The organism is Bradyrhizobium sp. SZCCHNS3002 (genome assembly GCF_032377435.1).
GTDB lineage: Bacteria > Pseudomonadota > Alphaproteobacteria > Rhizobiales > Xanthobacteraceae > Bradyrhizobium.
In genome coordinates this window covers 1-113,412 of the sequence record NZ_JAUHHY010000019.1, presented here as the reverse complement: position 1 = coordinate 113,412, position 113,412 = coordinate 1, and the positions used below count along the sequence as shown (strand labels likewise).

Annotated in this window: 105 protein-coding genes and 1 riboswitch (1 of these 106 only partly in view); of the genes, 53 read left to right on the top strand and 52 right to left on the bottom strand. The window is 65.7% G+C overall.

The window, feature by feature from the left end:
- On the bottom strand, positions 1-656 hold the start of the coding sequence (locus QW845_RS30255) for a tannase/feruloyl esterase family alpha/beta hydrolase (protein ID WP_315805162.1). It extends 1,012 nt beyond the left edge of the window; the window shows 656 of its 1,668 coding nt (coding positions 1-656); the start codon lies at positions 654-656; its stop codon lies off the left edge, out of view.
- 210 nt (positions 657-866) lie between these two features.
- Here QW845_RS30255 and QW845_RS30250 point away from each other — a divergent pair, with 210 nt between their 5' ends.
- A complete protein-coding gene (locus QW845_RS30250; RefSeq protein WP_315805161.1) occupies positions 867-2,225 on the top strand; it encodes an LLM class flavin-dependent oxidoreductase in 1,359 nt (452 codons plus the stop codon).
- A gap of 12 nt (positions 2,226-2,237) precedes the next feature.
- Here the strand turns inward: QW845_RS30250 and QW845_RS30245 are convergent, their stop codons facing one another.
- Positions 2,238-2,837 (bottom strand): aspartate/glutamate racemase family protein, encoded by a 600-nt coding sequence (locus tag QW845_RS30245; RefSeq protein ID WP_315805172.1) that lies wholly within the window; start codon positions 2,835-2,837, stop codon positions 2,238-2,240.
- Here QW845_RS30245 and QW845_RS30240 point away from each other — a divergent pair.
- A complete protein-coding gene (locus QW845_RS30240; protein ID WP_315805174.1) occupies positions 2,758-2,925 on the top strand; it encodes a hypothetical protein in 168 nt (55 codons plus the stop codon). The genes QW845_RS30245 and QW845_RS30240 overlap by 80 nt on opposite strands.
- Positions 2,926-3,002: 77 nt before the next feature.
- Here the strand turns inward: QW845_RS30240 and QW845_RS30235 are convergent, their stop codons facing one another.
- The gene (locus QW845_RS30235) at positions 3,003-3,665 is read right to left on the bottom strand and encodes an O-methyltransferase (RefSeq protein ID WP_315805160.1); all 663 of its coding nucleotides are present in this window, start codon (positions 3,663-3,665) and stop codon (positions 3,003-3,005) included.
- A 93-nt stretch (positions 3,666-3,758) separates the two neighbouring features.
- Between QW845_RS30235 and QW845_RS30230 the strand changes: the two genes are divergently transcribed.
- From QW845_RS30230 to QW845_RS30195, 8 genes are all read left to right on the top strand, one after another.
- Positions 3,759-4,409, top strand: a complete 651-nt coding sequence (locus QW845_RS30230; protein WP_315805159.1) for a TetR family transcriptional regulator — start codon at positions 3,759-3,761, stop codon at positions 4,407-4,409.
- Positions 4,410-4,771: 362 nt separating this feature from the next.
- Positions 4,772-5,059, top strand: a complete 288-nt coding sequence (locus QW845_RS30225; RefSeq protein WP_315805158.1) for a hypothetical protein — start codon at positions 4,772-4,774, stop codon at positions 5,057-5,059.
- 1,918 nt (positions 5,060-6,977) lie between these two features.
- Entirely contained in the window at positions 6,978-7,907 is a 930-nt protein-coding gene (locus tag QW845_RS30220) for an aliphatic sulfonate ABC transporter substrate-binding protein (protein ID WP_315805171.1), read from the top strand.
- 81 nt (positions 7,908-7,988) lie between these two features.
- The gene (locus tag QW845_RS30215) at positions 7,989-8,609 is read left to right on the top strand and encodes a nitroreductase family protein (RefSeq protein WP_315805157.1); all 621 of its coding nucleotides are present in this window, start codon (positions 7,989-7,991) and stop codon (positions 8,607-8,609) included.
- 92 nt (positions 8,610-8,701) lie between these two features.
- The gene (locus QW845_RS30210; RefSeq protein WP_315805156.1) at positions 8,702-9,997 is read left to right on the top strand and encodes an O-acetylhomoserine aminocarboxypropyltransferase; all 1,296 of its coding nucleotides are present in this window, start codon (positions 8,702-8,704) and stop codon (positions 9,995-9,997) included.
- Between the two features lie 3 nt (positions 9,998-10,000).
- Complete coding sequence (locus tag QW845_RS30205; RefSeq protein ID WP_315805155.1) at positions 10,001-10,783, top strand: alpha/beta hydrolase; 783 nt, start codon at positions 10,001-10,003, stop codon at positions 10,781-10,783.
- 123 nt (positions 10,784-10,906) lie between these two features.
- Entirely contained in the window at positions 10,907-11,305 is a 399-nt protein-coding gene (locus tag QW845_RS30200; protein ID WP_315805154.1) for a BA14K family protein, read from the top strand.
- A gap of 140 nt (positions 11,306-11,445) precedes the next feature.
- Positions 11,446-11,985, top strand: coding sequence for a hypothetical protein (locus tag QW845_RS30195; RefSeq protein ID WP_315805153.1), 540 nt, complete (start codon positions 11,446-11,448; stop codon positions 11,983-11,985).
- Positions 11,986-12,300: 315 nt separating this feature from the next.
- On the opposite strand, the gene QW845_RS30190 is transcribed toward QW845_RS30195, so the two are convergent.
- From QW845_RS30190 to QW845_RS30135, 12 genes are all read right to left on the bottom strand, one after another.
- Positions 12,301-13,209 carry a flagellin gene (locus QW845_RS30190; protein ID WP_315805152.1) on the bottom strand — a complete coding sequence of 303 codons (909 nt, stop codon included), beginning with the start codon at positions 13,207-13,209 and terminating at the stop codon, positions 12,301-12,303.
- Between the two features lie 15 nt (positions 13,210-13,224).
- Positions 13,225-14,982 (bottom strand): flagellar hook-associated protein FlgK, encoded by a 1,758-nt coding sequence (flgK, locus tag QW845_RS30185; protein ID WP_315805151.1) that lies wholly within the window; start codon positions 14,980-14,982, stop codon positions 13,225-13,227.
- A gap of 27 nt (positions 14,983-15,009) precedes the next feature.
- On the bottom strand, positions 15,010-15,462 hold the full coding sequence (locus QW845_RS30180) for a flagellar protein FlgN (protein WP_315805150.1): 453 nt from the start codon (positions 15,460-15,462) through the stop codon (positions 15,010-15,012).
- Positions 15,463-15,477: 15 nt separating this feature from the next.
- Positions 15,478-15,747 (bottom strand): hypothetical protein, encoded by a 270-nt coding sequence (locus tag QW845_RS30175; RefSeq protein ID WP_315805149.1) that lies wholly within the window; start codon positions 15,745-15,747, stop codon positions 15,478-15,480.
- A 2-nt stretch (positions 15,748-15,749) separates the two neighbouring features.
- Positions 15,750-16,988, bottom strand: coding sequence for a flagellar hook protein FlgE (flgE, locus tag QW845_RS30170; RefSeq protein ID WP_315805148.1), 1,239 nt, complete (start codon positions 16,986-16,988; stop codon positions 15,750-15,752).
- A gap of 22 nt (positions 16,989-17,010) precedes the next feature.
- Positions 17,011-17,676: a flagellar hook assembly protein FlgD gene (locus QW845_RS30165; RefSeq protein ID WP_315805147.1), complete on the bottom strand. Its 666-nt coding sequence runs from the start codon at positions 17,674-17,676 to the stop codon at positions 17,011-17,013.
- A 365-nt stretch (positions 17,677-18,041) separates the two neighbouring features.
- Positions 18,042-18,314, bottom strand: coding sequence for a hypothetical protein (locus QW845_RS30160; RefSeq protein WP_315805146.1), 273 nt, complete (start codon positions 18,312-18,314; stop codon positions 18,042-18,044).
- Positions 18,315-18,546: 232 nt separating this feature from the next.
- A complete protein-coding gene (locus tag QW845_RS30155) occupies positions 18,547-18,972 on the bottom strand; it encodes a flagellar export chaperone FliS (protein ID WP_315805145.1) in 426 nt (141 codons plus the stop codon).
- Positions 18,972-20,684 carry a flagellar filament capping protein FliD gene (fliD, locus tag QW845_RS30150; RefSeq protein WP_315805144.1) on the bottom strand — a complete coding sequence of 571 codons (1,713 nt, stop codon included), beginning with the start codon at positions 20,682-20,684 and terminating at the stop codon, positions 18,972-18,974. Before fliD ends, QW845_RS30155 begins: the two co-directional genes overlap by 1 nt.
- 61 nt (positions 20,685-20,745) lie before the next feature.
- Entirely contained in the window at positions 20,746-21,570 is an 825-nt protein-coding gene (locus tag QW845_RS30145; RefSeq protein WP_315805143.1) for a flagellin, read from the bottom strand.
- Positions 21,571-21,708: 138 nt separating this feature from the next.
- Positions 21,709-22,416 carry an RNA polymerase sigma factor gene (locus tag QW845_RS30140; RefSeq protein WP_315805142.1) on the bottom strand — a complete coding sequence of 236 codons (708 nt, stop codon included), beginning with the start codon at positions 22,414-22,416 and terminating at the stop codon, positions 21,709-21,711.
- Positions 22,413-22,622: a hypothetical protein gene (locus tag QW845_RS30135; RefSeq protein ID WP_315805141.1), complete on the bottom strand. Its 210-nt coding sequence runs from the start codon at positions 22,620-22,622 to the stop codon at positions 22,413-22,415. Before QW845_RS30135 ends, QW845_RS30140 begins: the two co-directional genes overlap by 4 nt.
- Before the next feature lie 734 nt (positions 22,623-23,356).
- Here QW845_RS30135 and QW845_RS30130 point away from each other — a divergent pair.
- Positions 23,357-24,688: a hypothetical protein gene (locus tag QW845_RS30130; RefSeq protein ID WP_315805140.1), complete on the top strand. Its 1,332-nt coding sequence runs from the start codon at positions 23,357-23,359 to the stop codon at positions 24,686-24,688.
- Positions 24,689-24,706: 18 nt separating this feature from the next.
- Positions 24,707-25,432 carry a formyltransferase family protein gene (locus QW845_RS30125; RefSeq protein ID WP_315805139.1) on the top strand — a complete coding sequence of 242 codons (726 nt, stop codon included), beginning with the start codon at positions 24,707-24,709 and terminating at the stop codon, positions 25,430-25,432.
- A 1-nt stretch (position 25,433) separates the two neighbouring features.
- On the opposite strand, the gene bluB is transcribed toward QW845_RS30125, so the two are convergent.
- Together bluB and QW845_RS30115 are read right to left on the bottom strand one after the other, a co-directional pair.
- Positions 25,434-26,090 (bottom strand): 5,6-dimethylbenzimidazole synthase, encoded by a 657-nt coding sequence (gene bluB, locus QW845_RS30120; protein ID WP_315805138.1) that lies wholly within the window; start codon positions 26,088-26,090, stop codon positions 25,434-25,436.
- Positions 26,087-27,427 (bottom strand): cobyrinate a,c-diamide synthase, encoded by a 1,341-nt coding sequence (locus QW845_RS30115; RefSeq protein ID WP_315805137.1) that lies wholly within the window; start codon positions 27,425-27,427, stop codon positions 26,087-26,089. Before QW845_RS30115 ends, bluB begins: the two co-directional genes overlap by 4 nt.
- 47 nt (positions 27,428-27,474) lie before the next feature.
- Here QW845_RS30115 and QW845_RS30110 point away from each other — a divergent pair, with 47 nt between their 5' ends.
- Positions 27,475-28,605, top strand: coding sequence for a cobalt-precorrin-5B (C(1))-methyltransferase (locus QW845_RS30110; protein ID WP_315805136.1), 1,131 nt, complete (start codon positions 27,475-27,477; stop codon positions 28,603-28,605).
- On the opposite strand, the gene cobM is transcribed toward QW845_RS30110, so the two are convergent.
- From cobM to cbiE, 3 genes are read right to left on the bottom strand one after another with little or no spacing between them, the layout of a single operon-like run.
- On the bottom strand, positions 28,575-29,336 hold the full coding sequence (gene cobM / locus QW845_RS30105) for a precorrin-4 C(11)-methyltransferase (RefSeq protein WP_315805135.1): 762 nt from the start codon (positions 29,334-29,336) through the stop codon (positions 28,575-28,577). The two genes, QW845_RS30110 and cobM, sit on opposite strands and share 31 nt — an antisense overlap.
- Complete coding sequence (locus tag QW845_RS30100) at positions 29,333-29,737, bottom strand: cobalamin biosynthesis protein (RefSeq protein ID WP_315805134.1); 405 nt, start codon at positions 29,735-29,737, stop codon at positions 29,333-29,335. The genes cobM and QW845_RS30100 overlap by 4 nt, the downstream gene beginning before the upstream one ends.
- Positions 29,734-30,969, bottom strand: a complete 1,236-nt coding sequence (gene cbiE, locus QW845_RS30095; RefSeq protein WP_315805133.1) for a precorrin-6y C5,15-methyltransferase (decarboxylating) subunit CbiE — start codon at positions 30,967-30,969, stop codon at positions 29,734-29,736. Before cbiE ends, QW845_RS30100 begins: the two co-directional genes overlap by 4 nt.
- Before the next feature lie 14 nt (positions 30,970-30,983).
- On the opposite strand from cbiE, the gene QW845_RS30090 reads away from it, so the two are divergent.
- Positions 30,984-31,757 carry a cobalt-precorrin-6A reductase gene (locus QW845_RS30090; RefSeq protein ID WP_315805132.1) on the top strand — a complete coding sequence of 258 codons (774 nt, stop codon included), beginning with the start codon at positions 30,984-30,986 and terminating at the stop codon, positions 31,755-31,757.
- Here the strand turns inward: QW845_RS30090 and cobJ are convergent.
- From cobJ to QW845_RS30050, 8 genes are read right to left on the bottom strand one after another with little or no spacing between them, the layout of a single operon-like run.
- On the bottom strand, positions 31,721-32,488 hold the full coding sequence (cobJ, locus tag QW845_RS30085; RefSeq protein WP_315805131.1) for a precorrin-3B C(17)-methyltransferase: 768 nt from the start codon (positions 32,486-32,488) through the stop codon (positions 31,721-31,723). The genes QW845_RS30090 and cobJ overlap by 37 nt on opposite strands.
- On the bottom strand, positions 32,485-33,243 hold the full coding sequence (locus QW845_RS30080; protein ID WP_315805130.1) for a precorrin-2 C(20)-methyltransferase: 759 nt from the start codon (positions 33,241-33,243) through the stop codon (positions 32,485-32,487). The genes cobJ and QW845_RS30080 overlap by 4 nt, the downstream gene beginning before the upstream one ends.
- A complete protein-coding gene (locus QW845_RS30075; protein ID WP_315805129.1) occupies positions 33,240-33,872 on the bottom strand; it encodes a precorrin-8X methylmutase in 633 nt (210 codons plus the stop codon). Before QW845_RS30075 ends, QW845_RS30080 begins: the two co-directional genes overlap by 4 nt.
- Positions 33,865-35,136, bottom strand: coding sequence for a precorrin-3B synthase (gene cobG, locus QW845_RS30070; protein WP_315805128.1), 1,272 nt, complete (start codon positions 35,134-35,136; stop codon positions 33,865-33,867). The genes QW845_RS30075 and cobG overlap by 8 nt, the downstream gene beginning before the upstream one ends.
- On the bottom strand, positions 35,133-38,555 hold the full coding sequence (gene cobN, locus QW845_RS30065; protein ID WP_315805127.1) for a cobaltochelatase subunit CobN: 3,423 nt from the start codon (positions 38,553-38,555) through the stop codon (positions 35,133-35,135). Before cobN ends, cobG begins: the two co-directional genes overlap by 4 nt.
- Before the next feature lie 9 nt (positions 38,556-38,564).
- Entirely contained in the window at positions 38,565-39,602 is a 1,038-nt protein-coding gene (gene cobW / locus QW845_RS30060; protein ID WP_315718434.1) for a cobalamin biosynthesis protein CobW, read from the bottom strand.
- Between the two features lie 20 nt (positions 39,603-39,622).
- Positions 39,623-40,018, bottom strand: a complete 396-nt coding sequence (locus QW845_RS30055; RefSeq protein WP_315805170.1) for a DUF1636 domain-containing protein — start codon at positions 40,016-40,018, stop codon at positions 39,623-39,625.
- Between the two features lie 3 nt (positions 40,019-40,021).
- Entirely contained in the window at positions 40,022-40,654 is a 633-nt protein-coding gene (locus QW845_RS30050; RefSeq protein ID WP_315805126.1) for a HupE/UreJ family protein, read from the bottom strand.
- Positions 40,655-40,772: 118 nt separating this feature from the next.
- A riboswitch (cobalamin riboswitch) is annotated at positions 40,773-40,966 on the bottom strand.
- A gap of 34 nt (positions 40,967-41,000) precedes the next feature.
- Here QW845_RS30050 and cobU point away from each other — a divergent pair.
- The 3 genes from cobU to QW845_RS30035 are packed head-to-tail and all read left to right on the top strand — an operon-like array spanning position 41,001 to position 43,660.
- On the top strand, positions 41,001-41,537 hold the full coding sequence (gene cobU / locus QW845_RS30045; protein WP_315805125.1) for a bifunctional adenosylcobinamide kinase/adenosylcobinamide-phosphate guanylyltransferase: 537 nt from the start codon (positions 41,001-41,003) through the stop codon (positions 41,535-41,537).
- Between the two features lie 16 nt (positions 41,538-41,553).
- Entirely contained in the window at positions 41,554-42,162 is a 609-nt protein-coding gene (cobO, locus tag QW845_RS30040) for a cob(I)yrinic acid a,c-diamide adenosyltransferase (RefSeq protein WP_315805124.1), read from the top strand.
- A 4-nt stretch (positions 42,163-42,166) separates the two neighbouring features.
- Positions 42,167-43,660: a cobyric acid synthase gene (locus tag QW845_RS30035; protein WP_315805123.1), complete on the top strand. Its 1,494-nt coding sequence runs from the start codon at positions 42,167-42,169 to the stop codon at positions 43,658-43,660.
- Here the strand turns inward: QW845_RS30035 and cbiB are convergent.
- A complete protein-coding gene (gene cbiB, locus QW845_RS30030; protein WP_315805122.1) occupies positions 43,647-44,618 on the bottom strand; it encodes an adenosylcobinamide-phosphate synthase CbiB in 972 nt (323 codons plus the stop codon). The genes QW845_RS30035 and cbiB overlap by 14 nt on opposite strands.
- Before the next feature lie 37 nt (positions 44,619-44,655).
- Here cbiB and cobD point away from each other — a divergent pair, with 37 nt between their 5' ends.
- The gene (cobD, locus tag QW845_RS30025; protein WP_315805121.1) at positions 44,656-45,708 is read left to right on the top strand and encodes a threonine-phosphate decarboxylase CobD; all 1,053 of its coding nucleotides are present in this window, start codon (positions 44,656-44,658) and stop codon (positions 45,706-45,708) included.
- Here cobD and cobS read toward each other — a convergent pair.
- From cobS to cobT, 3 genes are read right to left on the bottom strand one after another with little or no spacing between them, the layout of a single operon-like run.
- Positions 45,705-46,424 (bottom strand): adenosylcobinamide-GDP ribazoletransferase, encoded by a 720-nt coding sequence (cobS, locus tag QW845_RS30020; protein ID WP_315805120.1) that lies wholly within the window; start codon positions 46,422-46,424, stop codon positions 45,705-45,707. The two genes, cobD and cobS, sit on opposite strands and share 4 nt — an antisense overlap.
- Positions 46,421-47,014 (bottom strand): histidine phosphatase family protein, encoded by a 594-nt coding sequence (locus tag QW845_RS30015; RefSeq protein ID WP_315805119.1) that lies wholly within the window; start codon positions 47,012-47,014, stop codon positions 46,421-46,423. The genes cobS and QW845_RS30015 overlap by 4 nt, the downstream gene beginning before the upstream one ends.
- Positions 47,014-48,069, bottom strand: coding sequence for a nicotinate-nucleotide--dimethylbenzimidazole phosphoribosyltransferase (cobT, locus tag QW845_RS30010; protein WP_315805118.1), 1,056 nt, complete (start codon positions 48,067-48,069; stop codon positions 47,014-47,016). Before cobT ends, QW845_RS30015 begins: the two co-directional genes overlap by 1 nt.
- Positions 48,070-48,212: 143 nt before the next feature.
- Between cobT and QW845_RS30005 the strand changes: the two genes are divergently transcribed.
- Positions 48,213-50,570, top strand: a complete 2,358-nt coding sequence (locus QW845_RS30005) for an Orn/Lys/Arg decarboxylase N-terminal domain-containing protein (protein ID WP_315805117.1) — start codon at positions 48,213-48,215, stop codon at positions 50,568-50,570.
- A gap of 8 nt (positions 50,571-50,578) precedes the next feature.
- Positions 50,579-51,151, top strand: a complete 573-nt coding sequence (locus QW845_RS30000) for a GNAT family N-acetyltransferase (protein ID WP_315805116.1) — start codon at positions 50,579-50,581, stop codon at positions 51,149-51,151.
- A gap of 8 nt (positions 51,152-51,159) precedes the next feature.
- Here QW845_RS30000 and QW845_RS29995 read toward each other — a convergent pair whose 3' ends face one another.
- On the bottom strand, positions 51,160-51,372 hold the full coding sequence (locus tag QW845_RS29995; RefSeq protein ID WP_315805115.1) for a hypothetical protein: 213 nt from the start codon (positions 51,370-51,372) through the stop codon (positions 51,160-51,162).
- Positions 51,373-51,803: 431 nt separating this feature from the next.
- On the bottom strand, positions 51,804-52,853 hold the full coding sequence (locus QW845_RS29990; RefSeq protein ID WP_315805114.1) for a hydroxyacid dehydrogenase: 1,050 nt from the start codon (positions 52,851-52,853) through the stop codon (positions 51,804-51,806).
- A gap of 149 nt (positions 52,854-53,002) precedes the next feature.
- Here QW845_RS29990 and QW845_RS29985 point away from each other — a divergent pair, with 149 nt between their 5' ends.
- From QW845_RS29985 to QW845_RS29975, 3 genes are all read left to right on the top strand, one after another.
- Positions 53,003-53,554: a thiamine pyrophosphate-binding protein gene (locus QW845_RS29985; RefSeq protein ID WP_315805113.1), complete on the top strand. Its 552-nt coding sequence runs from the start codon at positions 53,003-53,005 to the stop codon at positions 53,552-53,554.
- A complete protein-coding gene (locus QW845_RS29980; RefSeq protein WP_315805112.1) occupies positions 53,551-54,150 on the top strand; it encodes a thiamine pyrophosphate-dependent enzyme in 600 nt (199 codons plus the stop codon). The genes QW845_RS29985 and QW845_RS29980 overlap by 4 nt, the downstream gene beginning before the upstream one ends.
- A 129-nt stretch (positions 54,151-54,279) precedes the next feature.
- The gene (locus QW845_RS29975; protein ID WP_315805111.1) at positions 54,280-54,633 is read left to right on the top strand and encodes a VanZ family protein; all 354 of its coding nucleotides are present in this window, start codon (positions 54,280-54,282) and stop codon (positions 54,631-54,633) included.
- A gap of 57 nt (positions 54,634-54,690) precedes the next feature.
- Here the strand turns inward: QW845_RS29975 and QW845_RS29970 are convergent, their stop codons facing one another.
- On the bottom strand, positions 54,691-55,080 hold the full coding sequence (locus QW845_RS29970; protein ID WP_315805169.1) for a DUF1236 domain-containing protein: 390 nt from the start codon (positions 55,078-55,080) through the stop codon (positions 54,691-54,693).
- A 601-nt stretch (positions 55,081-55,681) separates the two neighbouring features.
- Between QW845_RS29970 and QW845_RS29965 the strand changes: the two genes are divergently transcribed.
- Together QW845_RS29965 and QW845_RS29960 are read left to right on the top strand one after the other, a co-directional pair.
- The gene (locus QW845_RS29965) at positions 55,682-55,837 is read left to right on the top strand and encodes a hypothetical protein (RefSeq protein WP_315805110.1); all 156 of its coding nucleotides are present in this window, start codon (positions 55,682-55,684) and stop codon (positions 55,835-55,837) included.
- Positions 55,838-55,976: 139 nt separating this feature from the next.
- A complete protein-coding gene (locus QW845_RS29960) occupies positions 55,977-56,954 on the top strand; it encodes an alpha/beta hydrolase family protein (protein WP_315805109.1) in 978 nt (325 codons plus the stop codon).
- Positions 56,955-57,100: 146 nt separating this feature from the next.
- Here the strand turns inward: QW845_RS29960 and QW845_RS29955 are convergent, their stop codons facing one another.
- Complete coding sequence (locus QW845_RS29955) at positions 57,101-57,742, bottom strand: hypothetical protein (protein WP_315805108.1); 642 nt, start codon at positions 57,740-57,742, stop codon at positions 57,101-57,103.
- 662 nt (positions 57,743-58,404) lie between these two features.
- Between QW845_RS29955 and QW845_RS29950 the strand changes: the two genes are divergently transcribed.
- Positions 58,405-59,823, top strand: a complete 1,419-nt coding sequence (locus tag QW845_RS29950) for an ABC transporter substrate-binding protein (protein ID WP_315805107.1) — start codon at positions 58,405-58,407, stop codon at positions 59,821-59,823.
- Between the two features lie 137 nt (positions 59,824-59,960).
- On the opposite strand, the gene QW845_RS29945 is transcribed toward QW845_RS29950, so the two are convergent.
- A complete protein-coding gene (locus QW845_RS29945) occupies positions 59,961-60,884 on the bottom strand; it encodes a LysR substrate-binding domain-containing protein (RefSeq protein ID WP_315805106.1) in 924 nt (307 codons plus the stop codon).
- 235 nt (positions 60,885-61,119) lie between these two features.
- On the opposite strand from QW845_RS29945, the gene QW845_RS29940 reads away from it, so the two are divergent.
- Positions 61,120-61,938, top strand: a complete 819-nt coding sequence (locus tag QW845_RS29940) for an alpha/beta hydrolase (protein WP_315805105.1) — start codon at positions 61,120-61,122, stop codon at positions 61,936-61,938.
- A 182-nt stretch (positions 61,939-62,120) separates the two neighbouring features.
- On the opposite strand, the gene hyi is transcribed toward QW845_RS29940, so the two are convergent.
- The 3 genes from hyi to QW845_RS29925 form a co-directional block, all read right to left on the bottom strand.
- Positions 62,121-62,912: a hydroxypyruvate isomerase gene (gene hyi, locus QW845_RS29935; protein ID WP_315805104.1), complete on the bottom strand. Its 792-nt coding sequence runs from the start codon at positions 62,910-62,912 to the stop codon at positions 62,121-62,123.
- Between the two features lie 33 nt (positions 62,913-62,945).
- A complete protein-coding gene (gcl, locus tag QW845_RS29930) occupies positions 62,946-64,733 on the bottom strand; it encodes a glyoxylate carboligase (protein WP_315805103.1) in 1,788 nt (595 codons plus the stop codon).
- A 168-nt stretch (positions 64,734-64,901) separates the two neighbouring features.
- Positions 64,902-66,704, bottom strand: coding sequence for an adenine deaminase (locus tag QW845_RS29925; RefSeq protein ID WP_315805102.1), 1,803 nt, complete (start codon positions 66,702-66,704; stop codon positions 64,902-64,904).
- Between the two features lie 277 nt (positions 66,705-66,981).
- On the opposite strand from QW845_RS29925, the gene QW845_RS29920 reads away from it, so the two are divergent.
- On the top strand, positions 66,982-67,467 hold the full coding sequence (locus tag QW845_RS29920) for a hypothetical protein (RefSeq protein ID WP_315805101.1): 486 nt from the start codon (positions 66,982-66,984) through the stop codon (positions 67,465-67,467).
- A 159-nt stretch (positions 67,468-67,626) separates the two neighbouring features.
- On the opposite strand, the gene QW845_RS29915 is transcribed toward QW845_RS29920, so the two are convergent.
- From QW845_RS29915 to QW845_RS29905, 3 genes are all read right to left on the bottom strand, one after another.
- Entirely contained in the window at positions 67,627-67,863 is a 237-nt protein-coding gene (locus QW845_RS29915) for a hypothetical protein (RefSeq protein WP_315805100.1), read from the bottom strand.
- A 119-nt stretch (positions 67,864-67,982) separates the two neighbouring features.
- A complete protein-coding gene (locus QW845_RS29910; RefSeq protein ID WP_315805099.1) occupies positions 67,983-68,828 on the bottom strand; it encodes an IclR family transcriptional regulator C-terminal domain-containing protein in 846 nt (281 codons plus the stop codon).
- A 126-nt stretch (positions 68,829-68,954) separates the two neighbouring features.
- Positions 68,955-71,096 (bottom strand): acetate--CoA ligase family protein, encoded by a 2,142-nt coding sequence (locus tag QW845_RS29905; RefSeq protein WP_315805098.1) that lies wholly within the window; start codon positions 71,094-71,096, stop codon positions 68,955-68,957.
- Positions 71,097-71,321: 225 nt separating this feature from the next.
- Here QW845_RS29905 and QW845_RS29900 point away from each other — a divergent pair, with 225 nt between their 5' ends.
- The 4 genes from QW845_RS29900 to QW845_RS29885 all read left to right on the top strand — a co-directional run bounded on the left by QW845_RS29900 (position 71,322) and on the right by QW845_RS29885 (position 76,084).
- The gene (locus QW845_RS29900; RefSeq protein WP_409997984.1) at positions 71,322-72,017 is read left to right on the top strand and encodes a GntR family transcriptional regulator; all 696 of its coding nucleotides are present in this window, start codon (positions 71,322-71,324) and stop codon (positions 72,015-72,017) included.
- Between the two features lie 61 nt (positions 72,018-72,078).
- The gene (gene oxc / locus QW845_RS29895) at positions 72,079-73,812 is read left to right on the top strand and encodes an oxalyl-CoA decarboxylase (protein WP_315805097.1); all 1,734 of its coding nucleotides are present in this window, start codon (positions 72,079-72,081) and stop codon (positions 73,810-73,812) included.
- Between the two features lie 66 nt (positions 73,813-73,878).
- Positions 73,879-75,156 (top strand): formyl-CoA transferase, encoded by a 1,278-nt coding sequence (gene frc / locus QW845_RS29890; protein WP_315805096.1) that lies wholly within the window; start codon positions 73,879-73,881, stop codon positions 75,154-75,156.
- A gap of 592 nt (positions 75,157-75,748) precedes the next feature.
- The gene (locus QW845_RS29885; protein WP_315805095.1) at positions 75,749-76,084 is read left to right on the top strand and encodes a hypothetical protein; all 336 of its coding nucleotides are present in this window, start codon (positions 75,749-75,751) and stop codon (positions 76,082-76,084) included.
- Between the two features lie 197 nt (positions 76,085-76,281).
- Here QW845_RS29885 and QW845_RS29880 read toward each other — a convergent pair whose 3' ends face one another.
- Entirely contained in the window at positions 76,282-76,758 is a 477-nt protein-coding gene (locus QW845_RS29880; RefSeq protein ID WP_315805094.1) for a peptidoglycan-binding domain-containing protein, read from the bottom strand.
- Positions 76,759-77,209: 451 nt separating this feature from the next.
- Here QW845_RS29880 and QW845_RS29875 point away from each other — a divergent pair, with 451 nt between their 5' ends.
- The 8 genes from QW845_RS29875 to QW845_RS29840 all read left to right on the top strand — a co-directional run bounded on the left by QW845_RS29875 (position 77,210) and on the right by QW845_RS29840 (position 85,571).
- The gene (locus QW845_RS29875) at positions 77,210-77,347 is read left to right on the top strand and encodes a hypothetical protein (protein ID WP_315805093.1); all 138 of its coding nucleotides are present in this window, start codon (positions 77,210-77,212) and stop codon (positions 77,345-77,347) included.
- A 388-nt stretch (positions 77,348-77,735) separates the two neighbouring features.
- Positions 77,736-78,734, top strand: a complete 999-nt coding sequence (locus QW845_RS29870; RefSeq protein WP_315805092.1) for a tripartite tricarboxylate transporter substrate binding protein — start codon at positions 77,736-77,738, stop codon at positions 78,732-78,734.
- Between the two features lie 10 nt (positions 78,735-78,744).
- Complete coding sequence (locus QW845_RS29865) at positions 78,745-79,239, top strand: tripartite tricarboxylate transporter TctB family protein (RefSeq protein WP_315805091.1); 495 nt, start codon at positions 78,745-78,747, stop codon at positions 79,237-79,239.
- 41 nt (positions 79,240-79,280) lie between these two features.
- Positions 79,281-80,780 carry a tripartite tricarboxylate transporter permease gene (locus QW845_RS29860; RefSeq protein ID WP_315805090.1) on the top strand — a complete coding sequence of 500 codons (1,500 nt, stop codon included), beginning with the start codon at positions 79,281-79,283 and terminating at the stop codon, positions 80,778-80,780.
- 209 nt (positions 80,781-80,989) lie between these two features.
- The gene (gene oxlT, locus QW845_RS29855) at positions 80,990-82,276 is read left to right on the top strand and encodes an oxalate/formate MFS antiporter (RefSeq protein ID WP_315716169.1); all 1,287 of its coding nucleotides are present in this window, start codon (positions 80,990-80,992) and stop codon (positions 82,274-82,276) included.
- Positions 82,277-82,518: 242 nt separating this feature from the next.
- Entirely contained in the window at positions 82,519-83,832 is a 1,314-nt protein-coding gene (gene oxlT / locus QW845_RS29850; protein WP_315805089.1) for an oxalate/formate MFS antiporter, read from the top strand.
- Between the two features lie 212 nt (positions 83,833-84,044).
- A complete protein-coding gene (locus tag QW845_RS29845) occupies positions 84,045-84,464 on the top strand; it encodes a CBS domain-containing protein (RefSeq protein ID WP_315805088.1) in 420 nt (139 codons plus the stop codon).
- A 138-nt stretch (positions 84,465-84,602) separates the two neighbouring features.
- Entirely contained in the window at positions 84,603-85,571 is a 969-nt protein-coding gene (locus QW845_RS29840; RefSeq protein ID WP_315805087.1) for a zinc-binding dehydrogenase, read from the top strand.
- 74 nt (positions 85,572-85,645) lie between these two features.
- On the opposite strand, the gene QW845_RS29835 is transcribed toward QW845_RS29840, so the two are convergent.
- Positions 85,646-85,774, bottom strand: coding sequence for a hypothetical protein (locus tag QW845_RS29835; RefSeq protein ID WP_315716165.1), 129 nt, complete (start codon positions 85,772-85,774; stop codon positions 85,646-85,648).
- Here QW845_RS29835 and QW845_RS29830 point away from each other — a divergent pair.
- The 6 genes from QW845_RS29830 to QW845_RS29805 all read left to right on the top strand — a co-directional run bounded on the left by QW845_RS29830 (position 85,755) and on the right by QW845_RS29805 (position 93,864).
- Complete coding sequence (locus tag QW845_RS29830) at positions 85,755-87,068, top strand: cation diffusion facilitator family transporter (RefSeq protein ID WP_315805086.1); 1,314 nt, start codon at positions 85,755-85,757, stop codon at positions 87,066-87,068. The two genes, QW845_RS29835 and QW845_RS29830, sit on opposite strands and share 20 nt — an antisense overlap.
- 207 nt (positions 87,069-87,275) lie before the next feature.
- Positions 87,276-89,600, top strand: coding sequence for a PAS domain-containing sensor histidine kinase (locus QW845_RS29825; RefSeq protein WP_315805085.1), 2,325 nt, complete (start codon positions 87,276-87,278; stop codon positions 89,598-89,600).
- A gap of 1,180 nt (positions 89,601-90,780) precedes the next feature.
- On the top strand, positions 90,781-92,121 hold the full coding sequence (locus QW845_RS29820; protein ID WP_315805084.1) for a hypothetical protein: 1,341 nt from the start codon (positions 90,781-90,783) through the stop codon (positions 92,119-92,121).
- A gap of 99 nt (positions 92,122-92,220) precedes the next feature.
- On the top strand, positions 92,221-92,559 hold the full coding sequence (locus QW845_RS29815) for an antibiotic biosynthesis monooxygenase (RefSeq protein WP_315805083.1): 339 nt from the start codon (positions 92,221-92,223) through the stop codon (positions 92,557-92,559).
- 336 nt (positions 92,560-92,895) lie between these two features.
- The gene (locus QW845_RS29810; RefSeq protein WP_315805082.1) at positions 92,896-93,408 is read left to right on the top strand and encodes an isoprenylcysteine carboxyl methyltransferase family protein; all 513 of its coding nucleotides are present in this window, start codon (positions 92,896-92,898) and stop codon (positions 93,406-93,408) included.
- A gap of 114 nt (positions 93,409-93,522) precedes the next feature.
- Positions 93,523-93,864 (top strand): antibiotic biosynthesis monooxygenase, encoded by a 342-nt coding sequence (locus QW845_RS29805; RefSeq protein ID WP_315805081.1) that lies wholly within the window; start codon positions 93,523-93,525, stop codon positions 93,862-93,864.
- 57 nt (positions 93,865-93,921) lie between these two features.
- On the opposite strand, the gene QW845_RS29800 is transcribed toward QW845_RS29805, so the two are convergent.
- Entirely contained in the window at positions 93,922-94,815 is an 894-nt protein-coding gene (locus QW845_RS29800) for a LysR family transcriptional regulator (RefSeq protein ID WP_315805080.1), read from the bottom strand.
- Between the two features lie 274 nt (positions 94,816-95,089).
- On the opposite strand from QW845_RS29800, the gene QW845_RS29795 reads away from it, so the two are divergent.
- The 5 genes from QW845_RS29795 to QW845_RS29775 are packed head-to-tail and all read left to right on the top strand — an operon-like array spanning position 95,090 to position 101,106.
- The gene (locus tag QW845_RS29795; protein WP_315805167.1) at positions 95,090-95,566 is read left to right on the top strand and encodes a formate dehydrogenase subunit gamma; all 477 of its coding nucleotides are present in this window, start codon (positions 95,090-95,092) and stop codon (positions 95,564-95,566) included.
- Positions 95,563-97,119, top strand: a complete 1,557-nt coding sequence (locus QW845_RS29790) for an NADH-quinone oxidoreductase subunit NuoF (protein ID WP_315805079.1) — start codon at positions 95,563-95,565, stop codon at positions 97,117-97,119. The genes QW845_RS29795 and QW845_RS29790 overlap by 4 nt, the downstream gene beginning before the upstream one ends.
- A 25-nt stretch (positions 97,120-97,144) precedes the next feature.
- Entirely contained in the window at positions 97,145-100,024 is a 2,880-nt protein-coding gene (gene fdhF, locus QW845_RS29785) for a formate dehydrogenase subunit alpha (RefSeq protein ID WP_315805078.1), read from the top strand.
- Between the two features lies 1 nt (position 100,025).
- Complete coding sequence (gene fdhD / locus QW845_RS29780; protein ID WP_315805077.1) at positions 100,026-100,874, top strand: formate dehydrogenase accessory sulfurtransferase FdhD; 849 nt, start codon at positions 100,026-100,028, stop codon at positions 100,872-100,874.
- Positions 100,864-101,106, top strand: a complete 243-nt coding sequence (locus QW845_RS29775; RefSeq protein WP_315805076.1) for a formate dehydrogenase subunit delta — start codon at positions 100,864-100,866, stop codon at positions 101,104-101,106. The genes fdhD and QW845_RS29775 overlap by 11 nt, the downstream gene beginning before the upstream one ends.
- Before the next feature lie 29 nt (positions 101,107-101,135).
- Here QW845_RS29775 and QW845_RS29770 read toward each other — a convergent pair whose 3' ends face one another.
- The 4 genes from QW845_RS29770 to QW845_RS29755 form a co-directional block, all read right to left on the bottom strand.
- Complete coding sequence (locus QW845_RS29770) at positions 101,136-104,093, bottom strand: bifunctional [glutamine synthetase] adenylyltransferase/[glutamine synthetase]-adenylyl-L-tyrosine phosphorylase (protein ID WP_315805075.1); 2,958 nt, start codon at positions 104,091-104,093, stop codon at positions 101,136-101,138.
- Positions 104,090-105,550: a sensor histidine kinase gene (locus QW845_RS29765; RefSeq protein ID WP_315805074.1), complete on the bottom strand. Its 1,461-nt coding sequence runs from the start codon at positions 105,548-105,550 to the stop codon at positions 104,090-104,092. The genes QW845_RS29770 and QW845_RS29765 overlap by 4 nt, the downstream gene beginning before the upstream one ends.
- On the bottom strand, positions 105,534-106,214 hold the full coding sequence (locus QW845_RS29760; RefSeq protein WP_315726077.1) for a response regulator transcription factor: 681 nt from the start codon (positions 106,212-106,214) through the stop codon (positions 105,534-105,536). The genes QW845_RS29765 and QW845_RS29760 overlap by 17 nt, the downstream gene beginning before the upstream one ends.
- 260 nt (positions 106,215-106,474) lie before the next feature.
- Positions 106,475-108,058, bottom strand: coding sequence for a Do family serine endopeptidase (locus QW845_RS29755; protein ID WP_315805073.1), 1,584 nt, complete (start codon positions 108,056-108,058; stop codon positions 106,475-106,477).
- A gap of 1,166 nt (positions 108,059-109,224) precedes the next feature.
- On the opposite strand from QW845_RS29755, the gene QW845_RS29750 reads away from it, so the two are divergent.
- Complete coding sequence (locus tag QW845_RS29750; protein ID WP_315805072.1) at positions 109,225-109,473, top strand: hypothetical protein; 249 nt, start codon at positions 109,225-109,227, stop codon at positions 109,471-109,473.
- Positions 109,474-109,491: 18 nt separating this feature from the next.
- Here QW845_RS29750 and QW845_RS29745 read toward each other — a convergent pair whose 3' ends face one another.
- Entirely contained in the window at positions 109,492-110,295 is an 804-nt protein-coding gene (locus QW845_RS29745) for a hypothetical protein (protein ID WP_315805071.1), read from the bottom strand.
- 270 nt (positions 110,296-110,565) lie between these two features.
- Here QW845_RS29745 and QW845_RS29740 point away from each other — a divergent pair, with 270 nt between their 5' ends.
- Positions 110,566-110,733: a hypothetical protein gene (locus QW845_RS29740; RefSeq protein ID WP_315805070.1), complete on the top strand. Its 168-nt coding sequence runs from the start codon at positions 110,566-110,568 to the stop codon at positions 110,731-110,733.
- A 298-nt stretch (positions 110,734-111,031) separates the two neighbouring features.
- Here the strand turns inward: QW845_RS29740 and QW845_RS29735 are convergent, their stop codons facing one another.
- The gene (locus tag QW845_RS29735; RefSeq protein WP_315805069.1) at positions 111,032-113,035 is read right to left on the bottom strand and encodes a methyl-accepting chemotaxis protein; all 2,004 of its coding nucleotides are present in this window, start codon (positions 113,033-113,035) and stop codon (positions 111,032-111,034) included.
- Between the last annotated feature and the right edge of the window lie 377 nt (positions 113,036-113,412).

Below are 113,412 nucleotides of genomic sequence, written 5' to 3'. Positions count from 1 at the left end.
TCGAACAGCTCGGGGAAGCGCTGGGTCACCGCCATCGCCTGCCGGCCGCCGTTGGAGCAGCCAGCGAAGTAGGACCGGCGCGGTGCCTTGCCGTACAGCTTCTCGGCCGCGGCCTTCGCCGCCGCGGCCACCGGCGGGATCGAGCTGTAGCCCTTGTCCCGCCGCGCCTGCGGATCGAGGCCGAACAGATACGGCCCGAGCGGCCCCGGCTCCTCGAGATGGCCCGAGTCGGTCGAGGCGACGGCATAGCCGTTCGAGAGTCCGTTGGGCGGCGTCGCGCCGGTGAGCAGGCCGAGTGCCGGGCGCAGCACGCCGTCGACGCCGCCGCCGCCCTGAAAGACGAACTTGCCATTCCACGTCGCGGGCAATCGCAGCTCGTAGCCAACAGCATAGGGCTTGCCGTCGATGCCGGTACGCTCGTTGATCTTGCCCCGGATCAGGCAGTGATCCGGCGCGGGTGCGGTCGCGCCCGCAGGCGCGGGCGGCGCCAGTTGCACACCGCCTGCAGCGACGAATTCCGCCGTGACGATGCGGCCGCTGCCGGAGAAGCCTTGCGCCAGCGTGGCGCAGCTCGCCTTGAACTCCTCCGCCTGCGCGGCCGCCATGGCGGACGTCGTCAGCAAGACCGCGGTCAGCGCCGTCACACGGATCGTCATCACGGTCGTCCTCACGATCGTCCTCACAGTCGTCCCCACACCTGCGGGCCAAAGCCCGTCACGCATCGTCGTTGCTTCGCGGCGCGCTCGATCGCTTCCGACCATAGCCAAGCCTGCGCCCGCCGCAAGCGGCCGTGCGCAGGGGTGCGATTGAAAACGTCGGCCGAAGCGTGCCATCTGATGGGCGTCGAGGAAGCGCCGAGGGACATCATGGCTGCGGACATCAGGTTGAATGCGTTTGCGATGAACTGCGTGGGGCACCAGTCGCCCGGCCTGTGGCGGCATCCGCGCGACCGGTCCTCCGACTACAATCGCCTGCCCTATTGGCTCGACCTCGCCAAGACCTTGGAGCGCGGCCGCTTCGACGGACTGTTTCTCGCCGATGTGCTCGGCGTCTACGATGTCTATGGCGGCAACCCCGACGCGGCGCTCCGTCACGCCATCCAGGTGCCGGTGAACGATCCGATGATGCTGATCTCGGCCATGGCCGCCGTGACCGAGCATCTCGGCTTCGGCGTCACCTGCACGCTGTCCTATGAGCCGCCCTACCCGTTCGCGCGGCGGATGTCGACGCTCGATCATCTGACCGAAGGCCGCATCGGCTGGAACATCGTCACCGGCTATCTCGACAGTGCCGCGCGTGGCATGGGCAAGGACCGCCAGACCGCGCATGACGACCGCTACGACGTCGCCGACGAGTACATGGAGGTGGTCTACAGACTGTGGGAAGGCAGCTGGGAGGACGACGCCGTCAAGCGCGACCGGACCAGCGGCGTGTTCACCGATCCCACGAAGGTTCACCGCGTCAGCCATCACGGCGAGAACTACCAGCTCGACGCCATCCATCTCTGTGAGCCGTCGCCGCAGCGGACGCCGGTGCTGTATCAGGCCGGCACCTCGCCGCGCGGCCGCGTGTTCGCCGGCCGGCATGCCGAATGCGTGTTCATGTCCGGCCCGTCGGCCAAGATCATCGCGCCGCGCGTCGCCGCGATCCGCCAGGCCGCCGCCGACGCGGGTCGCGCGGGCAGCGACATCGTCATCTTCAGCATCGCCACCGTCGTGCTCGGCGAAACCGATGCGGCGGCCGAGGCGAAGTTCGCCGACTATCGCCGCTACATCGACCACGAGGCGTCGCTGACCCTGATGTCGGGCTGGACCGGCGTCGACTTCTCGACCTACGACCTCGACCAGCAGGTCCGCCACGTGCTCAACGATGCCGGCCGCAGCGCGATGGACAACGTCACGCGGGCCGATCCGGACCGGGTGTGGACCGTGCGCGAGGTTGCCGAGCATGTCGGCATCGGCGGCATCGGCCCGGTGTTCGTCGGCGGGCCTGCGAAGGTCGCCGATCTCATCGAGAGTTGGATCGAGCAGACCGGGGTCGACGGCCTCAACCTCGCCTTTGCGTTATCACCGGAGAGTTTTGCCGATGTCGCCGACATGCTGGTGCCGGAGCTGACCAGACGCGGCCGCTACAAGAAGGCCTACCAGCCGGGGACGCTGCGCGAAAAGCTGTTCGGCCGTGCCCGGCTCGCGGCCCCGCATCCCGCGGCGGGCTACCGGCCGTAATGCTGCTGGCACTCAGCCCGACAGACGCGACAGCAACACGGCCACCGCCGCCTCGATCGGCTTGATGATCGGCACGGCGAATTGCCGCTGCAACTGATCGGCGGCCTGCGCCAGCGGCCCGCCGCCGATGATCACGGCCTCGGCGCCGTCCTCGGCAATACAGGCGCGCGTGGCGTCAGCCAGGGCGGCAGCAAGCCGCGCCGGATCGACGGCGAGCGCGGCCGGGTCGCCGTGCGTCAGACGCGTCCCGGTGAACTGCGCGGACAGGTTCAGCCTGTCTGCAAGGCCCGCGATGCTCGCGACCAGCGCAGGCGTCACCGTGGCAACGCCGAAGCGCCGCCCGCCCTCTGCGGCCTCGCGCATCGACGCCTCGCCGATGCCCGCCACCGGCAGCGAGCACTGGCTGCCAAGCTCCGCGGCGCCGGGATCGCCGAACGCCGCGACGATGATGCCGTCGCAAGCATCGCGATGCGCGCGGCCGATATCGACCACTTCCGCCGCCGATGCGGCCAGCGCCTCGGCATCCACGATCATGGCCGGCGCCCGCGTCGCGGTCGCGCCGACCACCTCGGCCCGGCCGGCGCAGCAGGCGGCCGCGATCGAGACCATCATCGCGGTGGTCGTGGCCGAGCTGTTGGGATTGATCAGGAGGATGCGGGGCATGAGGACGGTTGCTCAGATGACGAAGCTCTCCTCGTGAACAATCGTCGGCCAAACGTCAACTCCAGCCCCATTCGCCTATGAGGGTGGCGGGCATCGCCGTTCGCCGCCGCCGGCTCACCCGATCCGCATCGACAATTCGACTTCGTCGCCGAACGGCACCGACAGATAGCCGTTATCAGGCGAACGGACGTAGGCGAGGTAGTCGGGGCTGTGGTCGGCATTGTCAGCGACGATGAACGCGCCGGCGCTGAGCCGGCTCTCGAGCAGCGCCAGGATATCGCCATACAGCGGCTTGGCGCCGTCGAGCAGAACCAGGTCGATCGCGTCCGGGAGATCACCGCTTAGCGTCTGCAGAGCGTCGCCCTGGCGGATCTCGACCAGATCGGCCAGCCCGCCCTCCGCGAGGTTGGCACGGGCACGGGCGACCTTGGACGGCTCGAACTCCGTGGTGATCAGCCGGCCGCCGCCATTGTCACGCAGCGCCGCGGCGAGGAACAGCGTCGAGATGCCGAACGAGGTGCCGAATTCGACGATCGATCGCGCACCGACGCCGCGCGCCAGCATGTAGAGCAGCATGCCGGTGTCGCGCGACACGGGCAACGGAAAGTCCTTGAGCTGCGTGTAGAGCTCGACATGGCCGGACCTGCTGCGCATCAGCTGCGCGCCCCGTTCGGCCATGCCGGCGAAGATCGGGCTCGTCTCCGGCCGCAGCAACGTGGCCTCGGCAAGCAGGCGATCCAGCAGCGGCGCCACCGGCTGGGTGGTCAGGGTGATCATCGATATTCTCCGTATTCTCGATGCGTGTCGTTTGCGTCGAAGTCAGAATACGAATAATCATTCGCATTCGCTAATCGCATTTCGGAACGCTCCATGGCCCCGGCTCGAAAAGCCCCGATTTCCCCGCGAAAACTGCCGCAACAGGCACGCTCGGCCGACCTCGTCGCGGCCATTCTGCAGGCGGCTGTTCAGGTTTTGACCAAGGAAGGCGCGCAACGTTTCACCACGGCCCGTGTCGCCGAGAAGGCTGGCGTCAGCGTCGGCTCGCTCTATCAGTACTTCCCGAACAAGGCGGCGATCCTGTTCAGGCTGCAGAGCGACGAGTGGCAGCAGACGACGAAACTGCTGCACGGCATTCTGGAGGACACCCGCCGTCCGCCTCTGACGCGATTGCGCGCCCTCGTTCACGCGTTCCTGCAATCGGAGTGCGACGAGGCCGCCGTGCGCGGCGCACTCTACGACGCCGCCCCGCTCTATCGCGACGCGCCCGAGGCACGCCAGGCCAGGGCCAGTGGCCGCCGCGCCATGCTCGCCTTCATGCGCGAGGTGCTGCCTGGTGCCGGAGAGGCCGAGCGCGCGCGGGCCGCCGATCTGATCAAGACGACGCTCGGCCAGGTCGGCAAGCGCTTCTCGGAGACACCGCGCAGCCGGGCCGAGATATCGGCCTATGCCGATGCGATGGCCGACATGTTCTGTGCGTACCTCTCCACCGCGAACAAGCCTCACAGGCGTAAGGCCGGGTAGTCCTAGAGCCGGCGTGTCTCCGGTCAAGCGGCCTCTCGGGGTGTTCCCGCCATGGGCGGGCTTGTCCCGCGCATCCACGCCTCTCCCACGCAAACTGGGAACCTCTGCACGGCCACGGGGCGCCGCGACGCTCCGTTGACTTGATGCCGTCGTATCCCAGATCGCCGCCGACTTGATGCAGCGCCGCAGGTCGGGGGTCCGCAGCCAACGACGGACCTCTCATCAGAGTCCGTGATTGTCGGTTAAGGGCGAATTCCGGACACGATGAGGCGTCCAATCAAGTCGCGAATTGACCCATTGAAGACGTCGCATGGTTCGGTAAATGTGAGGCTCGGAGATATCTCACGACCAACGGAGTGAGAATGAATTTCGTTGCCGTCACTGCTGAATACGGGATCGTCATCCGTCGGCGCGCCTTGACCGAAAGGGGCGTATCGTATCAGGCCGTACTTAATGCCCTTGAGACGGATAAGCCGCGCGGTGCTGATGAGGAGCTACTCTCTTTTGGTCCAAGCTTCGGTCCAGAGGCACTCGCAACTCTGACGCGGAGGCTCATCGATCTGGGCCTCGTCTATTTCGATGACTTCTTCGAAGTTCGCCAGCGACGTCCCGCTGTGGTGCAAGTTTGCCGTGGCGTTTGTGGCGACTAAGTCAACGTGAAACCAGCGCACTGGATGTCTGCTGTTAGTCCGTCGCGGATCTCACGGTCGGTGGTCGTGAAGTCCGCATTCTGGTTTCAACCGGAAGTAAGCCGCCGGAGGGCCGGAGGTCGCTTTGACCCAGAGCGGACCTATGATGGGACTGTTCCCAGTTCACCGCCGGGCGTGATCAGTCAGCTTTTCTCAGCGTGAGATTCTGGCTTTGAATGGCTCTGATACGGCTGATGTTCAATGTATCCTTAAGGTCGACGCAATCAATATACGCTACTGGCCGTCCCCCGACCTTCGCTTGGCAACGGCTGGCGCCAAGGACAACGTTCAATGTACTTACTCATTGTCTGTCTAATCATTATAATCGTTAGTGCCCAGATATCATCTCGTTGGGCCTGGAACCTGTTCCGGGACTATGAGCTGGCGAGCCCATCCAAGCGGCTCGCCGCGCGGCGGCGCGCGGTTTTGCCAGTACTCTGCGTGGGAGGTGTGGGGCTTCTTGTCGTCCTGCTACTTCGTGTTTCAGGGCCAGAACTTGGAGCAGCCTTAGTGAATGCTCTGATGGTGGTGGTTTCCATTTTTTTCGGCCTGTTTATTGGCATCATTGGTGCCGTCGGCGCGCACCGTAATTAACAAGCACTACAATGGCCGGCACTTCCGCTTCTGTGAAGGGTTTCGGACGCCGGCCGCATGATTGACGGCGCGGCACATTCGGGCGGCCGGCGTGCCCTACCGCGCGAGCGGTTTAATCCATTGGCCCATCTCCGACCTTCCGGTCTACGCCTGGGATGTCCGCGACGCGCTGAATGCGGACGCCGCCGACTCGATCGCAGAGGTCTGCCTTAGTCACGGGCTGTCCTCCCGAACGTGCCCGCTCCGCGGCTCCTGCCCCCCATGGCTGCTGGCTTGCTGCACCGCGCAAGTATGCGGGCTTCGGCCAAATCCGCTCATGAGCCCCCGCGCTTCATTTCGGCCGGCAGATGCAAGGCAGTTCGATCGGACATGCCCGCCCAGACCTCTGCGGAGAGTCGCTAAGACGTCATGGCCGGGCCGAGGCCCTGCCATGACGTCGCGGCAGAGGGGCACAAGCTGATTGTGATATGCCGAAGCCCCAGGGCTTGCGTGACGAGCCGATGGCTTCTCCTCGCGCGTGCGCGACGAAGTGGAATTCGCCCGCATTCTCAGGCTGATTTGCCCTGTCCAGTCCCGCGACGAAAAATATTCTTGTTTCTTTTTTTCAGAATTCATGATTGAATAGCGCCATCCCGCCCGATCGAGAGGGGCGCTTCGCGAACGTCACGAAACGTTGGTGCGGGATGCGATGGCCGGTTCTCGTCGCAGCGTGCGTCAAGCGCGCGGACGAACGAGGGGAGCCGGACGGCGAAATCGCGTGGTCCTGATACTCCGACGCTAGTATCAAGTTCGCGAAGATGCTTGCGTGTCTAGCGGATGACGGTGGCCAGAAAGCCCGGCGCACCGGGGAGATCGCGTATAAGCCGTAAGCCCATTGCGCAGGGAAGGCCGGATGTCCGGCTGATCCTGTGGTAACCGCCGCGTGCTTCCTTTTTGCACGCGGGCCATGGGTGTCAGTCGACGCCCGGCCTTCCCTGTGCCCTCTCATCGAAAGAGGGACGAACGGCAGACACATCTCGGACGCCATGCGCGCCGCGAGGATGCGAGCGGCTGTCCACCGGGTCTCTCACGCGCCAAGAAAACAAACTTCTCGCGACGCGGCCACATGAAGAACTTTCCTCTCCATCCGAACCGATCTGCAAAATTGCGCAACACTCCCGATCCTGCGAATGATCCGGGACAAGTGCACGCCATCGCCTGTTTGGGAGATTTCCGAATGACCCCGTCCTTCAGCGGACTGCGCCGCGCGCGATCCTCGCATCTCGCCCGCCGCGGCGTCCTGGTGATGGCGCTCGCCGTGCTCGGCGCGTTCGCCACGCCGCAAGCCGACGCCGCCGAGACGCTGCGCATCGGCTATCAGAAGTCCTCGACCCTGATTGCTCTCCTCAAGAGCAATGGCGAGCTGGAGAAGGTGCTGGCGCCGCTCGGCATCAAGGTGTCCTGGCACGAATTCTCCAGCGGCCTGCCGCTGCTGGAAGCGATCAACATCGGCAGCATCGATTTCGGCGCCGATGTTGCCGACACCGTCCCGGTGTTTGCGCAGGCCGCGGGCGCGAAGCTCGCCTATGTCGCGGAGGAAGCCGCCTCGCCGTCGGCGCAGGCGATCCTCGTGGCGACGGCATCGCCGACCAGGACGCTGGCCGATCTGAAAGGCAAGAAGATCGCGGTGACCAAGGGCGCGGGGAGCCACTATTTGCTGCTGTCGGCGCTCGCCAAGGCTGGTCTGACCTTCAAGGACATCACCCCGGCCTATCTGCCACCCGCCGACGGCCGCACCGCTTTCGTCAGCAACAATGTGGACGCCTGGGTGGCGTGGGATCCGTTCCTGACCAGCACCATCCGCCAGTCCGGGGCGCGCGTGCTCGCCGACGGTAGCGACGGGCTTGCCAGCTACAAGCGCTATTATCTCGCCGCTGCCGACTACGCTGCCAAGCATGGCGACGCGCTCGACGTCATCTATGGCAAGCTGGTCGAGACCGGCAAATGGGTGAAGGCCAATCCGGCCGCCGCGGCCGGCCAGCTCGCGGCGCTCTGGGGCATCGATGCCGCCACCGTCGAGGAGGCCAACAGCCACCGCTCCTACCAGGTCGGCGCGGTCACCGCGGCCGGCCTCTCGGAGCAGCAGAAGATCGCGGACGCTTTCCTTGCCGAGCGCGTGCTGCCGGTCAAGGTGGACACATCTGCGTTGGCGATCTGGACTCCCAAGGCGCCGTGAGCCACACAGGGGCCGAGGATTGTGCTCCGCAGCGAGGCGCGGCACGAGGCCCGACGACGGGCCTGAACGAAGGAGACCACCGTGACTGCCCATCTTCCCCCGCCGACCGATCGCATCACCGAGCATCCGGCGCATCGCATCTTCGTCGATCGCTGGTCGCCGCGCGGCTTCAGCGACGAGGCGCTGCCCGAAACGGAGCTCCTGACCTTCATCGAGGCGGCGCGCTGGGCCCCCTCCTCCTACAACTCGCAGCCCTGGCGCTTCCTCTACGCGCTGCGCGGCTCGGCCGAGTTCGACACCTTCCTGGCGCCGCTGGTCGAGTTCAATCGCGGCTGGGCGCAGCATGCCGCGGCGATCGTCTACGTGCTGTCGAAGAAGACCTTCATCCCGGCGGGCAAGACCGAGCCGGCACCGACGCGGACGCATTCCTTCGATGCCGGCGCGGCCTGGGCCAATTTCGCCAACCAGGCGGCGGTGTCCGGCTGGGTCACCCACGGCATGAGCGGGTTCGACGTCGCCGCCGCGCAGACGGCGCTCGGCGTCCCCGACGGTTTCGCCGTGGAGATCGCGATCGCGGTCGGCCGCAAGGGCGATGGCGACAAGCTGCCGGCCATGCTCAAGGAGCGCGAGAAGCCGAGCGCACGTCTCTCCATCGCCGAGATCGCCTCGGCTGGCCTTTTCCCGCAGCGCTTCGCCGGCTGATCGATGCGTCAGGGGCGGCGTGCCGCGCCGCCCCTGACGGACGGCGAAATCTGTGGCAGAAGACGCGTTCTGCTTGAGGAGAGTTGATCCGCATGCCGCCGCCGAAACCGCCCGCCTTCGAGACCCTGAGCCTGCACGCGGGCCAGCACCCGGATCCCGCAACCGGCGCCCGCGCAGTGCCGATCTACCAGACCACGTCCTACGTGTTCGACGACACCGAGCACGCCGCGGCGCTGTTCAATCTCGAGCGCGCCGGCCACATCTATACCCGCATCTCCAACCCGACCACGGCCGTGCTCGAGGAGCGGCTTGCCGCGCTCGAGGGCGGCGTCGGCGCCGTCTGCACCGCGAGCGGCCAGGCGGCGCTGCATCTCGCCATTGCCACGCTCTTGAATGCGGGCGATCACATCGTCGCCTCCTCCTCGCTCTATGGCGGCACCATCAATCTGCTCGCCCACACGCTGCCGCGCTTCGGCATCACCACGAGCTTCGTCAAGCCCAGGGATCACGACGGTTTCCGCGCCGCGATCAAGCCGAACACGCGGCTGCTGATCGGCGAGACATTGGGCAACCCCGGCCTCGAGGTACTGGACATTCCCAAGGTCTCGGCGATCGCGCACGCGTCCGGCGTGCCGCTCCTGATCGACAACACCTTCGCGACGCCCTTTCTCAGCCAGCCGATCACCCAAGGCGCCGACATCGTGATGCACTCCGCCACCAAATGGCTCGGCGGCCATGGCATCGCGATCGGCGGCGCGATCATCGATGGCGGCCGGTTCGACTGGCGCGCCTCGGCCAAGTTCCCGCAGCTCACCGAGCCCTATGCCGGCTATCACGGCATCGTCTTCGACGAGCAGTTCGGCGCAGCCGCCTTCATCATGCGCGCGCGCACCGAGGGCCTGCGCGATTTCGGCGCCTGCCTGTCGCCGACCAACGCGTTCCACCTGCTTCAGGGCGTCGAGACCTTGCATCTGCGCATGGAGCGGCATGTTGCCAACACCGCCGCGGTGCTGGCGGCGCTGACGGCCAACAAGGCCGTCGACTGGGTGCTGCATCCCTCGCTGGAGACGCATCCGGACCATGCGCTCGCCAAGGCGCTGTTGCCGCGCGGCGCCGGCTCGATCATCTCGTTCGGCATCAAGGGCGGACGTCCCGCAGGACGCAAGTTCATCGAGAGCCTGAAGCTGATCAGCCATCTCGCCAATGTCGGCGACGCCAAGACGCTGGTGATCCATCCCGCCTCGACCACGCATCAGCAGATGGACGCAGCCCAGCTCGCCGCGGCAGGGATCGGCGAGGAGCTGATCCGGCTCTCCGTCGGCATCGAGGCGGCCGGCGACATCATCGACGATCTCGGACAGGCGCTGCGCGCCTCGCAGAAGGTGTGAGCCATGCAGCTGTCGATCGGAGATCATGAGGTCTTCGCCGCCACGGGCGGCCGCGAGTTCGATTCGTCCTTGCCCGCCGTCGTCTTCATCCATGGCGCCGGCTTCGATCATTCGGTCTGGGCGCTGCACAGCCGCTGGTTCGCCCATCACGGCTTTGCCGTGCTGGCGCCCGACCTGCCGGGCCACGGCCGCTCGGCCGGCCCGGCGCTGCCGACCATTGCTGCGATGGCCGACTGGATCGTCGCGCTCTTGCAGGCGGTGCACGCCAAGCCTGCGCACCTGATCGGCCACTCGATGGGCTCGCTGATCGCGCTCGATGCCGCGGCCCGCCATCCCGATCGCGTGTCGGCGCTGAGCCTGATCGGCACCGCGGCCACGATGACAGTCGGGCCTGACCTCCTGAACGCCGCCGAAGCCAATGATCACGCCGCCATCGACATGGTCTCGATCTGGGGCCTCGGTTTTGCCGCCGAGCTCGGCGGCAGCCGCGCGCCGGGGCTGTGGATGCATGGCGGCGCGCAGGCGACCCTGGAGCGCTGCGCGCCAGGCGTGCTGTTCAACGATCTCTCCGCCTGCAACGCCTATCAGGATGCGCTGGCGGCGGCGGCCAAGATCAAGGTGCCGGCGCGGCTGATCCTCGGCGAGAAGGACATGATGACGCCGCTGAAAGCCGGCAAGGCGCTGGCGGCTGCGATCGCGCAATCGCGCACCATCGTGCTGCCCGGTGCGGGGCATACGATGATGACAGAATGTCCGGATGCGCTGCTCGATGCGCTGATCGAGTAGCTTGCGGTCACGGTTCCCCTCTGGGATGCGACCTCGTGCCGCCGACATGCTCCGTCGCGGCGCGGAACGGAGGACGGCGGCGAGCCGTTGCCCTCCGCATAACGAACAGAAAGGAGCACGCAGATGGATCTGCGCAAACTTTTCACGGTCGCCACCATCGGAACGATGACGCTCGCGACCGCATCGCCGCTCGCCGCCGCGCCGTTGCTGCCGAACCATCCGGCGCCGGCCGCCGCCACGCAGGACGCGACCGAGCTGCAGCAGGTGCAGTATCGCCACTGGCGCGGCGGCTACGGTCATCACCACGGCTATTACGGCCATCGCTATGGCGGGCACGGCTACGGTGCGGGTGCCGCGGCCCTGGGCGGTCTGGCGGCCGGCGCGATCATCGGTGGCGCGATCGCCAGCAGCCGCGCCGAGGCCGCCAATGCCCAGGCCTATTGCGCCCAGCGCTTCCGGTCCTACGACCCGGGCTCCGGCACCTATCTCGGCAATGACGGCCTGCGCCATTCCTGCCCGTAACGACACCAGGGTCGATGCCGGTCTCCGGCATCGACCGCCACCTGGACCAATGGCGCGCGACAAAACGTCCGTCGCGACGACTGCAACGAAGATCGTCTCTTCCGGTTGAGCATGACCCAGAATCAACGGGAGACACCAGGATGGTCACCTTCAAAGCCGCCGCGACGCTCGCCATCGCCGGCGCACTTTCTCTGTCCACGCTGCACTCGGTCTCGGCTGCGCCGCTGACGTCGCTGTCAGCAGCCGCCAAACCGGGCGCCGAAAGCGCGCATGCCGTCCAGGTCCGCTACGGCGGCTGGCATGGCGGCTGGGGCGGCGGTGCCGCGATCGGCGCGGGGCTGCTGGCGGGGGCCGTGATCGGATCAGCGATCGCCGCGCCCTCCTATTATGGCGGCTACGCGCCCTATCCCTATTACGGCGGGTATCGCTACGCCGCCTATCCCTACGGCTATGGCGGCTACTACCCGGCCTACCGCCCCTATTACGGCGGCTATGGCTACAGCTACGCGCCGCGCCCGGTCTATCGCAGCTACGGCTATTCCTATGGCCCGCGGCCGTGGCGGCACAGCTACGGCTATTACCGCGGTCCGGGTTGGGGCCATCATCATGGCTGGCACGGCGGCCGTCATTTCGGACACCGCCACGGCCATGGCGTGATCCGCACCCATTATCGCTGGTGACGTGAGTTCGCCGGTGCATGGGCTCGCCCGACGCACCGGCACGTCAATGCGCAACCTCCGCCGCGCGGATGACGGACTCGTCATGATCGCGCCACGGCAAATGCTGCCAACGCCTCATTGCGCCGAGCGCCATCACCCACCAGATCTGCTCGAGACCCATGACCGTGGCGACGAAGGCGCAGACGACTCCGGCGCGAAATTCCTCGGCAGCTCGGCGTCCTGATCATCCTCTTCCCGCAGATGGAGCTGCTGAGCTTTCGCGTTTTCCTTGATCCGCCCATTCCCATCCCGCCGACCGCAATCGGTGCCGCTGTCTCAGCGCAGGTAACTGGCGAGGTTCAGGCTCTGGATCTTGGAGATGGCGGTATAGCTCGCCGTGAGCTGGGCCTGATATGTCGAGAGCTGGGCGGTGACCGCAGCGACGTCGACGCTGGTCAGGTCGGTCGCCAGGCTCTCGGCATAGCTCTTGTAATCGGTCTGCTGCGACTTCGCGCTCTCGATCCGGGACGCCGCATCGGAGAGCTTGGCCTGCACCGTCGCGACGTCGTCCACCGCCTGATCGGCAAGCGTCAATGCGGAGGTGACGTCGGTTCCGGAGAGGGTCGAGCTGTTGGCGACGAACTTCAGGACCCGCATGACCTCCTCGAACGCCGGGTTGTCGGCGGTGACGCCATAGGTGACCGACTGCCCATCGGAAACCCGGACCGAGGCCAGCTCGCCGTCGCCCCGATAGTAGCTGCTATCCGTCGTTGTCAGCGATCCCGTGCCGGAGGCGAAGCTCGACGTGTCGACCGCCGCCGTCGCGGTTCGTCCGCCGCCGAACAGATACTGCCCGTCATACTGGGTGTTCAGGATGCCCGCCATCTGCTGCAGCAACTGCTGCGCGCTGCTGATCGCGGACGTGGTTCCCGTGCTGCTGCCGGAGCTCGCAGCACTCAGCGCCGTGCGCAGCTGACTGACGATGTCCGACACCTGTCCCACGGCGGAATACATCACCTGCACCTTGCTGTCGGCCAGGGTCGCGGCATCGATATAGGACTGCGCCCGCGTGACCGACACCTGCAGATTGACGACGTGCTGGGTGTCGGCGCCATAACCGGCGAGATACTCGGTCTTCAGCCCCGAGGCCTCCTGCACCTGGAGGTTGGCCATGGTCGCCTGCGTCCGCAGCGCGCTCGCGATCATCTGGTCGGAGTTCGAGAATGTCGCAATCCGCATCGTCATGATAGGCGCTCCGGACTAGGTCGACTGCACGGCAGTGAGCAACGACGAGAACATGCTGTTGATCACGGAGATCAGCTGCGAGGCGGCAGCGTATTTGTTCTGCAGCGAGCTCAGCCGCGCCGTCTCCTCGTCGAGGTTGACGCCCGACTGCGAGGACAGCGAGCTCGCATAGCTCGACTGGGCCGTCGATTTCGCGGTGTAGGCCGTCGCGGCCTGCGACGCCTTGCTGGCCACATTGGCGACGATCGCCGCGGCATAGTCGGCAAACGAACCGCTCGTTGCGCTCAGGCCGCCGGCCGAGGCGAAGCTGGTCGAGCCAGTCAGCTTGTCGATGAGCGCGTTGATGACCGTCGCCGAGCCGGCCGTCAGCACCTGGCTGCCGGTCGTCAGGGTCGCGGAGCCGTCGAGCGTGCCGGTCGGAAGACCGGCAGCGCCGCTCAGGATGCTACTGTTGACGGCAAAATTGGCCGCGCTCGTGCCGGTGACGAGGTCATTCATGCCGAAATAGCCGGCGAAGCCGCTGCCGCCGATCGCGCTGGTCATGTCGTTGATCGCGATGCCGTTCGACGACGACGTGGCGCTGATCGACAGGTGCCCGCTGGAATCGATCGAGGCGGAGACGCCGGAGATGCCGTTGAGCGCTGTGACCAGATCGCCCACCGTCGCATAGGACGACAGGTCGATATCCTGATACGAAACGAGATTGCCGCTCTGGTCAGCCACGGCGATGCGGACCGTTCCGGATGCCGCCAGGGCCGTCGTGCTGCTGACGCTCGCCGATCCGGTCAGGGTAGTCGGAGGTGGAACGGCCGACGCGCTATCAGTGATCGAATTCAGCGCCGATTTCAGCTGCGAGGCCAGTTGATCGAGCTGGGTCTGCGCGGCCGGCAGGGTTTCGTCCCGCAACGTGACCAGCGAGCCGATCTTGCCCGACGTGATCTGGGACGTGACGTCGACGCCGTCGACCGTGATGCCGCTGAAGTCGCCGGACGCATAGCTCGACGCCGCCGAGACATTCGCCGAGGCCGTATAGCTCAGTGTGTGCGCCGAGCTGTCGACCAGAGCCCGCCCCGACGAGGTATAGACCTGAAGATCGCCGTTCGACGCCGTGTAGTAGCTGACGTTCATGTAGGACGACAGGTCCTGCAGCGCCGCGTTGCGCTCGTCCTCGAGATCCGCGGTCGATTGGCCGGACGCCGCCATCTTCCGTATCTCGACGTTGAGATCGGCGACCTGCTGCAGGTCGTCGTTGACGCTCTGGACCGACGACGCGATGTCCTTGTCGGCATTGGCGCGCAGCGTCTGCACGCCGCTCGACGTGCTGCGCAGCTGGCTGGCGAAATCGTCCAGCGCGCTGACCACGGCCGATTGCAGCGACACGCTGCTGGGCGAACTCGCCAGCGACGACAAGGCGGACTCCAGCGAGGCCAGCGAGTTTGCCAGCGACGTTCCCGTCGTCGAGGTGCCGGACGTGGACGCGCTGCCGAACAACTGCTGGAGTTGCGTCAGGTAATTGTTCGTGGTGTCGGCCGCGCCGAGCTCGGAGTTGGCTCCGATCAGGGATTTCAGCAGCAGCTTGTCGACATTGCTTGAAATGCCGGTAATGGAAACGCCGGTTCCAACTCCCCCGGTCACGTTCGTGACCTGGTTGGCCGTCTTCTGCGTATACCCCTTCGTGTCGGCGTTCGAGATGTTCGACGACGCCACGCTGATCTGCAGCTCCGTGGCCGAGATGCCGCTGAAGGCGACCAACCGTGCTATGTCGAGCGACATTGCCTTACTCCCGCTGCTGGCTGGCCATCACGCCCTCACATTGGTTCCGCACGATGTCGCACGCGCGGTACGACGTCCACCGGCTCCATAGGGGGAGGCATTTGCGATCTGCTCGCGGATCGCCTGCATGACCGCCTCGATGCGACGATTGCTGGCTTCGATCGCGGCCCGCAGCCGCACGAGGTTCTCATCCATCGCGCCACGCAGGTTGAGGATGTGCTCCATGAGCTGCTCGCGCAGGACGCGGTCGCGGACGTCGAGGCTTGCCGTCTGCCTGGCGCATTCGGCCACCCGCTGCTCGAACAACCCGGCCAACCGGTTCTTGTCGTCGAGCTGCTTCGAGCGCGAGGCCGGCAATCCCTTGGCGAGCTCCACATTCTCCTCCGACACCACCGCGATGAGTTCGTCGATCAGCGCGATCAAGGTCCGCACCTCGTCCTCGCTTGCGGGCCGTCGATCGGCCTGAATTGCGTGTTTCATCCTGTCGCTCCCCTCTTACTGTTCACGTTGCGGTCGGCGACTGATTTGCGCGACGCGGGCATAGGTATTCAGCGCCGTCACCCTCACGGTGGCGACCTTGAGTTCCTCGTCGAGCAGCGCACATTCGCGAAGCAGCTTTCGTCGGACCGTTTCGATATCGTCGATCAAGGCCAACAGTTGCACGCGGTCGTCCTTGCCGGCGGTCGCGGCGCGCAGTCTCAGCCGCCGCAGCTTCTTCAGCAGAACCTCGCCCTCGCCGAGCCGCTCCCTCTTGAGGTCGGCCATGATCACCTCATCGACGAGATCAGGGTGTCGTACATCTTGTTGACGGCCGAGATCACCTGCGACGCCGCCGAATAGGCCTGCTGAGCCGAGATCATGCTGCTGAACTGGCCCGTGGTATCGGTCGTGCTCGACTCCAGCTCGCTACCGTAAATGGTCCCTGCACCATTCTCGCCGGATGCCTGCAGGGTCGCGTTGCCCGATGTCGCCGTCGACGTGTACATGCCGCTGCTATGCGCCACGAGGCCATTGGGATCGGCGAAGGTCGCCACCGCGATCTTGTAGATCGGAACCGTCTGGCCGTTGGAATAGGTCGCCTCGACAAGACCGTTCTTGCCGACCGAAATGCTGCTCAGCGTTCCGAACGAGATGCCGTCGGAATTGGCGCTGAAATTGGAGACGCTCGGCGTCGTGCTGCCGGACGACAATTGGGTCAGACCGTCGGTGCCGCCGCCGGTGGTGCCGAAGCTGAGCGTGATCGAGCTCGCCGCGGCGCCGTTGTTCCAGGTGATGCCGAGATTGGTCGAGGAGACCGTGCTCAGCGAGCCGTCAGAGTTGAAATCGATCGTATAGGTGCCGCTCGTCACGGTGCCGTCCGACGCCGTGGCAGGCGCGACATCGGCAGTCCATTCGTTCGCCGTCGCCGACTTGGTCCAGGTCACATTGAGCGTATGCGACTGGCCAAGCGAATCGTACACCGTCATCGAGCTGCTGAAGGTGTCTCCGCTCGCAGCATCGGCCGGCAGGTTGGCCGCAAGCGACGTCTTGGTCGTCGCCCCACCATTCGTCAGCGCCACCTTGGTATTGACCGGCTCGAGGCCGTTGCCGACCACGTTGCCGCTCGCATCTGTGCGCCAGCCTTCGAGATAGTAGCCGTCGTTCTCGAGATAGCCGGCATTGTCGGTCGTGAACGCGCCGTTGCGCGTGTAGAAGGTCTCGCCTCCGGCCGAAGTCGAGTTGGTCGCGACGAAGAAGCCCGAGCCCTGGATGGCGACGTCGGTCGCGTTGGTGGTGGCGGCCAGCAGCCCCTGCTGCGTGATGTTGGCACGGCCGGAGACCGAGACGCCCCCCGAGGAATAGGCTTTCGAGCTGCTCGATGCCGTCACCAGCTGCTCGAACAGGCCGGACGTGGTCTTGTATCCGGTCGTATCGGCGTTGGAGATGTTGTCGCTGATCATGGCGAGCGACGAGCTCTGCGCGTTGAGCGCCGAGATCGCCGATGACAGGGCTCCAGAAAGACTCATGATTGTACTCCGGGTAATGCGGTCAGGAGGTGACGCCGATGATGTTGCTGGCGCTGACAGGAACGCCGCCGACGGTGAGCGACGGCGTGCTGGTCGAGGTGTCGATGCCGGTTACGGTCCCGGTGACCGTCGTGTAGTTGAGGACCGAGGTGCCCGCGGAGTCCGTCGCCGTCACGGAGATCGTGTACTGGCCGCCATTGCTGAGCTGATTGCCGCTGGAATCGGTGCCGTCCCAGGTGATCGAATTGGCGCCCTTGTTGCCGGTCCCGGTGCCTGTCCAGACCGTGCTTCCGGAGGAATCCTTGATCGAGATCGAAACGTTTGACGCTGCTGACGACAGCGAATAGCCGAACGTCGCCGAGCCGTTCGAGAGGACGGCAGTGTCACTCTTGGCCTCGACGGTGTGGCCGATGTAGTTCACCGAATTCAGCGTCACCAGGCTCGAGAACGAGCCGGCCAGCGAGGTCATGCTGCTGTTGAGCGACTGCTGCGAGGTGAAATTGGCGTAGGACGTCATCTGGTTGATGAAGTCGGTCACGCTGGTCGCGTTGAGCGGATCCTGGTTCTGCAGTTCGCTCACCAGCAGCTGAAGAAAGTCGGTCGAGCTGAGCGTCGTACGCGATGTGTCGCTGGACGATGATGTCGATGAGGTGGTCGCGGTCGACGAACTCGCGGCGGTGACGGTCATGGCAGAACTCCGGCTCGCGCCGCGAGCGGCGGCGGGACACAGCACGACCACGCGGTCGTGAAGGCGTTTGCTGATCAAACGGCCAGAGCGCCGATTCCAGGCGCACAATTAGTCGATCGAATTAGTTGATCCGACGGCAGAATTTGCCGCCGCGCTGTTGCGCAGAGGCGGCAAAAATCGCCTGGTGCGAGGCCCCGATCTGCATCGGCGCCACGGCTCGCCGTCGTCGCACTCGGGCGCCCTCGATTCGCGCGCAAGCGAGCTCAAGAAACTGAGCGAGATGACAGTTGCGATGGTGTTGCGGTTCCAGCGGCGAGGTCCGACCGGCCGAAGCGCAGCCGCGCAAGCGCGGTCCTGGCTAAGGCTCAGCCAGGCTGATGGGCGTCAGCCGGCGGGGTTGCCGCTTCCTCTTGGGCCAGGCGATGGGCCGCAGCAAGGATGCGCGACGTCAGGCCGGCGGGTGCACGAACCGGCGGCGACGACAGCGCCTCACGAACGAGACGTGCCTCGGATAGCAATCGATCGGCTTCGGGAGAGGACGCAAGCAGATCAGCAGCGGATTGACGCTGCTCCGCCGGCCAGCGCGAGAGGTCCTCACCCAGCCTGCCGATCAGATCCTCGAATTCCCTGACGTCCATCGTCCGCCCAATCCAGCGCTTCCAGCTTGGTCATAAAGCATTCAGCCCGCGAACGAAATTGATATCGGCAATTGTGACGATCGACCGCAACCAAGCCCTGGAAACTCCGTACTTTTCGGGAGTCGTATGCACGCGAGGCCGCACTGGATACCGAAACAGGAGACAATGCAGCCCATTTCTGATCGATTTCTCAAGATTTCCGCAGCGCGGCGAGTGCCCGATTCGGCGAGATCTACCGACGGTTGGCCGAATCAGCAGCCGCTCGCTTTCCCCGGGCCGCCACATCGACAGCCTCCCACGCCTGCCGCAGTTCCAGCAGGCTTTCGGTGATCCGCTGGAAATTCTCGCGCATGTGAGGTCGACCATAGGCCCGCAGCGCGGCCACGATCAGGGCGTTGTAGGTTCCGAACAACTGGTCGGCGACCAGTCCGCCGCGCGTGGAATCGAGGTGCAAGCTCAACCCGCGCAGGATCGCCGTTGCCCGGGTCAGGTGGGCATGCCCCTCCTCGAAGCGACGCACCTCCTGCGCTTGCACGGATTTCTGCAGGCAGGTGACCGCGCCGTTGAGCAGCATGATCACGGCCCGCAGCGGCGGAACCGCGACGGCCGTGCCGCGGTAGGCCTGACTTGCAAATTGCGCCATCGAACTCTGGGTCATCAGTTACTCGAACTCGAATTGAGGAGGGCTTTCAGATAGGTCAGCGTATTGTTGGCGCTCTCGATCGCGGCCTGGTACTTGGCGTATTGCGCCGTGAGCTGGGTCTGGAACGTCGCAGCCGAGCTCTTGATGTCGTTGACCTTGGCCTGCATCGTCTCGTCCTGGGACGTCAGATTGTCGATCAAAGTCTGCAACGAGCCGGTGCTGGACGATGCGGTCTTGGCGATCTGGTAGATCTGGGTTGCAAGCCCCTGGGTCGAGGTCACCGTGATCGATTGCGAGGTCGAGCCGGTATAGGTGAAAGCCATGCCGGCATAGATCGTCCCGGAATTGCCCACGATCGTGTTGCCGCTGACCGTGAACAGCGAACTGTCGCCACCGACGGATGCGGCCGAGAGATTCCCCGAGGCATCCACCGTCAGATCCAGGGTGAACGACTGCGGCGACGACCCGGTATTGACGACGCTGAGCTGGCTCGACGAGGTCTTGGTCTGCGCCGACAACAACGTCGTCACACCGCTCAAATTGGTGCTCAGGATCGTCGACAGCGTGCCCGTATCGAGTTCGAGTTCGTTCTTTTCGTTGAACGAGAGACCAAGGTCCGCCATCGTCAGCCCGCCGACGGACGTTCCGAGCACGGCCTGAAGCGAGTTCATGATGTCGCGCATGGTGCCGTCGCCGAACAGCACCGAGCTGGATGAGGCGGTTCCGTCGGAGTTGGTGGTCTGCTGCGCAATCACGGCATCGCGGAACGCATTGTAGTCGGTGACGAAGGTCTGCAGCGCCGACGAGATCTGGCTCGTATCGGCGCCGATGGTGACGGTCAGCGTCGTTCCGGAGGGTGTCGCCTGCAGCAGATCGAACGTGACGCCGCTGAGCACGTCGGTGATGTCGTTTGTGTTGCGGGTCAGGCTGATCCCATCGAGCGTGAACTCCGCGGCCTGGGCCGTCTGCAGCACCGTCGCGAAGGCTCCCGAGCTGTCGGTCACCCCGAGCTTGTTGAGGATGTCGTCCCCGGACGAGCTTGCATAGGTGATGTCGGCGGCATCCTGGGTCCCCGTCAGCACCAGTTGATAGGACCCGCTCGATACCTGGACGATCGACGCCTCGACATCGGTCGTGGAGGTCTGCGCGTTGATCGCGTCGACGACATCCTGCAGCGACATGCCGCTGGTGATGGTGATGTCGGCCGTGCTGCCTCCGGACAGGCCGAGCGAGAACGTGCCGGAATAGCCGAGGGCCGCGGTCTGGCTCGACTGCGTCGTGCCCGTCACCTTGTGCGCCGTGGCGACCTGGCCGATCGTCAGCGTGTGGCTGCCGGTCGCGGCTCCATTGCTCACCGACATCGACAGCGCCGATGAGGCGCTGACGTCGCCGGTCGCGCTGATGGTGGCGGCCCGCGTGGCGAAGGCGTTGGTCGCAAGCGAGTTCACCATCGATGTCGCCAGCGACGACAATCCCGATGACAGTGTCTTCAGTGCGGTCTGCAGCGTCTGGTACGCCGTGATCTTGGCTTCATTGGCGGTGATCTTGGTCGAGATCTGGGTCGCCTGGGTGAGCTTGGCATTGACGGCGGACTCGATCAGCGCGGTCCAGTCGATCGTGCTCGTGGTGCTCGTTCCCGACGTCGTGAGCGAGCTGCTCGAACTCGTCGATGATGAAGAAGACGATGTCGTGCTGGTCGTGCTCGAGGTTGCGCTGCTCACCGTCATCCGTCGTCGTCCTCCGAGGAAAAAGCCGGACCGGCGAGGCGCCGGCCCGGCAGATCACGGCTCAGCCCAGCAGCTTCAGGAGGTACTGCGGGATCTGGTTGGCGGCGGCTTCCGCCGATACCGCGGCCTGGGTCTTCACCTGCGCCGACGACAGCTTCGCCTGCTCCGAGGCGATGTCGACGTCCTTGATGGCGGAATTGGCCGATTGCAGGTTCTGCGTCTGCGTCGAGATCGAATCGGCCGAGAAGTTGAAGCGCGACTCCTGCGCGCCGATGTCGGCACGCGCCTTCGACACGGTGTCGATCGCGGTGTCGAGAGTGGTCAAGGCTGCGGTCGCGCCGGTCTGGGTGCTGACGTCGAGCGACGAGACGCCGAGCGTGCTCGCGGTGAGATCCGACAGCGTGATGTTGATGGTGTCGGACGCGGACGATCCGACCAGAACCGAGACGCCCGACGAGAACGTGCTGGTGCCGTCGAGCAGGCTCTGACCGCTGTAGCGCGTTCCGGTCGCGATCGACGAGATTTCGCTGATGAGCTGCGAGAATTCCGACTGGATGTAGGTGCGGCTGGTTCCGACCGTGGTGCCCGATGCGGACTCGGAGGCCAGCGACTTCATGCGCGCCAGGATGTCGCTGATGTTCGACGCGCCGCCATCCGCGGTCTGCAGGATCGACGTCGCCTGGGCGGCGTTGGTCGCGGCCTGCTGCAGCGTGGTGATGTCCGAGGAGATGCGCGTGGAAATGGCGAGACCGGCCGCGTCGTCCGAGGCCGACGTGATGCGCGAACCGCTCGACAGCTTGGAGAGCGAGCTCGTCTCCTGGTTGGAGTTGATGTTCAAGTAGCGGACGGCGGAGTTGGCGGCGATGTTGGTGGAAATTGCGGGCACGGTGAGGACTCCTGAGTGATCGGCAAAGCACGCCGCATCGTGGAAGGACTGACGGTGCGGATCGGCCCCGTCTGACCGATCAAACGGAAGCGCCTGCGGGAATCAGGCGGGAATTCTCCCGCGCCGGGAATTTTATGGTTAGCAATCGGTGAAGGCGCCGCGAATGTCGCGCTCGTGACGCCGCAGCATGTCGCGCAGATGCTGGCGACCCCGCTTCAACAGCGACTCCACGGCGGCCACTGTCGTGTCCATCACCTCGGCGATTTCGCCGTTGCTCATGTTCTCGTGATACGACAGGATCACGGCGATCCGTTGCTGCTCCGGAAGCCGCTGCATCGCTCCTTCCAGGAGGTCGCTGAGCTCCGCACGCTCGATGACGCTCACGGCATCCGGCTTGCCGTCCGCAACCTCGGGCACCACATCGACATTCTCGGTCCGCGGCTTGCGGCGGATGTCGATGCAGCGGTTGCTGACGACGCGATAGAGCCAGGTCGAGAATTTGGCACGGCCGTGCTGCCACCGCCCGCGATGAGTCCAGACCTTCAGCATCGTATCCTGAACGACGTCCTCGGCGTCGGCGGCATTGCCGACGATGCGCAACGCAATCGCATAGGCGCGGTCGATGTGGCGCTCGACGAGAAGGCGAAATGCGAGCTCCTCTCCGGTGGCCAGCCGGTCGAGCAGATCCTTGTCCTCGTCGAAGACCATGGTCTCGCCCGGCGGCGCAGAGTCTGGAACGGTGCTGACCGACTCGCTCGACGGCAGCACCACCGCGACGTCCGGGGACCCCGGCTCCTTCGAAGATACGCCATCGGCCGGGGCCCAGACGTCCAGCGCGTAGCTCATTTCCGCATCTCCAACCCGCAATGCCGAATGCGGTATTCGCAGACGGCTTCCGATCGTTGAACGCTGTGATCGAGAGAAGCAGGCGAAGATTTTTCGTGATTTTTCAGGTAGTTAGATGGAATGTTTTGCCTAGGGACAGGCAAATTCTGCCGCACGCGGATCGAGCGCTCGACGATCATTGAGAAGGAGAGGCCGATGTTCGGCATGGCGCGGGTTCATTCCGGAAGACGAGTTCAGCAGAAAACGCGGGCTGCAACGCTTACTAACAGCATCCCTGGATGCGGGCCGCGCACACCAAATCTGCGGTCGATCAAGATCCGGAGTTCTTGCGAAACGATCATCTCGCCCGGCAATTTTTTCCGAATCACCTCGACGAAATTATCGCATTTTTCGACTCTGTCAGTTTCCGCAGACGCGATTTTTGAATCTCGTGACGATTTTTGCGACAAGGCGCGCCTGATCTGTCGTGCTCGTACGTTGTAGTTGCTGATGGAACGACAAATGAAGCGATCGACGTGATGCGTCGCGCGCCGACGACGCACGCGTAGGTGTCAATCGATGTCTGTAGCGTCACCGAATGTTGCTCAATGTTTCGATCGACGTCGACTTTCGTGAGTATCGTCGCGTTCGATATCTCAGCGCGAAGCGCGCGATCCGCGCCCGCGACTGCTTTTTAATGCCCGATTTCGTACTTCGGCGTCGACCAAGCGCTATCAGATCGAAAGCGAATGCCCGTACGTCTTCTTACGCATCCACGATGTTGATTCATCTGTGCGGGCTTCGCGCGGCGCGCCGGCAACATTGCGAAACGAAGTTCGCGTTTTCCGTGTCGAGAGCTTCGTCCTGCTCGCATCATCGCAAGTGACCGACGCCGGCGCATGCGTGATCGACGCGCCTGATTGGCCGACGTGGTCCGTTTGATTGTGCAGGAGGACCCGGCATGATGCGACAAGACCCGAAAGCCATCGACGACGACCCGACGCAAGCCTTGCGCGCTCGAGGCGTCAGGCTCGGTCAGCAGCAAGGTCTTCGTCTGCAGTGGCTGTCGCGGACATTCGGGCCGCTGGTTCACTGCGACGAACGTCCATCGCCTGGCCGCGGCCGCACGATCGTCCTGCTCGATCCGCCAACCGGCGCGGGTGCGGAGCTGCTGTACGGCACGCTGACCTCGCACGATGCCGTGGCGATCCCTTTCGGCGAAAACCCCGCGTTCGATTTCCTGAAATCCAAGTTGACGGCGTTCGGCACCGTCGGCACCTCGGCCGACGGTCCGCATGAATTGTGGTGGGGCGGCCGCGACTGGCCTGCTCCGGAGACGGCACCCGCAACTACGATGGGTGTCGTGTCCTGCCATCCGACGACGGTCGGCGACTTGCACGTCTATCATCTCAGACGCTCGCTGCAGCGGCTCGGGCTCCCATTCGACATCGAGGCGATCGATTGCCGCCCCGGCGAACGCCTGAGCGCTGCCGACAAGGCCGACTTCGTCGCGCGGATGTGGCAGCGGCACCGCGAGCCGCTGTTGTACGTCGAGGCGGACGTGATGTTTCAAGCCGCCCCGGGCCTTCCTCATCTGGCCGGCTGCGACTTCGCCGTCCATAAGTGGAACGGCTGGGAGATGTCGCCGCGCACTCTCTATTTCGGCCGCTCCAAGGCGGCCGAGACCATGCTGACGACCTGGCGCGAGATTGCCTCGACATATCCCGATGTCTGGGACGGCTATCTGATCGACCAGGCCTGGAGTGCAGTAACGTCCCAGATCGCACTCGATACGGTCTGGCTTCCCCGCAGCTACCATGCCGTTGCAGGGGAAGCCGGAGTCGGCAACGCGACGATCGTCCACAATCTGAAGCCGACAAACGCTGATCTCGGCCCCGACCCGGACTTCGCCGAGGTGGCACGCTCGCCGCGGCGGGCGGGGCGCGTCGGCGCGCTGGAGTCGCTGCTCGTGGTGCGCTCGAAAGTAAAATCTGGCCGGGGCGTCACGGTCATCCTGCGCGATGTCGAAGGTAGCAGCGCGCGCGCAACGGCCGACAGCATCGAGCGGCTGACGAGCGCCTTCGTCGCCGATTGCGGCGGCTTTGGCCGCCTCGAGCTTTCGCTGTGCTCGTGGGCGCCGGAGGTTCGCATGGCGCGGCGGGCCGCTTTGCTGGCCGACAACATGGTACTCGAGATCGTCCCCGGTCAGGAGCTGCCGGCCGATCTGTTCGCCGCCACCGCCGCCTCGGAAGCCATGCGCCGGCCCGCCAGCTTCAACGCCCATCGCCACTGACGCCAGCCAGGACAAATCATGTTCGACACCATCATTCTTCTCACCGGCAGCCGTGACCAGCAGCTCGCGTTGTCCGAGCTCCTGCGGGCGCACAACCCTGCCCTCGCATTCCGTTGCGCGGTCAGCCTGCAGGACCTCGAAGCCATCGAACGCGACGTGCTCGGCAGATCCCGCCTGCTTGCGTTCACGACCGGCGTCGTCGTGCCTGCCGCCATCCTTCAGGCGCTCGGTTACGGCGCCTACAATTTTCATCCGGGCCCACCGGATTATCCCGGCTGGGCGCCGGCCCATTTCGCAATGTACGACGGTACGAAGCGCTTCGGCGCGACGGCCCACGCGATGGAGACCCGGGTCGACTGCGGCGCGATCGTCGGTGTCGAGCCGTTCGACATCCCCCAAGGCGTGGATGTCCGCGGCCTGGAGCAGATGGCGTTCGTGCGGCTCGCCTATCTGTTCTGGCGGATGTCGCGCGACCTCGCCTGCCAGGCCGGCCCGCTGCCGGCGCTCGGCACCGGTTGGAGCGGCACCAAGAGCACGAGGCAGACGTACGCCGCCCTATGCGACATGCCCGCCGACATCGATCGATCCGAGATGGCGCGCCGCATCCACGCCTTTCACGACGATTTCCGCGGCATTCCACTGACCGTCAACCTGCACGGCACACGGTTTCAGCTCATGCGCGCCGAGGCCGCCGTCGGCGAGCCGATGACGGTTGACGCGCCGGCGTTGGCGCTCGCGTCGTGACCTAACGCTTGAGCGGCTTGATCACGGTCTGGTCGAGCCGCGTTTCCCAGCCGTGACGTTCCAGCTCGGGATCGTCATGCTCCTCCTGCGGCCAGCCGACGCAGAGATACGCAATCAGGCTCCAGTCCGACGGCAATTCGAGCGCGCGACAGACAGCCTCCGGGTCCAGGATCGACACCCAGCCAACGCCGAGACCTTCCGCGCGCGCCGCCAGCCAGAACGTCTGGATCGCTGCGACCACCGAGTAGCGGAGCGTTTCCGGCATCGTGGCGCGGCCGAGACGATGCCCGGTGGCAGCGCCTTCGTCGGCACAGACGGCGAGATGGACCGGCGCCTGCGTCAAGCCTTCCAGCTTGAGGCTTGCATAGAGCGCGCGCCGCTCACCATCATAGCCGGCGAGCGCCGCCTGGTTCGCATGCTGGAAGTTCTCGATCACCGTCGCGCGGCGTTCGGCGCTCTCGACGAGCACGAACCGCCAAGGCTGGCAGAAGCCGACGGACGGCGCGTAGGACGCGAGAACGAGCAACTGCTCGATCAGCTCAAGGGAGACCGGATCGGCGCGGAAACGGCGGACGTCGCGACGCCAGCGCACCAGCTCGGCAAAGCGCTGCCGGAATGTCGCGTCGAACTGCGGAGGGCTTCGGCCTGGCTCGCTCATGCGCCCTCCCCGCTCAGGACGTGCAGGAACGATCCGGTCATCGACCCGCGCCGGGCGCCGCGCTCGGCGATGACGCCGCCCGAGGCATCGCGGCACGCGATCAGCGGATCGTCTGCCTCGCTCAGGATGGTTGCATAATGGAATTCGTGGCCGTGAACGACGGCCCCTCTCGGGCCGAGGCTGCAGTCGACCAAGAGCGTCGCTTGACGATAGCCGAGATGCAGGCGGCGTCGCGCGAACGACGTTTCCAGTGACAGCAGCCCAGCCATCGCATGCCGGACACCATGGGCATCTTCGAGTCCCGCGCCTAGCGTCATGTAGCCGCCGCACTCGCCGTGGATTGGCACGCCGCGCGAGGCCATCGCGCGCAACGCGTCCAGGAACGACCGCGCCGAGGCCAGCCGTCCCGCATGCAATTCGGGATAGCCGCCTGGCAGCCACACCGCGTCGGCTGCCGGATCAGGAGCCTCGTCGTTCAACGGCGAGAACGGGATGGCCTCCGCGCCCTGAGCGCGCCAGTGCCGCAGCAGATGCGGATAGCTGAACGAGAAGGCCGCATCTGATGCGAGCGCGATGCGCTGTCCGGGCGGTTTGATGCCGAGGCTGGAGCTCAGCGCGGGGAGGCCAGGCGCCCGAATCGGATTTGCGAGAGCAAGCACCGCGTCGAGATCGACCGACCCGGACACGCTTGCCGCGAGACGCTCGAGATGGGCCTCGATGGCCGTGATCTCCTGGGCCTGGACCAGCCCGAGATGGCGTTCCGGCAAGGTCAGTTGCGCGTCCCGTGCCAGCGCGCCGAGCACCTCGATTCCGACGGTCGCAAACGCCGGCTCGATGAGCGCCCGGTGCCGCTCGCTCGCGACCCGATTGAGGATCACCCCGGCCACGTGGACATCGTCGCGAAAACGCGCGCAGCCGAGCGCGACGGCGGCGGCCGTCTCGGTCTGCCCGCTGACATCGAGAACGAGCACGACCGGCCAGCCGGTCAGGGCTGCAAGATCTGCGGCCGAGCCCCTGCCCGCGCGCCCGGGATGTGACGCGCCATCGAACAGGCCCATGACGCCCTCGACGAGGGCGATATCGGCGTCGGCGGCAACGCCGCAGGCAAGCCCGAGCAGCTGCGGCGCGGACATCGCCCAGCTGTCGAGATTGTAGCTCGTCCGTTGTGCCGCGGCCGTGTGATAGGCGAGATCGATATAGTCCGGGCCGCATTTGAAGGGTTGCACGCGCGCGCCGCGCCGGCTGAGTGCACGCAACAGCCCGAGCGTGACGGTCGTCTTGCCGGCGCCCGAACGCGGCGCGGCGATGATGATTCCGCTGGGCGCCGCCGTGCTCATGGCCGTAACGCCGCCGAGGCATGGCAAAATGTGCTATGCGAACCGACATGATGGACATCGCGGATCCGCCGAACCGACCGCTGAAGCGTGGCTGGACGACCGGCAGCTGCGCCACGGCCGCAGCGCGCGCCGCCTACGAGCTGCTGATCACGGGCAACTGTCCTGCCATGGTCGAGATCGTCCTGCCTGGCGGACGTCGCGTCGGCTTTGCGATCGCGATGCATGAGGCCGACGGCATCAAGGCCACCGCGGGCGTGGTCAAGGACGCCGGCGACGATCCTGACGTCACGCATGGTGCGCTGGTCAGAGCAACCTTGCGGCGCGGTGCAGACCACTCCGGCGTAACGTTCCGCGCCGGCCCCGGCGTCGGCACCGTGACACGACCGGGATTGCCGCTGCCGCCGGGAGAGCCTGCGATCAATCCGGTGCCGCGCGAGATGATCACGGCGGCGATTGGCGAAGCCTCGGCAAAGCTCGGTGCGACAGGCGACGTGGCCGTCGAGATCTCCATTCCCGGCGGCGAGGAGCTCGCCAGAAAGACGCTCAACCCGCGGCTTGGCATCGTCGGCGGCCTGTCGATCCTCGGCACCACGGGGATCGTGGTGCCGTTCAGCTGTGCAGCCTGGATCCACTCCATCTATCGCGGCATCGACGTCGCGCGCGCGGCCGGCCTGCCGCACATCGCCGGCGCGACGGGAAGCACCTCCGAGAAGGCCGTGCAGCAGCTCCACGGCCTGCCGGAGACGGCGCTGATCGACATGGGCGATTTCGCCGGCGGCATGCTGAAATATCTGCGCCGACATCCGGTGGCCCGCGTCACCGTGGCCGGCGGCTTCGCCAAGATGACCAAGCTCGGCCAGGGCCTGCTCGACCTGCATTCGCGCGCCGGAGAGGTCGATCTCGGCTGGCTCGCGACCACGCTGCATGACGCCGGCGCGCCGGACACGCTGGTCACGCGCGCACGCGCGGCCAACACCGCGCTGCAGGTGCTGCAGGAGGCCCAGCGGGTCGGATTTCCTGCCGGCGAGGCCGTCGCGCTCGCCGCCTGGACGACGGCGCGGCGCGCGCTGGGCGACAACGACATGGCGCTCGACGTCGCCGTGTTCGATCGCGACGGCCGGCTGGTCGGACAAAGTCGAGGGCCGGCTCATTCGCCCCTCCCACGGAAGCGCCGCTGATAGTCGGCATCGTACAGCGCGCTGTTGCGAAAATCCTCGGCTGCGAGCGCGCGGCCCACCAGGATCAGCGCGGTCCGCTCCACGGCGGAAGCCGCGGCCTGGCCGACGATGGTCGCCAGCGTGCCGGTCAGGACCAGCTGGTCCGGCCAGCTCGCGCGATAGACGATCGCGACCGGACAGTCGTCACCGTAATGCGGCCGCAGCTCCTCGACGACCTTGTCGAGAACGTGGATCGAGAGATGGATGGCGAGCGTGGCGCGCGACTGCGCGAACAGCGAAAGCTGCTCCGTGTCCGGCATGGCCGACGCGCGGCCGGAGGTCCGCGTGAGCACCACCGATTGGGCTAATCCCGGCAAGGTCAATTCGCGGCCAAGCGCGGCCGCCGCCGCCGCGAACGACGGCACACCGGGTGTGATCGTGTAGGGAATCCGCAATGCATCCAGGCGCCGCAATTGCTCGCCGAGCGCGCTCCAGATCGAGAGATCGCCGGAATGCAGCCGCGCCACGTCGTCGCCCGCGAGCGTGGCGCGCTCGATCTCGGCCACGATCTCGTCGAGCGACATCGGTGCCGTGTCGACGATACGTGCGCCGGGCGGGCAATGATCGAGCAGCGCTCGAGGGACCAGCGAGCCCGCATAGAGACATACCGGACAGCGCGCGATCAGGTCACGGCCGCGCAAGGTGATCAGGTCCGGGGCGCCGGGACCGGCGCCGATGAAGTGCACCGTCATGGCGCACGCTCCGCATCGATGGCCGCCTCGCCCTCCGCCAGCGCGCAGGTCGCTACGGCGTTTGCGACGCGCGCCAGGACCAGCCGGGCATTCGCGCCGGCGGCAGCCAGCGCCGCCGTCTCGGCAACCGAAGGTACACCCTTCAGGCGCCTGACGCGATCGCTTCGCGTGATCGCGCGATCGGCGACAGCCGCCATGTCAGCAGAGGCCACTCCGACGAGCGGGCGGCCAAGCCGGCGCGCGGCGCTGATCACGCTGGGTTCGCTGACCTTGTCCGCCGCCGTGGCGAGCACCGCCACGTCTGCCGGGGCGAGGCGTGCAAGCGAGAGCGCCTGTGCGATCACCGCCTCGATGTCTGCGACGCTGGCGGCACGCCGGCAACCGATTCCGAGCGCGATCATGGTTTCGTCACCCGCCACTGCGTGATCGGCATGGCCTGCCGCCAGCCGTGCATGCGGCCGACCGGCTCGATGCGCGAAACCGCGATGCGGATCAGTTCACCGCCATGCTGGCCGAACAACGCGCTCAGCCGCGCCTCGCCTTCGAGCGACACCACGTTGGCGACGAGGCGGCCGCCGGGTTTCAGCCGCGACCAGACGGCTTCGAACACACCCATTTCCGAAATGCCGCCGCCGATGAAGACCGCATCGGGCGCTTCCAGATCCGCCAGCACCGCCGGCGCGCGTCCCATCACCACCTTCAGCTCGGGAGTGCCGAGCGCCAGCGCGTTGCGCATCGCCCGGTCGGCCCGGTCCTGCCGCGCCTCGATCCCGATCGCGCGCAGCGAGCCGTGCCGCAGCAGCCACTCGATTGCCACCGCGCCCGAGCCCAGCCCGACGTCCCACAGCAGTTCGCCTGGACGCGGCGCCAAGGCCGACAACGTCACGGCGCGAACGTCACGCTTGGTCAACTGGCCGTCATGCTCGAACAGGTCATCGGCAAGACCGGCGGTCAGCGGGATCACGGGCGCATCAACCTCCGCGTCGACCTCGATCGCGATCGTCGTCAGCGGATGGATATCGGAGAGATCGAACGCGTCAGCTGGCGCGCCTCGCACCCGCTCGTGTGGGCCGCCGATCGCTTCCAGCACCGTCAGGCGCGAACGTCCCATGCGGCGCGAGGTCAGCAGCGCGGCGAGCCTTGCGGCAGTGGATCCATCCCAGGCCAGCGCCAGAATGCGCGCCCCCGGCGCAAGATGGCGGATGATCCCTTCCAGCGGGCGGCCGTGCAGCGTCACCTGCGCCACGTCCTGCAGCGGCCAGCCGAGCCGTGCCGCCGCGAGGCTGAAGGCCGAGGGCTGCGGGACGCAAAGCATCTCGGCGGACGCGAAGCGCTGCATCAGCTGCTTGCCGACGCCGTAGTTGAAAGGATCGCCGCTTGCGAGAACGACGACGGGCTGTCCCCGTCGCGACGCGATCTGATCGAACGCGAGCTTCAACGGGCTGGGCCAAGCCAGCCGTTCCCCCGCGATCAACGGCGCGGCAAGTTCGAGATGGCGCGCGCCTCCGACCACGAGCGCCGCCTGCGCGATGAGACGTCGTGCGGACGTCGAGAGACCGTCAACACCATCCTCGCCAATCCCGACGATGGACAGCCAGCGCTGCGCGTTGCAAGTTGCGGCCGAGTTCACCATGGACACTGCCCCGCATGCGTATTCTCATTCTTGGCGGGACGACCGAGGCTTCGGAGCTGGCGCGGCTGCTCGCCGGCGACGACCGGTTCGCAGCGACGCTCTCGCTCGCCGGCCGCACCGCCGCGCCCAGACCGCAGCCGCTGCCGACGCGCATCGGCGGCTTCGGCGGCACCGCCGGACTGGAAGCCTGGCTGCGGGATCATGCGATCGACGCCGTCATCGATGCCACGCATCCCTACGCCGACCAGATCTCGCGCCATGCGGTCGCAGCCTGCCATGCGCTGTCGGTGCCGCTGGCGTCGATCCGGCGCGCGGCCTGGCAACGCCAGGCCGGGGACCGCTGGATCGAAGTCGGCAGTGCCGACGACGCGGCTTCCGCGCTCGGAACGGATCCGGCGCGTGTATTCCTCAGTCTTGGCCGCCTGGAGCTCGCAGCCTTCGCAGCAGCCCCGCAGCACCACTACGTCGCGCGAACCATCGACCCGCCTGGCGACGTCGCGTTGCCGCCCGACATTCGCTTCGTCCACGATCGCGGGCCGTTCGACGAGCCGACAGAGCAAGCCTTTCTGACCCAAGAGCGCATTGCCTTTGTGGTATCGAAGAACTCCGGAGGCGCGGCCACGTATCCGAAGATCGCAGCCGCGCGGCGGCTCGCGATTCCCGTGGTGATGATCGCAAGACCCGACAAGCCGCATGGCATCGCGCTGGACGGCGCGCGAGCCGCATTGCAGTGGCTGGAGGCACAACTGGTTCATGCCCCGCCCTCGACCTCACGGCGCAGCGTATAGACAAACGGCGACTTTCCCTCGCGCGCGATCAGGCGCGTGGCGCTCGATCCGATCAGCACGAGCGTGCGCATGTCCGCCTTGCCGGGATCGACCTCGCCCAAGGTGGTGATGATCCGTCCGACATCACCACTGCCCGCGGCCCGCACCATGACGACGACGGTCGAAGCCGGCTTGATCTGGCGCAGCAGCGCGAACGCCTCGCCCAGCTGATGAGGCCGCGCCTTGGACAGCGGATTATAGAGCGCAATGACGAAATCGGCCGCGGCGGCCGCCTCGAGGCGGCGACGGATGGTCGTCCAGCTCTTGAGATTGTCGGAGAGCGAGATCGCGCAGAAGTCGCCGCCGAGCGGCGCCCCGACCTCAGCCGCGGCCGCCAGCATGGCGGTGACGCCAGGCTCGACGCGGATGTCGAGGTCGCGCCAAGCCGGCGGTCCCGCCTCGACCGCCTCGAACACCGCCGCGGCCATCGCGAACACGCCGGGATCACCGCCCGACACCACCACGACCTGCTTGCCGTCGCGTGCGAGCGCCAGTGCGTGGCGCGCACGGTCGAGCTCGACGCGATTGTCGCTGGCGTGCCGGATCTGGCCCGGACTCGTCGAGGTCACCCTGTCGAGATACGGTCCATAGCCGATCAGATCGGTCGCGCTTGCGATGGCGGCCGCGGCGGCGGGCGTGATCAATTCGGCCCGCCCCGGGCCGACGCCCACGATGGTCAGCGTGCCCGTCATAGCCGTCGCCCCTGCCCGGGGATCAGGATCATCGAGAAATAGGGACCGCGGTCCAGCTCCACCTCGGCCAGCGGCGCGACGCGCTGCGCCTCCATCGTGCCGCGCTCGACATAGAGCGCGCGATCGAGCAATCCGGCGCTGATGATCGCGCGCTTCACCTTGGCGAGGTTGCGCCCGACCTTCATGATCACGGCAGCCTCGCAACGCGTCAGCCGATCATGCAGGACGTCCTCGCCCAACGTGCCCGGCAGCACCGAGAGGACGTCGTCGCCCCAGGTGATCGGAACATTGGCCTTTGTCCAGCAGCCGGACATGCCGGTGACGCCCGGCACCACCTCGACCGGATGATCGTGCTCCAGTCGCCGCCACATATGCATGAACGAGCCGTAGAAGAACGGATCGCCTTCCGACAGCAGACCGACCGATCGCCCCGCCGCCAGATGCGCGGTGATGCTGTCCGACGCGCGCCGATAGAAATCGGCGATCTCTGACTGATAGGACGGGTCGGCGACGGGCAGTTCCTCCGTGACCGGATATTCGAGCCGCAGCTCGTGGCGGCCGGCTTCCATCAAGGGCGTCACGATCCGACGCGCGTTGCCTTCCATGCCGCGCTTGGCAAAGAACGCCACCACATCGACGGACCGGACCAGGCCGGCGGCGCGCAAGGTCAGATAGCGAACGTCGCCCGGACCGACGCCGATGCCGTACAGCGTGCCGGGATGAGCCGAGCCCGCGATGGTGTCTAAGAGGCTCATTCGACGTCGCTCGCGATGGCATTCACCGCCGCGACCGCCATCGCGCTGCCGCCCTTGCGGCCCTTCACGATCAGATACGGCACCCGGCCATCGGCCGCGAGCGCCTCCTTGGACTCCCGCGCTCCAACGAACCCAACCGCCGTCCCGATCACCGCAGCCGGTCGCGGCGCGCCCTGATCGAGCATGTCGAGCAGATGAAACAACGACGTCGGCGCATTGCCGATCGCCACCAGCGCGCCGCCGAGATGCGGCCGCCACAGCTCCAGCGCCGCGGCGGATCGGGTGGTCCCAAGCTTCGCGGCAAGCGCGGGCACCTCGGGTGCCTCGAGCGTGCAGATGATCTCGTTCTTCTCCCGCAGCCGCGCCCGCGTGATCCCCTGCGCCACCATCTTGGCATCGCACAGGATCGGCGCGCCGCCATCGAGCGCCGCCCGCGCCTCCGCGGCGAAATGTTCGGACATCGCGATGTCGGAGGTGATCTCGACCATGCCGCAGGCATGGACGATGCGCACGGCGATCTTCTCTTCCAGTCCCTGGAAGCGCGACAGGTCGGCCTCGGCGCGGATGGTCGCGAACGAGCGGCGGTAGATCTCCGCGCCGTCCTTGATGTAGTCGCGGAGCTCAGACATCGGCCTTTTCTTTCGTTTCGAACAACCCGTCGACGTCGATCTCGGCGGGATCGAGCATGCCGCAGGGCTCGCTCTTCACCGTGCCGTGGCGGACGATGTGATAACCTTTGGCCTCGCCGACCAGCACGATGTCGGCAGCCGCCGACCGTGCACAGCCCTTGGCGCAGCCGGAGACGTGCAGCGTGCCGTTGAATCCCGTCCGGGCCATCGCATCGGCGATCATGCGGGCATGCTGCCGCGTCGCCAATTCCGTGGACGGACAGCAGCCGGCGCCCGAGCAGGCGTCGATGTGCATCAGTGGATCGGCGTCGTCGACGACCAGGCCGAGCCGGGCTGCGTCCGCCACCAATTGCCCTGCACTCACGGCGCCCGCGACGACATATAGCGCGCGCCATGGTGACAGGCGGACCTCGGCGACATCATGTGCCGCGAGCACGGCCGTAAGCCGCGCCAGCGCGTCGCTATCGATGCGGCCGAACGGCACGCCGAGACCGACGGCGCAGGTTTGATCCGTGAGAGCAATGACGCCGCAATGTCGCTGCCCCATGGCGGCTGACGGTGGCGCGATGTCGGAAACGTCAAGGTTCAGCTTTGCGCTGACCGCGGCGATCGCGGACGGCGGCAACGTCGCGGAGCGGCGCGTGGGGCTAAGTTGCAGCACCAGCCGCGCGAGGTGAACGGCCGTCGATGCCGCGTCGATCACGGCTGTCGTTCCGAGCCACACGGGATCATCGGAACCCGCAATGCCGACGGCGACACGCCTCCCCCGAGTGCCGCCACAGGCGACGAGACGAACATCCGCGGCGAGCTCCGTCAGCGGCAGCCGGCCGCCGCCGTCCAGCGCAAAGCCGAACTTGGGCGGCAGCGCATGGAGCGTCTGATCCGAGGCCAGCAACGTCTCCAGCTCGCCCGCGACGGGTCGCATGTCGGCCCGTTCGGCCGGGTCGTGTCCCGCCAGCGGATTGACGACGATGTTGCGGATGGCTTCGAGCTCGGCGCTGTCATCGAGCAGGCCGAGCGATGCCATCAGCTCCCACAGCGGCACGAGCGTCTCGGACGATACGCCACGTATCTGCAGATTGGCGCGGCGCGTGAGGTCGATCTCGCCGTTGCCGTAACGCCGCGCGGCCTCGGCAAGCTCGCGCAGCGTCGACACCGGCAGCGCGCCGCCATGCGGCCGGACGCGAACGATCAACCCGTCGCCGCTCGGCATCGGACGCCGCGCGCCCGGACACCAGCCCTTGATCTCGACCGCGGCGCTCACGACACGCTCTCCTTTTGCGTGAGGCGCGCGCGAGCCTGCACGATCTCGTCAGCGACCGCATTGCGGCGCGGCACCCAGAGCTGCCGGCGCAGCGCATCCTCGAACCGCGAGACGATCGCAGCGACAGCCGCAGGATTGCGCGCGACCATCCCGTCCAGCACGGCCTCGTCGCGCAGCAGCGCGCCATGCGCCAGATCGAACAGGTGCTCGGCGACGGCATCGGAGGTGGCCGCAAAGGCATAGAGCGCGTCGACGCCCTGCGCGATCTCGGCCACGCCGCGATAGCCGTGAGCGAGCATTCCGTTGATCCACCGCGGATTGGCGAGACGGCCGCGGACCACGCGGGCAATCTCCTCACTGAAGCTCCGCGCCGTCGGCGCCTCTGGACGGCTGGTGTCGAGATGCAGCAGCGCGGGCGACGCGCCAAGCGACGCTGCGGCGGCGGCAAAACCTCCGGCGAAATCGGCGGCCTCCTCGCCATCGAGCAGGTCGCGCTCACGATCGTCCTGCGGATGCACGAGGGCATCGGCGCTGCGGACGCGGGCGCGAAACGTGTCGGAGGCCGACACGCCGTCATGCGCTCCGCCGAAACTGTAAGCGGTGCTCTCAAGATACGCCTCGCCGAGCTGCGACCGGCTCGTCCAGTCCATCCCGAGCGCGAGATCGGCGGCAACGGCGCCGTAGCTGCCGGGCGCGCCGCCGAACACGCGCGCCAGGCTCTCGCCGCGCCGCCGGGCCGCGGCCAGCGGATTGTCGGCATCGTCCTCGTCGAGCGCCGCCACCTTCTGCACGGCGAGATCGAACAGCGCGATCTGCGCTTCGAACAGGTCGCGGAACAGCCCCGAGATCCGCAGCGTCGCATCGATGCGCGGGCGATCGAGCATCGCCAACGGCAGCACATCGACGCCCGTGACGCGATTGGAGTTGAGATCCCAGCGCGGCCGCACGCCGAGATAAGCCAAGGCCTGGGCCAGATCGTCACCCCCCGTGCGCAGCGATGCGGACGCCCAGAGATCGAGCATGAGCGCGCGCGGGTAGTCGCCATGGTCCTGCAGATAGCGCCGGATCACCTCGTCGGCGGCACGCTGGCCAACCAGAGCCGCAGTACGGGTCGGAATCGCGCGCGGGTCGATCGCGGTCAGATTGCGGCCGGTCGGCAGCACGTCGAGACGGCCGCGGCTCGGCGCGCCGGCCGGACCGGCGGCGACGCGCCGGCCATCGAGCGCAGCGAGCAACGCGGTGCGCTCGGCCGCAGCGCTCGCAGCGATCCGGGCCGCGATGTCGACGCGATCGACCGCCACGGCCGCCGGCCCCACGGCCGCCGTGATCGCATCGGCCAGCAGGCCGGTCGCGGCCGTGTCGGGCGCCTCGCCGAACACATGCAGGCGGTCGCGCACCGCGAGCTCCTTGATGTCGCAGAGCTGCGCATCGAGCTGCGCGATCGCCTCGCGTCCGGCCATGGCACGGTCGAGCCCGCAATCGGCGGCCAGGCCGCTCTGCCAGGCCCGCGCGACGATCTCCTCCTCGAGCAGCTTCAGGCGCCGTTTGTCGAGACCGTCGGCCTCGGCATATTCCTCGACCAGCCCCTCCAGCTCCAGCAACGGTCCGTGCAGACCGGCTTGCGACAGCGGCGGCGTCAGGTGCCCGAGCGTCAGCGCCGACAACCGCCGCTTGGCCTGCATCGCTTCGCCGGGATTGTTGACGATGAAGGGGTAGATCACCGGCAGCGGGCCCAGCACGGCCTCCGGCCAGCACGCGTTCGACAGCGCCAGCGCCTTGCCAGGCAGCCATTCCAGCGTGCCATGCGCGCCCAGATGAATCAGCGCATCGATCCGCTCGGCCTCTCGCAGATGCGCGTACAGCGCGACGAAAGCGTGCCGCGGCGGCATGCTGGTGTCGTGATAGCCGGACTTGCGGTCGGCGCGATGGCCACGATCCGGCTGCAACAAAATCAGAAGTTTTCCTGTACGCAGCACCGGGAAACGGAACGCGCCATCCCGGAATGCCGGGTCGACATCCGCCTCTCCCCAGGTATCGTGCAAGACGCGCTGCAGATCATCCGGCAGCAGCGCCAGCGCGCACCGATAGATTTCGAGCGGCACGACGAGCTCATCTGCCTCGTCCCGCAGCAGCGCTTCGATGTCTTCAGCGGTCGGCGCTGCGCGGCCGATGTCGTACCCGCTGTCCGCCAACAGCCGCGCGATCGCGGCCCCGCTTGCGCTGGTGTCGAGCCCGACCGCATAGCCGCGTCGGCCGCCGCGCGACGGATAATCGGACAGCATCAGCACCACGCGCCGCTCGCCGGCCGACAGCGCCCGCAGGCGCGCCCATCGCGCCGCCAGCCGGGCGACGTAAGCGATGCGGTCCTGTTGAGGCACATAGCGCATCGCGCCGAACTGCAGACGCTCATCCGCCGGCGCCTCACCCTTGAACGCAATCGGGCGCGCCAGCAGCCGGCCGTCGAGCTCCGGCAGCACGACATTCATCGCAAGGTCCGTCGGCGACAGTCCACGCGCCGAGGAAGCCCAGGCTTCCTCGGTGCTCTGTGCCTGGATGATCTGCAGAACCGGCGCGTCCGCGAGGTCGAGCGCCGTTGTGCCGTCCTCGCGCTGCGCCGAGAACGCGGTCGCGTTCAAGATGACTGCAGGACGCCGGTGCCGGACCAGTCGCACCAGCGCATCGCCGATGCTGGGATCCTTCAGGCTGGTCACCGCGACCGCGACCGCCGCCAGCCCTTCGGCTTCGATCGAACGCATCAATTCCGCAATCCCGGCCGTATCGGCGGCGAGCAGGCTCGCACGGTAGAACACGATCAGCGCGCTCGGCCGTGCATCATCGTGGCTGCAGAGGTCATCGATGCCGACCGCGCCGCGGTCGCGCGTAAAGCCGACGATCGGACCGATCGCGATCGGCTCGGCAAACGGCGCGTCACGGCCAAGCAGGCGCGCGAGATAACGCAGCGCCTCGCGCGCATTGCCGACGCCGCCCTCGTGCAGATAGCCGTAAAGCCGCGACGTCGCGTCGTGCGGCAAGGTCGAGAGCGCATCGAGCCGGTCGTCGGCGCGATCATCGCCCGGCAGTGCCGCGAACAGGATGTTGCGGCTGCGGCAGGCCGACGCGATGCGCTCCAGCCCGTAGCGCCAATAGTCGAGCCCACCGAGACAACGCACGACGACGGCGCGCGCCCCGAGCACGACGCGGTCGACATAGAGATCGACCGACATCGGATGCTTCAGCCGCTTCAGGCTGGCGAGGCGCAGGCTGGGCAGTTCGGTCGACGTCGCGGTCCAGGCTTCGGCCAACGCCGACAGGTCGGTGTCCGAGAACGACAGCACGACGATCTCGGCCGGCGACTGCGCAAGATCCACGGCCTGTTCGAGGTCGTCGAGATCCCCGCCCGTTGTCGCCAGCAGGTGCATCGGTGACGCCTACCCTGTGATCAGGCTCTGGATGGCGGCGGCATCGAGGCCGCGCTCGCCGATGATCACCAACCGCCCCTGCCGCGATTCGCCCGAGCGCCACGGGCGCTCGAACTGATGCTGGATGCGGCTGCCCACGGCCTGCACCAGGAGGCGCAGCGGCTTGCCGGCAACTTCCACGAACCCTTTCACCCGCAAGACATCATGCGCATCGACGGCGGCCGCGATCCGGTCGACGAGCGCATCGGGCGAGGCCTGCGCCGGGACGTCGAGCACGAAGCTCTCAAAATCGTCGTGATCATGCTCGGCCTCGTTGTCGTGATGCGACGGCCGGGCGGCGAGATCATCCTCCGCTGCGGCGCCGAGCCCGAGCAGCACCGACGCCGACAGCCTGCCATGCTCGGTCGCGATCACCTTGACCGCGCGCTGCACCTTGGCGGCGATCTCGGCGGCGACATCCTTGCGCTGCTCCTCGCTCATCAGATCGCTCTTGTTCATCACGACGAGATCGGCGCACAGCAACTGGTCCTCGTAGACCTCCTCCAGCGGGTTGTCGTGATCGAGCGAGGCATCGGTGGCGCGCTGCGCCGCGAGCGCTTCCGGATCGTCGGCGAAGCGGCCCGCAACCACCGCCGGGCCGTCGACGACCGCCACGACGCCGTCGACCGTGACACGCGTCGCGATCTCGGGCCAGTTGAAGGCCTGCACCAGCGGCTTCGGCAGCGCCAGCCCCGAGGTCTCGATCACGATATGCTCCGGCGGCTCCTTCTGATCCAGCAGGCTCCTGAGCGCGGGCACGAAATCGTCGGCGACGGTGCAGCACAGACAGCCGTTCGACAGCTCGACGATGCGATCCTCCGGACAGTCCGGCACGCCGCAGCCCTTCAGGATGTCGCCGTCGATGCCGACGTCGCCGAACTCGTTGACGATGATGGCGAGCCGGCGGCCGTTCGCGGTCTCGATCAGATTGCGCACCAGCGTCGTCTTGCCGGCGCCGAGAAAACCGGTGACGATGGTGCAAGGCGTCTTGGCGAACGACTTCGTCATGGCGATGCGATCTCTCGGTTTCAGCGTGGCGCCGACAGCGCAGGCACGCGCGCGACGGTGTTCTTGCGGATGTATTCCGGGCGCTCGCGCCAGGCCGGCAGGCCCGCATCATGGCGCTGATGCAGCTGCGCGAATGCCAGCACATCCCGCGCATGCAGATCCGGATCGAGCGCGCCGAGCACATAGGTCCATTTGCCCGGCGCTGTCACCGCAACCGTGCACGCACGATTGCAGTTCGACAGGCACTCGACACCGACAACGGTGACGCCGGCGCGCTGCGCGGCCGGCACCGTCTCGATGGCTGCGAGCAAACGGGCACCGGCCCGCGGCTCGTCCGGCGGCGCAGCTTCAGGCGCCTGCGTGCGGCAGGTGACGCAGACGAACAGCGTCGTCTCTCCAGTCTCCGATGCGATCATCAATCAGCCGATCACGCCGGCGGCCGTTGCGGCGGCAACGCCGCCCACCAGCACGATGGCAGCGCCCGCGAGCCGCAGCGCCAGCGGCGCAGCCGCCTTGGCCTTCGCCGACAGCAGCCTGGTGCCGAGGAACGCACCGGCCGCGATGACGGTCTGGATCACGAGCAGCCCGGCGAGATAGGCTCCAAGCGGAGAGTTCTCGGCGCCGACGATCGATTCACCCAGCGCATATCCGTGGACGAGGCCGGTCACGGCGAACAGGCCGGCAACCGGCAACACGCCGAAACGCCCACGCATCACCACCACCAGCCCAACCACGGCGGTGGTCAGGCCGACCAGCAGCTCGGCAGCCGGGATGTTGGCCTTGGCCACATGCAGGCCGACGCCCGCGATCATCGCGGTGGTGAAGGCGAGCACCGGCGCGAAGCCGCGGCCCAGAAGAGCTGCAACGATGCCTGCGCCCACGATCGCCGCCAGATGGTCGATTCCGATGATGGGATGGCCGAGGCCGGACAGCATCCCCTGCGCAAACGTCTGCGGCAGCTTGCCGCCCATCATGTGATGCGCGAAGGCGGGATCGGCGGCGAGCAGCAACAGGCTCGCGGCTGCAAAGATCGTGGTACGGGTCAACTTCATGGCCGTCTCCGTCGCTTGCCGGCTCCCCAGAGGACCGGACGATGCGCTGCATCCGACGGCATCCCGCCCATCCCGGCGGGATCAGAACCAGCATCGCGACTCCCCGCGCGACGGGTCGGCCAACAGCAATGTCGACGGCAGGTCTCCTGGCTCTCGGGTCGCTGCATCAGGCCACCTTCCCGGTTTCCCAGTGGTGTCTTGGCCTCACACTCGCCGATTACAGTTGCGGGGGCAGCCACGGCCTTGGGTCAAGAACCCGCACCGTGTTCCCTAAATCTCTCCTTTCGGAGAACCGTCATCTGTTAGATACGGGTCGCGCCAAAGCCCGTCAATCGGAATCGTCCCCATGGCCCCTGCCCCGCCGCACCCCGTCCTGCCGCGCCTGACGCTGGTGCTCGGCGGCGCGCGCTCGGGCAAGAGCCGCCATGCCGAGGCGCTCGTCACCGCCCTTCCGCCGCCCTGGACCTATGTTGCGACGGCGCAGGCGTTCGACGCCGAAATGACCGACCGGATCGCCCAGCACAAGGCGCGCCGCACCGAGGGATGGCAGACGCTGGAGACCTCGCATGATCTACCTAGCCTCGTCCGGGCAAGCGGAGATTCGGGCACGCCCATGCTGATCGATTGCCTGACGCTCTGGCTCAGCAATGTGATGCTCGCCGACATGGACGTGCCGGCCAGATGCGCCGAGTTGATCGACGCGCTCGGGAACGCGCTTGGCCCGATCGTGGCCGTGTCCAACGAAGTCGGACTGGGCATCGTGCCGGACAACGCGCTCGCGCGCGCCTTTCGCGATGCCCAGGGACGATTGAACCAGGACGTCGCGGCCGTGGCCGATCGCGTAATCCTGATGGCGGCAGGACTGCCGTTGACTTTGAAGTGACAAGGAGAACATGCCCGTGACCGAAAGCGCCGACGATTCACGCCACAAGGCGAAGATGGAGAACCGCAAGGCGGTGCAGGATGCCGAGGTCGCCTCCAAGACCGTGGAGAAGGGCCTGCTCATCGTTCACACCGGCAAGGGCAAGGGCAAATCGACGGCGGCGTGGGGCCTGATGCTGCGCGCGATCGGCCGCGGCTTTCGCATCGGCGTCGTGCAGTTCGGCAAGGGCGCGTGGGAAACCGGCGAGCGCAAGGCGATCGAGACGTTCGGCGACCAGGTGTCGTGGCACACGCTCGGGGAAGGCTTCACGTGGGAGACCCAGGATCGTGCGCGCGACGTCGCCGCGGCCGAGCGCGCCTGGGCCAAGGCAAAGGAGCTGATGGCGGATCCGTCGATCCGGCTGCTCGTCCTCGATGAGCTCAACATCGCGCTACGCTACGATCACCTTGATATCACCGACGTCGTCGCCACGCTCGCAGGGCGCCGTCCCGACCTGCACGTGGTCGTCACCGGCCGCAACGCCAAGCCGGAGCTGATCGAGGCCGCCGATCTCGTGACCGAGATGAACCTCGTGAAGCATCATTTCGCGGCCGGCGTGAAGGCGCAGGAAGGCATCGAGTACTAGGCTCATGAGCGCGCGCGCCATCATGTTCCAGGGCACCGGCTCCGACGTCGGCAAATCGCTGATCGTCGCGGGGCTCGCGCGTGCGCTGACCTTGCGCGGCCTGAAAGTGGCGCCGTTCAAGCCGCAGAACATGTCGAACAACGCCGCCGTCACCACGGATGGCGGCGAGATCGGCCGCGCCCAGGCGCTGCAGGCGCGCGCGGCGCGGCGGCCGATGACGGTGCACATGAACCCGGTGCTGCTGAAGCCGCAGAGCGAGATCGGGTCGCAGGTCGTGGTGCAGGGCCGCGTCATCGGCAACGCCAAGGCGTCGGCCTATCAGGCGATGAAGCCGCAATTGATGAATGCGGTGCTCGAGAGCTTTCACCATCTGGCTGCTGATGCCGACATCGTGCTGGTCGAAGGCGCCGGCTCCGCCTCCGAGATCAACCTGCGCGCCGGCGATATCGCCAACATGGGCTTTGCCCAGGCGGTGCAGATTCCGGTGGTGCTGATCGGCGACATCGACCGCGGCGGCGTCATTGCGAGCCTGGTCGGCACCCAGGCGGTGATCGCGCCCGCGGATGCCGCACGCATCGCGGGTTTCCTCGTCAACAAGTTCCGCGGCGATCCGGCGTTATTCGCGTCGGGCATCAACGAGATCGCGCAGCGGACGGGCTGGACGTCGCTCGGGCTCATTCCGCATTTTTCCGATGCGCGCCGCCTGCCCGCCGAGGATGCGCTCGGACTGGCTGAACGCGGATCATCGGAAGGACGCAGGCCGAAGGTCGTCATCCTCGCCTATCCGCGCATCTCCAATTTCGACGAGTTCGATCCGTTGCGGCTGGAGGACGGAATCGACCTGCAGTTCCTGCGCCCGGGCACGCCGATTCCTGGCGACGCATCCATCGTGATCCTGCCGGGCTCGAAGGCGACGATCGCCGATCTCAGCGCCCTGCGTGACGCCGGCTGGGACATCGATCTCATCGCGCATCTGCGCCGCGGCGGCCGCGTGCTCGGCATCTGCGGCGGCTATCAGATGCTCGGACGCATGATCAGCGATCCCGACGGACACGAGGGGGCATCTGGTTCTGTCACGGGACTTGGGCTGCTTGACGTCGAAACGACCCTGACCGACGACAAGGCGTTGCGCGAGGTCCAGGGCACGCTGATGGACGGTCAATTGTCGTTTCACGGCTACGAGATGCATATCGGCCGCACCGAGGGACTGGCGACACAGCGCCCCTTCCTGACCTTCTCCGATGGCCGGCGCGATGGTGCCATCACGGCCGATGGCCTGGTTGCCGGCTGCTACGTACATGGCCTGTTCGCCGACGACGGCCTGCGTAGCCACTGGCTGCGCGGCCTCGGCTCGACGACGAGCGGCCTCGTCTATGAGACCGATGTGGACACGACGTTGGATGCATTCGCGGCGCATCTTGAACGCCACGTCGACGTCGACCGCATCCTCGCGCTGGCCAGCCAGCCCGCACCACCGGAGGCGGCTACACGATCCTGACCAGGACGAGTCCTGCGACGACCACGGCCTGAACCAGACACGCTAGCCGATACAGCCGCAAGGCGCGCCGGATGTCGGACGCGTCGAGATCGGCGCGCCCGTCTCCCATCCAGGCGTCGGTGACGAGATGACCGTGATAGACGCGCGGGCCCGCCAGGCGCAGTCCGAGTGCACCGGCCATCGCCGCTTCCGGCCAGCCGGCATTGGGCGAACGATGCTTCGATGCATCGCGTGTAACGGCTCGCACCGCGGCCGAAGTCGAGGCGCTGGGGATGCAGGCCGCAGCGGCTGCGATCCACAGCGCGGACAGGCGCGAGGCCGGCAGATTGACGAGATCGTCGAGCCGCGCCGCCGCCCAGCCGAACGCGCGGTGACGGTCCGAGAGGTGACCGATCATGCTGTCGGCGGTGTTGAGAGCCTTGTAGATCAGGATGCCCGGCAATCCGCCGACAACGAGCCAGAACAACGGCGCGACGACTCCATCGGAGAAGTTTTCCGCCAGGCTCTCGACCGCAGCCCGCGCGACGCCGGCTTCATCCAGCCGCTCGGGATCGCGGCCGACGATCATGGAGACGGCTTGGCGGCCGCCGTCGAGTCCCTGCTGCTCCAATCCTTCGGCGACGGCTGCGACATGCGTATCGAGACTGCGCTGGGCCAGCAGGCTGCTTGCCGCCACACCAAGGATGATGGTTGCAACCGGCTCGCCGACGAGCGCCTGCACGACCCATGCTGCAATAAGGCCGGTGGCCATCATCCCGACGACGAGCAGGCACACCAGCCCAATGCCGCGCGCGCGTCGTGCGGCAAAGCTGTCTGCTGCCCTGTTCCAGCGGCGGTCGCCCCATGCTATCAGCGCGCCCATCCACATCACGGGATGACCGATCCGCTGCACCAGGACCTGGGGATAGCCCACGGCCGCCTCGACGAGGAGCGCCGTGAGCGCGAGAGAGACGAACATCGATCTCCGCTGAAGGAAAGGCATGTAAAGGAACGAGATGGACGACAGAGCGACTAGCACGCATAAGGATGAGCCGGAAGCGATCCTTCACGGCGGCGATCTCGCTGCGGTCAGCCGTCTCTACCCGGACGCACCGCTGCCGTGGATCGATCTGTCGACCGGCATCAATCCGATCCCTTACCCCGTGCCGACGGTCCCGGCTGAGAGCTGGACACGGTTGCCCAGCAAGCCCGACGAGGACGCGCTGCTGTCCGTTGCCGCTGCACGGTACCGCCTGCAGACACCCGCATCGATTGTTGCGGCCGCAGGCACCCAAGCGCTGCTGCAGATTCTGCCGCGCCTGCGCGCTTCAAGTTCGGTCGCTGTGTTTACGCCGACCTACGAAGAACATGAGCTCTGCTGGCGCCGCTGCGGTCACCGAGTGCGTTTGGTCGACAAGGTCGATGCGCTGGCGGAAGCAGACGTCGCCATTGTGGTCAACCCGAACAATCCCACTGGACGATTGCTGCCACGCGCCACGCTCCACTTGCTCGGCGTGACGCTCGCGCGTCGCAACGGCCTGCTTGTGGTAGACGAAGCTTTTGCTGATTTCTGTCCCGTGGAGGCGAGCCTGATTCCGAGCTTGCCACCAGCCACTCTGGTGTTGCGATCGTTCGGAAAGGCTTACGGCCTGGCAGGATTGAGGCTCGGCTTTGCCATAACTTCCCAGGACCTGGCCGATCAATTGCGCCGTGCGCTGGGTCCATGGGCCGTGTCTGGACCTGCGCTTGCGATAGGTTCGATTGCTCTGGCTGACGACCAATGGCTGCGGGACGCACGCGTGAGGCTGGTGTCCGACGGACAACGGCTCGATACGATGCTGACCGCGTCCGGCTGCCAAATTCACAGCCTCGGTTCCAGGGCTCTTGGCGGAACACCCCTGTTCAGGCTGGTCGAGAACGCGAATGCTGCCGCATTGGCCGAGCGGCTCGCCCGGCACGGCATCCACGTTCGGCGTTTTCCGGCTCAGCCAAACTGGCTGCGCTTCGGCCTGCCGGGCGATGAGTCCGAGTGGCAGCGGCTGGCGCAGGCGCTCGGCGGCGCCTTCTAGCCGAGCACGCAGGCGGCAAGCAGCAGCGTTTCCGTGACCTCGATGCTGGCGCCATGGCAATCACCAGTGATGCCGCCGAGCCGCCATTGCCAATAGAATGCGACCGCCGGCAGGAGCACGATGGCGAGCAGCGTCGGGACCGCGCCGGCCAGCGCGGCGATCACGAGCACGCCGCCCCACGCGATAATGACATTCCAACCGACGCTGTTCGAGACGCTCGCGCCGAGCCCCGGCTTCAACGACAGTAGCGTCTTGGTGCAGACCAGCGTTCCCAGCCGTGCCCAGGCCGGGATCAGCAGCAGCACCCAGGCCGTCGGGCCCGTGGCCAGCTCGGCGGTCAGCACCAGCTTGGCGGCGATCTGCAGCGATATCGCGACCACGGCGAAGCTGCCGGCATGGGGATCGCCGAGCACGGCGACGAAGCGCTCGGGCTTGCCATGCGCGGCGCCGAACGCATCGGCGACGTCGCCGAGCCCGTCGAGATGCAGCGCGCCGGTGATCCAGATCCAGGCGACCAGCACGGCGAGCGCGACGATCCACGGATCGGCCTCATGAAAAAGGCGGGCGATCAGCGCCAGACAGGCGCCAATCACCAGTCCGGCTGCCGGAAACCAGACCGACGCCCGCGCAAGATCGTCCGGCCGCGACTCCGCGACGCGCGGGGTCGGTAGCCGCGTCAGGAATTGCAATGCGATCCAGAATTCACGCAGACTCATGGCTGGATGATCTCGACGATTTCGCCCCAAGCTACACCATCATCGCCCTGCCCGGCTTCGAGCGTGATCCGCGTGCCGGGACAGATACGGAGGCTCCATAGCTGGCGCAGCGGCCAGCCAAGCAGATGCGACAACGCGGCACGCATGGCGCCGCCATGCGTCACCACCAGAACCGGCGCAGACTCGGACTTTGCCAGAATGCGATCAGTCGCGCGCGTGACACGCGCTCGCAGATCGACCCAGCTCTCACCGCCCGGTGCCCGGACTGTGGGATCGGCATGAAAGGCGTCGAGCAAGCCTTCCCCCCCGGACTCGGCGGCGATGTCACGGCGGCTTCGCCCGTCCCAGCGCCCGAAATCGAGCTCGCTCCAATCCGCGTCGATGTTCAGCGCGCAGCCGGTCTGACGCGCATAATCCTCCGCTGCCGCACGTGCGCGCGCCAACGGCGAGCTGACGACGCTGCGCCAGATCTGGCTCTGCGTCTGCCGCCGGAATATATCCCAGCCGGATTCGCTGAGCGGCGGATCGGTGCGGCCATCGAGATGGCCATCCCGCCCCGTCGTCCCGTGCCGCAGCAGATCGATCCGCATCAGGACTTGGCTCCCGAGACGGCGGCCTCCGCGAAGGTCGCCATGCCCCCGTGGAGCGCGCAGGCCAGCCTGATGATCGGCAGCGCGGTGGCGGCGCCCGAGGCCTCGCCGAGCCGCAGATCGAGGTCGATCAGAGGACGGGCGCCGAGCACGTCGAGCACGATGGCGTGGCCGCGTTCGGCCGAGCGGTGCGAGAACAACAGCCACGGACGGCAGGAAGGATTGAGGCGGACGGCAACCAGCGCCGCGACCGAGACGATGAAGCCGTCGACCAGCACCGGCCAGCGCCGCTGCGCGGCGGCGACGATCGCGCCGGCCATCGCGATGATCTCGAAGCCGCCGACCGCTTTCAGGATGTCCGCGACGGCCGCTCCCGCCGTGAGCCCGTGTCGCCGCAATGCGTCGGCGATCACCGCGGCCTTCCTGGCCCGCCCGTCGGCGTCGAGCCCGGTGCCGCTGCCGACGGTGTCGACAGGCGCACAGGACAGCAGCGCTGCGGCGATCGCTGCCGCCGACGTCGTGTTGCCGATCCCCATCTCGCCGAAGATCACGAGTTGCGGCGCGTGATCGGCCTGCCGCAGCACCGCGCGCCGTCCGGCTTCCACCGCGAACGTAACCTCCTCCGGCGTCAGCGCCGCCTCGGTGCTGAAATCGCGGGTGCCGCGCCGTGGCTTGTCGACGACGACGCCGGGCACCGGCTCATGCGCCAGCGTTCCGACGTCGACTACCTCAAGCGGGCAGCCCAGGCTGCGCGCCAGCACCGAGATCGCCGCACCACCGGCCGCGAAGTTGTGCAGCATCTGCACCGTCACTTCCGGCGGATAGGCCGACACGCCCTGCGCCGCGATGCCGTGATCCCCTGCGAACAGCACCACCGGGACCCTGTCGGCCCCCGGCCGTTCCAGGGCCTGCAGCGCCGCCAGTTCGACCGCCACCTGCTCCAATCGCCCAAGGGCGCCAAACGGCTTGGTCAACTGCGCCTGGCGTTCCAGCGCCGCCTGCCGATGGAGTTCGGACGGGGCCGCACAATCAAGGCTGATCCATTCAGGAAGCACCGCGGATCCTTTCAGCGTCACTCGGGTTCGGGACGATTGCCACCGCGAGACGGCCGAGACAAGCTCCGTGAGTGCCCGATTGTCATTGAACCGTCATCGAACGTGACGACAGGTGGCTGCCCCACCCAGCCCGAAAGACTCTCATGGAATATTCCCGTCGCTTCACCTTCCTGTTCGCCGCGCCCGTGTTCGAAACCGACGATCTTGCGGGCGTCCGCTTCAACCAGATCATCGAGGAGATCCAGCGCTCGGGCTTCGAGGTGGTGCGGGCCCGCAAGCTGGAGGACGCCGAGATCGCGGTGCAGACGGACGCCGCGATCGGCTGCATGGTCGTCGACTGGGGCAAGAAGGGACTGGAGGGCAAGACGGCGTCGCTGATCAATCTGATGCGCCGGCGCGGACTGGACTTCCCGATCATCCTCCTGATCCGCCGCAAGCGGTTCGAGGATCTGCCGGTCGAGGTGCTCGACTTCATCGACGGCTATGTCTTCCTGTCGGAGGAGACGCCCGCCTTCATCGCCAAGAACCTGATCAGCCGGCTGAAGCAATATGCCGAGACGCTGAAGACGCCGTTCTTCGGCACGCTGGTCGACTATGCCGAGGAAGGCAACCAGCTCTGGACCTGTCCCGGCCACAATGGCGGCGTGTTCTACAGCCGCAGCCCGATCGGCCGGATCTTCGTCGAGCATCTCGGCGAGGCGGTGTTTCGCGACGACCTCGACAATTCCGTGCTCGATCTCGGCGATCTCCTGACACATGAAGGACCGGCGCTGCGCGCGCAGAAGGAAGCGGCGCAGATCTTTGGCGCCGAGAAGACCTATTTCGTCCTCAACGGCACGTCGACGTCCAACAAGGTCGTGCTGGGGGCCTTGGTCACCGATGGCGACCTCGTGCTCTTCGATCGCAACAACCACAAGGCCGCCCATCATGGCGCGCTGCTGATTTCGGGCGGCGTCCCGATCTACGTCCCGACAGTCCGCAACCCCTGGGGTCTGATCGGCCCGATGCGCTGGGATCTGCTCGACGAGGAGCACCTGCGGCAACAGATCCGGGACAACCCGCTGGTCAAGGATCCCGACGCCTGGCGCAAGCCGCGCCCGTTCCGTGTCGCGGTGGTCGAGCAGTGCACCTATGACGGCACGATCCACAGCGCCGAGATGATCCTGAAGCGGATCGGCCACCTCTGCGACTACATCATGTTCGACGAGGCCTGGGCGGGGTTCATGAAGTTCCACCCGCTCTATGCCGGCCGCTTCGCCATGGGCCTCGGCGATCTCGGACCCGACGCACCAGGCATCATCGCCACGCAATCGACCCACAAGCAGCTCGCGAGCTTCTCCCAGGCCTCGCAGATCCACGTCAAGGACCGCCACATCAAGGGGCAGCGGCGGCGGATCGAGCATCGGCGCTTCAACGAGAGCTTCATGCAGCACGCCTCGACATCGCCGTTCTACCCGCTGTTCGCCTCGCTGGACGTCGGCGCGCAGATGATGAAGGGCCGCTCCGGCGAGGTGCTGTGGGACGACACGATCCGACTCGGCATCGAATTGCGCAAGAAGATCCGGGCGATGCGCAGGGAATTCGAGGAGAAGGAGAAGGATCCGGCACGGCGCTGGTTCTTCGAGCCGTTCGTTCCGGATCGCGTCTCGATTCCCGATGCGGCCAATCCCGGAGCCAGCCACGATGTGGCCTGGGAGGCGATCTCGACCGACCAACTCGCGACCGACGCGTCCCTCTGGCAGCTCGCGCCCGGGGCCGCATGGCACGGCTTTCCGGATCTCGCCGCCGGCTTCACGATGACCGATCCGAACAAGCTGACCCTGCTGACCCCAGGCTTCGATCGCGCCACCGGAGGCTATGCCGACCACGGCATCCCGGCGCCGATCGTCGCGCAATATCTGCGCGAGAACCGCATCGTGGCGGAGAAGAACGATCTCAATTCGCTGCTGTTCCTGCTGACGCCGGGTGTCGAGGCCAGCAAGGCCGGAACCCTGATCAGCGGCCTGGTCGCCTTCAAGCGGCTCCACGATGACAACGTGCTGCTGGAGGACGCCATTCCGGAGTTCACCCGGAAGCGCTTTGCGCGCTACGGCAAGCTGCGGCTGCGCGACCTCTGCGGCGAGATGCATCGTTTCTATCGCGACGCCGAGGTGAGCGCGCTGCAGGCAAAGCAGTTCCAGCCGCAGCATTTGCCGGAGATCGCGATGTCGCCGCGCGAGGCAGCGCGTGCGCTGATGCGGAACGAGGTCGATTACCTGCCGATCGACCAGATCGCCGGGCGCGTTGCGACGACGCCGTTCGTGGTCTATCCGCCGGGCATCGCTACCATCGTTCCGGGCGAGCGGCTCTCCGCGCGCGCCCAGCCGATGATCGATTACCTCAAGATGTTCGAGCGGGCGTTCAACGCCTATCCCGGCTTCGACGTCGAGATCCAGGGGCTGTACAAGGAGCTCGACGAGTCCGGCCGGATCCGGCTCCATACCTATGTCTGCGCAGAGTAATTCGAACCATGGACAGCACGATCACGGCTGGCGAGACCGAGCCGCCGGTCCTCGTCAGGCCGTCACGCGACGAGGACGTCGAGGCCATGCTCTCGATCTACCGGCGGCACGTCCGCCGCGGGGTCGAGGACAGCGCCCCCGGTTCCGGCGCGCCGGAGCCGGACGATCTCAAGCAGCGGCGCAAGAATCTGCGCAATCATCGCCTGCCGCATCTGGTTGCGACATTCCGCGGCGAGGTCGTGGGCTATGCCTATGTCGTCCTGTTCAGGAAGCGGCCGGCCTATCGGTTCGCGGTCAAGCATTCGATCTATGTCCACCATGAGCATCTCGGCCGTGGTGTCGGCCGGCTGCTGATGCAGGCGCTGATCGATGCGTCCGCCGCGGCAGGATATCGGCAGATGATCGGCTATATCGACGCCGACAACGTCGCCTCGCTCGGCATTCACGAACGCTTCGGGTTCGCCAGAGTGGGGCTGCTGCCGGGCGTCGCCTACCGCTACGGCCGCTGGTGCGACACCGTGATGGTGCAGCGCTCGCTCGGCCCCGGGGCCCGCGATGCACCGGCTGGGCTGAGCCGCTGAGCCGCAGCTCAGGAGGGAAAGTCGGCCGCCTTCACCTCGATGCGGTCGGCGTGCAGCGACCAGTCGCGCAGCTCCTGCTGTTCGCAGAACCTGGACTTTGCGATTTCTGCGGCTTCGCCTTCGCTGTCGGCCTCAACCTCCAGCGTGCTCTGGCAAATCTCGCACTGGCGGCCATTCTCGCCCAGCACGTCCTTCAGGAAATGGATGACGTAGCGCGACATGCAACCTCCTGCCTCTCACGCAGTGATCGAGGAGATGTTAGCGCGCTTCTCCGTCCGCTGTTGACCGATATCAAGCGGCCGACGCAAATATTTGACGCAGCTCGTGGAACCGGCGCTCAGGCTCCGACCGAAGGCAGGCTTGCGGCGGCAATCGCGACGAACTGCGAGACGGCGCGACGGACGCGGCCATGGGTCGACTTCAGGATGGCGTTCAGCCGGCGCATCGGACCAGTTTCCCTTCTGCGCCGAGCGAAAAAAATGGCCTAAGCTCATGGCGCCTCTGGAAAAATGATCAGCCGCCGCCGGGCTGTCGAGACGGCGCGGAAAATAGCAATGTCCACGTCGCCGCAGCCGCCCGGGAGAGAAGATTCATTACCACCCCGCGGCTTGCGACGCATGAAATCTTCTCCCCGCAACTCCCCCTCTCCCGGCTAGCCCGGCGCCACTCCGAACGCCTCGCGGAAACGGGCGCTGTAGCGCGGCCAGGCCTCGGGATTGATCAGGCGCGGCGGCCGGCCGCCGTCGAGCGCGGCGAGCAGTTGCTCGGCCGCGATCCGGCCCATGTTCTGCCGCGCCTCCCGCGTCACGCCGGCGGTGTGCGGGCTCGCCAGCACGTTGTCGAATTGGAGCAGCGGATGATCCGGCGGCGGCGGCTCCTTGGCCCAGACGTCGAGCCCGGCGCCGGCGATGCGCTTTTCGCTCAGAGCAGCGAGCAGCGCCTCCTCGTCGTGAATGAAGCCGCGGGCGGTGGTGACGAAATAGGCATGCGGCTGCATCAGCGCGAACTCGCGGGCGCCGATCATGCCCCGGCTGTCCTTCGTCAGCGGGCAGTTGATCGAGACGAAATCGGAGCGCCGCATCAGCTCATGGAGGTCGACCTTCTCCGCGCCGCGTGCCGCGATCTCCTCCGATGTGAGATACGGATCATGGGCCAGCACCGTCATGCCGAGGAGGCCGCGGCACAGCTCGGCAACCCGGCGGCCGACATTGCCAAGCCCGACGATGCCGATCGTCCGCCCCTGCACCTCGTTGCCGATCAGATCGTTGCGGTTGACGTCCGCCTCCCGGCGCAGCCGGCGGTCGGACTGGATGATGCGCTTCGACAGGGTCAGCATCATGCCGAGCGTGTGCTCCGCCACCGAATGGGCGTTGCCGCCGGACTGGTTCACGACGAGGACGCCGGCCGCGGTGCAGGCCTCGACATCGACCGGGTCATATCCCGCCCCGTTGCTCGACACGACGAGGAGGTTGGGGGCGCGGCGCAGCAGCTCCGCATCGACATGGAAGCGCGGCGCGAGTTCGTCGCGGGCCGCCCCGATCTGGTAGGCGTGGGCCGCCGCGAGGATCGGTGCCGTCTCGGTCTCGGAGCTCTCGTTCTCCAGCCGGTCGAGCCGGACGTCGGGGCGTGCGGCGAGCAGCTCGCTGAAGATCGGGTGCGCGAGATATTTGACGTAGAACACGCGCTTGGAATTCGCGGCCATGAACAGGCGACCTCCTGGTGTCTCGGTTCTTGATTTCCGACTTGAAAGGCGGATGCCTGACCGGCCGGGCCGGCATGTTGACAATCGTCCCGGTGCCGTCAAGCTCGGCACCAAACAGAGCCCCATCAGGGACGACCGGAGGAACAGCAATGGCCGCCGATGCCGACGCGGCGCGATCCGCAGCCGCTGTGCCGAATTGGCACGAGATCGTGCTGCAGACGTTCAAGCGCAACGACGTCGATCTCATCCCCTACGTTCCCGACCGCGTCCTGACGCCGCTGATCCGGAGCCTGCACGACGATCCGTTCTTTACGACGTTTGCGACCGCGCGCGAGGAGGAAGCGGTCGGCATTCTTGCCGGCGCCTGGATGGGCGGGCGGCGCGGCGCGCTCCTGATGCAGACCTCGGGCTTCGCGACCTTGCCCAACGTGCTGGCCTCGCTGGTCGTGCCCTGCCAGATCCCGCTCATCATGCTCGTGTCGGAGCGCGGCACGCTCGGCGAATTCAACTATGGCCAGTCGCTGGTGTGCCGGACCATGCGGCCGGTGCTCGATGCGCTGGCGATGGAGCATCACACCATGACGCGGCTCGACGAGCTCGACTTCATCGTCGACCGCTCGATCAAGCAGGCGGTCGCGACGCAGGCGCCGGTGGCGCTGATCCTCTCCCCGCTGCTCACCGGCGGAAAGGTGTTCGCATGACCGCGCCGATCCTCAACACCAAGATCATGAACCGCCATGACCTTACCTGCCGGCTGGTTGCGAAGCTCAAGCATGAGGAAGCCGTCATCGGCGGCATCGGCAACACCAATTTCGATCTGTGGGCGGCGGGCCCGCGGCCGCAGAACTTCTACATGCTCGGCAGCATGGGGCTGGCCTGCCCGATCGCGCTCGGCGTCGCGCTGGCGCAGCCGCAGCGCCGGGTGTTCGCGCTCGAAGGCGACGGCTCGCTGCTGATGCAGCTCGGCTGCCTCGCCACGATTGCGACGCTGGCGCCGAAAAATTTGGCCATCATCGTCATGGACAACGGCGTCTACCAGATCACCGGCAGCCAGCCGACCTCGGCCCGGCAGGCCGACGTCGCAGCCATTGCCGCAGGATGCGGCATTCGCGCCAGCCATTGGGCCGCAGATGAGGAGGATTTCGAACGCCTCGTCGATCTGGCGCTGGGAACCGCCGGCCCGGTGCTGATCGCGGCCCGCATCGACGACAAGCCCGGCGTCGGCGCCACCCGGCGCGATCCCGCGCAGATTCGCGAGCGCTTCATGCAGGGGTTGGGCGTGCGGCAGCCGATCTGAAAAGCCCGGCGACGGCGCCGCGCGGTAAGATGAGACGCCATGAACCTCGACCCGCGCCGCGTTAACTACACTAGGGGCTCAAGCCGCTGTGAGCCCGGCCCTCAGCCCGGATCGTGCTAAGCAGAGCTCATGAAGATCGTATTCCGCCTTTCGGCCTGGCTGCTCGCCGCAGCCGTCGCCTTCGCGACGCTGGGCCCGCCGAACTACCGGCCGCATTCCCATCTCGGACAGGACGGCGAGCACGCCCTCGCCTTCGTCCTGATCGGCCTGGCCTTCGGCCTCGCCTATCGCAGCCATCGGCTGCTGACCACAGGGATCGCGGTCGTCCTGATCGGGGCGCTGGAGCTGGCGCAATTCCTGGCACCCGGGCGTCATGCGCGGCTGGAGGATTTCATCGTCGACGCCACCACCGCCTGCATCGGCTTCGGCCTGGCCGCCGCGCTCGACTGGCTCGCGCGCCAGATCCGCACCCAGACCACCTGAACGCAGAAAGGCCCCGCCACGGTTTGCGGCAGGGCCTTCCGGTGCGAGGATGTCAGATCACTCGATGATCTTGATGACGCGGCGGGTGCGCGGATCGACGATCACGCGGCGATCGTTGACGACCGCATAGCGATACTCGGTGTAGCGCGGTACCGGACGCAGTTCGACGGTGGCGGGCAGCGGCTCGCCGACCACGACGCGCTCATGCACCACGACCGAGGGCGCACGCTCGGCATCGATCGACGTGATCACCGCATTCGGGATCTCCACCGCGGCGCCAACGGCCGCACCGACCGTACCGCCGACCATGGCGCCGACCGGACCGGCGACCGCGCCGCCAGCCGCCGCGCCATTGGCGGCACCTTCGACGGTCGTGGACTGGGCGAACGCGGCGGTCGATGCCAGCAGCGAGGTGGCGATCAGCGAAACGGCAAGACGGGTTCTCATCATCTCTCTCCTCCAGTGTGTTCGAGATGCCGTTCAACACCAAGGGATCGGCTGCAGTTCCGGTTCCAAATGGCCGAAACTTCATCATGTCCGCGGGAACAAAACTTCGAAGTCGTGGACAGCACGGAGAGACGGCTCAGTTGCTATTCACGTTTCAAACAACCACGCGCACGTTCGCACTCTCGCGGCGGATCACGCCCGAGTCCTGCGATCGATCGCCCTTCGATGACATCGAGAGGGCGCAGGGAATGCCGGGTGAAGGCCTCACCCATGGCCCGCCTGCTGAAAAAAATGCAGGCGGCAGGTACCACAGGCAAAGCCGATCAACCGGCATTCCCTGCGCGGCGGTCTTAACGCTTCCTTCGCGCTCTCCTCGGGGACCGGCTGATTGACCCCGTCGCATCGCGCGAGAGCACAAGCCCTCGTCGCGAACTTGACCTCGGCACCGGGAGGCCAGGACCACACGACTTCGCGTCCGTGATGCGTCGTTCGTCCACATGCGCTGAGCACGCTGCGACACAACACGGCCACCGCATCCCTGCCCCACGTGTCGTGACGATCGCGCGCTACGCCCCTCTCGGCGGGACAGGATGCGTGCATCATGCATGATTTCTGGAAAAAAGAAAACTATTTTTTCCTGGCAGCGACGAGCTGCGACATCGGATTGATCCGACGAGCGAATTTCGACCTACATCCATGGCATGTTTCGCGCGCTGCGCTTGGCGAGTTCGATGGCTGCGCGCAGGATCGGCGGTGATTTGCCCGACGAGCACGTCGAAGACGCCGGGGAGCCAGCGTTTCGGCCACAACGGCTGATCCCGCTTTTAACCCGAAGGCGACATAATCGGTTGGTTCAACTCCCCATTGTGCAGGCCCTCTTCCCGCAGGAGCCAAGAATGCGTCTCGTTACTTTGCTAACTGCTTTCTGTTTTGTCCTTGAGCTGACAGTGGCGAACGCGGCGGGTGTCAAAAATTTCGACATTCCTGCTGGCGGGATGGGACCGGCGATCAGGCTGCTCGTTTGGACACCTTGTGCGGAGACCCCGCGCGAAATGGATGCACGTGGTGCCATTTTCCTTGCAGTCCCCGGATGCGCCGTGACAGGGGAAAAGCTTCCCCTCATCGTGATATCGCACGGCAGACGAGGATGGTTCGGCGGCCACCATGACACTGCAGCCGCCTTGGCCGACGCGGGCTTTGTCGTCGCTGCACTCAATCATCCCGGTGACACCTGGCGCGACACCAGCCGTACCGATAGCCTTTCGGTGCTGGTGGAGCGCCCTGCGGATATCAAGCGGCTGATCGACTACATGCTCGATGGCTGGCCCGACGCGGCGCGCATCGACGCCCAGCGTATCGGTCTCTACGGATTTTCGTTTGGCGGCTATACGGGTCTCGCCGTCATCGGTGGTCATCCCGATTTGCGAAAGGGCCTGCCCAATTGCGCGACGTCCAGCCTGTTGGCCTGCAAGCAGCTGGAAAACGGCGAGGCGCCCAGTCAGCCAGTCACGTCCGATCCGCGTGTGAGGGCCGCCGTCATCGTTGATCCTTATCCGGCATTTGTGTTCCCCGAGAAGAACCTGAAGGAAGTAGCGGTTCCCGTGCAATTGTGGAGTTCCGATCCTGCTCAGAACGGCGATGGCCTGTCGGGATGCTGTGCGGCAGTGATCAAACAAGGGCTTCCGAGACCGGATTGTCACTTCGTCACAAACGCCAAACACTTCTCTTTCCTTGCGACCTGCACACCGAAGGAAGCGCAGGGTAACCCGTCGGCTTGCACCGATGCGCCGGGCTTCGACCGTCACGATTTTCATCAACACCTTCACACTGAGATGATCAGGTTTTTCCGTCAGCATCTCGCTGGAAGCCAGTGACATGGCTACGCAGCCCTTGCCGGTGTCGCTGATTGATTCATCCCAGATCTTGCGGCCCGGGTTCAACCGGAAGCAAGTCGTTCGACCGTCGGAAGACTGCTTTTGACCCTGAGCGGACGTCTACCATCTCATCGGTACGGATTTTCTCAAGTTGGATAGCCGATCTGGACTATATCCTCACCGAGTGAAGCTAGATCGATTGTTGGATTAATAGCAGCAACGATTTCATTCGTTAGCACACGATGCTCGTATACAGCGATCGTGGCTTGTGGAGGCACTTCTCTTTGATAGTAATCAGCAGCCCATCGCCGGTACGTTTCAGGCGAGCAATCAAGCATTGAAAGCAGATGGGCCGAGCCATCGCTGTCTCCGGATGCTGCCAGCTCAATTCTTGCACTGGACCACGCAGGCGCTTCAGAAAGACGCCACATGCAAAATGTGACATACTCCGGCGAGAACGCAGGTTCACTGCAACAAGCTGCGAACTGGCGAGGCAGATCGCGATAGAACTGCTCACTTGGTAATCTTAACGACGCTACCATCGACTCGTGATCAAAGCCTTTGATGAATGCGCCATGAGAATTGAACAATACGAAAAACTCGTCGCCTTGGCCATTCCGCATTGAGCCCATCATTTCTTCCGTGGCCCAATTTGCGTTGAAAGAGTAGTAACGGTACGCCCACTCAGGGCAGATGATTGCATCAAGCATCGCGATTGATTGAAGCAGCCGCTTTAATGAGAAGACGTCAGGCAGTTGACGCATGTTTCTTGTGGATGGTCCTGGCATGTTTTGTTTCAATCGCAAAGGGACCGACTTGAGCTATTTCGCACTGAAGAAACCACAGGTGCGGCCTGGTTGGCAATGTCTCCTTGTGGCCCCAAGCCGATGTCTGGGCCCGACCGACGGATCCGGTCCTGACCCTTGGCTGACCGAATACGACCACGACTGACTTGGGCCTGTGGTACGTTATTTTGCGGATGCGATTGTCCTGAGCCGCCTTCGGGCAAACCGAGCCAGAAGGAAAGACGCGCCCATCGAAGCCAACATCAAGATCGGGATGGCGGCCACCCTTGAGCCGAGATCGGGTACCTCTCGACTAGAGAGGACAACTGCCCAAGCCAGGCTGGCCCCGATGCCACAACAGAAGCCAAACACCGCCAGAACCAACATCGTTCGGTAGCGAAGGGTCGCCGTCATCCGGCAGCTAAGAATTGCTGTCATCTCGTTCTCCAGGACCGCCTCAGCTCGCAGCGTCTTTCATATCAGGCGAGAAACGGAATGTCGGCCAATGACTCAAAGGACCTCGGGGAGCTTCAGGACCGCCCCTGCACAGCCATTCGCCTTTGTGACTCGCCGAGGGTGGGGGAACATTGCGCGCCGAGACCGGTTCCCCCAAGTTCCCATAGCGCTTGTAACCCTGCAGGCGGTTGCTCTCAGAGGGTCTGCCGATGTCATCGCTCGATCCCGTCAAAAGTGCTCACGATGGTCGTCAACGAAGGTTGCTGATCGTGTTGGCTTTGGGATTTGTTGCGTTTGGCGCCGCCGCGGCGGCCCTCTTCTACGTGTTGCAGCCCGAGACCCTCCGGATCGCCGTTGGACCGGCCGGCAGCGACGACCACCGGGTGGTCCAAGCCATGGCCGACGCTTTCGGCGAGGAAAGCAGGACCGTCAGGCTGTCCCCGATCACGACCGGGGGAGCCGCTGAATCTCTCGCACTCCTGGCCGCCGATAAAACTGACCTCGCGGTCGGCCGCGGCGATCTCAGCATGCCGCCCGATGCGCAGACATTGGCGGTCCTGCGGAAGAACTACGTCGTCCTGTGGTCTCCCTCGGGACGGCGCGGCAGCGATTCCAAGAAGAAGGGTACCGGCACTATCAAAGAGATCGCCGGTCTGGCGGGTCATAAGGTCGGGATTATCGGGAAGACCGGGGCAAATGTCGCAGTCCTCCAGGCCATTCTGGAGGGCTCCGGCGTGCAGCCTGACAAGGTGGCCACGGCGCAATTCGGGACAGATGAGATCCAAAAGCTTGCGCAAGATTCTACCCTCGATGCGTATCTCGCGGTCGGTCCGCTCGACAGCAAGATCACCGCGGACGCCATCACCGCCACCTCCCGAGAGCGCGGCGCTCCCACGTTTCTTCCGATCGATGCATCCGAGGCTATTGCCCTGAAGCACCCGCGCTACGAGGCCGAGGAAATCCCGCCGAGCGTCTTCAGCGCGAGACCGGCCTGGCCGGAGGACAAGATCGACACTGTAAGCGTCAGTCATCTGATCCTGGCAAGAAAGGAACTCTCCGAGGCCAAGGCGGCGGCGTTCTACCGGCAGCTGTTTGCGGTCCGCGACACGATCACGCAAGGCACAGCCGGCGCTTCGCGCATCATGAAGCCCGACACGGAGAAGGAGACCGAACCTTCCGTGCACCGGGGCGCCGCGGCAGTGATCAACGGCACGGAGCGAACCTTTCTGGACAAGTACAGCGACTACTTCTGGTTTGCCTTGCTTGCGCTTTCCGGCATCGGTTCGGCCGCCGCCTGGCTGCGTCGCTATCTGAATCGGGACGAAACGAACGACAGCACCAGTTGCCGCAGCCGCGTTCTCGAGGCCATGTCGGAGGTTCGCAGTGCCGGGTCCGAACAGGATCTGCTGACATGGCAACGGGAGGTCGACGCGATCATCGGCGAAACTCTCAAGGGCTATGACGATGGAGCCATCGAACCAGAGGACCTGTCCGCATTCGGTCTCGCCGTTGAATTGTTCAACCATGCCATTGCCGAAAGGCGAACGACGCTGCAGAGCGGTGCCACCGATCAACCGCGAACGACAGGTAACCCTCGGCTCTCTTCGATAGGCGCGCCCGGCCAATGAGTCCTCATCGGCGCCTCGGGTTGCAGCGAGCGCTGCAAGTTCCTGCCCCATTGGGCGCCCGATATGTCCGTTCAGGGAGCGAGCGGACGTAAGCGGCCCGACAGCCGAATGGCCGTCACTGCCGTCCATCGTCCCCACTATTCGGCTTCAACATAGCGAATGATGCTCTGGTTCTGAACGTTTGCGACCAGCTCGTCGGCGCGCGACAAGAGCCGGCGGAGCAAGGGCGACTGGTTTGACCGATTGTATCCCAGGGCCAAATCGACCGTCGGGGTGCCGCCCTCGAGCGCCCGCGCGACGACGTTGGGTGTGAGCATGTTCTGCGCATAGAGCGGAACCAGGCTGATGCCGCCGGTCGATGCCACCAGCGACATCGCGGACGATATGTTCTCGCCCGCATACTTTGCCTCCAGGGTGATGCCGACCCGCGAGGCATAGTCCTGGATGACCTCCTGCAACACGGGGGAGGTCCGCGCCGAACTGACATAGATTTCGCGGGCGAGATCCTGCGGCCGGATCTTCTTGCGCGAGGCCAGACGATGATCGGCTGGCAGCACCGCGATCAACGGCTCCTTCGCCAGCACCTTGAAGACGACACCCTTGTTGTCTTTCTCGGGACGAAGGAAGGCGATGTCCAGCTTCCCCCGCATCAATGCCAGCGCGAGCTCCGGCGAGGATTGCGTGCTGAGCGTGACCTCGACGTCCGGGGCTTCCTCGCGCAAGATGCGCAACAGCTGCGGAAGCCACATGACCTCCAGCCCAACCAGGAATCCCATCGAAAGGAGAGGCTTTTGCGGGCGAGCCGTCTGCCGGGCCCCCTCGGTCGCCGCCTCGACCTGAAGCAGCGCCAATCGCGCGTGATCGAGAAACACGCGTCCGGCGGAGGTCAGCGCCACGCCGCGGGCCTGGCGCTCCAACAGCGGAACGCCGACTTCGGATTCGAGATCGCGGATCTGCCGGCTCAGGGAAGGCTGTGAAGTGTTGAGGCGCCGCTGGGCAGCGGTCAAAAAGCTACCTTCCTCCGCAACGGCAACGAAATATCGCAAATGCCGCAGTTCCATTCGCCCTCAATATGCTTCCAAGGCATAGATCGAAGCCTACAAGGTATTTGTAGCTGACGGAAGCAAGAATTACCTTCGCAACGGCAACGCGTTGGCGGACAGGTGTTGCCAAGGCAAGGGCCTGCTTGGGACTCGACTCCAAGCTCGGCCAGCGAACCTGAGTAACACGTCGCTCAATGGATCAAATTGATCGGCGTCCTGTGAAAATATCTGACAGCACGGATGGAGCGGCACGATGCCCACGATGACGACTGACGATGGCGTCAACATCTACTACAAGGATTGGGGATCAGGTCAGCCGATCGTCTTCAGCCACGGATGGCCGCTGACCGCGGACGACTGGGATGCCCAGATGATGTTCTTCCTGCAGCAGGGTTTCCGCGTCATCGCGCATGACCGTCGCGGGCACGGACGGTCCGACCAGCCCAGCACCGGCAACGACATGAATACTTGGGCTGCAGACCTTGCGGATCAGACCAAGCACCTCGACCTGCGCGACGCGATCCACATCGGTCACTCCACAGGTTGCGGAGAGGTCGCTCGGTATGTCGCGCGCCACCACGAGCGCGTTGCGAAGGCGGTCCTGGTCGCTTCCCTGACGCCGAACATGTATCGCAGCGACGAAAACCCGTCCGGTCAACCGCCGGAATGGTTCGAAGGGGTTCGTGCAGGCATGCTGGGCAACCGGTCGGAGTTCTATCGGTTCGTCCCGGAGAACCCGTTCTACGGTTACAACCTGAACGGGGCCAAGCCTTCGGAGGCCATCATTGCCAACTGGTGGCGTCAGGGCATGACCGGTGGGGCCCTGGCTCACTACGCAACTGTCGAATCCTGGTTGGAAGACTATACTGAAGACCTGAAAAAGATCACCGTGCCGGTGCTGATCATGCATGGCGAGGCCGATCAAATCGTCCCCTTCGCAAGTACGGTGCCGCGTGCGGTCAACCTGCTCAAGAACGGATCGCTGAAAACCTATCCGGGCTACCCCCATGGCATGCTCACCACGCATGCAGACGTCCTCAACCCCGACCTGCTCTCCTTCATCAGGTCTTGACGGCATATCTCCTTGAATATCGCCTTCCCCCGCACAAAGGAGATGCCGCTCGCAAGGCGGCATCTTCTTCCCATTCAAGACAGCGGCTTCCTATCGTTTCGGACTCTCCCATCTTCAACCGCGATGCCTGCTCTCGGGACGAGCCGGAAGACAGCTGTCGGACCGAGTGGCACCCACGAACCTCAACCCGCCGGAACGACCGCGTAGTCCGCCAGCCACCCCAGCCCGTCAACGGTCCCTGCCCTCGGCTTATATTCGCAGCCGATCCAGCCGGAATAGCCGATGGCGTCGAGGTGGCGGAACAGGAAGGGGTAGTTGATCTCGCCGGTGCCGGGCTCGTGGCGGCCAGGGTTGTCGGCGAGCTGGATGTGGGCGATGCGGGCGAGATGCTTCTGCATGGTGCGGGCGAGATCGCCCTCCATGATCTGCATGTGGTAGATGTCGTACTGCACGAACAGATTGTCGGACTCGACATCTGAGATCAGCTGCAGCGCCTGGGCCGTGCGGTTGAGGAAGAAGCCGGGGATGTCGGGCGTGTTGATCGGCTCGATCAGCAGCTTGATGCCCTGCGCCTTCAGCGCTATCGCGGCAAAGCGCAAATTGCGCACCAGCACCTGGTTGAGCTCGCGCGGATCGGCATCGTCGGGCGCGATGCCGACGAGGCAGTTGAGCTGGCGGCAGTCGAGCGCCCGCGCATACTCGATGGCGCGGCGCACGCCGTCGCGGAAATCGTCGACACGATCGGGCAAGATCGCGATGCCGCGCTCGCCGGCCGCCCAGTTGCCGGCGGGCAGATTGTGCAGCACCTGGGTCAGGCCGTGGCGCGCGAGCTGCTCGCGCAGCTCGGCCTTGTCGAACTCGTAGGGGAACAGATATTCGACGCCGCTGAAGCCGGCGGCCTTGGCGGCGGCGAAGCGCTCCATGAACGGCAGCTCGTTGAACAGCATCGTGAGGTTGGCGGCAAAGCGCGGCATGGCGTGATCCTCGATGATCGGAGTGCGCTGAGATCAAGCCGGCAGCAAAGTGCGCGCCGGCTCCGCCGGCGTCTCGTCGACCGGTAAGTCGAGCACCTCCTCGAACTCCACGACATTGTCGATCTCGGTACCCATCGCGATGTTGGTGACGCGCTCGAGCACGAACTCGACCACGACGGGCACCTGGTACTCCGCCATCCATTCGCGCGCGGTCGCGAACGCCGCCTGGGCCTGGCGCGGATCGGTGACGCGGATCGCCTTGCAGCCGAGCCCTTGCGCGACCGCGACATGATCGACGCCGTAGCCGCCGACCTCCGGCGCGTTGATGTTCTCGAACGACAGCTGCACCTGGTAGTCCATCGAGAAGCCGCGCTGCGCCTGGCGGATCAGGCCGAGATAGGCGTTGTTCACGACGACGTGGATGTAGGGCAAATTGAACTGGGCGCCGACCGCGAGCTCCTCGATCAGGAACTGGAAGTCGTAGTCGCCCGACAGCGCGACGATCTCGCGCTTGGGATCGGCGGCGCGGACGCCGAGCGCGGCCGGCAGGGTCCAGCCGAGCGGGCCCGCCTGCCCGGCATTGATCCAGTGGCGCGGATGGTTGACGCTGAGGAACTGCGCGCCGCCGATCTGCGACAGGCCGATGACGCTGACATAGCAGGTGTCGCGGCCGAACGCCTTGTTCATCTCGTGATAGACGCGCTGCGGCTTGATCGGCACCTGGTCGAAATCGCTGCGCCGGAGCATGGTGCGCTTGCGATCCTGACATGCGGCCGGCCACGCTTGCCGCTCGCGCAATTTGCCGGCCTTTCGCCACTCGCGTGCGACCGTGATGAACAGCTCCAGCGCGGCCTTGGCATCGGAGACGATGCCGAGGTCGGGATTGAACACGCGGCCGATCTGGGTGGGCTCGATGTCGACATGCACGAAGCTGCGGCCCTTGGTGTAGGTCTCGAGCGAACCGGTGTGGCGGTTGGCCCAGCGGTTGCCGATGCCGAGGACGAAATCGGACTCCAGGAAATTGGCATTGCCGTAGCGATGGCTGGTCTGCAGGCCGACCATGCCGGCCATCAGCACATGATCGTCGGGAATGGTGCCCCACCCCATCAGGGTCGGCACGACCGGCACGTTGACGGTCTCGGCGAACGCCACCAGCAGATCGCTGGCGTCGGCGTTGATGATGCCGCCACCGGCCACGATCAGCGGGCGCTCGGCGGCGTTGAGCATCTCCAGCGCCTTCTCGATCTGCTTGCGGCTCGCCGCGGGCTTGTAGACCGGCAGCGGCGTATAGGTCTCGTCGTCGAACTCGATCTCGGCGAGTTGCACGTCGAGCGGCAGGTCGATCAGCACCGGTCCCGGCCGGCCCGAGCGCATGATGTGGAAGGCCTGGCTGAACACGCGCGGCACGAGGCCAGGCTCGCGCACCGTCACCGCCCATTTCGTCACGGGCTTGGCGATCTGCTCGATGTCGACAGCCTGGAAATCCTCCTTGTAGAGCCTGGCGCGCGGCGCCTGGCCGGTGATGCAGAGGATCGGAATCGAATCCGCGATCGCCGAATACAGCCCGGTGATCATGTCGGTGCCGGCCGGCCCCGAGGTGCCGATGCACACGCCGATATTGCCGGCCCTGGCGCGGGTGTAGCCCTCGGCCATGTGCGAGGCGCCCTCGACGTGACGGGCGAGAATGTGGCGGATCGAGCCGCGGCGTTGCAGCGCGGAATAAAGCGGATTGATCGCGGCGCCGGGAACGCCGAAGGCGCAGGTGACGCCCTCCTTCTCCAAGATCCGCACCGCAGCATCGATCGCCCGCATCTTCGCCATCTCGCGCCTCCCGCTTGTTTGATGCGCGAGCTTCGCTGCTGACGGATGCGATCTCAATTCAGTCGTCGATTTTTCCCACGATGCGGCACGCTCGGCAAAACACCGGCGGCCTCAATTAGTTAGGACAGAACGACACTGACATGTCCTAACAGGATGAGACGCGAGTAGTTATTCGAACAGCGGCGCCAGTTCCATCTGCGGCACGAGCACGAGGCCCTTGTCGGTGATGCGAATTTCCGGAATGACCGATAGAGGAATCAAATTGAAGCCCATGTAGGGAATGGTGCAGCCGGCTTCCGCCCACTCTTTCTTCAACAGCTTTACCTCCTCGGCGACCTCGGTGACGCGCTTGTCCGACAAGAGTCCCGCGATCGGCAAGGGAACCATCGCCCTCACCTCGCCGTCGGCGACCACGCAGACGCCGCCCTGGTGCTGGCCGATCGCGGCGACCGCGGCCTGCATGTCCGCCTCGTTGGTGCCGGCGACGATGATATTGTGGCTGTCATGGCCGACGCTGGAGGCGACGGCGCCGCGCTTCAGGCCAAAGTCCTTCAACAGGCCATGCGCGACGTTCCCCGCCGACTTGCCGTGGCGCTCGATCACGGCGACGAAGCAGAGACCATGGCGCGCGAACAGCGTCTCCCAATCGTTGGCCGGCTCGATCGCGACCTTGTCGTGGATCAACGTGATGCCCGGCAGCGCCGTCTTGATCGCGTTGACGGTGCAGGCCTTGGTGGGAAGCTGCGGCGTCAGCGTCATCTGCGCCGGCAGCTTCACGGTCGCATAGGCCGCCTTCGGATATTGATAGCGCTGCGACAGCGCCTGATCGAGCCGCGCGGTGATCTTGCCGTTGTCGACGACGAGCTCGCCGCCATACCAGGTCGATTGCGGCTTCAGGCCGTCGTCGAGCAGCACGAGGTCGGCGCGGCGGCCGCCGCCGAGGCCGCCGATCTCGCCATCCAACGCGAAGCGCGTGGCGCCGTGCAGCGAGCCCATCGACCACGCCTGCTCGGGCGACATCCCGGCCTTGACTGCCTCGCGCACCACCCAGTCGAGGCCGAACAGCATGAGATCATCGGCATCGCGATCGTCGGTGCACACGGCGGTGCGCTTGTGCGACGCGCCGAGCTCGGTGATGGTGCGGATCGCCTGCGGCAGGCTGTGCCACGGCGTCGTGGGCGGACCGCCGCGCAAAAAAATCCAGACGCCGGCATCGAGCAGATCGTCGGCGATGTCGCGGTCGATCGCCTCATGCGTGTCGGTGACGCCGCTCGCGGCATAGGCCGCGACGAACTCGCGGCCATAGACATGGCCCGACACCGGCCGCCCGCGCTGCAGGGCCGCAGCGAGAATGGCATGGCTGCGCTCGTCGCCCATGCAGACCGGCACGAAATCCATCTTCTCGCCGAGCGCCACCGCCTCCGGCCAGCGATCGAACAGCCCGGCGATCTTGTCCGGCGTGAGATCACCGCCGGCCGTTTCCAGCGCCGCCGACGTGGCCGGCACCGTCGAGGGCACGGTGAGGAAGATCGACAGCGGCGCCTGCCGCGCATCCTCCAGCATCGCCTCGACGCCGGCGACATCCATCACATTGCCGATCTCGTGGCTGTCGCAGAAGATCGTCGTGGTGCCGTTGAGCAGTGCGGCTTCCGCATAGGCGCAGGCGGTCACCATCGAGGATTCGATATGGATGTGCGGATCGACGAGGCCGGGCGCGATGATGCCGCCTGCGGCGTCGTAGATCGCGAAGCCGCTCGCGAGCGCCTTGTGCGCGCCCGCCGGCTTCACCGCGGCCACGCGTCCGCCGGTGATCCACAGCTCGCGGCCCGGCAGGATGCGCTCCGAATAGGTCGACAGCACCCGCGCCCCGGTGATGACGAGATCGGGCGCGACCCGGCCCGACGCGACATCGGCGAGCCGCCGCGTCATGCTGTGCAGAGGAGCGACCGAGAAGCGGGTGAGTTTGGACATGGCACAACTCGCTGGACGTGTTCGGGTGATCCGCCAATCGTTGCGCGCGATGCGGGCGACGGCAAGCCCAAATAGGTCGATGCAGCTGATGACGGCTTGGGCAGCGGAGGTGGCAAGCTCGGTCGCCCGCAGGCCAAGACGATCACAAGGATCGACCTGCCGCGTTCTCCTTCAGGTTGACAAAGATCAACGCAACACTTGGGAAGGCTGTCATTATTTTTGAGCAACAGGGCGCGTTCGGCGACCACTCGGCCGTGTACCTGCAGAGGAGGCGTCCATGCGCAATACCATCTTGATGCTCGCCTGTTCCATCCTCGCCGCGACCGCCACAGGGTCCGCGGCGCGCGCCGACATGATCGCGCATTACGAATGCGCGGTGGTCGGCTTCCCCTTTCCCGAGCCGGCCGGCGATCGTCCCGATCACAACCTGCTGACCGTCGAATATTCCTGCCTCGGCACCGAGGGCATGCTGAAGGGCGCCGTATATACGGCCTCGAACACGGTCGAGTGGGATGGTCCCAAGGGGACGTTCCTGATTGGCGGCGGCGTCCACCGCATCCCCGGCGGACGCGCGGTCACGCAGGCGACCGAGGGGACCGCATCACCGGTGATGCGGGACGGCAAGCCGGTGGGCAACGAGACCTCCGGGAAAGGCATTATCAAGTTCGCTTCGGGCTCGCTGGCGGCCTTGGCTGGCAAGACGATCCATTTCGTCACCAAGCCGATCAGCCCGATCCGCTTCACCATCGATTTCACCGACTGACCTGACGCAGATTGCAAGGGTGGGCCAAGGGTGGGCAAAGGCGTCGTCATGCCCACTTCTCCCGCGATATCCTCGTGGTGCCGTGCCCTCCGTCTGGCCGCTGAGTTCGTCGATGGACGGGGGGCACGCTGCCGCCTAAGGGCTTCCGCTTTGCCCGCCCTACGGCGAGACCCGAGGCGACTTGTTTGCCGTTCTCAGCCGCTCAATTTCGTCAGCGGCGGCTGTCATGGCTTCGGCGTATTCAGTCAAAAAGCCTTGGAATGCGTCGCGTGGCCACGATGCTTTGTTGCCGCTCGCAAACTCCGCCCGCCATCTGTCCCAATTGGTCATGATGGAGCCATCCCAATCCGTCATATCATTCGCGAGGCTGCGCAACCGCGTTACGATGTCGGACATGAAGTATCGAGCTCCACACGACGCTGCCTCTGGATATCGGTAACATTCGGGACTGCGCAAGCTGCCATCTTAGTTGCGTGCACCGTCACCGAAGCTGAGCCCCACTCCCCGGCTCGCGGTCAGTCGGGCCGAGAATCCGCTTCCACGGCCGTCCGCGCCAAGCCACCCAGCGCCGCCGTCAGCTCCGCCGCGATGTCCCGCACCATGGCGCCGACAACCGGCACCCGCTCCTCCGTCAGCCGGCTCGCCAGGCCGGACACCGAAATCGCTGCCAGCGGCTCGCGGCAGGAATCGTGGACGACGGCGGCGATGCAGCGCAGGCCTAGACGCGCCTCCTCGTCGTCGACGGCGTAGCCCTGGCGGCGGATGGTCGCCAGCTCCCGGAACAGGTCGCTGGCGCGGATGATGGATTTCTCGGTCAGGCGCGGCATGCCCTGGCGGTGGATGATGCCGTTGACGTCGTCGTCGGAATAGGTCGCGAGCACCGCCTTGCCCATGCCGGAGGCGACCATGGCCAAGCGGCCGCCGACCTTGGTCAGCGAGCGCATGATCTCGCGGCTGTCCAGCCGCAGCAGCACCATCAAAGATTCATCGTCGACGACGGCGAGATTGGCGGTCTCGCGCGATTGATCGCGCAGGCGGCGCAGATAGGGAATGGCGAGCGCGACGAAATTGCGGCGGCGGGTGAAGGTGGCGCCGACCGCGAAGCTCTGCGCGCCGACATGCCATTTCGATTCCATGCGGTCGAACTGGACAAAGCGGCGCTTCTCCAAAGTCGTCAGCAGGCGATGGACGGTGGAGGTGGAGAGCCCGGCACGGATGGCGAGATCGCTCAGGCGATAGCCTTCGTCGTCCTCAGCGAGAATTTCCAGAATTTGGAGAGCGCGGCCGACGGATTGCACGCCGCCGTCGCGGGGCTCGGCCGCGGCATCCGGGCGTGGCTCGATCGTCTTGCGACGGATCACGTGGCGCCTCTCTGCACCGCCATTTCAGGCGGCGTCGTTGCAGGACGGACGGATCTTGCTTGGTCACGCTAGCAAAGAAAGTGCCGCCCCGGCGAGACGCCGGAGCGGCATTCGCATCACTATGACTTAGAGCAGGCCCGCGCCGCGCGCCCACTTGTACTTGGCGCCGAGCACCTCGACCGGCAGCTCGGTCGAATAGGCGTAGGCCGGGATGCCGTTCTGGTAGAGATATTCGGCGGCTTCCTCGACCTCGACGTCGCCGGCGAGCGAGGCGACGATCGGCTTGACGAAGCCCTTGGCCTCCATCTCCTTCTTCACCTCGACCATGTTGCGCGCGAACACCATCGGCGGGGTCACGATCGTGTGCCAGTAGCCGAGGATCAGCGCGTGGATGCGGTCGTCCGACAGGCCGAGCTTGACCGTGTTCACATAGGTGATCGGCGGCTCGCCGCCGGTGATGTCGACCGGATTGCCGGCCGCACCGAACGGCGGGATGAACTTGCGGAAGGCGGCATCGAGGTCGGCCGGCATGGTCATCAGCGACATGCCGTTGTCGACCACGGAGTCGGACAGCAGCACGCCCGAGCCGCCGGCGCCGGTGATGATGACGACGTTCTCACCCTTCGGCGTCGGCAGCACCGGCACGCCGCGGGCGAACTCGAGCAGCTGACGCAGCGAGCGGGCGCGGATCACGCCGGACTGCTTCAGCACGTCCTCATAGATCTTGTCGTTGCCGGCGAGCGCGCCGGTGTGCGACGAGGCGGCCTTGGCGCCGGCCGAGGTGCGGCCGGCCTTGAGCACGATGACCGGCTTCTTCTTGGAGACGCGCTTGGCGGCTTCGGCGAAGGCGCGGCCGTCCTTGAGGTCCTCGCAGTGCTGCGCGATCAAATTCGTGTTCGGGTCCTGCTCGAAGAAGGCGAGCAGATCGTCCTCGTCGATGTCAGACTTGTTGCCGAGGCCGACGATCGCCGACACGCCCATTTTGGCCGAGCGCGAGAAGCCGATGATCGCCATGCCGATGCCGCCCGACTGCGACGACAGCGCGGCGTGGCCCTTGACGTCATAGGCGGTGCAGAAGGTCGCGCAGAGATTGGCGGGCGTGTAGTAGAAGCCGTAGATGTTCGGCCCCATCAGGCGGATGTTGTACTTGTTTCCGACCTCGACGATCTCGGCCTGCAGCTCCGGCGCGCCGGCTTCGGCAAAGCCCGACGGGATCAGCACCGCGCCGGGGATCTTCTTCTCGCCGCACTCGGTCAGCGCCGCGGCCACGAACTTCGCCGGAATCGCGAACACGGCGGTGTCGATTACGCCGGGCACGTCCTTGACGCTCTTGTACGCCTTGTAGCCGAGGATCTCGGAGGCCTTCGGATGGATCGGATAGATCTCGCCCTTGTAGCCGCCGTTGATCAGGTTCTTCATCACGGAGTTGCCGATCTTGCCGTCCTCGGCGGAGGCGCCGATCACGGCGACCGCGGAAGGCTTCATGATGCGGTTCATCGCCGTGACGATTTCCTCGTTCGAGCGCGGCGCCGGACGCGGCTTGTAGTCGAAATCGACGACGATGCGGACGTCGGCGGCGATCGCGCCGGTCTTGGTCGCGAACACCGGGTTGAGGTCGAGCTCGACGATCTCGGGGAAATCGCTGACCAGCTGCGACACCTTGACGATGACGTCGGACAGCGCCTCGCGGCTGACCGCATCGCCGCCGCGCACGCCCTTGAGCATCTCGTGCGCCTGGATGCCGTCGAGCATCGACAGCGCGTCGTCCTTGGTCGCGGGGGCGAGGCGGAATGTCACATCCTTGAGAACTTCGACCAGCACACCGCCGAGGCCGAAGGCCACCAGCTTGCCGAACGAGCCGTCGGTGATCGAACCGACGATGACCTCGGTACCGCCGGTCAGCATCTGCTGGACCTGGATGCCTTCGATCTTGGCGTCGGCCTTGTACTTCTTCGCATTCGCGAGAATGGTCTCGTAAGCGGTCTTCGCGTCGTCAGCCGTCTTGACGCCGACGATGACACCACCGGCTTCCGTCTTGTGCAGAATGTCCGGCGAGACGATTTTCATGACGACCGGAAAACCCATATCTCCCGCGAGCTTGGCCGCCTCGGCGGCTGACTTCGCCAATCCCTCCTTCGGCACCGGAATGCCGTAGGCATCGCAGACGATCTTGCCTTCGGGCGCGGTCAGGCTGGTGCGTTTATCCGCCTTCACACGATCGAGAACGTCTCGGATCGTAGCCTTGGCATTCGGGATGGCGTCAGACATCGGGGCTTCCTCCTGGGGATTGCTCGTCGTTTATGGCATTTGGTATGCCAGAAGCAAACTTTGTCAAGCGCGACGAAGATGTGGAAACGCTGAAAAAGCACGCAGCTTGACAGTCTGGCATCTGGTATGCCAAAAATCTTGGACGCAAAATGCTGTAAACAAGCATCTCCCAAGGAGAGGAGATCGGTCTTGTCTACAGAGAAAACAAACAAGGCATTGCCCATCATGGCCGAGGCCGACATCGCGATCGCTCGCATCGCCCCGGAGACGAGCTTCAAGAATAAGGCCTACGAGGCCTTGAAAGAAGCCATTCTGAAGATGGACATCTACGCCTCGCCCGAGCCCGTGATGCTCGACGAGCGCGCGCTCTCCGAGCGCCTCGGTGTCAGCCGCACGCCGATCCGCGAAGCGATCGCGATGCTCGAGCAGGACGGCTTCGTGAAGACCGTGCCGCGCCGTGGCATCGTCGTCGTCCGCAGGACGAAGAGCGAGATCGTCGACATGATCCGCGCCTGGGCGGCGCTGGAGAGCATGGCCGCGCGGCTCATCACCACGATCGCGCGCAAGAAGGACATCAGCGCGCTGCGCGACTACTTCAAGGACTTCGGCAAGGATCGCCCGCCGCAGGAGCACATCGAGGAATATTCCAAGGCGAACATCGCGTTTCATCAGGCGCTGATCTCGCTGTCGGAATCGCCGGTGCTCGTCGACATGACCAACGACATCCTGCTGCACGTGCGCGGCTATCGCCAGCTCACGATCGGGCGCACCGACCGTATCGCGGCCTCCCTGCCCGAGCATCTCGCGATCATCGAGGCGCTGGAGGAACGCAACACCGAGCTCGCCGAGAAGCGCGCGCGGGATCACACGCTGGGCCTTGCGAGCTATGTCGAGACGCACGGCCAGGAACTATTCAGCTGACGGGTTCAAACAGAAGAAGTCGCCGCAAAGCGCCTTCGTAGACGACCAGGGAGAGAGGCGCATGGCGCAGACTGCTGTTAAGACCGAGGCACCGGACACGCACGAGGAGCTCACGGACGGTTTCCATCTCGTCATCGACGCGATGAAGCTGAACGGGATCGACACGATCTACAACGTGCCGGGCATTCCGATCACCGATCTCGGTCGCATGGCGCAGGCTGAAGGCATCCGCGTGCTCTCCTTCCGTCACGAGCAGAACGCCGGCTACGCCGCAGCGATCGCCGGCTTCCTCACCAAGAAGCCGGGCGTCTGCCTCACCGTCTCCGCTCCCGGCTTTCTGAACGGCCTCACCGCGCTGGCGCATGCGACCACGAACTGCTTCCCGATGATCCTGGTCTCGGGCTCCTCGGAGCGCGAGATCGTCGACCTGCAGCAGGGCGACTACGAGGAGATGGATCAGCTCGCGATCGCCAAGCCGCTGTGCAAGGCGGCGTTCCGCGTGCTGCACGCCCAGGACATCGGCATCGGCTTCGCCCGCGCCATCCGCGCCGCGGTCTCCGGGCGTCCCGGCGGCGTCTATCTCGACCTGCCGGCAAAGCTGTTCGGCCAGGTGATGAACGCGCAGGCAGGCAGCGCCTCGCTGGTCAAGGTGATCGATCCGGCTCCGGCGCAGATCCCCTCCCCCGATTCCGTCAAGCGTGCGCTGGACGTGCTGAAGAGCGCCAAGCGCCCGCTGATCATTCTCGGCAAGGGCGCGGCCTATGCGCAAGCCGATGAGGCGATCAAGACTTTCGTCGAGAAGAGCGGCGTGCCGTTCCTGCCGATGAGCATGGCCAAGGGCCTCTTGCCCGACCTGCATCCGCAATGCGCCGGTGCCGCGCGCTCGACCGTGCTGAAGGACTCCGACGTCGTGATGCTGATCGGCGCCCGCCTCAACTGGCTCTTGTCGCACGGCAAGGGCAAGAGCTGGGGCGAACAGCCCAAGAAGTTCATCCAGGTCGACATCGAGCCGAAGGAGATGGACTCCAACGTCGAGATCGCCGCCCCCGTGGTGGGCGACATCGGTTCGGTCGTCACCGCCTTCTCCGACGCAATGGGCAGCAACTGGGCCAAGGCGCCGGTCGAATGGCTGAGCGCGGTGCAGAAGAAGCGCGAGGACAACGTCGCCAAGATGGCGCCGCGGCTGATGAACAACAACTCGCCGATGGACTATCACGGCGCGCTCGGCGTGCTCCGCACCATCATCAAGGAGCGTCCGGACGCGATCCTGGTCAACGAGGGCGCCAACACGCTCGACCTCGCCCGCGGCGTGATCGACATGTATCAGCCGCGCAAGCGGCTCGACGTCGGCACCTGGGGCGTGATGGGCATCGGCATGGGCTCGGCGATCGCCGCCGCGGTCGAGACCGGTAAGCCGGTGCTGGCGATCGAGGGCGACAGCGCCTTCGGCTTCTCCGGCATGGAGGTCGAGACCATCTGCCGCTACAATCTGCCGATCTGCGTCGTCATCTTCAACAATGACGGCATCTATCGCGGCACCGACCAGAACGCGGCGGGCGACGATCCGGCGACCACCGTGTTCGTCAAGGGCGCGCGCTACGACAAGATGATGGAGGCCTTCGGCGGCGTCGGCGTCAACGCCACCTCGCCGGACGAGCTGAAGCGCGCCGTCAACGCGGCGATGGATTCCGGCAAGCCCACCTTGATCAACGCCGTGATTGATCCCGCGGCCGGATCCGAGAGCGGCCGTATCGGCAACCTCAATCCGCAGAGCGTGCTGACGAAGAAGAAGTAAGGCCACCCGCAAGACATCACCTGCCCGCGCCATGCGGGATGACCAATCGTTACGGAGAGGAACAACATGACCAAGGCGCTCGAGGGCGTTCGCATTCTCGACTTCACCCACGTCCAGTCCGGACCGACCTGCACGCAGCTGCTGGCCTGGTTCGGCGCCGACGTGATCAAGGTCGAGCGTCCGGGCGTGGGTGACATCACCCGCGGCCAGCTGCAGGACATTCCGAACGTGGACAGCCTCTATTTCACGATGCTGAACCACAACAAGCGGTCGATCACGCTCGACACCAAGAACCCGAAGGGCAAGGAAGTCCTGACCGAGCTGATCAAGAAGTGCGACGTGCTGGTCGAGAATTTCGGCCCCGGCGTGCTCGACCGCATGGGCTTCCCCTGGGAGAAGATCCAGGCGATCAACCCGAAGATGATCGTCGCCTCGATCAAGGGTTTCGGCCCCGGCCCCTACGAGGACTGCAAGGTCTACGAGAACGTCGCGCAGTGCACCGGCGGCGCCGCCTCGACCACCGGCTTCCGTGACGGCCTGCCGCTCGTCACCGGCGCGCAGATCGGCGATTCCGGCACCGGACTTCATCTGGCGCTCGGCATCGTCACCGCGCTCTATCAGCGCACCCACACCGGCCGCGGCCAGCGCGTCACCGCCGCGATGCAGGACGGCGTGCTCAACCTCTGCCGCGTCAAGCTGCGCGACCAGCAGCGGCTCGATCACGGCCCGCTGAAGGAGTACAGCCAGTTCGGCGAGGGCGTGCCGTTCGGCGACGCCGTGCCGCGCGCCGGCAACGATTCCGGTGGTGGCCAGCCCGGCCGCATCCTGAAGTGCAAGGGCTGGGAGACCGACCCGAACGCCTACATCTACTTCATCACCCAGGCGCCGGTCTGGGAGAAGATCTGCGACGTGATCGGCGAGCCGACCTGGAAGACCGATCCGAACTACGCCAAGCCCGCCGCCCGCCTGCCGCGCCTGAACGAGATCTTCGGCCGCATCGAGCAGTGGACCATGACCAAGACCAAGTTCGAGGCCATGGACATCCTGAACGAGTTCGACATCCCCTGCGGCCCGATCCTGTCGATGAAGGAGATCGCCGAGGACGAGTCGCTGCGCAAGACCGGCACGCTGGTCGAGGTCGACCACCCGACCCGCGGCAAGTATCTCTCGGTCGGCAACCCGATCAAGCTCTCGGACAGCCCGGCCGACGTGACCCGCTCGCCCCTGCTCGGCGAGCACACCGACGAGGTCCTCCGCCAGGTGCTCGGCTTCAGCGACCACCAGGTCGCCGAAATCCACGACTCCGGCGCGCTGGATCCGCCGCGGAAGGAAGCGGCGGAGTAATCGAGCGTCAGAGACGATCGGCGGCGCGACCGCCGAATGTGAAGCTCCTCGACATCAAGCCGCCGGCATCAGCCGGCGGCTTTTTCATTCTCACGTTCCCGTCTATTTCCCGCGCCCAGCGCACATCGACGATGACCTTGGTCCGGCTACGGCCGGCGATCGCACCTGTCGAGAATGTCTGAAATATGGGATGTACGGAGCAGTTGTCGCCGACCCGATTGCTCGTGACCCACAGCCTCGATTGCTACGATCTTTGATGTTTTGTCCCGCGGATGATCGAAAATCACGATATGCAGCCAGAGCGGACGCGAACCGCCCCCGAAGAGCACACTGGCATAGCCCTGCCCACTCGCAGACCTCCGAGAAACATTTCGTTTTGATCCAGAGCAAGGTCCTCTCGCGCTTCGATGTGCATTCTGCGAGGGCTCCCGTGGAGGTGTGCAGCGATGCGTCCCAACTTCACACTGCCGGAGCTTGAGAACGCGTTGGAACGCGGCGTATGGCGATTGTGGTGTGATGGAGGGATGTCTTGGTAAGTCCAATCAGGAAGCCCCCAATCCTGGGGCACCCTCCCGTCCAACTCGAAACGTCCGTGCCGAAGGGCGGAACCAAGACCCCAAACATCGTCCACCCGGACGGCCACGACACCGCGTTCTCGATCCCCGCCGGCAAGACATTCGTGGTAACCGATGTCTCCGTTCAGCGGCTGTCCGTCCTTGGTACGGCGATGTTGTTGGAGGTCTCGCTGACGCAGGATATTCCCTCCAGCGGAGGAACGACAAATCGCTGGAGCTTCGTCGGGGAGACGACAGCCAATGTCGAGCGGACCTTCAGCACCGGAATTGCTTTCTCGACGCCGTTCGTGGTGAGAAACGGCAGCCAGAGCGGCGACACGGTTGTGGTTCGACTTTGGGGGTTCTTCCGATAGCGATCGAGCTGGCGCGCGCCAATTCTGGTCCGGAGGTCGCCTCCAGCAGCTCCTGATCCGGCCCCGCTTCGGCCGGGCTTTCATATCGCCACCGTCGGCAAGCGCAGGGCGTCGAGAAGACGAAGGCCGCTTCAGCGGGCAGGTCCTACGGTAGAAATTGCCTCGAGCGTCTTCCAACTCTTTGAAGATCTGACGAGCTACCTGCCGAATATTCCGCCCACCACACGGTGCATCGCGCCGCCGATCGCGCCGATGGGACCTCCGACATTCCGCTGATGTCGCGCGCGCCCCGCGCTGCGGCGGGGTTGACGGTCGGGTTTGGCAGCCTCGGTGGCTGCGTCCATCAGGACCTTGTGCTGAGCGGCGTTGAGGAAGCCGGTCGTGGGATAGCCGCGCTCCTCCTGCCAACGGGCGATGACGGCGCGGGTCTGCTCGTCGAACGTCCCGTTGATCCTGGTGCCGAACCCGAGCCTGGTCAGCCCCCGTTGCACGGCCCGACGCTTCGCCTTGGTGAGGCCGATCTGATTCTCGGTCTCCTGATTGGCTTCCTGGGCGGCGATCACCGTATCGGCGGGTGCCGACGCTTCACGCGGTGCGCTGCTCAGACCAGCGTGAGCGACCTGCGCGCTTCCGGCGATCGCCAGGATGGACAGTGCCACGATCAAGGCGCGCATGGCCTTATCCTTCGCCCTCAGGTCTGCCGATGACACGTTTCGAGGAATACAGCGCGACGCACTGAACGATCAACATCCGGCGACGCCACTCCGCTTCGTTGCAGAGTAACTGCGGCCCGGGCAGCACAGTTCCCTCACCTCGGGCCGATCGTTCCGTCGCGTTGCACGCGCGGGATCGGCGCACGGGATGGCAGATGTCGGCAGTCGCCGAGATACCCGGAGTTTGCCGGCTCGGTCCGCCGAGGAGGGATCGAGACCGACCGGCGCCTCGGTTGGGCGGCTCTTTCCATATGAAAATGCCGTTCTCGATAAGAAACCCCAATCGTAACATTCCCGCCGCATCGCAAAATGCTCATGCCGCTATGCAATATCGATCGTTGTATCTGGCATCTGGTATACGTAAATTCTCCTCAGTCAGAACGTCATACCGCCTCACTGAAGGAGACAAACCATGGCCAAGACCGTTGCCCTCCCCCTCGTTCAGCCCGTGTCCCTGTTCGGCCGCTTCCTCGCCGCCCTCGACCGCGTGCTGATGATCAGCGCCCGCGCTGCCAACCGCAACGGCGACCTGCCCTATTTCGGTCTCTGAGGCCGAAGGCGCTTCCGGCGCGCAGCCAGCACCGAAGCCCAACCAAGAGCCCCGGACCTCCGGGGCTTTTGCTTTTCGCGACACCCCACCGCCTGCGACAAATTGGCCTGCCAGGCATCCCACCCAATCTCCTCAATTGCGGTCGGTCACCTCTTCATACCAAAATCAAATCGGTCGATTGGCTGCGGATGCACCTCTTGCTGCCTGATCCCGGCTGCCAACACAACTTTTGGCTGCATGGGCATCGCAGGGGAGTCCGGAGCTGACGACGGCCTGAAGCGCGGCACGGCGGAAAACGCCACCGGCCGGGCTCGACAGGTCAGTGGTTCGATTGGGCACAGCGGCCGCAAGAAGCCGTGCGTTCCGGGAATGAAGGGGAGAAAGCGTGATGAAGCGTTCCGTGTGCGTGGCCGTTATGGCCGGCATCGCCCTGATGGCAGGGCATATCCCGGCTCTGGCGGGATGGGAGCCCGTCCGGCCGGTCGAGTTCATCGTTCCGGCTGGCACCGGTGGCGGTGCCGATCAGATGGCCCGGACCATCCAGGGCATCGTCACCAAGCACAATTTGATGAAGCAGCCGCTGGTCGTGATCAACAAGTCCGGTGGCGCCGGCGGCGAAGGCTTCCTCGACGTCAAGGCGTCGGCCGGCAACCCGCACAAGATCATCATCACGCTGTCGAACCTGTTCACGACGCCGCTCGCGACCGGCATTCCTTTCAACTGGAAGGACCTCACTCCCGTCGCCATGCTGGCGCTCGACGAGTTCGTGCTCTGGGTCAACGCCGAGAAGCCCTATGCGACCGCCAAGGACTACATCGATGCGGTCAAGCAAGGCGGCGGCACCTTGAAGATGGGCGGCACCGGCTCGAAGCAGGAAGACCAGATCATCACGGTGGCGATGGAGAAGGCGACCGGCGCGAAGTTCACCTACATTCCCTACAAGGGCGGCGGCGAAGTGGCCGTGCAACTGGTGGGCAACCACATCGAATCCACCGTCAACAATCCCATCGAGGCGGTGGCGCAGTGGCGCGGCGGCAAGGTCAGGCCGCTCTGCGTCTTCGACGACAAGCCGATGGGCTATGACGAGCCGATCACCGACGGCAAGGCCTGGAAGGACATCCCGACCTGCAAGTCGCAGGGGCTCGACATCGAATATCTGATGCTGCGCGGCATCTTCATGTCGCCACGGGCCACCAAGGACCAGATCGAATACTACGTCGACCTGTTCAAGAAGGTGCGGGAGACGCCGGAGTGGCAGGAGTTCATGAAGACCGGCGCCTTCAACACCACCTTCATGACCGGCGCCGATTATGCCAAATGGGTCGAGACCGAAGAGAAGCGGCACGAGCTCCTGATGAAGGAAGCCGGCTTCCTGGCCTCGAACTGAGCGCCCTCGCATGAGCCGTCAAGGTGGATCCGCCGGCCCGAGCCACAAGGCGGTCGAGGTCGGCGTCACGCTCGCGATCGCGCTGTTCGGGATCATCGTGATCCTCGGCAGCGTGAAGGCCGGGATCAACTGGGGAGCCGAAGGACCGCGGGCGGGATTCTTCCCGTTCTACGTCGGACTTTTCATCGTCGCGGCCAGCGCGATGAACTTCCGCAGCACGCTGCGCGAGGATGACGGCCGTGTCTTCGCTGAATGGGGGCAGCTGCGCCAGGTCATGAGCGTGGTGGTGCCGACGGCGATCTATGTCGGCGCCCTGCCTTTCACCGGCCTGTACGTCGCCTCCATGATCTTCATCGCATGGTTCATGCGGTGGCTCGGCAAATATGGCTGGCTCACGGTGGCAGTGGTCGCGATCGGCATGCCGGTCGTGACCTATCTGATCTTCGAGCGCTGGTTCATGGTTCCCCTGCCCAAGGGGCCGGTCGAGGAATGGCTCGGACTCTAACAAGAAAACTCATCCGCTGAGGGTTGCAGGACCAAGCCGGCATGGAAGAACTCGCCAATCTGTTTCACGGCTTCGCCGTCGCCCTCCAACCCTTCAACATCATGGTGATGATCCTCGGGATCGTCCTCGGGGTGATCATCGGCGTGCTGCCGGGATTGGGCGGCGCCAACGGCGTCGCGATCCTGCTGCCGCTGACCTTCAGCATGCCGCCGACCTCGGCGATCATCATGCTGTCCTGCATCTACTGGGGCGCGCTGTTCGGCGGCGCCATCACCTCGATCCTGTTCAACATACCCGGCGAGCCATGGTCGGTCGCGACCACCTTCGACGGCTATCCGATGGCGCAGCAGGGCAAGGCCGGCGAGGCGCTCACGGCAGCATTCACCTCGTCCTTCGTCGGCGCGCTGTTCGCGGTCATCATGATCACGCTGATCGCTCCGCTGGTGGCCGGCTTCGCGCTTCAGTTCGGCCCCGCCGAGAAGTTCGCCGTCTACTTCCTCGCCTTTTGCAGCTTCGTCGGCCTGAGCAAGGAGCCGCCGTTCAAGACGATCGCGGCGATGATGATCGGTTTCGCGCTCGCCGCAGTCGGCCTGGATTCCATCACCGGCCAGCTCCGGCTCACCTTCGGCATCACCGAGCTGCTCAACGGCTTCGACTTCCTGATCGCCGTGATCGGCCTGTTCGGCATCGGCGAGATCCTGCTGACGATGGAGGAAGGACTGAGCTTCCGCGGCGGCAACGCGCAGATCAATCTGCGCGTGGTGCTGCACACCTGGAAGGAGATGCCGGCACACTGGCTCACCGCGCTGCGCTCATGCCTGATCGGCTGCTGGATGGGCATCACCCCCGCCGGCGCCACGCCGGCCTCGTTCATGAGCTACGGCATCGCCAAGCGCCTCTCCAAGCGCGGCAAGAAGTTCGGCCATGGCGAGATCGAGGGCGTCGTCGCGCCGGAGACGGCAGCCCATGCGGCGGGCACGGCGGCGCTGCTGCCGATGCTGTCGCTCGGCGTGCCCGGCTCCCCCACGGCGGCGGTGCTGCTCGGCGGTCTCTTGATCTGGGGCCTGCAACCGGGGCCGATGCTGTTCGTCGAGCAGAAGGAATTCGTCTGGGGTCTGATCGCCTCGATGTATCTCGGCAACCTCGCCGGCCTGCTCGTCGTGCTGACCTGCGTCCCGGTGTTCGCGGCGATCCTGCGCATTCCCTTCAGCATCATCGCGCCGCTCATCCTCGTGCTCTGTGCCATCGGCGCCTATTCGGTGCACAGCAGCACGTTCGATGTGGTGCTGATGCTGGTGTTCGGCGTGCTCGGCTATCTGTTCAAGAAGTGCGGCTATCCGCTCGCGCCGCTGGTGCTCGCCATCGTGCTCGGCGACAAGGCCGAGGAGGCCTTCCGGCAGTCGCTGCTGGGATCCCAGGGATCGCTCGCGATCTTCTTCTCCAACGGGCTGGTCGGCACCATCATGGCGCTCGGGTTGATCGCGCTGTTCTGGTCGGCGATCCAGCAGGGCTACAACCGGTTGCGGGCGTTCGCCGCATGAGCCCGTTCTTACTTCGATAGTTGAGCTACAAATATCCTCTGCTGCGTCGTATTGTCGCTGCAGCGATTTGCCTTGCTTCTGCAGGCTTTTTTCGTCGATCGCAGGTCTACCAGCGCCCGCCTGCTCGATGAATCCGCTTGTCTATTGGCATATCATATACCAAACTCCCGCATAGCTGTTAGGACAAAAATAGACAGCCTGGAGGAAGCATGACGGACTTGGCTCACGCGGGGGCGCCCGCATCTGCAAGAGTAAGCGACGCCTACCGCTGGACGCAGCTCGCGGTTGGCGTCCTGGCGATGGTGATGATCGCCAACTATCAATATGGCTGGACCTTCTTCGTCCCGGATATCGCCAAGACGTTCGGCTGGGATCGCGCCTCGATCCAGTGGGCCTTCACGCTGTTCGTGCTGTTCGAAACCTGGCTGGTGCCGGTCGAGGGCTGGTTCGTCGACAAATACGGCCCGCGCATCGTCGTGCTCGTCGGCGGCGTGCTGTGCGCCATCGGTTGGATGATCAACGCCTACGCCACCTCGCTCAACGGCTACTATCTCGGCATGATCATCGCGGGCATCGGTGCCGGCGGCGTCTACGGCACCTGCGTCGGCAACGCGCTGAAGTGGTTTCCCGACAAGCGCGGCCTCGCGGCCGGCATCACCGCGGCCGGCTTCGGCGCCGGCTCGGCGCTCACCGTCGCACCGATCCAGGCCATGATCCGCGACTCCGGCTTCCAGACCACCTTCCTGTATTTCGGTCTCGGCCAGGGCATCATCATCGTCATCCTCGCCTTCTTCCTGTTCGCGCCCAAGGAAGGCCAGGTGCCCGCGGTCACGCAGAACACCAACCTCGTCCAGAGCCGCCGCAACTACAATCCGACCGAGGTGATCCGCCAGCCGATCTTCTGGCTGATGTACTTCATGTTCGTGATCGTCGGCGCGGGCGGTCTGATGGTGACGGCCAACCTCAAGCCGATCGCCGGCGACTGGAAGGTCGACAACATTCCGGTGACGCTGATCGGCATGACCATGACGGCGGTGACGTTCGCAGCCACCATCGACCGCGTGTTGAACGGCCTGACACGTCCGTTCTTCGGCTGGATCTCGGACATGATCGGCCGCGAGAATACGATGTTCATCGCCTTCGGCATGGAAGGCATCGGCATCTGGGCGCTGTACATGCTGGGCCACGATCCGGTGTGGTTCGTGATCCTCTCGGGCTTCGTGTTCTTCGCCTGGGGTGAGATCTACTCGCTCTTCCCCTCGACCTGCACCGACACGTTCGGCACCAAGTTCGCCACCACCAATGCCGGCCTGCTCTACACCGCCAAGGGCACGGCAGCGCTGCTGGTGCCGATCGCGAACTACATGCAGCAGTCCTCCGGCAATTGGGACCGCGTCTTCATCATCGCGGCCGGCGCCAACATCCTGGCATCGATCCTCGCGATCGCGGTGCTCAAGCCCTGGCGGAGGGTCGTGGTGCAGAAATCAACGCTCTGACGCCCCCTTCGCGCTGCAGCAAAAATAAAAAAGAACGCTTCCAGATTGACGACGCTCGGCATTTTGCCGAGCGTTTTCTTTTGCTTGGCGGACGATTTCGGTCTCGCTGCAAAGCAGCATGTCGCACCCTGTGTCGCAGGCCATATTGCGGACTGGAATATGTTATACCAGAATGGCTCGATGCGCAGATGAGGAGCGCGCTCGCAGCGGCATCCTCCAACAGAGCGCGTTTGGGAGGACACATGGTTTCCAGCACAGAGGCAACACCGCCTGTCCAGGCACAGTCCAGCGGCTTCCGCTGGCTCCAGCTCGCGATGGGCATCATCTGCATGGCGATGATCGCCAACCTGCAATATGGCTGGACACTGTTCGTCGATCCGATCGACGCGAAGTTTCACTGGGGTCGCACGGCGATCCAGCTGGCCTTCACGATCTTCGTCGTCACCGAAACCTGGCTCGTGCCGGTCGAGGCCTGGTTCGTCGACAAATACGGCCCGCGCCTCGTCATCATGTTCGGCGCCGTCATGATCTCGCTGGCATGGGTGCTGAATTCCTACGCCGACTCGCTCACCCTGCTCTATGCCGGCGCCGTCATCGGCGGCATCGGCGCAGGTGCGGTGTACGGCACCTGCGTCGGCAATGCGCTGAAATGGTTTCCCGACCGCCGCGGCCTCGCCGCCGGTGCCACCGCCGCGGGCTTCGGCGCCGGTGCGGCGCTGACCGTGGTGCCGATCGCCAGCATGATCGCCTCGAGCGGTTATCAGAGCGCCTTCTTCACCTTCGGCATCGGCCAGGGGTTGGTCGTGTTCGTGCTCGCGATCTTCCTGCGGCCGCCGACGGTTGCGGTGCCGGCCCGCAAGAAGCAGCTCAACCTGCCGCAGACCAAGATCGACTACACGCCGCCGCAGGTGCTGCGCACGCCGATCTTCTGGATCATGTATCTGGTGTTCGTCATGGTGGCCTCCGGCGGCCTGATGACCGCCGCCCAGATCGCCCCGATCGCCCACGATTTCAAGATCGCCAACGAGCCGGTGTCGCTCGCCGGCTTCCAGATGGCGGCGCTGACGTTCGCGATCTCGCTCGATCGCATTTTCGACGGCTTCGGCCGCCCCGTGTTCGGCTGGATCTCCGACACGATCGGTCGTGAGCACACCATGTTCATCGCCTTCGGCACGGCCGCCTTGATGCTGCTGACGCTGTCGAGCTACGGGCACAACCCGATCGTGTTCGTGCTCGCCACCGCCGTCTATTTCGGCGTCTTCGGCGAAATCTACAGCCTGTTTCCGGCGACCTCGGGCGATACGTTCGGCAGCAAATACGCCGCGACCAACAACGGCATGCTCTACACTGCGAAGGGCACCGCCTCGCTCTTGGTCCCGCTCGCCAGCATCGTCTCAGCAAAGTATGGCTGGCAGGCCGTGTTCGTGATCGGCGTCGCGCTGAACGCGACGGCCGCCTTGATGGCGCTGTTCGTGATCAAGCCGCTGCGCCGGGCCTTCATCCTCGGCAAGGAGCCGGTCACCGAGCCGGTGACGCAGGACGCCAGGATGGCGTGACGCCACGGTTTCCTCCCGCGACTTCAGGAGGCGCACCAGCGGTGCGCCTCTTTTTTTTGCGCCGGGGCGGGATGCCCCGGTCATATCCGGCAGTGTCGCTGACGTGTTTTTTCGGTGGCCTCGCGCACGAAAAGCCATCAAACCCGATTGACTTCTGGCATAACGTATACCAGACTTCCTCCCGTTCACTACCAACCAAACGGGAGGGTGCCATGAAGGTCGGAGACATCCTGCGCAACAAGATGGCGCGCGTGATCACGGTGCGAATGAACGAGACCGTCGGCGTCGCGGCGCAGCTGATGCGCGCCAGCAACGTCAGCGCCCTCGTCGTCAAGGATGTCGTCCGCACCGAGGGCAACACCGCGGCCGGCATGTTCACCGAGCGCGATGTCGTGCGCGCCATCGCCGAGCATGGCGCCGCCGGCGTCAACCTGAAGGTCTCGCAATTGATCTCGCCGCAGCGGCTGATCTCCTGCAGCACCGAGGATACGCTCGAACACGTGCGGCACCTGATGAACGTGCACCACATCCGCCACCTCCCGGTCATTGTCGACTTCGCGCTGGCCGGCGTCATCAGCATGCGCGACGTCTCCTCGGCCTTCGACGAAGCGGAAGCTCCAGTCGCCGCCTGACGCATCCAGCCCGGTCAGCGGAACCGGTTCAATCCTGAGAGAACCTTGTCGGAGCTGCGCGCCGCCTGTTAGGCGGTGCGCAGAGAGGAGCGGCACAGTAAGGTCGCCGTTCATGCTGACCCGACAGGATTCCTTGCGATGAAAGCCTATGTCTACGGCGCCCAGGGCGCCGCGATCACCGATATCGCCAAGCCCGCGCCGAAGGGCACGCAGGTGCTGGTGCGCGTGCGCGCCTGCGGCCTCAATCGCGCCGATCTCGGCATGACCAAGGGGCATGTGCATGGCGCCGCCGGCGGCGTCGGCACCGTCCTCGGCATGGAATGGGCCGGCGAGGTCGCCGAGCTCGGGCCCGACGCCAGGGGCGTGAAGATCGGCGACAAGGTCATGGGCTCGGGCAGCGCGGCGTTCGCCGAATACACCCTTGCCGACCATGGCCGGCTGTTCCACGCGCCGTCGAACATGAACTTCGACGAGGCCGCCACGCTGCCGATCGCGCTGACCACGATGCACAACGCCGTCGTCACCAACGGCGCTTTGCAGCCGGGCCAGCGCATGCTGGTGCAGGGTGCGAGCTCCGGCGTCGGGCTGATGGCGATGCAGATCGCCAAGCTCAAGGGCGCCCGGCTCGTGATCGGCTCCTCGACCGATGCGATGCGCCGCGGACGGCTCAAGGAGTTCGGCGCCGATCTCGCCATCGACTCCAGCGATCCTGCCTGGGTCGACCAGGTGCTGCAGGCGACCAACGGCGAGGGCGTCGATCTGATCATCGACCAGGTGTCCGGCAAGGTCGCCAATCAGAACCTCGCCGCAACCAAGGTCCTCGGCCGCATCGTCAATGTCGGCCGGCTCGGCGGCACCCATGCCGACTTCAACTTCGACCTGCACGCGGCGCGCCGCATCACCTATGTCGGCGTCACCTTCCGCACCCGCTCGATCGAGGAGATCCGCGCGATCTTCGACGAGGTGAAGAAGGACATCTGGGGTGCGGTCGAGCAGCGCACGCTGCGGCTGCCGATCGACCGCGTCTTCGCCTTCGACGACATTGGCGCGGCGTTCGCGCACATGGAGGCGAACAAGCATCTCGGCAAGATCGTGGTGACCTTGTGAACGCAACCTTCTGAGATTTAGAAGCACTCGAAACAGCGCGCGGTCCACGCACATGGACCGCGCGATCCCGGCTTTCATGGTGCGGCCTCGGCTGCTACATCCGCCGCCATGAGAGACGCCGCCTCCCATGTCGATTCCGGGAAAACCCGTGTCGCCGCGATCTCGATCGCGGCGAGCGCCAGCATGGCCGCGGCGAAGTTCATCGTCGGCATCCTGATCGGCAGCCTCGCGCTCGTCTCCGAGGCCCTGCACAGCGCCGTCGACGTCGTCGCCACCGTCATCACGTGGATGGTGGTTCGGGTATCGGACCGGCCGGCCGACGACGAGCATCATTACGGCCACGGCAAGCTGGAGAGCCTGTCGGCGCTTGGCGTCATCGCCCTGCTCTACGTGCTGGCCGGCGGCGTGCTGGTCGAGTCCGTCAGCCGGCTGCGCGAGGCGGCGGCACCGCCGTCGCTGTCGGCGATTCCGTTCGTGGTGCTGCTGATCGACATCGCCGTCAATTTCTGGCGCGCCCGCGCGCTGCACCGGGCCGCGCACGAGACCCACAGCCAGGCGCTCGCCGCCGACGCTCTGCATTTTGCCTCCGACGTGCTCGGCTCGATCGCCGTCATCGCCGGCCTGGTCCTCACCGCGTTCGGGTTCTGGTGGGGGGATTCCGCCGCCGCGGTCGCCGTCGCCCTGATGATCTCGATGCTCGGCCTGCGGCTGGCGCGCTCCACCGTAGAAACACTGCTCGACCGCGCGCCGGAGGGCGCGGCCGAAAAGGCGCGCGCCGCGATCCGTTCGATCAATGGCGTCGTCGATGTCGAGCGGCTGCGGGTGCGGCTCGTCGGCGCGACGCATTTCGTCGACGCCACGGTGCAGGTGCCGCGCACCTATCCGATCGACCGCGTGCACGAGATCAAGCGCGATGCGCAGGCCGCGGTCGATGCCAGCCTGTCCGGCGCCGACGTCACCTTCACGACGGTGCCGGTCGCGCTCAGCAATGAGAGCGTGCGCGAGCGCATCATGGTGATCGCGCGCAATTCCGGCCTCGCGATCCATCACGTCACCGTCCATGATGTCGGCGGGCGCCTGATCGTCGCGATCGACCTCGAGGTCGACGGCGACATGAGCCTGTTCGCGGCACATGCGATCGCGCACGAGTTGGAACGCTCGATCCGCGACGAATTCGGCGCCGATGTCGAGGTCGACACCCATATCGAGCCGCTCGAGCCCGAGCTGCCATTCGGCGTCGACGCGCCGGCGCAGCGGATCGCCGAGATCGCCGCGGCCCTGCAGCGCCTCGCGGCCGAGACCGACATGTACGACGTGCACAATGTCCGCGTCCGCAACACCGAGGCTGGCGAGATCGTCAACTTCCACTGCCGCGCAGCGCCGTCGATGAGCGTGCTGAAGGTGCACGACAATGTCGACCACATCGAGCGCGGAGTGCGTCGCGCCTTCCCGAGCGTCAAGCGCGTCATCAGTCACGCCGAGCCGCCGCACGGTTGAGGCCTGAACGTCACGCTGCGTTCCCGCTTCGGACTCACTCTGCCGGCTTTTCGCCATGGCAAATCCGCATTGGATAAGATTTATTAGCTTTTGCCAAATCGTTGACTCTCGACAGCCCGAGAAATCTGGATTCAAATCAACTTGATTCGGAAGCGGCTGGGGCTCTTTCGAAATTCGGGTATCCAAGAAGTTTCGGGGGTCTACAGCATGACGCGTGCGCATGCCGCGAACGCGTGCGTCCAATCTTCTGATTCCATCAAGGGGTTGGCGCAATCGATCGCGAAACCGGCCTATCAAAGGCTGCTGACTGCTGAGCCGGTATTGCGTCGTGCTGTCCCTACTTTGATCATCGCCTTTCTCGTCACCATCTGCCTCGGCGCTTTCGTCCAGGTGCTCGACCAGAGCCGTCAGAAGCGCGGCGCGACCAAGCGCGACCTGGCCGCGATCTCCGACCTGCTCGCCGACCGCATCGGCAATCTGGCGATGCGCCCGGACCGCATCGCCCATATCGAGCACCTGCAGAGCCTGCTGCCCGACCTGATCCCCGCCTGGGGCGCAGCGCCCGGCCGCCACGTGATCGTGACCGGCGCCGACCACCGCATTCTCGCCCGGGTTCCGGTCGACACCGGACTCGGCGAGAACGACCGTATCCTCGACCTGATCTCCACCGCGCAGCTCCTGGCGACGCCGGGCCTGCAGGGCGCGGTCACCGAGATCACGCTGCCGAACGGCCGTCCGGCCTTCGCGGTGTCGCAGTTGATCAAGGCGCTGCCTGGCCGCGTCGTGGTGATCCAGGAGAAGCTCGAGCCGATCTGGGGCTCGGACGCCGCACTCTCGGTCACGCTGTCGGCGACGACGGGCTTCGTCGTGCTGATCCTCGGCTTCGCCTTCCACTGGCAGTCGACCCGCGCCCGCGAGGGCGACCTGATCAACGACGCCGTGCGGGGCCGCATCGACACCGCGCTCAATCGCGGCCGCTGCGGGCTGTGGGACTGGGACCTGTCGCGCGGCCGCATCTTCTGGTCGAACTCGATGTTCGCGATGCTCGGCCTGGAAAACCGCACCGACCTCCTCACCTTCGGCGAGGTCAACGCGCTGGTGAACTCGGACGACATCGACCTGTTCGAGATCGCCGACCAGCTCGTCGCCGGCGACATCCACCAGATCGATCAGAGCTTCCGGATGCGCCACACCGAGGGTCACTGGATCTGGCTCCGGGTGCGTTGCGAGCTCAGCCAGGGCACCTCCGATTCCGGCCTGCACCTGATCGGCATCGCCGTCGACGTCACCGAGCAGAAGAGCCTGGTCGAGAAGACCGTCGAGGCCGACCTCCGCCTGCGCGACGCGATCGAGACGATCTCGGAAGCCTTCGTGCTGTGGGACGCCAACAACCGGCTGGTGCTGTGCAACTCGCATTTCCAGAAGCTGCACAAGCTGCCGGACTCCGCCGTGATCCCCGGCACCTCCTATGAGACCGTCATCGAGGTCGGCAAGATGCCGGAGATCCGCACGCGGCTGCACGATCACAGCCAGCAGGCGCCGGGCGGCCGCACCTTCGAGGCGCAGCTCGACGACGGCAGCTGGCTGCACATCAGCGAGCGCCGCACCAAGGACGGCGGCTACGTCTCGGTCGGCACCGACATCACCCGCATCAAGGAGCACGAGCAGAAGCTCGTCGACAACGACCTGCGCCTGCGCGCCACCGTGATCGACCTGCAGCGCTCGCAGAGCGCGCTTGAGCGCCAGGCGATCGAGCTTGCCGACCTCGCGGAGAAATACTCGCAGGAGAAGACCCGCGCCGAGGAAGCCAACCAGACCAAGTCGAAATTCCTCGCCAATATGAGCCACGAGCTGCGCACGCCGCTCAACGCCATCATCGGCTTCTCCGAGATCATGGGCAGCGGCATGTTCGGCTCGCTCGGCTCCGAGAAGTACCAGGAATACTGCCACGACATCCTGACCTCCGGTCAGTATCTGCTCGAGGTGATCAACGACATCCTCGACATGTCGAAGATCGAGGCCGGCCGTATGAAGCTCGACATGGAGCCGCTCGACCTCGCCAAGACGCTGGCGGAATCGCTGCGCGTCGTCTCCGGTCGCGCCCTGGACAAGAGTCTCGTCCTCGACGCCGACATCGGAGGCAGTATCCCCGTCGTCGCCGACCGTCGCGCCACCAAGCAGATCATGGTCAACCTGCTGTCGAACGCGGTGAAGTTCACTCCCGAAGGCGGCCGTGTCACGATGCGGAGCCGCGTGTTCGAGGACAAGGTCGTGCTCATCATCGCCGACACCGGCATCGGCATCCCCGCGCAGTCGCTGGCGCGGCTCGGCCGCCCGTTCGAGCAGGTCGAGAGCCAGATGACCAAGACCTATCACGGCTCCGGCCTCGGCCTCGCCATCGCCCGCTCGCTGGCCCAGTTGCACGGCGGCTCGATGCGGCTGCGCTCGCGGCTGGAGTGCGGCACCGTCGTCCGCGTCACCCTGCCCCGCGACGCGTACAAGGCGACGGCGAGCATCTCGGTCGCGGCCTGAGGGGCATGCGCGATGCCGTAGGGTGGGCAAAGGCGCACCCGTGAAGCTGCGTGTCGAGCAGCGCTTCATCGCGCGCCGTGCCCACCGATGTTCACGACGCAGACGGTGGGCACGCGCCGCCTGACGGCGCCGCTTTGCCCACCCTACGGCAGCGCGCCCAACTACGAACTCTGGTCGTACCCTGTCTGCATCGACAACCACCGCCGTCGTCCCGGCCTTGAGCCGGGACCCATAACCCCAGGCAGCCGTTTGAGGCACGCTCGTCAACCATCTCGCATCTCACACCCGCCGCGGAGTATTCGTCCCGGGTCGGCGCCGCAACGTGCTCTCGCGCGACGCGGCTTGCCCGGGACGACACGCGAAAGATCGGATTTACGTCTCATACGAACACCGTGGACGCTTCGAACATGACACCGCGGTCTCGCGGCACACGATGCCCGAGTGATGCGATCAGTCATGCCCTTCGAATTGCAAAGGGCGCAGGGAAGGCCAGGCGTCGGCTGACGCCTGCGGCCCGCCTGCGAAAAAAATGCAGGCGGCAGGTACCACAGGTGCAGCCGGACAAACCCGGCCTTCCCTGCGCGATGGTCTTCACGCTTATACGCAGTCGCCCTGGTGCGCCGGCTTGTTGGCCACCATTCCCGCGCGAAGCCAAGCCTCGCTCCGAGTTGGACACCAGCTTCGGGGTGTCAGGCCGCTGCGACTTCACGTCCGCAAGACATCCGTTCGTCCGCGCCATCCTGAGACGACGCTGCGAACGCCCGCGGCCACCGCATCCCCGCCTCGCGTGTCGTGACGATCGCGCGCAACGCCCCTTTGCTTGAGGCGGGATGGACATAGGAAGACACAGGATTTTAATTCTGAAAAGCAGAATATTTTTCACTGGCAATCTTGACAGAGCGTCGCACGTTGATTTCGCTTGCGAATTCTATATCTCGGCGCAGGCCCGCGGGGATACGCGAGACCTGTTCGCAAGGCATCTCGAGGCCTCGTCTCGCTCGACGGGCGACTCACCCCGCGCTCGCGACCGCGTTACGCAATGAGATCCCGCGAACATGACAAGGCGGTGCTACGCCGATGGACTTGATCATCAAGCCCTTAACTCTTTGCCTGCAGATTGGAGGTCTGCAACCGGGAGGCTGGGTCTTCCCATGGCCTGTCGCCAAAGCATGGTGCACCAATGCTTCGCCGCCTTCTTCTGCTTCTGCTCGACGTGGTCCTCTCGGCTGGCATCGTATTCCTCGTATCACTTGCCGAAGCAGCTCTGTTTGCGTCACTCCCGAACAGCCTCGTCTTCGTGGCGATGTTTGCATCGCCGCTTCTTTTGATTCCCCTAGGTCTGGCCTGCGCTCCCTTTTTGGCGATTCCGCTCTATGGGCTCGTAAAGGGCCGCTACGGCTTTCTGTTGGGTCCCATCGTCCTTGCCGGCGCCATTTATCTCCACTCCTCGTGGCGAGTGCAGCAAGATGAAGCTGCACTGGTCGAGATGGCTGTGCCGCGGCAGCAGCCCGACAAGCAGAACCACGCCCTTCTCGCGATCGAAAGCTCGAAGTCCTATGAGGACGCCAGCATTCGCGTGCTCGCCACGTCAGCTCACGAGGTGGCGTTGAAGTCCACCGGCTATGGCCGGATCGATTGGACGCTGTATCGGCCGGCGGATGGCACGGCGTGTCTCGCACCGGAGAATGCCGTCCGCGCGCTCGACTTTCTCCGTCTCGGTTATCCAGGAAAGTGCGCCACGAAAAGTTCGGTCGTCGATTTCGATGATGGCCTCTTCCTTTCGGAGAGAAACCATGACGGCAGATATTGGCTGGCGGCGGACGACCTGCCGATCCGCTTCCACGGCTATGTCTACGAACTTCTGGAACGAAACTCCGGACATAGCCGCGTCCTGGCCCGACGGATCAAGGGGGCCATGGACATGAAGTGGGTTCTTCCACTGGCCCTGTTCGAGAAGCGACCAACCCCTGTGGAGGCTGGTCCGCCGGTCGATGGCGAGGTGCTTCTGGCCGAGTCGATCGGTGTCAGTCGCGATGCCCTCCGACACCCGGTCGATCCGTTTCCCTACGACGAGGTCCTGATCGGGATTGAACAGTATTTCGGTCGACAGCAGTTGGTCGGCTCTGGCGCGAGTACGCTCGAAGCCATGGCCGTCGATCGCTGGAGGAATATCGCGCTTCTGGAATACACGCAATTTCCCGACCGCATCAAGGGGCGCATGCTCGGCCTGTTCGCGAGTCGCGATCCTCTCCGGGTCGCACTGGGTCTCAGCCTGTATCGCGCCGTAACGCCGCTTTCCGCTCCAGGCTGGGCTGGAGCCGACGAGCTCCTGTTCGACCTCATCGGTGTGCCGGTTTCGGGACACGCAGAGGCCGTGCTGCAAGGTCTCCTGGAGCGACAGTTCGCTCCGGAACGCAAAGACATTTCACCTGAGTTGAGGGCCAGCGCCAGGATGCGTTCCAACGACCCTGGCCTCAAATCTTGGCAGCGCGAGTTGTTGGCGAGGATCGGCGGCGCCTGATCCGCACGTGGCAGTCGTCGACGGCGATCAGCAATTATTGCCAAGTTTGGCGGACCTCACTGCGCGAGAGTCGAGATCGCACTGTCGAGGGACAATCTGATGCTAAAGCGTATCTGGTGCGGCTGGAGCACTCCCGCAAATGCCGATGCCTATGAGGACCTGCTGCGCGCGGCGATCTTTCCAGGGATCGAGGCCCGGAACATCGCGGGGTTTTTGAGCATCGAGCTGCTGCGCAGGCCGATCGACGGCGGCGAGTTCGCGACGATCATGACGTTCGCCGATCAGGCGGCGGTGGTGTGCTTCGCCGGTCCGATGCATGAGACAGCCGTGGTGCCACCGGCAGCGCAACGGCTGCTCAGCCGCTATGACGGCCAAGCCGCGCATTATGAGCTAAGGATCACGGGCCAGGCGCAAGCTCAGCATTCGGGGAGCGCATGAGCCCTCGCCGGCCGATGGCACTAGCGAGGCCTACCTGCAGCGCCGACCATCCCTGCGGCGGCAGCCTGGATTGCTTCGCTGCGCTCGCAATGACGGGTGGAGAGAGGCGTATGCTGTCACGACTGATGATGCGTGCCCAGGCACGGACGCGGCGGATGATGCCCAGGAATGCGATCGGCTTGCCCTTCAGAAGGGCAGCGCGGGCTGCATGACGCAGGTGGATGACCGCATCATGACATCGCTTCGTGCTTGGTAAGCAACATTGGCGGAACGTGGTATTGACGCACCTACGCATGGGCAACTAAGGCAATCGCTCCGAGAACTGGAGTACCGCGTGTGATCATCGCCTTTATCGTTGCCGCCTTCGCCTATCGCTTTGCCATGCTCGGCATCTCGATCCGCAACGAGAAGCGGCTGCGCGCCGAAGGCGCCGTCGAATACGGCGCATCCGTGTCGCGCTGGCTGGCCATCGCGCATGTCGCTTTTTATCTCGCCGCGACGGCCGAGGGTCTCGTCCGGGATGCACCGCTCGACGCCGTCAGCATCATCGGATTCGTGATCTATCTGTTCGGCGCGGTGATGCTGCTCGTGGTGTCGCAGTTGCTCGGCCGCCTCTGGACCGTCAAGCTGATGCTCGCGCGCGACCACGCGCTGGTGACCCATCCGCTGTTCCGGATCGTGCGACACCCGAACTACTTCCTCAACATCCTGCCCGAGCTGATCGGCTACGCGCTGACCCTGCACGCCTATGTCACGCTCGTGGCCGGCCTGATCATCTATGCCGTGCCACTGACCTTGCGGATCCGGCAGGAGGAGAAGGTCATGCGGGAGCAATTTGCGGCCTACTGAGCGGAGGCAGCCGCTCCGCGAGTTCGCAGCGCGGACCGCAACTTTCACCAAGTCCGGCGCCCGACGCAAGTGCAAGGGTTCGGTGAACATCATCGGACCCAAGGGAGCATCGCGATGCTGAAGCGGATTTGGCACGGCTGGACCAGGGCGGTGGATGCCGATGCCTATGAGGAGCTGCTGCGGTCGACGATCTTTCCAGCCATCGTCGATCGGGCAATCCAAGGATTTCTAGGCATCGAGCTGCTGCGCAGACCGCTGGAGGCCGAGGTCGAATTCGTGACGATCATGACCTTCGCCGATCAGGCGGCGGTGGTTCGCTTTGCGGGTCCAGCCCATGACGCGGCGGTGGTTCCGCCCGCGGCGCGGAAGCTGCTCAGCCGCTACGACGGCCATGCCGCGCATTACGAGCTCCGGGCCACGCGCCACGCGCAAGGCCAGAGCTCCGCGACCGCATGAGAGCCCGAAGTCCGCCGATGACGCCGGCGAGGTCGGGTGACGGTGCCGACATGCGCCTCACGCCTGCAGGCTGGGCGCGACCTCGCGCGCCACCTGCACCAGGGCCGCGATCAGCGGCGTCATCGGGTCGCGCTGCGGGATGACGAGGCCGATCTGGTAGTTGATCACGGGATCGACGATCGGGATCGAGCGCACCTTGTCGGCGAGGCCGAGCGTCTCGGCCAACTTGGCCGGCATCACGCTGGCCCAGCGGCCGGTCTTTACATGGGTGTAGAGCACGAGCAGCGAGTTCGAGGTGAGCGTCGGCGTGACGTCGTTGCCGGCGGCGCGCAGCGCGCGGTCGATGATGCGGCGGTTCTGCATGTCGGGCGTCAAGAGGCAGAGCGGCACCTGCCCGACATCCTTCCAGGTCACCTGCTCGCGATCACCGAACATCGCGTCGGGCGCCGTCAGCAGGCGGTAGCTCTCGTTGTAGAGCGGGATGGTTCTGACACGGCCGATCGGCTCGTTCTCGATGTAGGTCAGGCCGGCGTCGACCTCGAGGTTCTCCAGCAGCCCCAGCACGTCGGCCGAGGTGCAGGACATGATGCGGAACCGGACCTCCGGATGCTTGGCGCGGAACGGCGTCGTCAGCGAGGCCACCATGCCGAGCACGGTCGGCACCGCGGCGATGCGGATCTCGCCGGACAGCTTGTCCCTGAGGCCATTGATCTCCTGGCGCATCGCCCGGAAGTCGCCGACGATCCGGCGCGCCCAATCCAGTGTTCGCTCGCCTTCGGGCGTGAACCCCTGGAACCGCGAGCCCCGCTGCACCAGCATCACCCCGAGGATCTCCTCGAGCTGCTTGATGCTGGTCGACATGGTCGGCTGGGTAACGCCGCACGCCTCCGCCGCCCGGCCGAAATGACGCTCCTTGGCCAGCGCCAGCAGCAGTTCGAGCTTGTCGATCAAGAGGTCGGCCTTCCAGCGGTTGAACGGCCCGGTTCCACGCGTTTTCGGCGGCTGCCGGCCAGGGTGAAACCTATCACGACGAGGGTGTCGCCGACACGGTAAAACGCGGCCGCAAGCCGGTCGCGCGAAGGCCCGTTTTTCGTCAACTTCTAGCTATCTCTCGATTGCGTTTCGCTATCGCAGCACGGGACTGCTTTATTGATATCTTGAGCAATTCCAATTTGGATGTGCGAAACGCTTGCAACGCAGAATCGGGATCAGGATGACGCCCAAGATGACGCCGATGTACGAAAGTTGGGACGCGGCGCGCGGCGCCGAGATCATCGCCGAACATAGCAAGATGGAGGGAGCAACCCTGCCCATCCTCCATGCGTTGCAGGAGACGTTCGGCCACGTGCCGGAGGATGCCATTCCGATGATCGCATCCGCTTTGAACCTCTCGCGCGCCGAGGTTTACGGCGTGTTCACGTTCTACCATGATTTCCGGGCCAAGAAGGCCGGTCGTCACGTGCTCAAGCTGTGCCGCGCCGAGGCCTGCCAGGCCGCTGGCGGCGACGCCCTCGCGGCCCGCGCCGAAGCCAAGCTCGGCATTGCCATGGGCAACACGACGGCCGATGAGCGCGTCACGCTCGAGCCGATCTACTGCCTCGGCCTGTGCGCTACCGCGCCATCGGCGATGCTCGACGGCCGGCTGGTCGGCCGGCTCGACGAAGCCCGGATCGATGCCCTCGTCTCGGAGGCCCAGCGATGAGCGTGCGTCTTTTTGTCCCGTGTGATGCCGGCGCGCTCGCCGTCGGCGCCGATGAGGTCGCCCACGCGCTGCACAAGGCGGCGCTGGAGCGGAAGGTCGATATCGAGATCGTGCGCAACGGCTCGCGTGGGTTGTACTGGCTGGAGCCGCTGGTCGAATTGGAGACGGCGCAGGGCCGGTTCGGCTTCGGACCGGTGACAGCAGACGACGTTCCGTCCCTGCTCGACGCTGTTATCGCCGACAAGTCGCACAAGCTCTCGCTCGGCCTGACCGAGGAGATCCCGTGGCTGAAGCGGCAGACCCGCCTCACCTTCGCCCGCTGCGGCATCATCGATCCGCTGTCGCTCGACGACTACCGCGCCCATGGCGGCTACAAGGGCCTGACGCGCGCCCTGTCGCTGACGCCTGACGCCGTGATTGCCGAGGTCACCACCTCCGGCCTGCGCGGCCGCGGCGGCGCCGGCTTTCCGACCGGCATCAAGTGGAAGACGGTGTCGCAGACGGCAGCCGACCGCAAATACGTCATCTGCAACGCCGACGAAGGCGACAGCGGCACCTTCGCCGACCGCATGCTGATGGAAGGCGACCCCTTCGTCCTGATCGAAGGCATGACGATCTGCGGCATCGCGGTGGGCGCCACCAAGGGCTACATCTACACGCGTTCGGAATATCCGCACGCGATTGCGACCATGGCCAAGGCGATCGACATCGCCAGGAAGGCGGGCCTGCTCGGCGACAAGATCGCGGGCTCGAACTATACGTTCGAGCTGGAGGTCCGCACCGGCGCCGGCGCCTATGTCTGCGGCGAAGAGACCGCGCTGATGGAGAGCCTCGAGGGCAAGCGCGGCATCGTGCGCGCCAAGCCGCCGCTGCCCGCCCATCATGGTTTGTTCGGCAAGCCGACCGTGGTCAACAACCTGCTGTCGTTCGCCGCGATCCCGTTCATCCTCGACGAGGGCGCCAAGGCCTATGCCGATTTCGGCATGGGACGCTCGCGCGGCACGATGCCGATCCAGATCGCCGGCAACGTCAAGTTCGGCGGCCTGTTCGAGACCGCATTCGGCATCACGCTGGGCGAACTGGTCGACGACATCGGCGGCGGCACCTTCACCGGCCGTCCCGTTCGTGCGGTGCAGGTCGGCGGTCCGCTCGGCGCCTACTTCCCACGCGCCCTGTTCGACACGCCGTTCGACTACGAGGCGTTCACCGCCAAGGACGGCCTGATCGGCCATGGCGGCATCGTCGTGTTCGACGACACCGTCGACATGTCGAAGCAGGCGCGCTTCGCGATGGAGTTCTGCGCCATCGAATCCTGCGGCAAGTGCACGCCCTGCCGCATCGGCTCGACGCGCGGCGCCGAGACCATCGACAAGATCCGCCGCGGCGAGCGCGTCGCCGAGAACATCGCCCTGGTCGAGGACCTCTGCGGCACTATGAAGCTCGGATCGCTCTGTGCACTCGGCGGCTTCACGCCCTACCCTGTGCTCTCGGCGCTGAAGCACTTCCGCGAAGATTTCGGCCCCCAGCAGCCGCGCCTGCAGGCTGCGGAATAGGATATCGGGAACAAGGACACCGACCATGTCGCTCATCCACGAAACCGATTACGGCACGCCGCTCTCCAAGTCCGAAAAGATGGTCACGCTCACCATCGACGGCCAGAGCATCACCGTTCCCGAGGGCACCTCGATCATGCGCGCGGCCATGGAGGCCGGCACGCAGATCCCGAAACTGTGCGCGACCGACATGGTCGACGCATTCGGCTCGTGCCGCCTCTGCCTCGTCGAGGTCGAGGGCCGCGCCGGCACGCCGGCCTCGTGCACCACGCCGGTGGCCGCGGGCCTCGTCGTGCACACCCAGACCGAGCGGCTGAAGAAGCTGCGCAAGGGCGTGATGGAGCTTTACATCTCCGACCATCCGCTCGACTGTCTGACCTGCGCCGCCAATGGCGATTGTGAGCTGCAGGACATGGCCGGCGCGGTCGGTCTGCGTGACGTGCGCTACGGCAACCAGGGTGAGAACCACGTGTTCGCCGACGCCTGCGGCGAGGCCAATCCGGCCTGGCTGCCGAAGGACGAGTCCAACCCCTATTTCACCTACGATCCCTCCAAGTGCATCGTCTGCTCGCGCTGCGTCCGCGCCTGCGAGGAGGTCCAGGGCACGTTCGCGCTGACCATCTCGGGCCGCGGCTTCGACAGCCGGGTGTCGCCCGGCATGAGCGAGAGCTTCCTCGGCTCGGAATGCGTCTCCTGCGGCGCCTGCGTGCAGGCCTGCCCGACCGCGACCCTGACCGAGAAGAGCGTGATCGAGATCGGCCAGCCCGAGCACTCGGCCGTCACCACCTGCGCCTATTGCGGCGTCGGCTGCACCTTCAAGGCCGAGATGCGCGGGGAGGAAGTGGTGCGCATGATGCCGTACAAGGACGGCAAGGCCAATCGCGGCCATTCCTGCGTCAAGGGCCGCTTCGCCTGGGGCTATGCGACCCACAAGGAGCGCATCCTCAAGCCGATGATCCGCGAGAGCATCGACCAGCCCTGGCGCGAGGTCTCCTATGACGAGGCGTTCAAATTCGCCGCCGACAAGATGCGTGGCATCCAGGCGAAGTATGGCCGCGACTCGATCGGCGGCATCACCTCGTCACGCTGCACCAACGAAGAGACCTATCTGGTGCAGAAGCTGATCCGCGCCGGCTTCGGCAACAACAACGTCGACACCTGCGCCCGCGTCTGCCATTCGCCGACCGGCTACGGCCTTGCCACCACCTTCGGCACCTCGGCCGGCACGCAGGACTTCGACTCGGTCGAGGACAGCGACGTCATCATGGTGATCGGCGCCAACCCGACCGACGCGCATCCGGTGTTCGGCTCGCGCATGAAGAAGCGGCTGCGCCAAAGCGCCAAGCTGATCGTTGTCGATCCGCGCAAGATCGATCTCGTGAAGTCGGCGCATGTCGCGGCGGACTACCATCTGCCGCTGCTGCCCGGCACCAACGTCGCGATCCTAACCGCGATGGCGCATGTCATCGTCACCGAGGGCCTCGTCAACGAGACCTTCGTGCGCGAGCGCTGCGACTGGAGCGAATTCCAGGATTGGGCCGAGTTCGTCGCGCTGGAGAAGAACAGCCCCGAAGCGGTCGCAAAGATCTCCGGTGTCGATGCGGAAGCGATCCGCGGCGCCGCCCGGCTCTACGCCACCGGCGGCAACGGCGCGATCTATTACGGCCTGGGCGTCACCGAGCACAGCCAGGGCTCGACCACGGTGATCGCGATCGCCAACCTCGCAATGGCGACCGGCAATATCGGCCGCCGCGGCGTCGGCGTGAACCCGCTGCGCGGCCAGAACAACGTGCAGGGCTCCTGCGACATGGGCTCGTTCCCGCACGAGCTGCCGGGCTACCGGCATATTGCGGGCGACGCGGTGCGCGAGCAGTTCGAGGCGATGTGGAACGTCAAGCTCAACCCCGAGCCGGGCCTGCGCATCCCCAACATGTTCGACTCGGCGATCGAAGGCACCTTCATGGGCCTCTATGTGCAGGGCGAGGACATCCTGCAGTCCGATCCGAACACCACGCATGTGGTGCAGGCGCTGTCGTCGATGGAATGCGTCATCGTGCAGGACCTGTTCCTGAACGAGACCGCCAACTACGCCCACGTGTTCCTGCCCGGCTCGACCTTCCTGGAGAAGGACGGCACCTTCACCAATGCCGAGCGCCGCATCCAGCGCGTGCGCAAGGTGATGACGCCGCGCAATGGCATGGCCGACTGGGAGGTCACGATCGGCCTCGCCAAGGCGATGGGCTTCGAGATGACGTACAACCACCCGTCCGAGATCATGGACGAGATCGCGGCGCTGACGCCGACCTTCACCGGCGTCTCCTACCAGAAGCTCGAGGAGATGGGCTCGGTGCAGTGGCCCTGCAACGAGAAGTATCCCGAGGGCTCGCCGATCATGCATGTCGACGGCTTCGTCCGCGGCAAGGGCAAGTTCGTGGTCACCGAATATGTCGCGACCGACGAGCGCACCGGCCCGCGCTTCCCGCTGCTACTCACCACGGGGCGCATCCTGTCGCAGTACAATGTCGGCGCCCAGACGCGGCGCACCGACAACGTGGTGTGGCATGGCGAGGACGTGCTGGAGATCCATCCGCACGATGCCGAGCAGCGCGGCATTCGCGACGGCGACTGGGTGCGGCTGACGAGCCGCGCCGGCGAGACCACCTTGCATGCGCTGATCTCGGAGCGCGTGGCGCCGGGCGTGGTCTACACCACGTTCCACCATCCGCTGACCCAGGCCAACGTCATCACCACCGATTACTCGGACTGGGCGACCAATTGTCCGGAGTACAAGGTCACGGCGGTGCAGGTGTCGCAGTCCAACGGTCCGTCGGACTGGCAAAAGGCTTATGACGAGCAGGCCCGCAACTCGCGCCGCATCGCCCCGGTCGTGGAGGCGGCGGAGTAGCATGACCGATGCAGTGCGCATCGCGGATCGTCTGGTCTGGCGCGACGGAGCCCTCACCGAGGGCCACCGCCGCGTGCCGGAGGAGACTGCGGTCGCGCTGACCTACAATGGCGGCACCCAGGCCGTCATGATGGCGACGCCGCAGGACCTCCGCGACTTCGCCATCGGCTTCAGCCTGAACGAAGGTCTGGTCACGAGCCGCGACGACATCATCTCGCTGGACGTCGTCGAGCTGGATGACGGCATCGAACTCAGGATGTGGCTGCCCGACGCTCTCGCCGAACGCCTGGCCGAGCGCCGCCGCAACATCGCCGGCCCCACCGGCTGCGGCCTGTGCGGCATCGATTCCATCAGCGAAGCGGTCCGGCCGGCAGCGCATGTCCCCGACGGCCGGCGTTTCACGCCGCGCGACGTCATGGCGGCCCTGGCGGCGATCGAGCCGCTGCAGAAGCTCAACCACGAGACCCGCGCGGTGCACGCCGCCGCCTTCTGGACGCCGGCGCGCGGCATCGTCGCGCTCCGCGAGGATGTCGGCCGCCACAACGCCCTCGACAAGCTCGCCGGCCACCTCGCGCAAGCGCGCTGTGCGGCGAGCGAGGGCCTCGTGATCCTGACGAGCCGCGTCTCGGTCGAGCTGGTGCAGAAGGCGGCTGCCATGGGCGCACCCATCATGGTCGCGGTGTCAGCGCCGACCGCGCTCGCCATTCGCATGGCGGACGCCGCGGGCATCACGCTCATTGCCGTGGCCCGCAACGACGGCTTCGAAATCTTCACCCATCCCGACCGGATCGTCGCGGGCGCCGAGACCGGCGCGCGACCAACACAGACGGACAACACCCATGTCGCATAACCCCTCCGAGCGCCTCGTCTACATGGCCAACCAGATCGGCAAGTTCTTCCAGAGCCAGGGCCGGGAGAAAGAGGTCGCCGGCGTCGCCGAGCACATCAAGAAGTTCTGGGACCCGCGCATGCTCAAGACGATCTATGCGCACCACGATGCCGGCGGCGCCGGCCTCGACCCGGCGGTGAAGGAAGCGATCGGCCGGCTGAAGCAGGCGGCGGTCGCCAAGGAAAAGGCATAGGCGGCCGTCCGACCGCGCTCCCGGTCAGGTCATCCCTCCACGAGTGCCGTGAACACGCGCCGCACCTCGGTCTGAGTCTCGCGCAACCGCGCCTCGAGCGCCGAGAAATCCGGCGCGTCGCCTGCGCGGGCCATCACCCGCAGCAGGTCCTCGCCGGCCTGATCCGGCCTGAACTTGTCGCTGACGCACAGCCGCACGATCTGCGTCAGATCGTGATACAGCCGCGCAGCCTGGCGCAGGATCACGGCTTCGGCACGCGGCAGCACGCCGAGCCGCTCGGCATTGTCGAGCACCGCGAGCGTGCTGACGTCGAGGATCTCCGGCGTCGTCGCCGCATGCACGAGCTGCAGATATTGCGCGACGAAGTCGATGTCGACCATGCCGCCGGCGGCATGCTTGAGGTCCCACAGATCCGCCTCGCCCTTCTCGGCCGCGATCGCGCGGCGCATGTCGGCGACATCGCGCGCGATCGCGCTCCTGTCGCGCACCCGCCGCAGCGCAGCCTGGATGATTTCCTCGATCCGAACCCGAAACGCCGGCGAAGCCGAGATCACCCGCGCCCGCGTCAGCGCCATGTGCTCCCAGGTCCACGCCTCCTGCTCCTGATAATGCGCAAAGGAGTCGATGTGCGAGGCCAGCGGGCCGGCGCGGCCCGACGGCCGCAGCCGCATGTCGATGTCGTAGAGCACGCCGTAATTGGTGCGCGAGGTGAAGGCTGAGATCAGCCGCTGAGTGAAGCGCGCGAAGTAGTGGGCGCCCTGCAGCGAGCGCTCGCCGTCGGAATCCGGGGCATCGCCGTCGAAATCATAGAGCAGGATCAGGTCGAGATCGGACGAGGCCGTCATCTCGCGGGCCCCGAGCCGTCCCATCGCGACGATCGCGGTCTCCTGGCCCTTGATGCGGCCGTGCTGGGCGGCGAAGCGCTCGGTCACGAGATCATGCACGGTGTGCACGATGCCCTCGGCGACGTCGGCGAACGCGGTGCCGGCCTGCTGCGCCGACACCGTGCCGGAGAGGATGCGCGTGCCGATCAGGAACAGGCTTTCCTGGCCGAACAGCCGGAGGCGATCGAGAAACTCCTCATAGGTCCCGGCATCCTGTAGCGTCGAGGCCAGCCGCTCCGACAATTCGCGCCGGTCCGGGATGGCGCCGAAGAAGCGCGGATCGATCAGGCCGTCCATCAGCCGCGGCTGCCGCGCCAGCATGTCGCCGAGCCGCGGCGCAGCGCCGAGCACGAGCGCGACGAGCGCAACGAGATCACGGTTCTGCCCGAGCAGCGTGATCAGGCGGCCGCCGAGCTGCAGCGCCTGCAGGAAGCGGTCGAAGGCCACGACGGCGCGATCCGGCTCGTCGGCATGGGCGAGACCATCGATCAGCGCGGGCAGGAAATCGGTGAACGCCGTGCGCGTCGCATCAGCACGGAACACGCGGTACTCGCCCGCCAGCCATTGCTGCAGGGTCTTGGCGACCATCACCGGATCGCGGAAGCCCAATCCGGCAAGATGCTCCATCAGGCGCGGCTCGTCGGGACCGGCGCCGTAGTTCACCGCGGGCAGGCTGACGGTGCCGGTCGGATCGCCCTCGAACAGCCTGGCGTAGTGCCCCTGCACGATGTCGAGATGGAACAGCAGATCGGCCGCGAACCGCTCGCGGCTCTCATAGCCGAAGAAGCATGCGAATCGGCTCACGCCCTCGACATCGTCGGGCAGGCTGTGGATCTGCTCGTCCGCCATCATCTGCAGCCGGTGCTCGACCCGGCGCAGGAACTCATAGGCCGTGGTGAGCTCGTCGCGCGCCTGCTCCGTGATCCAGTTGCTGGCCGTGAGCACGTCGAGCGCCTGGAGCGTCGGGCGCACGCGCAGCTCGGGATGACGGCCGCCGGCGATCAGCTGCTGCGTCTGGGCGAAGAACTCGATCTCGCGGATGCCGCCGCGCCCGACCTTGACGTTGTGGCCTTCGACCGCGATCTCGCTGTGGCCGCGATAGACCTGCATCTGCCGCTTCATGTCGTGGACGTCGGTCAGCGCCTGGAAGTCGAGATGCTTGCGCCAGACGAACGGCGACAGCTCCGCCAGCATCGCCTCGCCCGCGACGACGTCGCCGGCACAGACCCGCGCCTTGATCATCGCGGCGCGTTCCCAGGTGCGGCCCTCGCGCTCGTAGTAATGCAAGGCCGCCTCGGTCGACATCGCCACCTGCGTCGAGGCCGGATCCGGCCGCAGCCGCAGATCGACGCGGAACACGTAGCCGTCGGCGGTGCGGCTCTGCAGCAGCCGCGCCATCGCCTGCGTGACACGGACGAAGAACGGCTGCGGCTCGATGTCGCGCGCCAGCGAATTGACCTCGGGATCGAAGAACACGATCAGGTCGATGTCACTCGAATAGTTGAGCTCGCCCGCGCCCATCTTGCCCATCGCGAGCACGAACAGGCCGCTGCCCTGCTCCGGATCGTCGGCATCGACGGGCGCGAGCCGGCCGCGCACCGTCTCCAGGCGCAACAGGTACCGCAGCGCCATCTGCACCGAGGACACCGCGACGTCGGTCAGCCCCGCCGTCACCTGCATCACCGGCCAGACGCCGCCGATGTCGCACAGCGCGATCAAGAGCGCCGCCTCGGATTTCAGCCGGCGCAAAAGGCTCATCACCTCGGCTTCATTGGAAGCGGCAAACACCTCGCGCCCGGTGCGGGCGATCAGCTCGGCGAGATGCGCCTGCGGCTCGCAGCGCAAGAGACGGTCGAGGCGATGGCCGTCGGCGCGGACGAGATCGAACAGATAGGGCGAGCACTCGGCAATCCCGAGCAGGATGGTGCGGGCCCAGCCGCCGGCGAGCAGCGCGTGGAGCGAGGCGGCCAAGGACGGCTCGAGCTCGGCGAGCCACTCGTTGAGGCGGTGTTCGGCTTTGTCGGGCGCACGGACATGTGGGCCGGCAACGAAACGTTCGGCCAGCATCTGCCCGTCCGCGTTTCCCGGCGCGGATGAGGTCATGCGGCCTTCTGTGGCACATCCTGCGCCGGCGCCGCAAGCTTGGCGGGCTGGCCCGCGCCGGCCGGCAGCACCAGGGTCGCGACCAGGCCCGGCCTGGCATCGTCCAGCCGGAGCTCGCCGCCATGCAGGGTCGCCACCGCGGCGGCGAGGCTGAGGCCGAGGCCCGACCCCGGCAAGGTGCGGGACGCCTCCAGCCGCACGAAACGCTCGACCGCGTGCTTGCGCTCGGCCTCGGGAATGCCCTCGCCATGATCGGTGACGCTGAGCAGCACCTGTCCGCCCTCGCGCCGGGCCTCGATCAGGATCTCGCGGCTGGCAGCCGCAGCGGCGGGATCGAGCGGCAACGCGGCCGGCTTGCCGTATTTGATCGCGTTCTCGACGAGATTGGCGAGCGCCTGGCTGATCAGCTCGCGATTGCCATGCACCGGCGCGGCCGCGGCCTTGACCCGCAGGGTCATCTCATTGTCCTCGGCCAGCGGCTCGTACAATTCGTGGATGCCGCCGGCGACCTCGGCCGCATCGAACTCGACCATGTCGCCGCGCGCCTGCCCGGACTCCGCCCGCGCGATCATCAGCAGCGCGTTGAAGGTGCGGATCAGCCCGTCGGATTCCTCGATCGTCCGCTCCAGCGCGGCGCGATATTCGTCCTCGGAGCGCGACTTCGCCAGCGCCTCCTCGGCGCGGTTGCGCAACCGTGTCAGCGGCGTCTTGAGATCATGCGCGATGTTGTCGGAGACCTCCTTGAGGCCGGTCATCAGCGCCTCGATGCGCTCCAGCATCGCGTTGAGATTCTCCGCCAGGCGATCGAGCTCGTCGCCGCTGCGCCCGACCGGCAGCCGGCCGGAGAGATCGCCATCCATGATCCGCCGCGTCGTGCCGGTCATGGCGTCGATCCGGACCAGCACGCGCCGCGCGACAAAGATGCCGCCGCCGATGCCGAGCACCACCACCACCAGCACCGACCATTGCGCCGCCTTGGCGACGATGCCGAACAGGCGGCGGCGCTCCTCGAGATCGCGGCCGATCAAAAGCCGAAAACCGCTGGAGAGCTGGGTGACATAGACCAGCGCGCGGTGGCTGTGCTCGGTGCTGTCGTCGAGCCGCCGGTAGAACGTCTCCGACCAGCCGGACGAGCCCATCACGCCCGGCGCCAGCGAGCCGACATTGCCGGCGATCGCCTGCCCGCTCGGCGTGGTGATGAGATAGAGATTGGCGCCCGGCCGCAGCGCGCGGCTTTCGATCGCGCCGACGATGCCGCGCAGGCCCCAGCGGGCGAAGATGTCGGTCATCTCGCTGATCTCGGAGGTGACCGTGGTCGAGATCTGCTCGGTGATGAGGCGGCGGGTGTTCCAGGCGAAATAGCCGAGCAGCGAGGCTGCGAACAGCGCAAACAACAGCAGATAGACCAGCGTCAGCCGGAATGCCGTGGTGCGGATCAGCTTACCGAAGGCCGTCACGGATCATGTACCCCGCGCCGCGGATGGTGTGGAGCAGCGGGCGGTCGAACCCCTTGTCGATCTTGGAGCGCAGCCGCGAGATGTGGACGTCGATCACGTTGGTCTGCGGATCGAAGTGATAGTCCCAGACGTTCTCCAGCAGCATCGTGCGCGTCACCACCTGGCCGGCATGCTTCATCAGATATTCGAGCAGGCGGAACTCGCGCGGCTGCAGGGTCAGCTCGTCCTTGCCGCGGGCGACGCGATGCGACAGCCGGTCGAGCTCGAGGTCGCCGACCTTGTAGGTGGTCTCCTCGGCCGGGCCGCCATGGCGGCGCGACAGCACCTCGACGCGGGCCAGCAGCTCGGCAAAGGCGTAGGGTTTCGGCAGATAATCGTCGCCGCCGGCGCGCAGGCCCTTGATGCGGTCGTCGACCTGGCCGAGCGCCGACAGGATCAGCACCGGCGTCCGGTTGCCCTTGTCGCGCAGCGCGCCGATCAGCGACAGGCCGTCGCGCTTGGGCAGCATGCGGTCGACCACCAGCACGTCGTAATCCCCGCTCTCGGCCATGGCGAGCCCCTCCTCGCCGTCGCTGGCGAGGTCTGCGACATGTCCGACCTCGCGGAACGCCTTGACCAGATAGTCGGCGGACTCGCGGTCGTCTTCGATGATCAGGAGGCGCATTGCGGAAACGGGGGCGGCGGTCACGGTTGGATGTCCATCTACATGGACCGGCCGCCGTTTCCGTGCAAGGCGGCATGGGCCCGGGGTTGATCGGCAGCAAAGTGGGCGGTGAGGCTGGGGGACCTCACCGCCCGAGTTCCTTCCGACGGAGGGGGGCATTATCCAACGGAAGGTTTGCGGGAGCGGAACTTGAAGCCCGCCCCCAGGAAGAGCCGCCGGTGCGGGGGCACATGCCGGCGGTCTCCCATCTCGTGAGGGCCTTAGCCCTTGGCCAGCGGCACTGCGACGAAGCGCGACTGGCCGCCGCTCTTCACACGCATCAGCACGCTGTTCTTGTTGTCGGCCTTGGCGGCGTTGATCGCCTCGCGCACGTCACCGGCCGAGGTCACCGACTTGCCCGCGACCTCGAGGATGACGTCGCCTTCCTTGAAGCCGCGATCGGCAGCGGCGCTCTTCGGATCGACCTCGGTGACGACGACGCCCTCCTTGCCGGCGCCGGCGACGCTCGACGCGGGCGCCACCGTCATGCCGAGCTTCGGCACGTCGGCGCCGCGGGTCGGGCTCGCATTGTCGCCGCCGGTGTCGGCCTTGGCCTCGATGGTGTTCGGCAGCTTGCCGAGCGTCAGGTTGATGGTCTTGTCCTCGCCCTTGTGCAGGACGTTGAGCTTGACCGAGGCGCCCGGCGCGATGCCGCCGATGGTGCGGGCGAGCTCACGCGCGTCCTTCACCGGCTCGCCGTTGACAGCGGTGATGACGTCGCCGGACTGGATGCCCGCCTTCGCCGCCGGGCCGTTGGCCTGCGGCTCGGCGACCAGCGCGCCCTCGGCCTTCTTCATGCCGAGGCTGTCGGCGATGTCCTGCGTCACCGGCTGGATCTGCACGCCGATCCAGCCGCGGCTGACCGAGCCGTTGTCCTTGAGCTGGGCCACCACGCTCTTCACCGTCGAGGCGGGGATCGAGAACGCGATGCCGACGCTGCCGCCGGACGGCGAGTAGATCGCGGTGTTGACGCCGACGACATTGCCGTCGACATCGAACGCCGGACCGCCGGAATTGCCCTTGTTCACGGGCGCGTCGATCTGGATGAAATCATCATACGGGCCGTTGCCGATGTCGCGGCCGACCGCCGAGACGATGCCGGCCGTCACCGTGCCGCCGAGGCCGAACGGGTTGCCGACCGCCAGCACCCAGTCGCCGATGCGCGGCTTGCCGTCGGCGAGCTTGGCGAACGAGAAGTTCGAGCCGCCCTCGACCTTGATCAGCGCCAGATCCGTGCGCGGATCGGTCCCGATCACCTTGGCGCTGTAGGTCTTGCCGTCGTCGGTCGTCACCTCGACCTTGTTGGCGCTGTCGACCACGTGGTTGTTGGTCACGGCATAGCCGTCGGCGGAGATGAAGAAGCCGGAGCCCTGCCCGGTCACGGCGCGACCGCCACCACGGCCGCCGCGGCCCGGCATGCCGGGAATGCCGTTCTCACCGCCGAAGCGGCGGAAGAAGCGCTCCATCGGCGAGCCCGGCTGGAACGGCAGATCCTCGTCGCTGTCGTCCTTCGACACCTTCTCGGCGATGTTGACCTTGACCGAAATCACCGACGGCTTCACCCGCTCCACGATGTCGGCAAAGCCGATCGGGCGCGCGACCTTGCTGACCTCGTTCGCCACCTGCGCATGCGCCGAGGTCGAGAACAGGTCGAGCGGCGCCCCCTGCGGCGACAGGCCATAGGCGGCAACACCGAGGCCCGCGACCACGGAGGCCATCAGCGCGAACTTGCGCGCCGAGAACAGCCCGCGCCGGGACTGGCGATAGGATGGAAGCGAGGACAGGTCGGTCGGACGTTCGGTCATACGGTTTTCTCCGCAAGTGATTTTGGTCAAGGTCTAAACGTGTGTCCCGGGCTGTGCGCCCCGTTCGCCAGTGAAGATGGGACTTGCCGCCTTACGGCGTGCTGGCTGCGGCGTTAAACTTCTGTAATGGATGGACACACAGACTGCGGCGGAATGGCGCGGATGGTGGAGCGAGGCGGAAAAGCCTTGCGAGACCAGGCGCTTGCCCACGCCCCGGCCGCCCCGCGACGGCCATCATTTCGGCCGGTCCGACCAAAGTCGTACCCCCCGTAGGGCGGGTTAGCCGCAGGCGTAACCCGCCGCCTTTCCCACAGCCCCCCGATCCAGCCGCCGCACATCCGCCCGCACTGGAGCCAGTCCCCGGCGGATAACGCTTTCGCTCATCCGCCCTACCCGTCCGGTGCGCTCGCAATGACGCCCGGAGCAACTATCCTGATCCACACGAACAAACAGCATGTGGAGAAAGCGAACCGCGCGTCGAGCCTCCACATCCTCGCGACGCATCCCGCGCCCGAGCTATGCCCTTCAAACTCGCACCCTCACGTAGAGGGCACAGGGAAGGCCGGGCGCTGGCCGCGCCCGTGGCCCGCCTGCGGAAAAAAATGCAGGCGGCAGGTACCACAGGTCTGGCCGAACACACCCGGCCCTCCCTGTGCGATGGTGTTAACGCTTATACGTGATCTCCCCGGGGACCGGCTCATTGACCCCGTCGCCGGCGGATCATCCCCACCAGCTTGGCCTCAGCACCGGGAGGCCAGGACCACACGATTTCACGTCCGCAGTCCACCGTTCGTCGGCGAGGCAAACCCCGCTGCGGCAGCCCGCGTCCATCGCATTCCATCCCGACGTCCGTGACGATCGCGATACGCCCCCTCGGCGGAACGGAACGGGCGGAGCATAGAGGTGATTTGGGGGAAGCGACAAGCGATTTATGTTTTTCGGAAGTTCTTGACGAGTTTTCGGAAGGCGGGGTGATTTGGGCGACGGGCAGTTCATGGGCGTCGCACCCCCATTGGCTTATCACTTCGAAGCTATCAAATTGGGCCTTTGGATCTCCCCACTTGCCCAAGTTACAGGAAGTTCCCATCTCCAAGATGCTGGGGGTTCTCACCGAAAGGGAGACCGCAAATGTCTAACCTAACCCATGGGGGCGCGCAGGTGCGCCCATGATTCAGCCGACCAAAGACGAGCTCAGGCAGTGGCTGAGAGAAGCGCGAGAGCAGGCAAGGGTTGAAAAAAAGCTCCGCAACCGCGCAGAGTATGAACTTGGAATTGCAAAACGTAAGCTTGGTGGATTGGTGCTCGAGGGCAAAATCGCTGTGCCAGCCGAGTTGCTGGGTCAGATTGTTATCCGAATGAGCGAGGCCGAGGAGATTGACGCTACCAAGACCGGAAAGCTTCTTTCCCAAGACTGAGATCACCGGGAGGTCGCCTCAATTGGCGGCCTCTTCTTTTTTGAGATCTGCCGCCTTCTCCGGAAGAAGGGCTTTCATCGCCGAAAGTCTATCAATGACCTTTTGTACGCCAGCTTGATCGTAAAGCAATGCCGCGAGTTCTAGACGATCATCCTTTATCGCAATTGAGGATTCGCTTACGCCCTTCTCTCCAACCCAACTGATTGTAACGGTTGGCCGTCCAGAATTTGCTGCAACCGTAGCGATTGACGCTGTCGGGATATTGTGGAGCACCGACTGACTATAGAAAGTATTGCGAGCAGCCTCTTCGGCACTAGGCGCAGGAGCGAGCATCTCGAATACGTCGTTGATATTGTAACCCGACGATTCAGCCTCTACGAGTTGCTTTGTTTCGCGATAAGACCGAATAACTGCATCAGCGGCAGTCGGGATGAATTTTTGAGTTAGGAGATAGGAACGAAGTGCTTGATCGCTCGCCTTACCGCTTTGAAAGCGTGCATCAAGTTCCGCAAACAGTTCAGGGCTCGACGCGGCCTCCCGAAGCGCCGCGACGCGCTCATTGCTTCCCGGCGGGTGAGCGATGATCGCAACCGCCAGATCAGATACTCTGGTTTGATCACCACGCCCCTCAAGCAGCCCATACTTCAGCACCGCCGACAGTACCCCGAGGGATTTCCCATTTAGACTCTGGTATCCCATATGGGCAGCGGCAACGGCGCGTGGGATGGGGTTCTGATAGTCGTTGTTGTAGACCTCGGTGGCCTTCTCAATTGCCTCCTTTAAACCGATCGCAGGGTACTGGGGACTCCGCGCTTTCGCCATTTGCCGCTCCTGTGCCAACAAACATCATCTACATCAGCCAGAAGTTATCGTCAATGTTATCCCATAATCATTTTATCGCGTAAAACACGTTTATAACGTAATATTCCCTTGGACGACAGCGCGCTCCCCACTATTATGGGGCCAAATTGCGAGGGTCCGCATTCCCAACGGCCGCCTTCGCTGAAGCTGCAGATCCAAATGGGCCCCCGGTGAAGCATGAGCACTGGAACTGTACCCAAACCCAAGAAGCCTCCGCTGGGTGAATCCGAGTTGAGCCAGATCCTCGCCCATGCGCACGCGTGTCGCCAGGCATTCGGGCCCTATATCGGCGCTCTCATAGTAATTGTGACCATCATCAAGGCTAGGCCAGGATATGTCGGCGTCGCGAGCACCGTCAGCATCCTCGGCGGCATCATGTACCACGCGTTCTGGAAGTGAATCGTAACGCGCATGAGCGGTCCCATGTGGGACTAACACACGGAGAGCCTGTCATTAGCCAATAGACGTAGACGGACAGGGGACGAGTCCAGCCATGACGATGGGGGGCGAGTTCGTGCGAAGCCTCGACCCTCGACTCTTGGAAAGACAGCCCGGCGTGCAACCGGCGCTGCCTTTAGCACGTACTCCATAAGGTCCTTGGTTAGGCGGAGCCGTAGCCGCCGCACGACCGTCTTGGGCGGTGAGGGCGGATTACGCTACGCGAATCCGCCTACTTGTCGCTGGTGGACACCCCTCCTCACGCCGCCTGCAACGACCCCAGGAACCGGCTCACCTCCCGCTTCAGCCGCCCGCTCTCCGCCGACAGCGACCTTGCCGCCGCCAGCACCTGCGACGACGCCGAGCCCGTCTCCGACGCGCCGCGCTGCACGTCGTCGATGTTGCGCGACACGCGTTGGGTGCCGTTGGCGGCGTGCTGGACGTTGCGGGAAATCTCTTGCGTCGCGGCGCCCTGCTCTTCGACCGCCGCGGAGACGGCGGCGGAGATTTCGGACAGGCGGCCGATGGTGCTGCCGATCTCCTTGATCGAGCCGACCGACTCCTCGGTGGCGGCCTGGATGCCGGAGACCTGCTGGGCGATCTCGCCGGTGGCCTTGGCGGTCTGCTCGGCCAGCGCCTTGACCTCGGCGGCGACCACCGCGAAGCCGCGGCCGGCCTCGCCCGCGCGCGCCGCCTCGATGGTGGCGTTGAGCGCCAGCAGATTGGTCTGGCCGGCGATGCTCGAGATCAGCTCGAGCACGTCGCCGATGCGGGTGGCGGCCTTCGACAGGGTACCGACGCGCTCATTGGTGCGGTTGGCCTGCGCCACCGCTTCGCTGGCAATGCGCGCGGATTCCTGCACCTGGCGGGAGATCTCGCTGACCGAGGACGACAGCTCCTCGGCGGCGGAGGCCACCGTCTGCACGTTGGACGACGCCTCCTGCGAGGCAGCGGCGACGTCGGCCGACAGGTCCTGGCCGCGCGCGGCGGTGCTGGTGAGCGTCCCGGCGGAGGCTTCGAGCTCGCTCGAGGCGTGCGACACCGCATCGACGATCTCGCCGACCGCCTGCTCGAACTGTCGGGCGAGCTTCGCCATGTCGTCCCGGCGCTGCTGCTCCTGCCGCGCCTCGGCGTCCGCATGCTCGGCGCGCAGACGCTCGGTCTCGGCCATGTTGTCCTTGAACACCTGGATCGCCGTCGCCATGGCGCCGATCTCGTCACGGGAGCCGCGGCCGGGGATCTCGACGGCGACGTCGCCGCTCGCGAGCCGTCCCATCGCCCGCGTCATCGACGCCAGCGGGCCTGTGATGCTGCGCGCGATCAGGACCGCGACGAGGCAGCCGAACAGGATGGCGGCGGCGCCGACCAGCATCTGCAGCGAGATCGTGCTGGCGATGGCGCCCTCGGCCGACGTGCGCGAGGCGTGATAGTCGGCATTCACGGCGGTCTCGGCGGACTTGAGCGTGTCGATGCTCCTGGCGATCAGCGGCTCGATCGCGTTGGCGTAGATGTCCTCGGACTTCAGCGCCGCGGCGGCGGTGGCCTCGAACGCGGTCTTGTTGAGCTGCAGCGAGGCCTTCACCGGCGCGATCGCGGCCAGCACGCCCGCCGGCGGCGACGCGCCCTCCAGCGTGGCGAGCCGCTGCTCGACATTGTCGACGCCGGCGCGGAAGGCGGACGCCGACTTGGTGTCGCGCAGCGCCAGGAAGCGCCAGGTCGCGATGCGGACGAGCTGCAGGCGGGCGTCGATGTCGGCGACCGCGGTCATCACCTCCGGCTCCTTGGAGATGCGTGCCGCGATCGACAGCTTGGCGGCCTTGGCGGCGAGGTCCTCGCCGCCCGGCAGCAGCGCGGCGCGGCCGGACTTCACCTGCTTGACGGCGTCGCTGAGTGCATCGCGCTGGGTCTTCATCTGCGCGATCTCGCTGGTGAGATCGCCGTAGAGCTTGCGCTGCTCCGCCGACAGCCGACCGGCGGTGGCCGCCTGCAGCAGCGCCGTCGCCGCCGCCTCGCGCTCGGCCGCCTCCTTGAGCGCCGGCTCGTTGGCGTCGTGGATGTAGCGCAAATTGGCGCGCTGGATCGCCTGCAAATGGTTGGAGATCTGCAGGATGCGCGCGGTCGCGTCCGACAGCGCCGACATGCTCGCGACCTGGTCGCGCACGGCCCACAGATTCCACACCGCCACCGCCGCCATCACGGCGCCGGCGACGATGAGCGCCGCAAAGCCGGCGTAGAGACGCCCCCTGATCTTCAAGCTCATCATGTCCTCGTCCGCTCCCCCAAGAGCGGCAGGCGGGCGAACCGACGTCGCCACGCGCCTGCCCCGCAGCAGCGGCCGCCTGGCTGGCGACTCACAGCTGTGCTGTATGCACGATGGGCGGTATTTACTAATAGCGGGTTAGACGGAGCCGCGGGGACGGGGCATCGTTTGTCGCCGAGCTACGCAGTCCGGATGCGTGCCGTCCGGTGCACCCAGCTCGCGGCGGACGCAGGTGCGCTCAACTCACCCGGTCGTCATGCGCGGGCTTGACCCGCGCATCCATCCCTTGCGCAGACGGACCGGCGTGGATGGCCGGGTCAAGCCCACGGCTGTCCGGTTCAGCTTCCGCATATTGCGAGGCTCAACTGTTGTGGGTTTTT

What these genes read in the sequence shown, in the direction of transcription:
- QW845_RS30250 (WP_315805161.1), top strand. Translation starts at nt 867, where the DNA reads ATGGCTGCGGACATCAGGTTGAATGCGTTTGCGATGAACTGCGTGGGG.
- QW845_RS30240 (WP_315805174.1), top strand. Translation starts at nt 2,758, where the DNA reads ATGGCCGGCGCCCGCGTCGCGGTCGCGCCGACCACCTCGGCCCGGCCG.
- QW845_RS30245 (WP_315805172.1), bottom strand. Translation starts at nt 2,837, where the DNA reads ATGATGGTCTCGATCGCGGCCGCCTGCTGCGCCGGCCGGGCCGAGGTG.
- QW845_RS30235 (WP_315805160.1), bottom strand. Translation starts at nt 3,665, where the DNA reads ATGATCACCCTGACCACCCAGCCGGTGGCGCCGCTGCTGGATCGCCTG.
- QW845_RS30230 (WP_315805159.1), top strand. Translation starts at nt 3,759, where the DNA reads ATGGCCCCGGCTCGAAAAGCCCCGATTTCCCCGCGAAAACTGCCGCAA.
- QW845_RS30225 (WP_315805158.1), top strand. Translation starts at nt 4,772, where the DNA reads ATGAATTTCGTTGCCGTCACTGCTGAATACGGGATCGTCATCCGTCGG.
- QW845_RS30220 (WP_315805171.1), top strand. Translation starts at nt 6,978, where the DNA reads ATGGCGCTCGCCGTGCTCGGCGCGTTCGCCACGCCGCAAGCCGACGCC.
- QW845_RS30210 (WP_315805156.1), top strand. Translation starts at nt 8,702, where the DNA reads ATGCCGCCGCCGAAACCGCCCGCCTTCGAGACCCTGAGCCTGCACGCG.
- QW845_RS30205 (WP_315805155.1), top strand. Translation starts at nt 10,001, where the DNA reads ATGCAGCTGTCGATCGGAGATCATGAGGTCTTCGCCGCCACGGGCGGC.
- QW845_RS30200 (WP_315805154.1), top strand. Translation starts at nt 10,907, where the DNA reads ATGGATCTGCGCAAACTTTTCACGGTCGCCACCATCGGAACGATGACG.
- QW845_RS30195 (WP_315805153.1), top strand. Translation starts at nt 11,446, where the DNA reads ATGGTCACCTTCAAAGCCGCCGCGACGCTCGCCATCGCCGGCGCACTT.
- QW845_RS30190 (WP_315805152.1), bottom strand. Translation starts at nt 13,209, where the DNA reads ATGACGATGCGGATTGCGACATTCTCGAACTCCGACCAGATGATCGCG.
- flgK (WP_315805151.1), bottom strand. Translation starts at nt 14,982, where the DNA reads ATGTCGCTCGACATAGCACGGTTGGTCGCCTTCAGCGGCATCTCGGCC.
- QW845_RS30180 (WP_315805150.1), bottom strand. Translation starts at nt 15,462, where the DNA reads ATGAAACACGCAATTCAGGCCGATCGACGGCCCGCAAGCGAGGACGAG.
- QW845_RS30175 (WP_315805149.1), bottom strand. Translation starts at nt 15,747, where the DNA reads ATGGCCGACCTCAAGAGGGAGCGGCTCGGCGAGGGCGAGGTTCTGCTG.
- flgE (WP_315805148.1), bottom strand. Translation starts at nt 16,988, where the DNA reads ATGAGTCTTTCTGGAGCCCTGTCATCGGCGATCTCGGCGCTCAACGCG.
- QW845_RS30165 (WP_315805147.1), bottom strand. Translation starts at nt 17,676, where the DNA reads ATGACCGTCACCGCCGCGAGTTCGTCGACCGCGACCACCTCATCGACA.
- QW845_RS30160 (WP_315805146.1), bottom strand. Translation starts at nt 18,314, where the DNA reads ATGGACGTCAGGGAATTCGAGGATCTGATCGGCAGGCTGGGTGAGGAC.
- QW845_RS30155 (WP_315805145.1), bottom strand. Translation starts at nt 18,972, where the DNA reads ATGACCCAGAGTTCGATGGCGCAATTTGCAAGTCAGGCCTACCGCGGC.
- fliD (WP_315805144.1), bottom strand. Translation starts at nt 20,684, where the DNA reads ATGACGGTGAGCAGCGCAACCTCGAGCACGACCAGCACGACATCGTCT.
- QW845_RS30140 (WP_315805142.1), bottom strand. Translation starts at nt 22,416, where the DNA reads ATGAGCTACGCGCTGGACGTCTGGGCCCCGGCCGATGGCGTATCTTCG.
- QW845_RS30135 (WP_315805141.1), bottom strand. Translation starts at nt 22,622, where the DNA reads ATGCCGAACATCGGCCTCTCCTTCTCAATGATCGTCGAGCGCTCGATC.
- QW845_RS30130 (WP_315805140.1), top strand. Translation starts at nt 23,357, where the DNA reads ATGATGCGACAAGACCCGAAAGCCATCGACGACGACCCGACGCAAGCC.
- QW845_RS30125 (WP_315805139.1), top strand. Translation starts at nt 24,707, where the DNA reads ATGTTCGACACCATCATTCTTCTCACCGGCAGCCGTGACCAGCAGCTC.
- bluB (WP_315805138.1), bottom strand. Translation starts at nt 26,090, where the DNA reads ATGAGCGAGCCAGGCCGAAGCCCTCCGCAGTTCGACGCGACATTCCGG.
- QW845_RS30115 (WP_315805137.1), bottom strand. Translation starts at nt 27,427, where the DNA reads ATGAGCACGGCGGCGCCCAGCGGAATCATCATCGCCGCGCCGCGTTCG.
- QW845_RS30110 (WP_315805136.1), top strand. Translation starts at nt 27,475, where the DNA reads ATGATGGACATCGCGGATCCGCCGAACCGACCGCTGAAGCGTGGCTGG.
- cobM (WP_315805135.1), bottom strand. Translation starts at nt 29,336, where the DNA reads ATGACGGTGCACTTCATCGGCGCCGGTCCCGGCGCCCCGGACCTGATC.
- QW845_RS30100 (WP_315805134.1), bottom strand. Translation starts at nt 29,737, where the DNA reads ATGATCGCGCTCGGAATCGGTTGCCGGCGTGCCGCCAGCGTCGCAGAC.
- cbiE (WP_315805133.1), bottom strand. Translation starts at nt 30,969, where the DNA reads ATGGTGAACTCGGCCGCAACTTGCAACGCGCAGCGCTGGCTGTCCATC.
- QW845_RS30090 (WP_315805132.1), top strand. Translation starts at nt 30,984, where the DNA reads ATGCGTATTCTCATTCTTGGCGGGACGACCGAGGCTTCGGAGCTGGCG.
- cobJ (WP_315805131.1), bottom strand. Translation starts at nt 32,488, where the DNA reads ATGACGGGCACGCTGACCATCGTGGGCGTCGGCCCGGGGCGGGCCGAA.
- QW845_RS30080 (WP_315805130.1), bottom strand. Translation starts at nt 33,243, where the DNA reads ATGAGCCTCTTAGACACCATCGCGGGCTCGGCTCATCCCGGCACGCTG.
- QW845_RS30075 (WP_315805129.1), bottom strand. Translation starts at nt 33,872, where the DNA reads ATGTCTGAGCTCCGCGACTACATCAAGGACGGCGCGGAGATCTACCGC.
- cobN (WP_315805127.1), bottom strand. Translation starts at nt 38,555, where the DNA reads ATGCACCTGCTGGCGACAACGGGCGGGGATCTCGACGACCTCGAACAG.
- cobW (WP_315718434.1), bottom strand. Translation starts at nt 39,602, where the DNA reads ATGACGAAGTCGTTCGCCAAGACGCCTTGCACCATCGTCACCGGTTTT.
- QW845_RS30055 (WP_315805170.1), bottom strand. Translation starts at nt 40,018, where the DNA reads ATGATCGCATCGGAGACTGGAGAGACGACGCTGTTCGTCTGCGTCACC.
- QW845_RS30050 (WP_315805126.1), bottom strand. Translation starts at nt 40,654, where the DNA reads ATGAAGTTGACCCGTACCACGATCTTTGCAGCCGCGAGCCTGTTGCTG.
- cobU (WP_315805125.1), top strand. Translation starts at nt 41,001, where the DNA reads ATGGCCCCTGCCCCGCCGCACCCCGTCCTGCCGCGCCTGACGCTGGTG.
- QW845_RS30035 (WP_315805123.1), top strand. Translation starts at nt 42,167, where the DNA reads ATGAGCGCGCGCGCCATCATGTTCCAGGGCACCGGCTCCGACGTCGGC.
- cbiB (WP_315805122.1), bottom strand. Translation starts at nt 44,618, where the DNA reads ATGTTCGTCTCTCTCGCGCTCACGGCGCTCCTCGTCGAGGCGGCCGTG.
- cobD (WP_315805121.1), top strand. Translation starts at nt 44,656, where the DNA reads ATGGACGACAGAGCGACTAGCACGCATAAGGATGAGCCGGAAGCGATC.
- cobS (WP_315805120.1), bottom strand. Translation starts at nt 46,424, where the DNA reads ATGAGTCTGCGTGAATTCTGGATCGCATTGCAATTCCTGACGCGGCTA.
- QW845_RS30015 (WP_315805119.1), bottom strand. Translation starts at nt 47,014, where the DNA reads ATGCGGATCGATCTGCTGCGGCACGGGACGACGGGGCGGGATGGCCAT.
- QW845_RS30005 (WP_315805117.1), top strand. Translation starts at nt 48,213, where the DNA reads ATGGAATATTCCCGTCGCTTCACCTTCCTGTTCGCCGCGCCCGTGTTC.
- QW845_RS30000 (WP_315805116.1), top strand. Translation starts at nt 50,579, where the DNA reads ATGGACAGCACGATCACGGCTGGCGAGACCGAGCCGCCGGTCCTCGTC.
- QW845_RS29995 (WP_315805115.1), bottom strand. Translation starts at nt 51,372, where the DNA reads ATGTCGCGCTACGTCATCCATTTCCTGAAGGACGTGCTGGGCGAGAAT.
- QW845_RS29990 (WP_315805114.1), bottom strand. Translation starts at nt 52,853, where the DNA reads ATGGCCGCGAATTCCAAGCGCGTGTTCTACGTCAAATATCTCGCGCAC.
- QW845_RS29985 (WP_315805113.1), top strand. Translation starts at nt 53,003, where the DNA reads ATGGCCGCCGATGCCGACGCGGCGCGATCCGCAGCCGCTGTGCCGAAT.
- QW845_RS29980 (WP_315805112.1), top strand. Translation starts at nt 53,551, where the DNA reads ATGACCGCGCCGATCCTCAACACCAAGATCATGAACCGCCATGACCTT.
- QW845_RS29975 (WP_315805111.1), top strand. Translation starts at nt 54,280, where the DNA reads ATGAAGATCGTATTCCGCCTTTCGGCCTGGCTGCTCGCCGCAGCCGTC.
- QW845_RS29970 (WP_315805169.1), bottom strand. Translation starts at nt 55,080, where the DNA reads ATGAGAACCCGTCTTGCCGTTTCGCTGATCGCCACCTCGCTGCTGGCA.
- QW845_RS29965 (WP_315805110.1), top strand. Translation starts at nt 55,682, where the DNA reads ATGCATGATTTCTGGAAAAAAGAAAACTATTTTTTCCTGGCAGCGACG.
- QW845_RS29960 (WP_315805109.1), top strand. Translation starts at nt 55,977, where the DNA reads ATGCGTCTCGTTACTTTGCTAACTGCTTTCTGTTTTGTCCTTGAGCTG.
- QW845_RS29955 (WP_315805108.1), bottom strand. Translation starts at nt 57,742, where the DNA reads ATGCCAGGACCATCCACAAGAAACATGCGTCAACTGCCTGACGTCTTC.
- QW845_RS29950 (WP_315805107.1), top strand. Translation starts at nt 58,405, where the DNA reads ATGTCATCGCTCGATCCCGTCAAAAGTGCTCACGATGGTCGTCAACGA.
- QW845_RS29945 (WP_315805106.1), bottom strand. Translation starts at nt 60,884, where the DNA reads ATGGAACTGCGGCATTTGCGATATTTCGTTGCCGTTGCGGAGGAAGGT.
- QW845_RS29940 (WP_315805105.1), top strand. Translation starts at nt 61,120, where the DNA reads ATGCCCACGATGACGACTGACGATGGCGTCAACATCTACTACAAGGAT.
- hyi (WP_315805104.1), bottom strand. Translation starts at nt 62,912, where the DNA reads ATGCCGCGCTTTGCCGCCAACCTCACGATGCTGTTCAACGAGCTGCCG.
- gcl (WP_315805103.1), bottom strand. Translation starts at nt 64,733, where the DNA reads ATGGCGAAGATGCGGGCGATCGATGCTGCGGTGCGGATCTTGGAGAAG.
- QW845_RS29925 (WP_315805102.1), bottom strand. Translation starts at nt 66,704, where the DNA reads ATGTCCAAACTCACCCGCTTCTCGGTCGCTCCTCTGCACAGCATGACG.
- QW845_RS29920 (WP_315805101.1), top strand. Translation starts at nt 66,982, where the DNA reads ATGCGCAATACCATCTTGATGCTCGCCTGTTCCATCCTCGCCGCGACC.
- QW845_RS29915 (WP_315805100.1), bottom strand. Translation starts at nt 67,863, where the DNA reads ATGTCCGACATCGTAACGCGGTTGCGCAGCCTCGCGAATGATATGACG.
- QW845_RS29905 (WP_315805098.1), bottom strand. Translation starts at nt 71,096, where the DNA reads ATGTCTGACGCCATCCCGAATGCCAAGGCTACGATCCGAGACGTTCTC.
- QW845_RS29900 (WP_409997984.1), top strand. Translation starts at nt 71,322, where the DNA reads ATGGCCGAGGCCGACATCGCGATCGCTCGCATCGCCCCGGAGACGAGC.
- oxc (WP_315805097.1), top strand. Translation starts at nt 72,079, where the DNA reads ATGGCGCAGACTGCTGTTAAGACCGAGGCACCGGACACGCACGAGGAG.
- frc (WP_315805096.1), top strand. Translation starts at nt 73,879, where the DNA reads ATGACCAAGGCGCTCGAGGGCGTTCGCATTCTCGACTTCACCCACGTC.
- QW845_RS29880 (WP_315805094.1), bottom strand. Translation starts at nt 76,758, where the DNA reads ATGCGCGCCTTGATCGTGGCACTGTCCATCCTGGCGATCGCCGGAAGC.
- QW845_RS29875 (WP_315805093.1), top strand. Translation starts at nt 77,210, where the DNA reads ATGGCCAAGACCGTTGCCCTCCCCCTCGTTCAGCCCGTGTCCCTGTTC.
- QW845_RS29870 (WP_315805092.1), top strand. Translation starts at nt 77,736, where the DNA reads ATGAAGCGTTCCGTGTGCGTGGCCGTTATGGCCGGCATCGCCCTGATG.
- QW845_RS29865 (WP_315805091.1), top strand. Translation starts at nt 78,745, where the DNA reads ATGAGCCGTCAAGGTGGATCCGCCGGCCCGAGCCACAAGGCGGTCGAG.
- QW845_RS29860 (WP_315805090.1), top strand. Translation starts at nt 79,281, where the DNA reads ATGGAAGAACTCGCCAATCTGTTTCACGGCTTCGCCGTCGCCCTCCAA.
- oxlT (WP_315716169.1), top strand. Translation starts at nt 80,990, where the DNA reads ATGACGGACTTGGCTCACGCGGGGGCGCCCGCATCTGCAAGAGTAAGC.
- oxlT (WP_315805089.1), top strand. Translation starts at nt 82,519, where the DNA reads ATGGTTTCCAGCACAGAGGCAACACCGCCTGTCCAGGCACAGTCCAGC.
- QW845_RS29845 (WP_315805088.1), top strand. Translation starts at nt 84,045, where the DNA reads ATGAAGGTCGGAGACATCCTGCGCAACAAGATGGCGCGCGTGATCACG.
- QW845_RS29840 (WP_315805087.1), top strand. Translation starts at nt 84,603, where the DNA reads ATGAAAGCCTATGTCTACGGCGCCCAGGGCGCCGCGATCACCGATATC.
- QW845_RS29830 (WP_315805086.1), top strand. Translation starts at nt 85,755, where the DNA reads ATGGCCGCGGCGAAGTTCATCGTCGGCATCCTGATCGGCAGCCTCGCG.
- QW845_RS29835 (WP_315716165.1), bottom strand. Translation starts at nt 85,774, where the DNA reads ATGAACTTCGCCGCGGCCATGCTGGCGCTCGCCGCGATCGAGATCGCG.
- QW845_RS29825 (WP_315805085.1), top strand. Translation starts at nt 87,276, where the DNA reads ATGACGCGTGCGCATGCCGCGAACGCGTGCGTCCAATCTTCTGATTCC.
- QW845_RS29820 (WP_315805084.1), top strand. Translation starts at nt 90,781, where the DNA reads ATGCTTCGCCGCCTTCTTCTGCTTCTGCTCGACGTGGTCCTCTCGGCT.
- QW845_RS29815 (WP_315805083.1), top strand. Translation starts at nt 92,221, where the DNA reads ATGCTAAAGCGTATCTGGTGCGGCTGGAGCACTCCCGCAAATGCCGAT.
- QW845_RS29805 (WP_315805081.1), top strand. Translation starts at nt 93,523, where the DNA reads ATGCTGAAGCGGATTTGGCACGGCTGGACCAGGGCGGTGGATGCCGAT.
- QW845_RS29795 (WP_315805167.1), top strand. Translation starts at nt 95,090, where the DNA reads ATGACGCCGATGTACGAAAGTTGGGACGCGGCGCGCGGCGCCGAGATC.
- QW845_RS29790 (WP_315805079.1), top strand. Translation starts at nt 95,563, where the DNA reads ATGAGCGTGCGTCTTTTTGTCCCGTGTGATGCCGGCGCGCTCGCCGTC.
- fdhF (WP_315805078.1), top strand. Translation starts at nt 97,145, where the DNA reads ATGTCGCTCATCCACGAAACCGATTACGGCACGCCGCTCTCCAAGTCC.
- fdhD (WP_315805077.1), top strand. Translation starts at nt 100,026, where the DNA reads ATGACCGATGCAGTGCGCATCGCGGATCGTCTGGTCTGGCGCGACGGA.
- QW845_RS29775 (WP_315805076.1), top strand. Translation starts at nt 100,864, where the DNA reads ATGTCGCATAACCCCTCCGAGCGCCTCGTCTACATGGCCAACCAGATC.
- QW845_RS29770 (WP_315805075.1), bottom strand. Translation starts at nt 104,093, where the DNA reads ATGACCTCATCCGCGCCGGGAAACGCGGACGGGCAGATGCTGGCCGAA.
- QW845_RS29760 (WP_315726077.1), bottom strand. Translation starts at nt 106,214, where the DNA reads ATGCGCCTCCTGATCATCGAAGACGACCGCGAGTCCGCCGACTATCTG.
- QW845_RS29755 (WP_315805073.1), bottom strand. Translation starts at nt 108,058, where the DNA reads ATGACCGAACGTCCGACCGACCTGTCCTCGCTTCCATCCTATCGCCAG.
- QW845_RS29750 (WP_315805072.1), top strand. Translation starts at nt 109,225, where the DNA reads ATGATTCAGCCGACCAAAGACGAGCTCAGGCAGTGGCTGAGAGAAGCG.
- QW845_RS29745 (WP_315805071.1), bottom strand. Translation starts at nt 110,295, where the DNA reads ATGGCGAAAGCGCGGAGTCCCCAGTACCCTGCGATCGGTTTAAAGGAG.
- QW845_RS29735 (WP_315805069.1), bottom strand. Translation starts at nt 113,035, where the DNA reads ATGATGAGCTTGAAGATCAGGGGGCGTCTCTACGCCGGCTTTGCGGCG.